At 66.1% G+C, this 115,343-nt stretch carries 104 protein-coding genes and 2 riboswitches (1 of these 106 running past the window's edge); of the genes, 45 read left to right on the top strand and 59 right to left on the bottom strand.

From position 1 onward, the window contains the following. From ACRVY7_RS00520 to sdhC, 7 genes are all read right to left on the bottom strand, one after another. Positions 1-167: the 5' portion of a universal stress protein gene (locus ACRVY7_RS00520; RefSeq protein ID WP_431815600.1), read on the bottom strand. The gene continues 781 nt to the left of window position 1, outside the view; 167 of the gene's 948 nt are visible here — the first part of the coding sequence; it begins with the start codon at positions 165-167; its stop codon lies off the left edge, out of view. After that, on the bottom strand, positions 157-1,662 hold the full coding sequence (locus ACRVY7_RS00515; RefSeq protein WP_431815599.1) for an APC family permease: 1,506 nt from the start codon (positions 1,660-1,662) through the stop codon (positions 157-159). The genes ACRVY7_RS00520 and ACRVY7_RS00515 overlap by 11 nt, the downstream gene beginning before the upstream one ends. Before the next feature lie 642 nt (positions 1,663-2,304). Next, positions 2,305-2,724, bottom strand: a complete 420-nt coding sequence (locus ACRVY7_RS00510) for a hypothetical protein (RefSeq protein WP_431815598.1) — start codon at positions 2,722-2,724, stop codon at positions 2,305-2,307. Between the two features lie 186 nt (positions 2,725-2,910). Next, positions 2,911-3,693 (bottom strand): succinate dehydrogenase iron-sulfur subunit, encoded by a 783-nt coding sequence (locus ACRVY7_RS00505; protein ID WP_431815597.1) that lies wholly within the window; start codon positions 3,691-3,693, stop codon positions 2,911-2,913. Continuing rightward, positions 3,693-5,453: a succinate dehydrogenase flavoprotein subunit gene (gene sdhA, locus ACRVY7_RS00500; protein WP_049699571.1), complete on the bottom strand. Its 1,761-nt coding sequence runs from the start codon at positions 5,451-5,453 to the stop codon at positions 3,693-3,695. The genes ACRVY7_RS00505 and sdhA overlap by 1 nt, the downstream gene beginning before the upstream one ends. Before the next feature lie 14 nt (positions 5,454-5,467). Continuing rightward, positions 5,468-5,926 (bottom strand): succinate dehydrogenase hydrophobic membrane anchor subunit, encoded by a 459-nt coding sequence (locus ACRVY7_RS00495; RefSeq protein ID WP_049699570.1) that lies wholly within the window; start codon positions 5,924-5,926, stop codon positions 5,468-5,470. Positions 5,927-5,938: 12 nt separating this feature from the next. Continuing rightward, positions 5,939-6,346 carry a succinate dehydrogenase, cytochrome b556 subunit gene (gene sdhC, locus ACRVY7_RS00490; RefSeq protein ID WP_082937859.1) on the bottom strand — a complete coding sequence of 136 codons (408 nt, stop codon included), beginning with the start codon at positions 6,344-6,346 and terminating at the stop codon, positions 5,939-5,941. A gap of 220 nt (positions 6,347-6,566) precedes the next feature. On the opposite strand from sdhC, the gene ACRVY7_RS00485 reads away from it, so the two are divergent. Genes ACRVY7_RS00485 through ACRVY7_RS00475 form a run of 3 tightly spaced genes read left to right on the top strand, consistent with a single transcriptional unit; the run spans position 6,567 to position 9,491 of the window. Further along, positions 6,567-6,968 (top strand): cytidine deaminase, encoded by a 402-nt coding sequence (locus ACRVY7_RS00485; RefSeq protein WP_083444406.1) that lies wholly within the window; start codon positions 6,567-6,569, stop codon positions 6,966-6,968. 1 nt (position 6,969) lies between these two features. Beyond that, complete coding sequence (locus tag ACRVY7_RS00480; protein WP_431815596.1) at positions 6,970-8,277, top strand: thymidine phosphorylase; 1,308 nt, start codon at positions 6,970-6,972, stop codon at positions 8,275-8,277. Continuing rightward, a complete protein-coding gene (locus ACRVY7_RS00475) occupies positions 8,277-9,491 on the top strand; it encodes an adenosine deaminase (protein ID WP_431815595.1) in 1,215 nt (404 codons plus the stop codon). Before ACRVY7_RS00480 ends, ACRVY7_RS00475 begins: the two co-directional genes overlap by 1 nt. 68 nt (positions 9,492-9,559) lie before the next feature. Here the strand turns inward: ACRVY7_RS00475 and ACRVY7_RS00470 are convergent, their stop codons facing one another. Genes ACRVY7_RS00470 through ACRVY7_RS00460 form a run of 3 tightly spaced genes read right to left on the bottom strand, consistent with a single transcriptional unit; the run spans position 9,560 to position 12,219 of the window. After that, entirely contained in the window at positions 9,560-10,861 is a 1,302-nt protein-coding gene (locus tag ACRVY7_RS00470) for a primosomal protein (RefSeq protein ID WP_431815594.1), read from the bottom strand. A gap of 57 nt (positions 10,862-10,918) precedes the next feature. Beyond that, on the bottom strand, positions 10,919-11,869 hold the full coding sequence (locus tag ACRVY7_RS00465) for a C40 family peptidase (RefSeq protein WP_431815593.1): 951 nt from the start codon (positions 11,867-11,869) through the stop codon (positions 10,919-10,921). Next, positions 11,866-12,219, bottom strand: a complete 354-nt coding sequence (locus tag ACRVY7_RS00460; protein ID WP_431815592.1) for a type VII secretion target — start codon at positions 12,217-12,219, stop codon at positions 11,866-11,868. Before ACRVY7_RS00460 ends, ACRVY7_RS00465 begins: the two co-directional genes overlap by 4 nt. Positions 12,220-12,324: 105 nt before the next feature. Between ACRVY7_RS00460 and upp the strand changes: the two genes are divergently transcribed. Beyond that, a complete protein-coding gene (gene upp, locus ACRVY7_RS00455; RefSeq protein WP_431815591.1) occupies positions 12,325-12,948 on the top strand; it encodes a uracil phosphoribosyltransferase in 624 nt (207 codons plus the stop codon). 51 nt (positions 12,949-12,999) lie between these two features. Here upp and ACRVY7_RS00450 read toward each other — a convergent pair whose 3' ends face one another. The 4 genes from ACRVY7_RS00450 to ACRVY7_RS00435 are packed head-to-tail and all read right to left on the bottom strand — an operon-like array spanning position 13,000 to position 17,078. Continuing rightward, the gene (locus tag ACRVY7_RS00450) at positions 13,000-13,794 is read right to left on the bottom strand and encodes an ABC transporter ATP-binding protein (protein ID WP_431815590.1); all 795 of its coding nucleotides are present in this window, start codon (positions 13,792-13,794) and stop codon (positions 13,000-13,002) included. A 60-nt stretch (positions 13,795-13,854) separates the two neighbouring features. Beyond that, a complete protein-coding gene (locus tag ACRVY7_RS00445; RefSeq protein ID WP_431815589.1) occupies positions 13,855-14,508 on the bottom strand; it encodes a hypothetical protein in 654 nt (217 codons plus the stop codon). A gap of 48 nt (positions 14,509-14,556) precedes the next feature. Further along, a complete protein-coding gene (locus ACRVY7_RS00440) occupies positions 14,557-16,248 on the bottom strand; it encodes a phospho-sugar mutase (RefSeq protein ID WP_431815588.1) in 1,692 nt (563 codons plus the stop codon). A gap of 17 nt (positions 16,249-16,265) precedes the next feature. Continuing rightward, positions 16,266-17,078: a purine-nucleoside phosphorylase gene (locus ACRVY7_RS00435; RefSeq protein WP_431815587.1), complete on the bottom strand. Its 813-nt coding sequence runs from the start codon at positions 17,076-17,078 to the stop codon at positions 16,266-16,268. Positions 17,079-17,136: 58 nt separating this feature from the next. On the opposite strand from ACRVY7_RS00435, the gene ACRVY7_RS00430 reads away from it, so the two are divergent. Together ACRVY7_RS00430 and ACRVY7_RS00425 are read left to right on the top strand one after the other, a co-directional pair. Further along, a complete protein-coding gene (locus tag ACRVY7_RS00430) occupies positions 17,137-17,850 on the top strand; it encodes an enoyl-CoA hydratase/isomerase family protein (RefSeq protein WP_431815586.1) in 714 nt (237 codons plus the stop codon). Continuing rightward, positions 17,847-19,013, top strand: coding sequence for an amidohydrolase (locus ACRVY7_RS00425; RefSeq protein WP_049699560.1), 1,167 nt, complete (start codon positions 17,847-17,849; stop codon positions 19,011-19,013). Before ACRVY7_RS00430 ends, ACRVY7_RS00425 begins: the two co-directional genes overlap by 4 nt. Before the next feature lie 35 nt (positions 19,014-19,048). Here ACRVY7_RS00425 and ACRVY7_RS00420 read toward each other — a convergent pair whose 3' ends face one another. After that, on the bottom strand, positions 19,049-19,531 hold the full coding sequence (locus ACRVY7_RS00420; protein WP_049699792.1) for a gamma-glutamylcyclotransferase family protein: 483 nt from the start codon (positions 19,529-19,531) through the stop codon (positions 19,049-19,051). 166 nt (positions 19,532-19,697) lie between these two features. On the opposite strand from ACRVY7_RS00420, the gene ACRVY7_RS00415 reads away from it, so the two are divergent. The 5 genes from ACRVY7_RS00415 (at position 19,698) to ACRVY7_RS00395 (ending at position 25,372) form a co-directional block, all read left to right on the top strand. Next, entirely contained in the window at positions 19,698-21,101 is a 1,404-nt protein-coding gene (locus tag ACRVY7_RS00415; RefSeq protein ID WP_431815585.1) for an NAD(P)H-quinone dehydrogenase, read from the top strand. 119 nt (positions 21,102-21,220) lie between these two features. Beyond that, entirely contained in the window at positions 21,221-22,615 is a 1,395-nt protein-coding gene (locus ACRVY7_RS00410; RefSeq protein ID WP_431815584.1) for a hypothetical protein, read from the top strand. Continuing rightward, the gene (locus ACRVY7_RS00405; protein ID WP_431815583.1) at positions 22,612-23,058 is read left to right on the top strand and encodes a hypothetical protein; all 447 of its coding nucleotides are present in this window, start codon (positions 22,612-22,614) and stop codon (positions 23,056-23,058) included. The genes ACRVY7_RS00410 and ACRVY7_RS00405 overlap by 4 nt, the downstream gene beginning before the upstream one ends. 63 nt (positions 23,059-23,121) lie before the next feature. Next, the gene (locus tag ACRVY7_RS00400; RefSeq protein WP_431815582.1) at positions 23,122-24,864 is read left to right on the top strand and encodes a glycerol-3-phosphate dehydrogenase/oxidase; all 1,743 of its coding nucleotides are present in this window, start codon (positions 23,122-23,124) and stop codon (positions 24,862-24,864) included. An 85-nt stretch (positions 24,865-24,949) separates the two neighbouring features. Continuing rightward, positions 24,950-25,372, top strand: coding sequence for a pyridoxamine 5'-phosphate oxidase family protein (locus ACRVY7_RS00395; protein WP_064868734.1), 423 nt, complete (start codon positions 24,950-24,952; stop codon positions 25,370-25,372). 47 nt (positions 25,373-25,419) lie between these two features. Here ACRVY7_RS00395 and ACRVY7_RS00390 read toward each other — a convergent pair whose 3' ends face one another. Next, entirely contained in the window at positions 25,420-26,232 is an 813-nt protein-coding gene (locus ACRVY7_RS00390) for a DNA-formamidopyrimidine glycosylase family protein (RefSeq protein WP_431815581.1), read from the bottom strand. Next, positions 26,225-30,892 carry an ATP-dependent helicase gene (locus tag ACRVY7_RS00385; protein WP_431815580.1) on the bottom strand — a complete coding sequence of 1,556 codons (4,668 nt, stop codon included), beginning with the start codon at positions 30,890-30,892 and terminating at the stop codon, positions 26,225-26,227. Before ACRVY7_RS00385 ends, ACRVY7_RS00390 begins: the two co-directional genes overlap by 8 nt. A gap of 53 nt (positions 30,893-30,945) precedes the next feature. Then, positions 30,946-31,100: riboswitch (cobalamin riboswitch) on the top strand. 22 nt (positions 31,101-31,122) lie between these two features. Here ACRVY7_RS00385 and ACRVY7_RS00380 point away from each other — a divergent pair. Further along, on the top strand, positions 31,123-31,350 hold the full coding sequence (locus ACRVY7_RS00380; protein ID WP_431815579.1) for a CbtB domain-containing protein: 228 nt from the start codon (positions 31,123-31,125) through the stop codon (positions 31,348-31,350). Between the two features lie 24 nt (positions 31,351-31,374). Then, entirely contained in the window at positions 31,375-32,190 is an 816-nt protein-coding gene (locus ACRVY7_RS00375; protein WP_431815578.1) for a CbtA family protein, read from the top strand. An 87-nt stretch (positions 32,191-32,277) separates the two neighbouring features. Here the strand turns inward: ACRVY7_RS00375 and ACRVY7_RS00370 are convergent, their stop codons facing one another. Beyond that, complete coding sequence (locus tag ACRVY7_RS00370) at positions 32,278-32,952, bottom strand: (2Fe-2S)-binding protein (RefSeq protein ID WP_431815577.1); 675 nt, start codon at positions 32,950-32,952, stop codon at positions 32,278-32,280. 130 nt (positions 32,953-33,082) lie between these two features. On the opposite strand from ACRVY7_RS00370, the gene ACRVY7_RS00365 reads away from it, so the two are divergent. Continuing rightward, positions 33,083-34,306, top strand: coding sequence for an acyl-CoA dehydrogenase family protein (locus ACRVY7_RS00365; RefSeq protein ID WP_431815576.1), 1,224 nt, complete (start codon positions 33,083-33,085; stop codon positions 34,304-34,306). A gap of 45 nt (positions 34,307-34,351) precedes the next feature. Here the strand turns inward: ACRVY7_RS00365 and madC are convergent, their stop codons facing one another. From madC to ACRVY7_RS00325, 8 genes are all read right to left on the bottom strand, one after another. Further along, positions 34,352-35,884 (bottom strand): MadC family VWA domain-containing protein, encoded by a 1,533-nt coding sequence (gene madC / locus ACRVY7_RS00360; protein ID WP_431815575.1) that lies wholly within the window; start codon positions 35,882-35,884, stop codon positions 34,352-34,354. Between the two features lie 13 nt (positions 35,885-35,897). Further along, positions 35,898-36,995 (bottom strand): MadB family AAA-type ATPase, encoded by a 1,098-nt coding sequence (locus ACRVY7_RS00355; RefSeq protein WP_431815574.1) that lies wholly within the window; start codon positions 36,993-36,995, stop codon positions 35,898-35,900. Positions 36,996-37,138: 143 nt separating this feature from the next. Next, positions 37,139-38,410, bottom strand: a complete 1,272-nt coding sequence (mdo, locus tag ACRVY7_RS00350; protein ID WP_431815573.1) for an NDMA-dependent methanol dehydrogenase — start codon at positions 38,408-38,410, stop codon at positions 37,139-37,141. Positions 38,411-38,564: 154 nt separating this feature from the next. Beyond that, the gene (locus tag ACRVY7_RS00345) at positions 38,565-39,275 is read right to left on the bottom strand and encodes an MgtC/SapB family protein (protein WP_197494465.1); all 711 of its coding nucleotides are present in this window, start codon (positions 39,273-39,275) and stop codon (positions 38,565-38,567) included. 322 nt (positions 39,276-39,597) lie between these two features. After that, a complete protein-coding gene (locus ACRVY7_RS00340; protein ID WP_431815572.1) occupies positions 39,598-40,875 on the bottom strand; it encodes an Nramp family divalent metal transporter in 1,278 nt (425 codons plus the stop codon). Between the two features lie 167 nt (positions 40,876-41,042). Then, on the bottom strand, positions 41,043-43,883 hold the full coding sequence (locus ACRVY7_RS00335) for a molybdopterin-dependent oxidoreductase (RefSeq protein ID WP_431815571.1): 2,841 nt from the start codon (positions 43,881-43,883) through the stop codon (positions 41,043-41,045). Then, positions 43,880-44,710, bottom strand: coding sequence for an FAD binding domain-containing protein (locus ACRVY7_RS00330; RefSeq protein WP_431815570.1), 831 nt, complete (start codon positions 44,708-44,710; stop codon positions 43,880-43,882). The genes ACRVY7_RS00335 and ACRVY7_RS00330 overlap by 4 nt, the downstream gene beginning before the upstream one ends. A 28-nt stretch (positions 44,711-44,738) precedes the next feature. Continuing rightward, the gene (locus ACRVY7_RS00325) at positions 44,739-46,118 is read right to left on the bottom strand and encodes an 8-oxoguanine deaminase (protein ID WP_431815569.1); all 1,380 of its coding nucleotides are present in this window, start codon (positions 46,116-46,118) and stop codon (positions 44,739-44,741) included. A 349-nt stretch (positions 46,119-46,467) separates the two neighbouring features. Here ACRVY7_RS00325 and ACRVY7_RS00320 point away from each other — a divergent pair, with 349 nt between their 5' ends. Continuing rightward, positions 46,468-47,946, top strand: a complete 1,479-nt coding sequence (locus ACRVY7_RS00320) for a nucleobase:cation symporter-2 family protein (RefSeq protein ID WP_431815568.1) — start codon at positions 46,468-46,470, stop codon at positions 47,944-47,946. 39 nt (positions 47,947-47,985) lie between these two features. Here the strand turns inward: ACRVY7_RS00320 and ACRVY7_RS00315 are convergent, their stop codons facing one another. Further along, the gene (locus ACRVY7_RS00315; RefSeq protein ID WP_431815567.1) at positions 47,986-48,591 is read right to left on the bottom strand and encodes a L,D-transpeptidase; all 606 of its coding nucleotides are present in this window, start codon (positions 48,589-48,591) and stop codon (positions 47,986-47,988) included. A gap of 85 nt (positions 48,592-48,676) precedes the next feature. Continuing rightward, positions 48,677-50,128 (bottom strand): short-chain fatty acyl-CoA regulator family protein, encoded by a 1,452-nt coding sequence (locus tag ACRVY7_RS00310; protein ID WP_431815566.1) that lies wholly within the window; start codon positions 50,126-50,128, stop codon positions 48,677-48,679. A 118-nt stretch (positions 50,129-50,246) separates the two neighbouring features. Here ACRVY7_RS00310 and prpD point away from each other — a divergent pair, with 118 nt between their 5' ends. The 4 genes from prpD to ACRVY7_RS00290 all read left to right on the top strand — a co-directional run bounded on the left by prpD (position 50,247) and on the right by ACRVY7_RS00290 (position 57,338). Further along, complete coding sequence (gene prpD, locus ACRVY7_RS00305) at positions 50,247-51,758, top strand: 2-methylcitrate dehydratase PrpD (protein ID WP_431815565.1); 1,512 nt, start codon at positions 50,247-50,249, stop codon at positions 51,756-51,758. Next, positions 51,758-52,705 (top strand): methylisocitrate lyase, encoded by a 948-nt coding sequence (gene prpB / locus ACRVY7_RS00300; RefSeq protein WP_431815564.1) that lies wholly within the window; start codon positions 51,758-51,760, stop codon positions 52,703-52,705. Before prpD ends, prpB begins: the two co-directional genes overlap by 1 nt. Beyond that, positions 52,702-53,832 carry a bifunctional 2-methylcitrate synthase/citrate synthase gene (locus ACRVY7_RS00295; RefSeq protein ID WP_431815563.1) on the top strand — a complete coding sequence of 377 codons (1,131 nt, stop codon included), beginning with the start codon at positions 52,702-52,704 and terminating at the stop codon, positions 53,830-53,832. The genes prpB and ACRVY7_RS00295 overlap by 4 nt, the downstream gene beginning before the upstream one ends. A gap of 116 nt (positions 53,833-53,948) precedes the next feature. Further along, complete coding sequence (locus ACRVY7_RS00290) at positions 53,949-57,338, top strand: pyruvate carboxylase (protein WP_431815562.1); 3,390 nt, start codon at positions 53,949-53,951, stop codon at positions 57,336-57,338. Positions 57,339-57,492: 154 nt separating this feature from the next. Here the strand turns inward: ACRVY7_RS00290 and ACRVY7_RS00285 are convergent, their stop codons facing one another. Further along, complete coding sequence (locus tag ACRVY7_RS00285) at positions 57,493-58,083, bottom strand: helix-turn-helix domain-containing protein (RefSeq protein ID WP_156528009.1); 591 nt, start codon at positions 58,081-58,083, stop codon at positions 57,493-57,495. 320 nt (positions 58,084-58,403) lie between these two features. On the opposite strand from ACRVY7_RS00285, the gene ACRVY7_RS00280 reads away from it, so the two are divergent. The 3 genes from ACRVY7_RS00280 to ACRVY7_RS00270 are packed head-to-tail and all read left to right on the top strand — an operon-like array spanning position 58,404 to position 61,542. Next, the gene (locus ACRVY7_RS00280; protein WP_431815561.1) at positions 58,404-59,831 is read left to right on the top strand and encodes an APC family permease; all 1,428 of its coding nucleotides are present in this window, start codon (positions 58,404-58,406) and stop codon (positions 59,829-59,831) included. After that, positions 59,828-60,616: an aldolase gene (locus ACRVY7_RS00275; RefSeq protein WP_431815560.1), complete on the top strand. Its 789-nt coding sequence runs from the start codon at positions 59,828-59,830 to the stop codon at positions 60,614-60,616. The genes ACRVY7_RS00280 and ACRVY7_RS00275 overlap by 4 nt, the downstream gene beginning before the upstream one ends. A 32-nt stretch (positions 60,617-60,648) precedes the next feature. Continuing rightward, positions 60,649-61,542: a dihydrodipicolinate synthase family protein gene (locus tag ACRVY7_RS00270; RefSeq protein WP_431815559.1), complete on the top strand. Its 894-nt coding sequence runs from the start codon at positions 60,649-60,651 to the stop codon at positions 61,540-61,542. A 136-nt stretch (positions 61,543-61,678) separates the two neighbouring features. Here ACRVY7_RS00270 and ACRVY7_RS00265 read toward each other — a convergent pair whose 3' ends face one another. Both ACRVY7_RS00265 and metE read right to left on the bottom strand, forming a co-directional pair. Next, positions 61,679-62,311: a nucleoside/nucleotide kinase family protein gene (locus ACRVY7_RS00265; RefSeq protein ID WP_431815558.1), complete on the bottom strand. Its 633-nt coding sequence runs from the start codon at positions 62,309-62,311 to the stop codon at positions 61,679-61,681. Between the two features lie 71 nt (positions 62,312-62,382). After that, the gene (gene metE, locus ACRVY7_RS00260; RefSeq protein ID WP_431815557.1) at positions 62,383-64,707 is read right to left on the bottom strand and encodes a 5-methyltetrahydropteroyltriglutamate--homocysteine S-methyltransferase; all 2,325 of its coding nucleotides are present in this window, start codon (positions 64,705-64,707) and stop codon (positions 62,383-62,385) included. A 142-nt stretch (positions 64,708-64,849) separates the two neighbouring features. Next, positions 64,850-65,040, bottom strand: a riboswitch (cobalamin riboswitch). Positions 65,041-65,205: 165 nt separating this feature from the next. On the opposite strand from metE, the gene ACRVY7_RS00255 reads away from it, so the two are divergent. Further along, complete coding sequence (locus ACRVY7_RS00255; protein ID WP_431815556.1) at positions 65,206-66,069, top strand: SDR family oxidoreductase; 864 nt, start codon at positions 65,206-65,208, stop codon at positions 66,067-66,069. Positions 66,070-66,072: 3 nt separating this feature from the next. Here the strand turns inward: ACRVY7_RS00255 and uraH are convergent, their stop codons facing one another. From uraH to ACRVY7_RS00240, 3 genes are read right to left on the bottom strand one after another with little or no spacing between them, the layout of a single operon-like run. Further along, complete coding sequence (uraH, locus tag ACRVY7_RS00250; protein ID WP_049699533.1) at positions 66,073-66,399, bottom strand: hydroxyisourate hydrolase; 327 nt, start codon at positions 66,397-66,399, stop codon at positions 66,073-66,075. A 10-nt stretch (positions 66,400-66,409) separates the two neighbouring features. Further along, positions 66,410-66,931: a 2-oxo-4-hydroxy-4-carboxy-5-ureidoimidazoline decarboxylase gene (gene uraD, locus ACRVY7_RS00245; RefSeq protein ID WP_049699532.1), complete on the bottom strand. Its 522-nt coding sequence runs from the start codon at positions 66,929-66,931 to the stop codon at positions 66,410-66,412. Between the two features lie 9 nt (positions 66,932-66,940). Then, on the bottom strand, positions 66,941-68,926 hold the full coding sequence (locus tag ACRVY7_RS00240) for a solute carrier family 23 protein (protein ID WP_049699790.1): 1,986 nt from the start codon (positions 68,924-68,926) through the stop codon (positions 66,941-66,943). Positions 68,927-69,100: 174 nt separating this feature from the next. Here ACRVY7_RS00240 and ACRVY7_RS00235 point away from each other — a divergent pair, with 174 nt between their 5' ends. Then, entirely contained in the window at positions 69,101-69,697 is a 597-nt protein-coding gene (locus tag ACRVY7_RS00235) for a nucleotidyltransferase family protein (RefSeq protein ID WP_431815555.1), read from the top strand. A 19-nt stretch (positions 69,698-69,716) separates the two neighbouring features. On the opposite strand, the gene ACRVY7_RS00230 is transcribed toward ACRVY7_RS00235, so the two are convergent. The 9 genes from ACRVY7_RS00230 to ACRVY7_RS00190 form a co-directional block, all read right to left on the bottom strand. Next, complete coding sequence (locus ACRVY7_RS00230) at positions 69,717-70,586, bottom strand: 3-hydroxyacyl-CoA dehydrogenase (RefSeq protein WP_431815554.1); 870 nt, start codon at positions 70,584-70,586, stop codon at positions 69,717-69,719. An 80-nt stretch (positions 70,587-70,666) separates the two neighbouring features. Then, complete coding sequence (locus tag ACRVY7_RS00225) at positions 70,667-71,017, bottom strand: GNAT family N-acetyltransferase (protein ID WP_431815553.1); 351 nt, start codon at positions 71,015-71,017, stop codon at positions 70,667-70,669. Positions 71,018-71,084: 67 nt separating this feature from the next. After that, positions 71,085-72,914 carry an acetyl/propionyl/methylcrotonyl-CoA carboxylase subunit alpha gene (locus tag ACRVY7_RS00220; RefSeq protein ID WP_431815552.1) on the bottom strand — a complete coding sequence of 610 codons (1,830 nt, stop codon included), beginning with the start codon at positions 72,912-72,914 and terminating at the stop codon, positions 71,085-71,087. Positions 72,915-73,176: 262 nt separating this feature from the next. Beyond that, positions 73,177-74,673, bottom strand: coding sequence for a condensation domain-containing protein (locus ACRVY7_RS00215; RefSeq protein ID WP_431815551.1), 1,497 nt, complete (start codon positions 74,671-74,673; stop codon positions 73,177-73,179). Continuing rightward, the gene (locus ACRVY7_RS00210; protein WP_431815550.1) at positions 74,670-75,101 is read right to left on the bottom strand and encodes a SufE family protein; all 432 of its coding nucleotides are present in this window, start codon (positions 75,099-75,101) and stop codon (positions 74,670-74,672) included. The genes ACRVY7_RS00215 and ACRVY7_RS00210 overlap by 4 nt, the downstream gene beginning before the upstream one ends. Before the next feature lie 9 nt (positions 75,102-75,110). Next, positions 75,111-76,001, bottom strand: a complete 891-nt coding sequence (locus tag ACRVY7_RS00205) for a sulfurtransferase (RefSeq protein WP_049699787.1) — start codon at positions 75,999-76,001, stop codon at positions 75,111-75,113. A 174-nt stretch (positions 76,002-76,175) separates the two neighbouring features. Then, positions 76,176-76,886, bottom strand: coding sequence for a Maf family protein (locus ACRVY7_RS00200; protein WP_431815549.1), 711 nt, complete (start codon positions 76,884-76,886; stop codon positions 76,176-76,178). 13 nt (positions 76,887-76,899) lie between these two features. Then, positions 76,900-77,145: an acyl-CoA carboxylase subunit epsilon gene (locus ACRVY7_RS00195; RefSeq protein ID WP_431815548.1), complete on the bottom strand. Its 246-nt coding sequence runs from the start codon at positions 77,143-77,145 to the stop codon at positions 76,900-76,902. Next, positions 77,142-78,770 (bottom strand): acyl-CoA carboxylase subunit beta, encoded by a 1,629-nt coding sequence (locus ACRVY7_RS00190; protein ID WP_431815547.1) that lies wholly within the window; start codon positions 78,768-78,770, stop codon positions 77,142-77,144. Before ACRVY7_RS00190 ends, ACRVY7_RS00195 begins: the two co-directional genes overlap by 4 nt. A 196-nt stretch (positions 78,771-78,966) precedes the next feature. Between ACRVY7_RS00190 and ACRVY7_RS00185 the strand changes: the two genes are divergently transcribed. Then, positions 78,967-79,746 (top strand): biotin--[acetyl-CoA-carboxylase] ligase, encoded by a 780-nt coding sequence (locus tag ACRVY7_RS00185; protein WP_431816365.1) that lies wholly within the window; start codon positions 78,967-78,969, stop codon positions 79,744-79,746. A gap of 29 nt (positions 79,747-79,775) precedes the next feature. On the opposite strand, the gene ACRVY7_RS00180 is transcribed toward ACRVY7_RS00185, so the two are convergent. Next, complete coding sequence (locus ACRVY7_RS00180) at positions 79,776-80,471, bottom strand: DUF6069 family protein (RefSeq protein ID WP_431815546.1); 696 nt, start codon at positions 80,469-80,471, stop codon at positions 79,776-79,778. A 108-nt stretch (positions 80,472-80,579) separates the two neighbouring features. On the opposite strand from ACRVY7_RS00180, the gene ACRVY7_RS00175 reads away from it, so the two are divergent. From ACRVY7_RS00175 to purE, 5 genes are all read left to right on the top strand, one after another. After that, positions 80,580-81,179 carry a PH domain-containing protein gene (locus ACRVY7_RS00175; RefSeq protein WP_431815545.1) on the top strand — a complete coding sequence of 200 codons (600 nt, stop codon included), beginning with the start codon at positions 80,580-80,582 and terminating at the stop codon, positions 81,177-81,179. Then, a complete protein-coding gene (locus ACRVY7_RS00170) occupies positions 81,176-81,850 on the top strand; it encodes a response regulator transcription factor (protein ID WP_049699524.1) in 675 nt (224 codons plus the stop codon). Before ACRVY7_RS00175 ends, ACRVY7_RS00170 begins: the two co-directional genes overlap by 4 nt. 14 nt (positions 81,851-81,864) lie before the next feature. Then, positions 81,865-83,202: a sensor histidine kinase gene (locus ACRVY7_RS00165; RefSeq protein ID WP_431815544.1), complete on the top strand. Its 1,338-nt coding sequence runs from the start codon at positions 81,865-81,867 to the stop codon at positions 83,200-83,202. A 179-nt stretch (positions 83,203-83,381) separates the two neighbouring features. Continuing rightward, positions 83,382-84,563 carry a 5-(carboxyamino)imidazole ribonucleotide synthase gene (locus ACRVY7_RS00160; RefSeq protein ID WP_431816364.1) on the top strand — a complete coding sequence of 394 codons (1,182 nt, stop codon included), beginning with the start codon at positions 83,382-83,384 and terminating at the stop codon, positions 84,561-84,563. A 227-nt stretch (positions 84,564-84,790) separates the two neighbouring features. Continuing rightward, complete coding sequence (purE, locus tag ACRVY7_RS00155; protein ID WP_268760676.1) at positions 84,791-85,315, top strand: 5-(carboxyamino)imidazole ribonucleotide mutase; 525 nt, start codon at positions 84,791-84,793, stop codon at positions 85,313-85,315. Between the two features lie 31 nt (positions 85,316-85,346). Here purE and ACRVY7_RS00150 read toward each other — a convergent pair whose 3' ends face one another. The 5 genes from ACRVY7_RS00150 to ACRVY7_RS00130 form a co-directional block, all read right to left on the bottom strand. Continuing rightward, entirely contained in the window at positions 85,347-86,201 is an 855-nt protein-coding gene (locus ACRVY7_RS00150; protein ID WP_431815543.1) for a dienelactone hydrolase family protein, read from the bottom strand. Continuing rightward, positions 86,198-86,620, bottom strand: coding sequence for a PNPOx family protein (locus ACRVY7_RS00145; RefSeq protein WP_431815542.1), 423 nt, complete (start codon positions 86,618-86,620; stop codon positions 86,198-86,200). Before ACRVY7_RS00145 ends, ACRVY7_RS00150 begins: the two co-directional genes overlap by 4 nt. A 75-nt stretch (positions 86,621-86,695) precedes the next feature. Further along, the gene (locus tag ACRVY7_RS00140) at positions 86,696-87,406 is read right to left on the bottom strand and encodes a TIGR03089 family protein (RefSeq protein ID WP_431815541.1); all 711 of its coding nucleotides are present in this window, start codon (positions 87,404-87,406) and stop codon (positions 86,696-86,698) included. Continuing rightward, positions 87,406-89,142 (bottom strand): LCP family protein, encoded by a 1,737-nt coding sequence (locus tag ACRVY7_RS00135; RefSeq protein ID WP_431815540.1) that lies wholly within the window; start codon positions 89,140-89,142, stop codon positions 87,406-87,408. The genes ACRVY7_RS00140 and ACRVY7_RS00135 overlap by 1 nt, the downstream gene beginning before the upstream one ends. After that, entirely contained in the window at positions 89,139-89,486 is a 348-nt protein-coding gene (locus tag ACRVY7_RS00130) for a hypothetical protein (RefSeq protein ID WP_431815539.1), read from the bottom strand. Before ACRVY7_RS00130 ends, ACRVY7_RS00135 begins: the two co-directional genes overlap by 4 nt. Before the next feature lie 193 nt (positions 89,487-89,679). Here ACRVY7_RS00130 and rfbD point away from each other — a divergent pair, with 193 nt between their 5' ends. From rfbD to manB, 3 genes are all read left to right on the top strand, one after another. Continuing rightward, complete coding sequence (gene rfbD / locus ACRVY7_RS00125) at positions 89,680-90,669, top strand: dTDP-4-dehydrorhamnose reductase (protein WP_431815538.1); 990 nt, start codon at positions 89,680-89,682, stop codon at positions 90,667-90,669. A gap of 81 nt (positions 90,670-90,750) precedes the next feature. Beyond that, positions 90,751-91,656 carry a glycosyltransferase family 2 protein gene (locus tag ACRVY7_RS00120; protein ID WP_431815537.1) on the top strand — a complete coding sequence of 302 codons (906 nt, stop codon included), beginning with the start codon at positions 90,751-90,753 and terminating at the stop codon, positions 91,654-91,656. Between the two features lie 59 nt (positions 91,657-91,715). Beyond that, the gene (gene manB, locus ACRVY7_RS00115) at positions 91,716-92,786 is read left to right on the top strand and encodes a mannose-1-phosphate guanylyltransferase (protein WP_231894289.1); all 1,071 of its coding nucleotides are present in this window, start codon (positions 91,716-91,718) and stop codon (positions 92,784-92,786) included. A gap of 6 nt (positions 92,787-92,792) precedes the next feature. Here the strand turns inward: manB and ACRVY7_RS00110 are convergent, their stop codons facing one another. Continuing rightward, positions 92,793-93,449, bottom strand: coding sequence for an O-methyltransferase (locus tag ACRVY7_RS00110; RefSeq protein ID WP_049699516.1), 657 nt, complete (start codon positions 93,447-93,449; stop codon positions 92,793-92,795). A 357-nt stretch (positions 93,450-93,806) separates the two neighbouring features. On the opposite strand from ACRVY7_RS00110, the gene sigE reads away from it, so the two are divergent. From sigE to tatB, 4 genes are all read left to right on the top strand, one after another. Beyond that, positions 93,807-94,445 carry an RNA polymerase sigma factor SigE gene (sigE, locus tag ACRVY7_RS00105; RefSeq protein WP_049699515.1) on the top strand — a complete coding sequence of 213 codons (639 nt, stop codon included), beginning with the start codon at positions 93,807-93,809 and terminating at the stop codon, positions 94,443-94,445. Between the two features lie 152 nt (positions 94,446-94,597). Beyond that, positions 94,598-95,392, top strand: a complete 795-nt coding sequence (locus tag ACRVY7_RS00100) for a hypothetical protein (RefSeq protein WP_431815536.1) — start codon at positions 94,598-94,600, stop codon at positions 95,390-95,392. Between the two features lie 17 nt (positions 95,393-95,409). Next, entirely contained in the window at positions 95,410-96,993 is a 1,584-nt protein-coding gene (locus tag ACRVY7_RS00095; protein ID WP_064870448.1) for a trypsin-like peptidase domain-containing protein, read from the top strand. Between the two features lie 33 nt (positions 96,994-97,026). Then, entirely contained in the window at positions 97,027-97,497 is a 471-nt protein-coding gene (gene tatB, locus ACRVY7_RS00090) for a Sec-independent protein translocase protein TatB (RefSeq protein WP_431815535.1), read from the top strand. A 41-nt stretch (positions 97,498-97,538) separates the two neighbouring features. Here tatB and ACRVY7_RS00085 read toward each other — a convergent pair whose 3' ends face one another. The 4 genes from ACRVY7_RS00085 to ACRVY7_RS00070 all read right to left on the bottom strand — a co-directional run bounded on the left by ACRVY7_RS00085 (position 97,539) and on the right by ACRVY7_RS00070 (position 102,138). Beyond that, positions 97,539-98,684 carry an Mrp/NBP35 family ATP-binding protein gene (locus tag ACRVY7_RS00085; RefSeq protein ID WP_049699512.1) on the bottom strand — a complete coding sequence of 382 codons (1,146 nt, stop codon included), beginning with the start codon at positions 98,682-98,684 and terminating at the stop codon, positions 97,539-97,541. Between the two features lie 105 nt (positions 98,685-98,789). Continuing rightward, complete coding sequence (locus ACRVY7_RS00080) at positions 98,790-99,902, bottom strand: lytic transglycosylase domain-containing protein (protein WP_431815534.1); 1,113 nt, start codon at positions 99,900-99,902, stop codon at positions 98,790-98,792. A 365-nt stretch (positions 99,903-100,267) separates the two neighbouring features. Beyond that, the gene (locus tag ACRVY7_RS00075) at positions 100,268-100,810 is read right to left on the bottom strand and encodes a DUF1003 domain-containing protein (protein ID WP_064870445.1); all 543 of its coding nucleotides are present in this window, start codon (positions 100,808-100,810) and stop codon (positions 100,268-100,270) included. Beyond that, positions 100,807-102,138, bottom strand: coding sequence for a magnesium transporter MgtE N-terminal domain-containing protein (locus ACRVY7_RS00070; protein ID WP_049699509.1), 1,332 nt, complete (start codon positions 102,136-102,138; stop codon positions 100,807-100,809). The genes ACRVY7_RS00075 and ACRVY7_RS00070 overlap by 4 nt, the downstream gene beginning before the upstream one ends. 35 nt (positions 102,139-102,173) lie before the next feature. Here ACRVY7_RS00070 and ACRVY7_RS00065 point away from each other — a divergent pair, with 35 nt between their 5' ends. From ACRVY7_RS00065 to ACRVY7_RS00045, 5 genes are all read left to right on the top strand, one after another. After that, on the top strand, positions 102,174-102,662 hold the full coding sequence (locus tag ACRVY7_RS00065) for a YflT domain-containing protein (protein ID WP_049699508.1): 489 nt from the start codon (positions 102,174-102,176) through the stop codon (positions 102,660-102,662). Between the two features lie 365 nt (positions 102,663-103,027). Next, a complete protein-coding gene (locus ACRVY7_RS00060) occupies positions 103,028-104,446 on the top strand; it encodes an extracellular solute-binding protein (RefSeq protein ID WP_431815533.1) in 1,419 nt (472 codons plus the stop codon). Further along, positions 104,443-105,753, top strand: a complete 1,311-nt coding sequence (locus ACRVY7_RS00055) for a carbohydrate ABC transporter permease (RefSeq protein WP_431815532.1) — start codon at positions 104,443-104,445, stop codon at positions 105,751-105,753. Before ACRVY7_RS00060 ends, ACRVY7_RS00055 begins: the two co-directional genes overlap by 4 nt. Before the next feature lie 6 nt (positions 105,754-105,759). After that, complete coding sequence (locus ACRVY7_RS00050) at positions 105,760-106,590, top strand: carbohydrate ABC transporter permease (RefSeq protein WP_049699506.1); 831 nt, start codon at positions 105,760-105,762, stop codon at positions 106,588-106,590. Between the two features lie 5 nt (positions 106,591-106,595). After that, a complete protein-coding gene (locus ACRVY7_RS00045; RefSeq protein ID WP_431815531.1) occupies positions 106,596-107,771 on the top strand; it encodes an ABC transporter ATP-binding protein in 1,176 nt (391 codons plus the stop codon). Between the two features lie 50 nt (positions 107,772-107,821). Here the strand turns inward: ACRVY7_RS00045 and ACRVY7_RS00040 are convergent, their stop codons facing one another. The 3 genes from ACRVY7_RS00040 to fmdA are packed head-to-tail and all read right to left on the bottom strand — an operon-like array spanning position 107,822 to position 110,653. Beyond that, positions 107,822-108,679: a ParB N-terminal domain-containing protein gene (locus ACRVY7_RS00040; protein ID WP_049699504.1), complete on the bottom strand. Its 858-nt coding sequence runs from the start codon at positions 108,677-108,679 to the stop codon at positions 107,822-107,824. Next, positions 108,669-109,355 (bottom strand): metallophosphoesterase family protein, encoded by a 687-nt coding sequence (locus ACRVY7_RS00035; RefSeq protein ID WP_431815530.1) that lies wholly within the window; start codon positions 109,353-109,355, stop codon positions 108,669-108,671. The genes ACRVY7_RS00040 and ACRVY7_RS00035 overlap by 11 nt, the downstream gene beginning before the upstream one ends. A 44-nt stretch (positions 109,356-109,399) precedes the next feature. Then, positions 109,400-110,653, bottom strand: a complete 1,254-nt coding sequence (gene fmdA / locus ACRVY7_RS00030) for a formamidase (RefSeq protein ID WP_431815529.1) — start codon at positions 110,651-110,653, stop codon at positions 109,400-109,402. A gap of 75 nt (positions 110,654-110,728) precedes the next feature. On the opposite strand from fmdA, the gene ACRVY7_RS00025 reads away from it, so the two are divergent. Beyond that, positions 110,729-111,016 (top strand): FmdB family zinc ribbon protein, encoded by a 288-nt coding sequence (locus tag ACRVY7_RS00025; protein WP_431815528.1) that lies wholly within the window; start codon positions 110,729-110,731, stop codon positions 111,014-111,016. Positions 111,017-111,040: 24 nt separating this feature from the next. Beyond that, on the top strand, positions 111,041-111,616 hold the full coding sequence (locus ACRVY7_RS00020) for a suppressor of fused domain protein (RefSeq protein WP_200903264.1): 576 nt from the start codon (positions 111,041-111,043) through the stop codon (positions 111,614-111,616). 48 nt (positions 111,617-111,664) lie between these two features. On the opposite strand, the gene ACRVY7_RS00015 is transcribed toward ACRVY7_RS00020, so the two are convergent. Next, positions 111,665-112,735 carry a magnesium and cobalt transport protein CorA gene (locus tag ACRVY7_RS00015; RefSeq protein ID WP_049699499.1) on the bottom strand — a complete coding sequence of 357 codons (1,071 nt, stop codon included), beginning with the start codon at positions 112,733-112,735 and terminating at the stop codon, positions 111,665-111,667. Positions 112,736-112,748: 13 nt separating this feature from the next. On the opposite strand from ACRVY7_RS00015, the gene ACRVY7_RS00010 reads away from it, so the two are divergent. Then, positions 112,749-113,774, top strand: a complete 1,026-nt coding sequence (locus tag ACRVY7_RS00010) for a glycine betaine ABC transporter substrate-binding protein (protein WP_431815527.1) — start codon at positions 112,749-112,751, stop codon at positions 113,772-113,774. Positions 113,775-113,935: 161 nt separating this feature from the next. Here the strand turns inward: ACRVY7_RS00010 and ACRVY7_RS00005 are convergent. Then, positions 113,936-115,343: HNH endonuclease signature motif containing protein (locus tag ACRVY7_RS00005; protein ID WP_431815526.1), on the bottom strand; the 1,408-nt coding region annotated here is incomplete at its 5' end.

The following is a 115,343-nucleotide window of genomic DNA, read 5'->3' as shown; positions in this document are numbered from 1 at the left end:
TGACCGTCGTAGGGCACAGGATGGACCACGCAGATCAGGTCGATGGCAGCGCCCGTCTTGGTGGCGATGGCCGCGCCGAGTGCCACGCCGTCGTCACCCGACTGGGTGGCGAGATAGCCGACTGCGACACGTTTCGGGTTCGCAGCGGAGGTGTTGTCAGTAGACATCGGGGACCTTCACTTCGGTATTCGCGTTGAGGGTCTTGCCCTTGAAGAAGTCGCTGTCGGCGGCGCAGCACGCGAGCATCAACGGGACGCCGAGGACCAGCATGCCGACGCCGAGGATGAACACGCCACCGATTCCGCCGACCGACGTCGAACCGTAGTCGGGGTTGATCATGTCGATGGCGCTCTTGATGAATGCCCAGGCCATCGCGATGCCGCCGAGAAGCGGGAAGAGTCCGCGCATGAAGAAGTTGCGAGCGGAGTCGAACAGCGTCCGACGGAAGTACCAGACACACGAGAACGCGGTGATGCCGTAGTAGAACGCGACGGCGAGACCGAGTGACGCGATCGAGTCGGCAAGCGTGTTCTGACTCGCGAACGACAGAACGAGGTAGAAGACCAACGCCGACGCGCCCATCACGGCCGTGCCGAACGCAGGCGTCATGTAGCGCGGGTGGATGTAGGCGAACCGTTGGGGGAGAGCCTTGTACACGGCCATCGACAGCGTGCCGCGTGCCGTCGGCAGGATGGTCGACTGCGTCGACGACAGGGCCGAGATGCTGACGACGAGCAGCAACGCCGACGCCATCACCGCACCCGCGACCGGTTCGCCGAGGATGGTGAGCACGTCGTCGGTGTTGTCGGGGTTGTTCAAGCCGATGCCGGTGGTGCCGAAACCAGCGAACGACTCGACGGCGTAGGCGACCAGTACGTAGGTGGCAACGAGGATCAGGCAGCAGATCACCGCCGCCCGGCCGGGTGTCTTCTCGGGATCCTTGGTTTCCTCGCCCACGGCCAGACACGCATCCCATCCCCAGTAGATGAAGATGCACAGGATCACCGCCGCGGCGATCGACGACTGGTCGAGACCCGTCGGCGACAACCAACTCCACTGGGGTGTGACGGCCTGGGGGCCGGCGTGGTCGGTCGCGACCTTCACGAGCGCGATGACGCTCGCCAGGATCAGGATGCCGAACTGGATGAACATGAGCACCGACTGGATGCGCTCACTGATGACGATGCCGCGGATGCTGATCCACGTCATCACGATGATGAAGAAGCATCCGAGGGCGACTTTGGCCCACAGGTTGTCGGCGAGTGAATCGAGGTGCAGAAAGCGAAGCAGGTACACGGCCGCGATCTCGGCGACGTTGGCGAGCACGATGATCGCCGACACCGCGAGACCCCATCCACCGATCCACCCGATCCACGGCCCGAACGCTTTGGTGCCCCAAGTGAAGGTGGTGCCGCAGTCGGGGGTATCGCGCGAGAGTTCTCGGTAGGCGAATGCCACCAGCAGCATCGGAATGAACGCGATCACGAACATCGCCGGCGCTTTGCTGTGCACCGCAGCGACCACATAGCCGAGCGTCGCGGCGAGACTGTAGGCGGGTGCCACGGCCGACAGACCGATGATCACGTTGCCCAGCAGTCCGATCGACCCGGCCCGCAGCCCTTTGTCGCCCGATTGGATCTCGGCGTGAAGCTTCTCCGCCATGCCGCGATCACCCCCTATGACGTCGCTCAGTAGTTCGTCAAGACTATGGTTCCCGCAGAGTGTGCGCGCGGTGACTGAGCAAATCGACGGCCAATCGGCGGAATCGGTTCGGAAAGCGCTATTTGTGTCCGATTTGACGAGGCTAAAGAGTTTAGGCGCGCTCAGGGGTTGGGGTGTGCGCGGGGCGGCTCGGGCGCGCGCGTCCGGACCGGTTTCGGCCCGCGCAAAAAGTGGGGAAGGATTCTTTCCTCGGGTTGTGTGCTCTTGCTTGGGTAGCTTCGCGGGAAACGTCGAGGAGTCGGGGAAGAGTTCTTTCCGCGACATTTTTCCGTGTGTTTTGGGAGCTGTCCGCGGCGCGCGCGTGAACCGGCGTCGCGCGGCGTCGGGAACTAGGGGAAGGTCGGCCGTGGCCTTGGCTGGGACGGGCCCACGGCCGCCGGCGGACTGGTCGGGGCGCTGACCTGCGCAGAAACTAAGGGAAACGATCCTTCCTCGGGTTTTGAGCCGTTCCCTGGGTAGCTTCGCGGGGAAACGTCGACACCCCGGGGAAAGAACCCTTCCCCCGCTTTCTGCCCCGGGCGGGAGCCAGAGCCAGAGTGCGCCCCCGACCCGACCCCGCCCCGGCCGACAACCGGCGGCGCCTCAGCCCTTTCGACGCGGCGTCGGACGGTCGCAGGTCGCGAGGGCGTGGGCGCCGCGGGCGGTGTGGTCGCGCACCTTGACCTTGCCGACCCAGATCTCGCAGCGCGCGAAGCGGCCCGTCGAGCCGAACGAGACGTCGACGTTCTGATTGCGGGACCGGCTGACAATCGTGAGCGACCCCGACCAGAGGCCGCTGGCGTCGTCGTGCGTCGGAAGCCGCACGTCGGATTGGTGGCGGATCTTGTTGACGGCGTCGAACCACACGATCTGCTCGTTCCACTCGCGGTCGGAGCTGACCGAGATGGTCACCACGTCGCCGGTGCTCGGAAATCGGGTCGACGCCGCGGCGGGCGTTGTGGTGCTCAGTAGTGCACCGCACACGAGGATCAGCAGGCTGACGAGGATTGATCGGGTGTTCACGGGGTAGCTCCGTTCGTCGTGTCGAGTCCACGGCTGTGGCCTCAAAGGACTTGGACGCACGCGAGCACCGATCGGTTTCATCGGGCGCCAAAACACAACGAACCCGGAAAACAGCGAACCCACCATCCGCGGAGGATGGTGGGTTCGCCGGGGCTGCAGAGAGGGTCTGCGTCGGTGATTCCGAGATCAGCGCGAGAACATGAGGGCGCGCTTGACCTCCTGGATCGCCTGGGTCACCTGGATGCCACGCGGGCATGCGTCGGTGCAGTTGAAGGTGGTGCGGCAGCGCCACACACCGTCGGAATCGTTGAGGATGTCCATGCGCTCGACGGCGCCCTCGTCGCGGCTGTCGAAGATGAAGCGGTGCGCGTTGACGATCGCGGCGGGGCCGAAGTAGCTGCCCTCGTTCCAGAACACCGGGCAGCTCGTGGTGCAGCACGCACAGAGGATGCACTTGGTGGTGTCGTCGAAACGTGCGCGATCCTTCTGGCTCTGGATGCGCTCGCGTGTCGGCTCGTTGCCGGTGGTGATGAGGAACGGCTTGATCGCGCGGTACGCGTCGAAGAAGGGCTCCATGTTGACCACGAGGTCCTTCTCCACCGGAAGACCCTTGATGGGCTCGATGGTGATGGTGATGTCCTTGGACTTGTCCTTGGGCAGGAAGTCCTTAATCAGCATCTTGCAGGCCAGGCGGTTGACGCCGTTGACGCGCATCGCGTCGGAGCCGCACACGCCGTGGGCGCAGCTGCGTCGGAACGTCAGCGTGCCGTCGAGGTAGCCCTTCACATAGAGCAGAAGGTTGAGCAGACGGTCGGTCGGCAGCGCGGGAACACGGAAGCTCTCCCAGCCCTGGGCGTCGGGCTCCTCCGGATTGAAACGCATGATCTTCAGCGTGACCATGGTCGCTTCGTCCGGAACTTCTGGCAACGGCGGCTCGTCGGTGTGCGGCGCCTCAATGGTGGCGGTCATCAGTACTTACGCTCCATCGGCTCGTAACGGGTCTGGATGACAGGCTTCCAGTCGAGCTCGATGTCGGAAAGGAGCTTGTCACCCTTCTTGTAGGCGATCGTGTGGCGCATGAAGTTCACGTCATCGCGATTCGGGTAATCCTCGCGGGCGTGCCCGCCGCGCGATTCCTTGCGGTTGAGCGCGCCGACGACGGTGACCTCGGCGAGTTCGAGCAAGAAGCCCAGCTCGATTGCCTCGAGCAGATCGGAGTTGAAGCGCTTGCCCTTGTCGTGCACGCGGATGTGGTCGTAGCGCTCCTTGAGAGCGTGGACGTCGGTCAACGCCTGCTTGAGCGTCTCCTCGGTGCGGAACACCGACGCGTTGTCGTCCATCGTCTGCTGCAGCGCGGTGCGGATGTCGGCGACGCGCTCGTGTCCGTGCTCGGACAGGATGGTCTCGAGCCAGCCGGTGACCATGTCGGTCGGCTTCTCCGGAAGGTCGGTGAACCCGTGGCTGTTGGCGTAGTCGGCGGCTGCGATGCCGGCGCGACGACCGAAGACGTTGATGTCGAGCAGCGAGTTGGTTCCGAGACGGTTTGCACCGTGCACCGACACGCACGCGCACTCGCCTGCGGCGTACAGGCCGTGGACGACGTCGTCGTTGTTGTTGCTGCGCAGCACCTGACCCTCGATGTTGGTCGGGATTCCGCCCATCAGGTAGTGGCAGGTCGGGTAGACCGGCACCCACTCCTTCACCGGGTCGACGCCGAGGTAGGTGCGCGCGAACTCGGTGATGTCGGGGAGCTTCTCGTTCAGGACGTCCTCGCCGAGGTGGGTCACGTCGATGTAGACGTAATCCTTGTTCGGTCCGGCGCCGCGTCCCTCGAGAACCTCGAGCACCATCGAGCGCGCGACGATGTCGCGGGGTGCGAGGTCTTTGATGGTGGGGGCGTAGCGCTCCATGAAGCGCTCGCCGTCGGCGTTGCGCAGGATGCCGCCCTCACCGCGAACGGCTTCGGAGATCAGGATGCCGAGACCCGCGAGGCCTGTCGGATGGAACTGGTGGAACTCCATGTCCTCGACGGGCAGGCCCTTGCGGAACACGATGCCGACGCCGTCGCCGGTCAGTGTGTGCGCATTCGACGTCGTCTTGTACATACGGCCCGAACCGCCGGTCGCGAAGATGATCGACTTCGCGTGGAAGACGTGCAGTTCGCCGGTCGCGAGCTCGTAGGCGACGATGCCGGTGGCGACCGGCTCGCCCTTCTCGTTCTCGCTCAGGCACAGGTCGAGTGCGTAGAACTCGTTGAAGAACTCGACGTCGTGCTTGACGCAGTTCTGGTACAGGGTCTGCAGGATCATGTGGCCCGTGCGGTCGGCCGCGTAGCAGGCACGACGCACCGGCGACTTGCCGTGGTCACGCGTGTGACCACCGAAACGACGCTGGTCGATCTTGCCCTCGGGCGTGCGGTTGAACGGCAGGCCCATCTTCTCGAGGTCGAGCACGGCGTCGATGGCCTCTTTGGCCATGATCTCCACCGCGTCCTGGTCGGCGAGGTAATCGCCGCCCTTGACCGTGTCGAAGGTGTGCCACTCCCAGTTGTCCTCTTCGACGTTGGCCAGCGCGGCGCACATGCCGCCCTGCGCCGCGCCGGTGTGGCTACGCGTGGGGTAGAGCTTGGTCAACACTGCGGTGCGGGCGCGGGGCGCTGCTTCGATCGCTGCGCGCATACCGGCGCCGCCTGCACCGACGATGATGACGTCGTAACGGTGTTCCTGCATCTTCAGTGGTCTCCTTAGTTTGCGCTGTTCACGTCGAAGGTGAGCAGCGCGTAGGTGCCCAACACCAGCACGAGGATCATCGAGACCCCGAGCAGCACGTTCAGCCAGAAGCGGGTCGAGTCCTTGCGCGAGTAGTCGGCGATCACCGTGCGCACACCGTTGCCGCCGTGCAACTGGGCCAGCCACAGCATGGTGAGGTCCCAGATCTGCCAGAAGGGCTCACGCCAGCGAGCCGCGACGAACGATGCGTCGATGCGGTGCACGCCGTTGTCCCACGCCAGCATGATGAACATGTGGCCGATGGTCAGGATGATCAGCGCCAGACCGGAGAAGCGCATGAACAGCCATGCCCACTTCTCGAAGTTGCCGCCTCGGGGCTTGCGCGGCGAGCGCGGATTGTCGAGGCTGGCGGGCCGGTCGTACTGGGTGCCCAGCGACTTGGCGACGTTCTGTGAGGTAGGAGATGTGGTCATTGTCGTATCTCCTTAGAACGCGTGCTCGATGAGGATCTGCAGGAGTCGGATCGCCGCGGCACCGAAGACCACCACGAACAGTCCGAGAATCACCCACAGCATCTGACGCTGGTACTTGGGGCCCTTCGACCAGAAGTCGATCAGGATGATGCGCAGGCCGTTGAGTGCGTGATAGAGCACGCACGCCACGAGTGCGATCTCCATGAGACCGATGATCGGGGTCTTATAGGTGTTGATGATCTCCGAGTACTTGTTCGGGTCGATACGGATCACCGCCGTATCGAGCACATGCACGAACAGGAAGAAGAAGATCGTCACGCCTGTGATGCGGTGTAGCACCCAGGACCACATGCCTGGATCGCCGCGGTACAGCGAACGTTTGCGCACCGGCTCCGGTGCGACCTCTGTCTCGGAACTCATCGGGGAATTGGCCTCCAACATCGTCGATGGACGCGGTGGCACCGGCTGGGTGTCACCTTGGACCCATGCAAGAGACTTTAAACCTATGCTGAGTGAGTCGTTAAATTGCCCGAACCGATCTGCGGGACAAGGCATTACGAATTAGGTTTGCCTTACCAAGCTTGTTTGGGTATCTCCCATCGCATCGACTCCGATGCCGACCGACCGGCAGGAGGCTGTCTTGACTCCCGATATTGATTGGAATCTATTGCGGGACAACGCAACCGGCATGATCGAGCGTGCTTATGCCCCGTATTCTTCGTTTCCGGTCGGGGCGTCGGGACTCACAGACGACGGCCGAATCGTGGTTGGTTGCAATGTGGAGAATGTCTCATACGGGCTCGGTATCTGCGCCGAGGTCGGACTCGTCGCATCGTTGATCGCGTCGGGCGGCGGGCGACTCGTTTCGGTCAGTGTGTGCGACGCCACCGGGTCGATTCTGATGCCGTGCGGGCGTTGCCGACAGGTCCTCTACGAACACGGTGGCGGCGATCTGCTCGTCGACCATCGGGATGGACCGACGACGCTGGCGCGACTGTTGCCCGACGCATTCGGGCCCGACGACCTCGACGCGGTGCGGTGAGATGAGCGACCACATTCACGCGACGTCGGTCATCGCAACCAAACGCGACGGCGCACAGCTCACCACGCCGCAGATCGACTGGGTTGTCGACGCCTACACGCGCGGCGACGTCGCGCCCGAGCAGATGTCGTCGCTGCTCATGGCGATCGTGCTGCGGGGAATGACGCGTCGCGAGATCGATGACTGGACCCGCGCCATGATCGACAGCGGCACCCGAATGGACTTCTCCGGACTCCGTCGTGGCGACGCGGTGCTGCCGACCGTCGACAAGCACTCGACCGGCGGCGTCGGCGACAAGATCACCCTGCCGTTGGCTCCGGTGGTCGCCTCCTTCGGTGTCGCGGTGCCCCAACTGTCGGGGCGCGGCCTCGGCCACACCGGAGGCACGCTCGACAAGCTCGAATCGATCCCGGGCTGGCGGGCCGACCTGACGACTGCCGAGATGCACGCGCAGCTCGAGAACGTCGGAGCTGTGATCTGCGCCGCGGGCGCCGACCTCGCGCCCGCGGACCGCAAGCTCTACGCGCTGCGCGACGTGACGGGGACTGTCGAGTCCGTCCCATTGATCGCCAGCTCGATCATGAGCAAGAAGATCGCCGAGGGCACCGGAGCACTCGTCCTCGACGTGAAGGTCGGGTCGGGGGCGTTTCTGCCCGACGAGGCCCTCGCGCGGCAACTCGCCGAGACCATGGTGTCGCTCGGCGTCGACGCCGGCGTGCGGACCACGGCGTTACTCACCGACATGGACGCCCCACTCGGGTTGACCGCAGGCAATGCGGTCGAGGTCGCCGAGTCGCTGGAGGTGCTCGCCGGGGGAGGACCGTCGGACGTCGTCGAACTGACGATTGCGCTCGCGCGCGAAATGCTCGACGCCGCAGGCGTTTCCGACGCCGACCCGGCAGCCGCACTGGCCGACGGCAGCGCGATGGACACCTGGCGCGCCATGATCGCCGCGCAAGGAGGCGATCCGGATGCCCCACTACCGCGTGCGCCGCACACCGACGACGTGCCCGCACCGGTGTCCGGTTACGTCCACCGGATCGACGCGCGGGCCGTCGGCGACGCCGCGTGGCTGCTCGGCGCCGGACGGTCACGACCCGGCGAAGCCGTCCAGGCAAGCGCCGGAGTCGTGTTGCACGCGAAGCCAGGCGACCGCATCAGCGCGGGCTCGCCGCTGTTCACGCTCCACACGCAGACGCCCGAACGATTCGACGCCGCGCGGGCGAGGCTCACCGACGCGACCGTGATCTCACCGGAACCACCGCCGCATCCCCGACCAATCGTGCTCGATCGCGTTAGGTTCGACTGATGACGCCAGCGACGGAGAGTGCAGTGACCGACAGTGCAGTGACCGACAGTGTGAGGACAGCAGGGGGCGGCGCGACATCGGAAACGGGTCTGACTGTCGCCGGAGGGCAGCCGCTCGACCTGAGCACCCTCGCGCTCGCGCCGAAAGTCCTGCTCCATGATCATCTCGACGGTGGGCTCCGCCCGTCGACCGTGCTCGAACTCGCCACCGAGGTCGGCTACGACGACCTACCCGCCACCGACGCCGACTCGCTTGCGCACTGGTTCCGGGAGGCCGCGGACAGCGGGTCACTGGAGCGGTACCTGGAGACCTTCGCACACACCGTTGCCGTGATGCAGACGGCATCTGCGCTCGAGCGCGTGGCCAGAGAATGCGTCGAAGACCTGGCGGCCGACGGTGTCGTATATGCCGAGATCCGTTATGCCCCCGAGCAGCACCTCGAGCGAGGGCTGACGCTCGACGAGGTCGTCGAGGCAGTGTTGCGCGGTTTCGCAGAGGGTGAGGCGGTCGCCGCTGCGGGCGGACGACCGATCACGGTTCGCTGCCTGGTGACCGCGATGCGTCACGCCGCGCGTGCACGCGAGATCGCCGAACTCGCGGTGCGCTATCGCGACGAGGGCGTCGTCGGATTCGACATCGCAGGTGCGGAGGCAGGCAATCCTCCGACTCGCCATCTCGACGCCTTCGAGTACATGCGCGCCAACAGTGCGCCCTTCACCATCCACGCTGGCGAGGCATTCGGACTACCGTCCATCCACGAGGCGATCGCGTTCTGCGGCACGGACAGACTGGGCCACGGGGTGCGGGTGATCGACGACATCACACTGCCCGACGGCGTCGACCTCGCAGCGTCGTCGTTCGCCGGTGCGGAACTCGGAGAGATCGCGAATGTGGTGCGTGACAAGCGGATTCCGCTCGAACTCTGCCCGAGCTCGAACGTGCAGACCGGCGCGGTCGCCTCGATGGCCGATCACCCGTTCAATGCGCTCGCGCGGCTGCGATTCCGGGTCACCGTCAACACCGACAACCGGCTGATGAGCGACACGACGATGAGCAAGGAGTTCTATCGGCTCGCCCAGCAGTTCGGTTACGGCTGGGCCGATTTCGAGCGATTCACCGTGAATGCGATGAAGTCGGCGTTCATCCACTTCGACGAACGCCTCGCGTTCATCGACGACGTGATCAAGCCCGGCTATGCGGTCCTGATCGGCTGACTCGGCTCACTCGTGCGGCACGACGTCGAGCTTGACTCAGACGTCGGGCCGCATCCGGGATGGACTCGTCAGCGCTTGATCTCCAGGCGGTCCTCGAAATCGTGCTCGAGTGCGCGCCACGCCTCGGCCTCGTTGTCGAACGGTGCCGAGGGTGCCAAACGCTTCGGGTCCGGATTGATCGCGTAGTCGACGAACCAGCCGAGCGGGGTCGTGCTCGCCAAGGCCTCCGAGACTGCGTCGTCGTCGGCGTAATCGGCTGCGTCGGAGAACAATTCGACGGCGAGGTCGAGCTGGTTGCGGTCGATGCGGCGCGGGCCGTCGAGGATGTCCTCTGCGAGGCCGGGCAGCACGTAGACGTTGTCGTCGATGACGTCGAACTCGAGCGCCCCATCGGTTGCCTCGGTGCGGACGTCGGTGAACGTGGAGACGTCGGTGAGATCGTGGTCGTTGTTCTCGGCGAGGAATTTCGACAACGTGCGCGGCGAGGTGAACACGAAGATCCTGCCCCGTGCACCGAGGAACACGGGGTCGTCTCCGAGGTAGCAGCGCAGCGAGAGGTATTCGCCGGTCCCGGTGACGATCTTGATCGGGTCGATGCCGACGCCCGCCCAGAAATCGTCGTCGTCGATCTCATCGATTTCGTCTTCGTCGTCGTCCGCGGAATCGTCGGCGCCCGTCGCGGCCGTGACAACCGCAGCAGCCTCGGCGTCTTCGGAGTCGTCGTCGAGCAGGTCGATGTCGTCGTCGGGCTCGTCCTCGTCCTCGGCAGACGCCGCGGCTTCGAGTTCATCGGCGGCGACCGTGACGGCCGCAGCGTCGACGTCGGGGGTCTTGATGACGTCATCGATGGCGTCGAGGACGTCGTCCCAGTGCTTGGCGATGAGACGTCCGATGCGGACCCACAGGTCGACGCCGTCGCGGCCCTCGAAGTTGCGGGTACCGGTCGTCACCGCTCCGAGGATCGGGTTGCCGTTGAAGAACTTGGTGACGGTGATCAGTTCGCAGACCTCGCCGAGGATGCGCACGATCTCGAGTGCGTCCTCGAGTTCGGCGATCACCTCGGGCGTCGGGTCTTCTGCCGCGAGCTCCGGCACACCGACGAGATCGTAGGTGTGGCGGTCGTCGGGGATCAGTTCGTCGGCCGAGAGCTGCTTGACGGTGTCCCACGCCGGGTGCTCGATGAGATCGTTGTCCGTGTCGGTGCGGACGAAGCCGACGAGCTCGGCGACGCCGGGGAATACGTACAGGTCATCGTCGAGTCCGAGGAATGCCTCCCACTCGTCGTCGCCCTCACGCCAGCGTGGCGCCCACAGGGTGAAACCGTTTCCGTTGGTGAGTCCGAGTTCGATGGGAACGATGTCTCCGGCCATGAGGCAACAGCGTAGCGATGATCACTGTGAACTCGATACCTGCCCCGTCCGCCCCGATCACTTCGGCCGGAAGAAGCCCTGGAATCCCTGCCCCGCGTTGGTGGTCCGCAACGGGGAAACGCCCACCGGATCGCCGGCCTCCACGAGCTGGTCGTTGCCGATGTACATCGCGACATGCCCATCCCACACGGCGAGGTCGCCGGGCATCAACTGATCCTGCGTGACCGCCATACCTGCGGTGTCTTGCTCCTGTGCCAGTCGAGGAAGTTCGACGCCCGCCTGTCGGTATGCCCACTGGGTGAATCCGCTGCAATCGAAGCCGTCTGGTGTGGTGCCACCCCAGACGTACGGCACGCCCTGCTGGCTCAGCGCTGCACGGACCGCGGCGGCCGCGCGTTCGTTCGGTGCGTACGCGACCGAGCCGTCGGGGAGCGTGACCGCGACGCCCTTACCCGTTGGCGACGACGCTGTGTTCGCCACGGGTTGCGAGCCGACCTCCGCCGGTGCTTCGTGACGGCCGAGTGCGGACATCGTCCTGGTGTCGTCGGCGAGGTCGGTCTGCGCACGCGACACGATCGACAGCCCGCGCTGCACATGGTCGACGGCGACCGGCACGATGGCCGCCAGGCCCGCCGGCGTCGACAGCGCGGGACCCATCGCGGTGGCCGCGCGCTCGAACGAATCGACCAGCTCGCGCAGTTGTCGGGCGGCGAGTTCGATTCGAGCACTTGCGGTTTCCACCAGTGTGGCGATCTGCTGTCCGTCGTCGTCGACGATGGTCGAGGTGCGCGCAGTTCGGTCGGCTGCTGCTGCCGCGCCACCCGACCCGATTCCGCGCCACTCGTTCTGCACGGCAGACGTTGCCGCCGCCGATGTTCGACGCACCTCGTCGAGGTCGGTGCTTGCCGATCGGATCATCGTGGCGGGGTTCTCGGCGGGCAGCACACCGGTGCCGAGTGCGGTGATCAGGATTCGCAGGGGTGCGATGAGGATGTCGACGCTGATCATGGCAGGCGCAGCCCCATGTCGGAGGCGTTCGCGGTGTCGGCGTCGGAGTAGGCGACGGCGGCGGTCGTCGTGTTGGTGCCGATCCGGTCGTGGGCGACGGCGATGGCGTCGAGGCGCTCGGCGCGGGCCTGCATCGTCGCTGATAGTGCCGCGAGGAAGTCGGCTCCGATCACCCCGAACGTCGGTGTCAGCGCCGCGAGGTCGGTACGGCCGGCGGTCGCGTGTGCGGCGACACGGTGCCCCGCGGTGCGCTGGGTGCCCGCGTAGGCATCGAGTGCGGCGGTCTCGAGTGCTGCGGTCTCGAGTGCTGCGGTGTCGAGGGAGGTGCGATAGGAGGTGAGGTCCGTCATGCGAATTGAGACGGCGAGAAGCCACGATCGGTTCCATCGAATTTGCGTTCTCGTGGCTGCCGGACAAGTGCGCACCGACGGTGGACGCGCCCTAGAGTGATCCGCATGCAGGTACAGATCGTCGAACATCCGCTCGCCGCGGCCCGGCTCACCACGTTGCGCGACAAGACGACCGGTAACGCGGGATTCCGTGCGGCGCTGTCGAGTCTGACGCAGATGCTGGTCTACGAGGCGTTGAGCTCTGCGAAATCTGCGGTCGTCGAGATCGAGACGCCGTTGCAGCCCTACACCGGTTCGAGGCTGGAATGTGCGCCGCTGCTCGTACCGGTCCTGCGTGCGGGAGTCGGCATGGTCGATCAGGCCCTCGCGATGGTGCCCGAGGCGCACGTCGGATTCGTGGGCATCGCGCGCGACGAGGAGACCGCTCAACCGGTGCCGTACCTCGAATCGCTGCCCGACGATCTGTCCGGATTCCCGGTGTTCGTCCTCGATCCCATGCTGGCCACCGGCGGATCAATGCTGCACACGATCGAACTCCTCGTCGCACGCAACGCGACCGACATCACCGCGGTCTGCGTCGTCGCGGCACCGGAAGGTGTTGCCGCACTGGCTGATTCAGGACATCCGGTGCGTCTTGTGGTTGCATCGATCGACGACGGACTCAACGAGGCCGCCTACATCGTGCCCGGTCTCGGCGATGCGGGTGACCGCCAGTTCGGGCCGCGCTGAGGGCACGGTTCGGAGTCGGGAGATTCGACGCCGAGTTCACGCCAAGCCGCGCTACGCGGCGGTCGCCGACCAGCGGCCGTCGTGGCGTCGGACCGAGACCGGATGGTCGAAGCAGGCGCTGATCTCCTCCGACGTCAGTGTCTGGGCAACCGGTCCCGACGCCGTCACCTCGCCGTCGCGGAGCAGCATCGCGTGCGTCGTCGAACTCGGCAGATCCTCGAGGTGATGGGTGACCAGCACGCTCGCAAGGCGGTCGACGTCTGAGCGCAGGCGGTCGATCGCCGACAACAGACGCTCGCGGGCGGCGAGGTCGAGGCCGGTTGCGGGCTCGTCGAGCAGCAACAGGGCAGGACGCGGCATGAGGGCACGCGCGATGAGCGTGCGACCGCGCTCGCCCTGGCTCATCACCGGCCATTCGGAGTCGCGTCGGGCACTCATGCCGAGCATGTCGAGCAGATCGTCGGCGTGGCGATGCTCGTCGTCGGTGTAGGCGTGACGGCGGTCGAGTTCCGGGGTGTTGGTCAGACCGGTCAGCACGACGTCGTGCGCGGTGATCGGCACGTCGATGCGCCAGCGCGGATCGACGTGACCGATGTGGGTTCGCAGTTCACGCATGTCGACCCGGCCGAGCCGACGACCCAGGACATCGACAGTTCCGGTGGTGGGGTGGCTGCGCGCGCCCAGGATTGCCATCAGCGTCGACTTGCCCGCCCCGTTCGGTCCCAACAGCGCCCAGTGCTCGCCCGGCGAGACCGACAGGCTCACGTCATGCAGTAGCTTTCGTCCGCCGCGGACGACGTCGACCGATGAGGCGTTCAGGACAGGCGCGTCGGTGGATGAACTCACCTGTCAGTTGTAATCCAGCGACGCCGACGCCCCGTCACGGGGTGCAGGCGAGAGCGCAGTTCAGGATGCGGTCCAGTACGCATTCATCGGCTCGGTGGCGATGGTCTCGCCGTTCTTCTCGATATCGAGTTGGCTTGGCCCCACGACGTAGGTCACGTTGCCGTTGGTGGCTCGATAGGTGTCGCCGCTGCGAGTCGGATAGCCGACTTCGACGGAGTTCCCCTCGGCGTATCCCTTGTAGTACCAGCGTCCGGCCTGCGAACCCACCTGGCAGATCACGATCTGCGAGCGATTTGTCGCAGCGATCACCATCGCCGGGTCGTCGGCCGCGTTGCACCGTGGACCCGCGGTGAATCCCTGCCAGTCGGTTCCCGAGATGTCGGGGGTGGCATGCGGGGTCGTAGGGCTGTCTGTGTCCTGAGTGCCGTCGTTCTGGGGATTCTTGTTCTGGATTTCGGGAGGGCGAGTGCCGTTCAGGGCGCCACCCGAGCCTGCGGTGGTGGTCGCGGGTCCGACATTGCCCGGTGCCCCGGACGTCGGTGCAGGTGAACTCGACGCCGCCGCCGAGTTCGAGTCGTCGCCTTCGAGACGGGGGAGCAGGATCAACGCGGCCAGAACCACTCCGACGACGAGAAGGATTCCCGTCGCGATCGCGATGATCACCGCCGGAGACGACCACGGCGACCGCTGCGGGGGCTGCTGGGGGTAGGTCATGCGGAGCATTCCTTCCGTCGGTGACCCGTCACGGACCTCTGGTGTCGATCAGGTGCGGCCGTACTCGGCGAGTTCGGCCGCGACTCGCAGCGTCAGGTCGTCGAGCAGATGAACAAGTGCGCGGGTATCTGCACCGTATGTCGTCGGCGCCGCCGATTGTGTTGCCGACACCACGAAATCGGGAGGTGTCGTCATTTCGATGTAGTACTTGAGCTTCGGCTCGGTGCCGGACGGGCGTGCCATCACCCGTACCGACATTCCGTCGCCCGCAACGCCGCGCAACGCGATCAGATCCGTGCGCAGACTGTCGCTGCGTCGGGCGTAGTCTTCCGCCGTCACCGCGATGTCGGCCAGTGTGCTCGGCGGCGCGGTGCGTAGCCGCTCCATCAATGCAGCGATCACGGTGGTGTCGTCGACGCGCACCGAGTGTTGGCGCGTCACATGCACGCCGTGTGTCTCGTACAGCTCGAGCAGCAGGTGCGCCACACCGCGGCCGTCGCGGCGACAGCGGTCGGCCAATACGGCCAAAGCCACCGCCGCGCTGATGCCGTCTTTGTCGCGCACCGCGTCTGGGTCGACACAGTGCCCTATCGCCTCCTCATAGGCGTATCGCAGCGGTTCTCCGGCGCGCACAAGCCATTTGAAGCCGGTCAGCGTCGTCACATGGTGGGCGCCCGCACGCGTGGCGATCTTCTCCAGCAGACTGCTCGACACCAGCGTGCTCGCAACGACAGGGGGTTCTCCGTCGGGGCCTGCCGCACCGTCGGAGAGGATGAACGAGCCGAGCAGCGCGCCGGTCTCGTCGCCGGTGAGCATCCGCCAGGTGCCCTCGACGCGCGTGCCCACGGCGCACCGGTCGGCGTCGGGATCGAGCGCGATCGCAATGTCGGCGTCGACCTTTTCGGCGAGCGCGAGCAGCAGGTCACTCGCGCCTGCCTCCTCGGGGTTGGGGAAGTCGACGGTGGGGAAGTCGGGGTCGGGTTCGAACTGTTCGTCGACGACGTGGACGTCGGTGAATCCTGCACGCGCGAGGGCGTCGACGGCGATCGCACCGCCGACGCCGTGCATCGGCGTCAGTGCGATCCGCAATGAGGTGTCGGCGACGGTCGGGAAACGTTTGCCGATGCGATCGAGGTAGCGGCCGACGATCTCGTCGGCACGCGGGTCGTGCACGACGGGCTGGCGGGGAATGTCGACGGCGTCGGGTGATGCCGCGATGAGCTCCTCGATCTCACCGTCGGCGGGCGGAACGATCTGTGCGCCCCCGGCGAGGTAGACCTTGTAGCCGTTGTCGCCGGGTGGATTGTGGGATGCCGTGATCTGGACCCCCGCGACGGCGTCGAGATCGCGGCACGCGAACGCCACCAGCGGCGTCGGGCCCGGCGCCGGAACGACGACCACGCGGAAGCCTGCCGCCGCGAGGACCTGTGCCGACGCCGCGGCGAACGGCTCGGAACCATGGCGGGCGTCACGACCGACCACGACTGAACCGCCACCGTGTCCGTGCTCGATCAGCCACGCGGCAAGGCCCGCCGTCGCTCGGGTGACGACCGCGACGTTCATGCCGTTGGGGCCCGCGCGCACCGGGCCGCGCAGTCCCGCGGTACCGAACCGCAAGGGTGCGGCGAAACGCTCGGCGAGATCGGCGCCGTCGACGGCGGTCAGTTCGGCCCGGGTTGCGGGATCGGGATCGGCGGCGATCCATGCGGCAACCCGCTCGTCCGCGACTCCGTCGCTCACGGCCCCGACTCCGTCGCTCACGCCGTGCCGAGTTCTTCGATGATCGCGGCGAGCAGCGTGCCCATTCGTGCCGCAGACGCCCGCCCCACCTCGAGTACCTCGGTGTGGCTGAGCGGTTCTCCGGTGATGCCGGCCGCGAGGTTGGTGACCAGAGAGATCCCGAGAACCTCCATCGCCGCGGCCCGTGCGGCGATCGTCTCGTGGACCGTCGACATACCGACGAGGTCGGCGCCGATGGTGCGAAGCATGCGGATCTCCGCCGGGGTCTCGTAGTGGGGCCCGGGTAGTCCGGCGTACACGCCCTCGGCAAGCGATGGCTCGATACCGCGGGCGACGCCGCGCAGCCGCGGCGAGTAGGCGTCGACCAGATCGACGAACTGCGCACCGACAAGCGGCGAGCGCGCGGTGAGGTTGAGGTGGTCGCTGATGAGGACCGGTTTGCCGACGGACATGTCGTCGCGCAGGCCGCCCGCCGCGTTGGTCAGCACGATCGTGCGCGCACCGGCCGCCGCTGCGGTGCGCACCGGGTGTACGACGCGGGCGAGGTCGTGGCCCTCGTAGGCGTGAATCCTGCCCAGCATCAACAAGACTCGACAGTTCCCGATCCGCACCGAATGAATGACGCCGCCGTGTCCCGCTGCCGTCGGCGGCAGGAAGCCGGGAATGTGCGCCATCGGCACCGACGCGATCGGTGTGCCGAATGCCTCCGCCGCCGGAGCCCAGCCGGAGCCGAGGACGACCGCGACGTCGTGCGTTGAGGCATCGGTTTCGGCTGCGATGGTCGCGGCCGCGGAGATGGCCGCGGCGTCGGCGTCGACGGTGGGATCCATGGGCATCACACTAGGGGCATCCTGCGTGCCGCGTGTGACCAGGCGATAAGGTCAACCCATGCCGTATCTGTCTGACGCAGCGCAGTCCGAGAATCCCGATATCGCCTACCTGTACCTCGGGTCGCCGGGTGTCGAACTCGACGAGAACAATCCCGAGAACCGGTTCAGCCCTGCGTGGCTCGACGCGATCGGGGGTCTGCTCGACGAGATCGCGGCGGGTCCGGCCAAGGCACTGGTGATCACGTCAACAGGCAAGTTCTTCACCAACGGACTCGATACTGACTTCGTCTTCGCCAACGCGTCGGAGCTGCCCGCCTACCTCGACCGGGTGCATGCGCTCTACGCGAAGGTTCTGACGCTTCCGCAGTCGACGGTCGCAGCGATCAACGGTCACGCCTTCGGCGCCGGCGCAATGCTCGCGCTGTGCGCCGACTATTCGGTCATGCGCACCGAACGTGGCTTCTGGTCGCTCCCCGAGGCCGCACTGAACATGCCGTTCCCGCGCGGGATGGCCGGCCTGCTCACCACACGACTGCCGGATCGCACTGCCACAGAGGCCATGCTGACCAGCCGCCGCTACGGTGCGGCCGACGCCGTGACAGCGGGCATCGTCGACGACGCCGTGTCGGCGGACGACCTGCTGACGCGGGCGGGCGAGGTGGCAGCTGAGCGCACGGCGGTCGCCGGGCCCAATCTTGCCAACGTCAAGCGAGCACTGCGGCAGCATCTTCTCGCCGATCTCGTCGCCCCGACGCCTGCCGCGCTGCTATGAGCGACGGCGCGTCGATCATCGACGACTGGTGGGCGGCTCACCGCGCCGACGTCGTCGGTTGGCGGCGTGCCATCCACCAGCAGCCCGAGTTGTCACGGCAAGAGGTCAAGACCACCGAGATGGTCATGGCGCTACTCGGAGAAGTGGGCCTGAACCCCACGCGTCTTCCGCTGGGGACCGGGGTGGTCTGCGATCTCGGCCCGACGACTGGCCAGCGCATCGCGCTCCGTGCCGACATGGACGCGCTGCCCATCACCGAGCACACCGGATTGCCGTTCTCCTCCACCGTCGAGGGTGTCTCGCACTCGTGCGGCCACGATGCGCACACCGCGATCCTCATCGGGGTGGCCCGGCTGCTCGCGGCCGTGCCGTCGCTGCCCGTCGGTGTGCGACTGATCTTCCAGCCCGCCGAGGAGGTCATGCCGGGCGGTGCGCTCGACGCTGTCGCCGCCGGAGTGACCGAGGGCGTCAGTCGGATCTTCGCGCTGCACTGCGATCCGCGACTTCCCGTCGGCTCGGTCGGCCTCCGTGCCGGTGCACTGACATCGGCGGCGGATCACATTGAACTGCAGATTCATTCGCCCGGCGGGCACACGTCGCGCCCGCACCTCACCGGCGACATCGTGTACGCGATGGGCACGGTGATCACCGGACTTCCCGGTGTGCTGTCGCGCAGGGTCGACCCACGCTCGGGCACGGTGATGGCGTGGGGTGCGGCGCATGCGGGCAACGCGCCCAACGCGATTCCGCAGGAGGGCATGCTTCGAGGCACCGTCCGCACCGGAGACCACGGCACGTGGGGTGAGTTGGAACCGTTGGTGCGCAGCGTCGTCGGGCAACTACTCGGCCCGCTCGGAGTGTCGTACGACCTGTCCTACTTTCGCGGAGTGCCGCCGGTTGTCAACGACGAGACCGCGATCGCGATGTTGGCGACCTCGGTATCGGCACTCGGACCCCAGGCCATCGCGGATACCCCGCAATCGCCTGGCGGAGAAGACTTTTCGTGGTATCTCGAGCACGTGCCGGGCGCGATGGGCAGGCTGGGTGTGTGGGATGGGATGGGGCCGCAGATGGACCTGCACCAACCCAACTTCGACCTCGACGAGCGCGCGCTCGAGGTCGGCGTGCGCACCCTCGCGGGCGTCGTGCTCGACATAGCCTGAGTCGACGCCGACCGAGGTGATGCCCCGCCGGGGCCTCAGGAATCGATCGGGCCGGGTCCCGGTCCGACGTTGCGCGCCTCGCGCAACCTGATGTCCTGTACGTAATCGGCTGGGGCGCCTGCGCTTTCGGCCGCGTCGGCCATCACGCCGAGGTAGCGTGCCGACGGTAGTCCGCCTTCGAAGGCGTCCATCACGTAGAGCCACGCGAGCACGGGTCCGTCGGCGGTGTCGACACGGGCGCGGATCTTGCGGTGGATGCCGAGTTCTGAGCCCTCCCAACGGTCGAGGGTTGCCTCGTCCTCGTCGGGGACGTCGTAGAGGACGACGAAGACCTGGGCCTCGGGGTCGTCGCGGTCCTCGGTGACTGTCGCGAGCGAACCCTCCCAGCCGATGTCGGCGCCGGCAAAGGTGAGTCGCCAACCGCGCAGCCAGCCGGTCCCCGACATCGGGGAGTGCGGTGCGCGCTCGGTCATCTGGTCCGGACTCATGTTGGACCCGTACGCGGCATATATCGGCACGTCGGGAAACTCTAGATGGTCGCGGCCCGTCACGAAAGCGGACGGTGAGCGACGCGACTCGCCCGGTGGCGGCGTGGACGCCCGGGTGGGACTAGGTTGGAGGTGTTGAGCGGCGCCTGTATGTGCCGTGCCCGATGGCCCCTCTCGCCGAACAGGAGTGTGCTCTGTGACCAGGATCGTGATCATCGGCGGTGGCCCCGCCGGATACGAGGCCGCGCTGGTCGCGGCAGCGTACGGCGCCGACGTGACCGTGATCGACTCCGACGGCATCGGCGGCGCGTGTGTGCTGTGGGACTGCGTGCCGTCGAAGACCTTCATTGCCTCGACCGGCATCCGAACCGAGGTTCGACGGGCCATTGACCTGGGCATCAACCTGCGCACCGACGACGCACTGGTCACGTTGCCGCAGATTCACCAGCGCGTCCGCGACCTCGCGTTCGCGCAGTCAGCCGATATCCGCGACCGGCTGCTCAGCGAGGGCGTGACGCTCGTGTCCGGCTACGCCTCGCTGGAGGAGACACACCCGGGGATCGCGTCGCATCGTGTCGTCGCCACGCTGCAGGATGGCACCACGGAGCACTACGACGGCGACGTCGTCCTGATCGCGACGGGCGCGTCGCCGCGGGTACTTCCCGACGCCAAACCGGATGGCGACCGCATCCTGACGTGGCGCCAGCTCTACGACCTCGAGAAGCTGCCAGAGCATCTCGTCGTCGTCGGCTCGGGTGTGACCGGTGCCGAGTTCGTGCACGCCTACACCGAACTAGGCGTGAAGGTGACCCTCGTCTCCAGCCGCGATCGCGTGCTGCCGGGCGAGGACGAAGACGCAGCGCTGGTCCTCGAGGATGCGCTGGCCGAGCGCGGCGTCGAATTGGTCAAACATGCGCGTGCCGACAAGGTGGAACGCACCGGCGATTCCGTGACCGTGTACCTCGCCGACGGCCGCACGGTGACCGGCTCGCACGTACTGATGACCGTCGGTTCGGTCCCCAACACGAAGGACATCGGTCTCGATCGGGCGGGAGTAGCGACCGACAAGGGCGGCTACATCACCGTCGACCGGGTGTCGCGCACCTCTGTGCCGGGTATCTACGCGGCGGGCGACTGCACCGGATTGTTCCCGCTCGCCTCCGTCGCCGCCATGCAGGGGCGCATCGCGATGTACCACTCGCTCGGCGAGGGCGTGAGCCCGATCAAGCTGAAAACCGTTGCCTCCGCGATCTTCACGCGTCCGGAGATCGCCACCGTCGGTGTCTCGCAACAGGCGATCGACGCCGGCGAGTACCCGGCGCGCACCGTGATGCTGCCGCTCTCCACCAACCCGCGCGCCAAGATGAGCGGTCTGCGGAGAGGTTTCGTCAAGATCTTCTGCCGTCCCGCGACCGGTGTCGTGATCGGCGGTGTGGTGGTCGCACCGACGGCGTCGGAGTTGATCCTTCCCATCGCGTTGGCCGTGCAGAACAAGCTGACCGTCGGCGATCTCGCCCAGACCCTCTCGGTCTATCCCTCGCTGTCGGGTTCGATCACCGAGGCCGCTCGGCAGCTCGTGCGGCACGACGACCTCGACTGAGTCGCTCGCCGCGTTCCGGAGTTAGTGCACAGGCGTGAGGATCCCCGGTCGGGCGCGTCGATGTCGCGGTACTCTTCGACTTCGGCGAGATCGAGCGACTACTGACGGGGGAGGTCCGCGTGCCGGGTCAGTCTTTCTCGCATTCCCCCGATGCGTCGGCGGAGGTCAGTGCCACCGGCTCTCGGAACGCGTATCTGCTCACGCCCGGGGGTTCTCACGCGACGAGCGACGGGCGTACCCCGTGGGCGTCGATGAGTGTTTCCGAGATCCTCGCCAAGATCGAGAGCATCACCGACAGCTCTGCCAGCGGTGATGCGAAAGCGATTCAAGCCGCGCTCGACGCCGTGAGCAAGGTTGTGGAGAGTCTGACGAGCGCCTTCGGGGACGACACGATGCTCGGGCGTGCGGCCGAGGGCAGTAGCGCGGCGGGTGCGGGCGTCGGCAACGTCATCACCACGGCAGCCGAGTCCGTGCGGCCGGCGATCGACGCGCTGGCGCAAGCCCGCAGCGTTCTCGCCAACACCTCGCAGCAGGCCGGTGCCGTCAGGCATGCGGCCGCGCAGATCCGCGCGCATCCCGAGGACGCGTCGACGTTGCGTGCGCAGGTCGTATCGCTGATGGAGAGCGTGTACACAAACCCGATGATCAGCGTCCAGACCTGGCTGCCGGAACTTCCCGCCGCATCGTCGGATCAGATCACCGGCAGCGACTCGGGTCAGGGTGTGGCCGCGGGTACGGGCGTGGATTCGGGGCGCGGGCAGTCGGGCAACATCGCTGATTCCGACCTGAATGGCTCTGCCGGACCGGGGGCGGGTGGCGGCGCGACGACCTCGTCACCGACACCGTCGACTGCGTCACCCGGTGCCGGTCGTGCCGGCCCCGGCGGACCCTCGAGCGCCGCGGGCACGTCGGCCGCTGGCACGGGCGACGCCGATGCCGACCGGCTCACTCGGGGCGGCCTCGGCAACGCCGACTCCTCAGCGGACACCACGGTGGGCTCAGCGGCGAACGGTGTCGGCGCACGCGGTGCGGCGGACTCCGGGCGATCGGACTCCCTCGGCGCGGGTCGTGGCGGATCGTCGGGTCTCGGCGCGGGTCAGGGCATCGGCGCCGGTTCGGGAAGTGCGCTTGCACCCTCCCTCGGCGCGTCGCGACCGCCGGGTTTGGGCGCCGCGCCGTCGACGCCCGCAACGTCGGCGACTCCGAGCGCGGGACCCGCGATGCGGACCGGTCCCACCTCCGCGATGCCGCCGGGGTCGGCCGGCGGTGCGCGTGACCGCGGCGACAACAAACACCAGTCGGCCCGCTACCTCAACACCCGTGAGCACGGCGAGGAGATCGTCGGAGACCTCCCGCTCGTCGGTCCCCCGGTGATCGGCGACTGGACGCCACAGTCGATGCCGCCGCTCGATCCCGCTGCCGATACCACTGCTGCCGAACCGAAGGTCGATGCACAGCGATCCGACGCGCGCTCGGGCGCCGAGTCCTCTCGTGAGCGGGGCGGGGGCCGATGACCCCGAACTCCGCGCCCGGTCGGATCGACAGGCTGTCGGCAGACGTCCGCGGTCTCGCCGACCGCATTGCCGACGACGTCGTCGATGATGCTCTTGCCCGGCTGGCTGTCGTCGTTGTCGATGTCACCGACATCGGTGGGGTCGAATCGGTACTCGACGCGATGACCCAGTGGCAGGCCACTCGTCGGGTGTCGATGGACACCCGCAAGCGACTCGACGCCGCGATGATGCAGCGCGATATCGACGGTCTCGCCGCACACCGTGTCGGTGACGTGTTCACGCAACGCGTCCATTTCCGTGCCGCCCGCGGATTGACCTGTCTGGCAATAATTTTCGACCCGGACATTGCCGCTCGACGTCGAATACGTGAAGCGGTGTACGAGGCGTCGGAGGCACTGGGCGGCAGCGCGGGTGTCGTCGGCGTGCTGGTCGAGTTCACCTGATCGGGTGCCCACGCGCCGGATCAATGACGGGTGAACCCTCGGGGTGTCGATTAGTCTCGGCTCATGGAGACGGAGTTCAATCCGGACCGACCTGCCGACCTCGGGCCGCTCTACCGCGAGCAGGCGTGGCGTCGGTTGGGTACCGAACAGTTCGACATCGTCGTCATCGGCGGTGGTGTCGTCGGAGTCGGAGCCGCTCTCGACGCCGCGACGCGGGGACTGCGGGTCGCGCTCGTCGAAGCGCGTGACATTGCCTCGGGTACGTCGAGCCGGTCGTCGAAGATGTTTCACGGCGGACTGCGCTACCTCGAACAACTCGAGTTCGGATTGGTGCGCGAGGCGCTCCACGAGCGTGAACTCTCACTCAGCCTCTTGGCCCCACACCTGGTCAAGCCGTTGCCGTTCCTCTACCCGCTCACGCATCGCGTCTGGGAACGCCCGTACGTCGCCGCGGGAATCTTCCTCTACGACACGATGGGCGGCGCCAAATCGGTACCGGGCCAAAAGCACGTCACCCGGTCGGGCGCGCTCCGCGTGGCTCCCGCGTTGAAGCGCGATTCGTTGATCGGCGGCATCCGCTACTACGACACCGTCGTCGACGACGCCCGGCACAGTCTCACCGTCGCGCGCACGGCCGCCAACTACGGTGCGGTGATCCGCACCTCGACTCAGGTGGTCGGATTTCTGCGCGACGCCGACCGCATCATGGGCGTGCGCGTCCGCGATACCGAGAACGGTGAGACAGCAGAGGTCAAGGCGCACTGCGTGATCAACGCGGCAGGCGTGTGGACCGACGAGGTGCGCGCACTGTCCAAGCAACGTGGGCGGTTCAAGGTCCGGGCGTCCAAGGGCGTACACATCGTGGTGCCGCGCGATCGGATCGTGAGCGAGACGGCGATCATCCTGCGCACCGCGTCGTCGGTGCTGTTTGTGATCCCGTGGGAGACGCACTGGATCATCGGGACGACCGACACCGACTGGCACCTCGACCTCGCACACCCCGCTGCGACCCGCGCCGACATCGACTACCTGCTCGAACGCGTCAACGAGGTGCTGGTGACGCCACTGCGTCACGACGACATCGAAGGCGTCTACGCCGGCCTGCGTCCACTTCTCGCGGGCGAGGACGAGGCGACGTCGAAGCTCTCCCGCGAGCACGCGGTGGCCGAGGTCGCACCGGGACTCATCTCGATCGCCGGGGGCAAGTACACGACGTATCGCGTGATGGCCGCCGACGCCGTCGATGCCTGCGTCGACTTCATCCCGACACGCGTTGCACCGTCGATCACCGAACGTGTCCCGCTCATCGGTGCGGACGGCTACTTCGCGCTGATCAACCAGTGCGAGTCGCTCGGCGAGAAGTACGGGCTGCATCCCTACCGCGTCCGCCGACTGCTCAACCGGTACGGATCGCTTATCGACGACGTGCTGTTCTACGCGGCGGACGATCCGACGCTGTTGCGTCCACTCGAGGCCGCGCCGCAGTATCTGCGCGTAGAGATCGTGTACGCGGCCGTCGACGAGGCGGCGTTGCACCTCGAGGACATCCTGGCGCGCAGAACCAGGATCTCGATCGAGTACGCACATCGCGGTGTGGACTGCGCCCAGGAGGTCGCCGACCTCGTCGCGCCGGTTCTCGGCTGGAGTCCCGAGAAGGTCGCTTTCGAGGTCGAGACCTACCAGGCGCGGGTCGCCGCGGAGATCGCCTCACAACAGCAACCCGACGACGAGTCGGCCGACGCACTACGCGCCGCCGCACCGGAGTCGCGGGTGGACATCCTCGAACCCGTGCCGGTTCCGGACTGATCGCGCATTTTCCTTTCAGGACCAAATGCCCTTCGCTCGGTAACCTCGGCGGCGTGACAATGAAAATATGAGCAGAGGAGACGCCATGGTGCACAATCCCATTCACGAGCTTCCCGTCGACGAGGCATGGGCGCTGCTCGCCAGCTCCGACGTCGGAAGGATCGCGTTGAGCGTCGGGGGACAGCCCGACATCTTTCCCATCAACTACTTCGCCGGAGACGGCCGCGTGTTGATGCGAACAGCGGAGGGCACCAAGCTCGCCGAACTCGCCGTCAACGGCAAGGTGGCCTTCGAGGCCGATGCCTACAACGACGACGGTGGGTGGAGTGTCGTGGTCAAGGGGTCGGCGCGGATCCTGAGCACCGGTGCCGAGATCGCCAAGGCCGACGAGGCCCCGCTGCGGCCATTGATCCCGACGCTGAAGTACAACTACATCGAGATCGTCCCGGACGAGGTCAGCGCCCGCCGCTTCGAGTTCGGCCCGGAGCCGGAGCGGTATCCGGTCTGAGCGTCGTCGCCACGTCGGCTCGGACGTCGTAGTCGTCTGTCCGACGCTCAGGTCTGGCAGCGAGGGCAGTAATACACGACCCGATCCTCCCTGGTCGAGTCCGGCCGATCACGCCAGAACTCGCGGGCGATGAGCGTTCCGCATCGTCGGCACGGCTGGCCGATTCGTCCGTACACCCAGGTGCGTGCATTGTGTCCGGTGCGACCGGTTGTGGTGCGCGCCGTGCGAAGCCTGTTGGCCCACAACATTCTTCGACACAGGTCGACGAGCGGCGGCACGTCGACGTCGGCGACGAGTCGGTCGGGTCGGATGCCCCGGAGAAAGCATGCCTCGCACCGGTACACGTTGCCGACGCCTGCCATGAGCCGTTGGTCGAGGAGCGCCTCGCCGATCTTCGCGTCCGGATGTGCCTCGATGTTGGCGACGGCACGCGCGGCGTCGAAGTCGTCGGAGAGAAGGTCGGGTCCGAGATAGTCGAGGTCGGCGGCCGCACGGGGGAGCAGCTCGAGAATCCCGAGTTCGAATCCGACGGCCTCGTAGCCGTTGGCCTGCAATACGATTCGCGCCTGGAAGGCGGGTTTGCGCCATCTGGTGCCGACGCGATGGACGTGCCACACGCCCTCCATCTTCAGATGGCTGTGGATGCTGACGCCATCGGGCGCCGACGTCGCGGTCCCCAGTGCCGGCACCACGTCGATGAGAAGGTGTTTGCCTCGGGAGCGAACCGCGGCGACGTGTCCGCCCCGCAGGTCGGTGGTGGCCAGCGACGGGATGCGAAAGTCGGTGCGCTCCAACGTGGTCTGGTCGAATGCGCGACGGAGACGGTCGGCTGCCTGGTAGACGGTATCGCCCTCAGGCATGTTGTCCGTATCGCATTCGGAGGCCACGGGGCGTGGTCGCGAAACCTGCGCCGACGAAGACCTGCTGCAGTTCGGAGCGCAACGCGGTGACGCCGTCGATCGAGTCGATGGTCAGGCGGGCGACACGTCCGGCCCGCACGACGTCGGCGAGCGCCGCCGCCATGGTCTCCAGTGCGGGGACGTCGTCGCTGAAGGTCAACACGGTCTTCCCGCCGCGCTCGACGAACGCCACGAGTTCGCCCTCCACCAGACATACGAGGGCGCCCGGTTTGCGCCCCGGTCGGTGCCCGCCTGCGCCTGGCGCCGTCTCGGGCCAGGGGAGTGCTGCCCCATAGGGATTGGCCGGGTCGGTGGCGGCGAGGACCGTCGCGGTGTTCGGAGCTCGATGACTGCCCGGTGCGCTGTCGGTCAGTGCGTGGCGGCGTAATTGGTCGACGGTGGAGGTGCCCGCGAACTGTGCGCCGCCGAGGCCATCGACGTAGTAGCCCCGCCGCACCTGGCCGCTGTCTTCGAAGATGTTGAGTGCCTTGTAGATTCGTGCGAAACCTCCGACGACGTCCTCCGCCGTCACGCTGCCCTTGGTGACAACCCCGTAGCGGGCGAGAAGCTGGTCGCACAGGGCTTGCGTCGCGACGGTTGTCTCGAGCAGCGCACCCGGGGTTGCGAACCAACGACCGGTTGCCGTTGAGGGCGTCGTGGCGCCGCCTGTCTGCGAGAGGAGATGCCGCGTGCTCAGCCGTCCGGGCCGCAGGCGCGGAGCCTGGCCGCGCGATCGGTGCGACGGCATGGACCGACTCGACGACGAGGTGCGACGAGGAGTCTGCAACGCACGGACCGGTGCAAACGTGTCGTTGCTGACGTGGCCGGCCCAGACGAGGTCCCACAGGGCGTCCTCGACCTGCTGGCGCGTCGTGGTGGCGCCCGGCGATGATGCGCTCTGAGTCGACGCGTCGTCGAGTAGTTGGGCAAAACGCAGTCCGCCGCCGGTGCCGAAGGTCTCGAGGAGGCGGGTGTGGATGTCGGTGGTGTCGATGTCGACCTCGGTCGGTACGAACAGCGGCGCGAGGTCGGCGGGGAAGAAGCTGATCCAGCCGTCGGTCGAGCCGATCCGGCCGTGCCCCGCCCACATGAAGTCGCCGCTGGAGAGGAGCTCATCGAGCATGGCGGGCCGATAGTCGCTGATCCTGCTCGGCAAGATCAGCGACTCCCACGCCGACGCCGGAAGCTGATGGCCCGCCAGTTGGTCGAGCACTGCCGCGAGTCCGTCGACGCCGGTGAGTCTTTCGTCGTCGGCGACGTGCTGCCAGGCTCCGAGGAATCGGGTGAAGGTCGGTCCGTCGACAGGCGCGACCTCGGCGCGGCTTGCCGCGAGCGAGCCACGTCGGATCTGCCCGAGGACGTCGCTGTGACACCACTGCGTGGTCCATGCGGGGCTGCCGTCGGGATTGTCGTCGGTGGCGGGTAGGAAGTCGCCTTCGACGACCTTGCGTTCGGCTGCCAGCCGAATCAGCGTGTCGCGCACCACCGCCGGTGCCATTCCGATCGACTCGGCGGCCTCGTCGACGGTGAATGGGCCGTGCGTGCGTGCGTACCGATGGACCAGATCGCCGACGGGATCGGGGACCGATTCGGTGAACGCTGCCGGAACGCCCAGTGGCGCAGGAACTCCCAAAGCGTCGCGCAGGCGTGCGGTGTCTTCGACCGCCGCCCACAGCGGCACGCCGCGGATGCTCACCGAGATGATCGCGCCGCGTCGATGCAACTCGGTCAGCACGTCGAGCGCCGCGGGGCTGTCGTCGTCGCGTCGATACCGCAAGGCCACCTCTTCGGTGGTCAGAGGACCGAGCCACCGCAGTAGGTCGGCGATATCCTCGGCGTCGCGTGCCTTGCGGTGCTCATCGAGGCGTTGCAGTCGTGCGACCACGGCGGCGATGACGGCGGGATCGAGCAGTTCGCGCAGATCGACGCGCCCGAGTAGTTGCGCGAGGAGCGCGGTGTCGAGCGAGAGTGCTGCCGCACGACGCTCGGCAAGCGGGGCGTCGTCGTTGTACATGAACGCTCCGACGTAGCCGAACAGCAGCGATGCCGCGAACGGCGACGGTTCGGGCGTCTCGACCTCGATCAGCCGGATACGTCGTGAGCGGATGCGGGTGAGGAGGTCGGTGAGCGACGGAAGGTCGTACACGTCCTGCAGGCATTCACGAACCGTCTCGAGGATGATCGGGAAGTCGGGGAATTGCGATGCGACGGAGAGCAATTGGGCGCTGCGTTGACGCTGCTGCCACAGCGGGGCCCGCCGGCCGGGGTCGCGGCGGGGGAGTAGCAGTGCTCTGGCCGCGCACTCCCGGAAGCGGGAGGCGAACATCGCCGAGTCGGCGAGTGCGTCGGTGACCATCTGTTCGATCTCGTCGGGATCGATGACGAAGACCGCGGAGCCCGGCGGTTCGTCGTCGGTGTCGGGGAGGCGCACGATGATGCCGTCGTCGGATGCGGTGACGGCGCCGTCGAGTCCGAGGGTGGCCTGTAGGCGCGCGGAGATCGCAGATGCCCACGGCGCGTGGACGCGTAAACCATAGGGGGAGTGCAGGATCAGGCGCCAGTCGCCGAGCTCGTCACGGAACCGTTCGATGATCAAGGTGCGGTCGGTCGGTAGTTGTCCTGTCGCGGTGCGCTGCTCGGAGATGATCGACGCGAGGTTGTCGCGTGCGTATTCACTGAGTCCGAGTTCGGTTGCCTGACGGTCGAGTTCGGATTCGTCGGCGACGGAGCCGACGAATTTCCCGATGGCGGCGCCCAGTTCGGCCGGGCGGCCCTGTGCGTCGCCGATCCAGAACGGGAGGCGCCCGGGCTGACCGAACGCGGGTGAGACCAGCACGCGGTCGTGGGTGATGTCCTCGATCCGCCAACTCGTCGCGCCGAGCGCGAAGACGTCGCCGACGCGCGACTCGTAGACCATCTCTTCGTCGAGTTCGCCCACGCGGCTGGACTTTTCGCCGACCATGAACACGCCGAAGAGTCCACGGTCGGGGATGGTGCCGCCGGAGGTGACCGCCAGTCGTTGCGCACCACGGCGGCCGGTCAGTGTGCCCGCATCACGGTCCCACGTGACACGCGGACGCAGCTCGGCGAACTCGTCGGAGGGGAAGCGACCCGAGATGAGGTCGAGCGTCGCCTCGTAGATCGACCGGCTCAACTCACGGTACGGCGCGGCGCGGCGGACGACGCCGTACCACTCGTCGACGTCGAGCACATCGAGAGCGGCCGCGGCGATCGTCTGTTGCGCAAGCACATCCAGTGGATTACGCGGCACCTGCAGCTCTTCGATCGCGCCCGCCCGCATCCGCGAGACGGCGACGGTGCAGCCGATCAGATCGGTGCGATGTTTGGGATACAGAACACCCTGACTGATCTCGCCGACCTGGTGGCCCGCGCGACCGATCCGCTGCAGCCCGCTGGCCACCGACGGTGGTGTCTCGACCTGGATCACCAGATCGACGGCACCCATGTCGATGCCGAGCTCGAGTGAACTCGTCGCGACCACACAGCGAAGGCGCCCGCTCTTGAGGTCGTCTTCGATCTCGGCGCGCTGCTCCTTGGAAACAGAGCCGTGGTGCGCGCGGGCCAGGACGGTCGCGGCGCCGGTGGTGGCTCCCGACGCCATGACCATTGCCGGCGCGCCGCCGCCGACGCGGTCGTTGCGTGGCGGTTCGCGGCCGGGCTCGGTGCGTTGCTCGTGGATCTCGTTGAGCCGTGCGGTGAGGCGCTCGGCGAGCCGCCGGGAATTGGCGAACACGATGGTCGTGCGGTTGGTCTCGATGAGGTCGACGATCGACGCCTCGACGTAGGGCCAGAGCGAACCCGCCGTCGGGGAGAACGCGTCGTCGAGCTCGTCCGAGTCCGGTGCGTCGGGTGGCGGTGGGATGTTCGCCATGTCGGGTACCGGGACGTCGACGCGGAGGTCGAAGGTCTTCGACGCCTTCGGGCGCACGACGGTGCACGGGCGGGAGCCGGAAAGGAACTCGGCGACCAGCTCGGGTGGGCGCACCGTCGCCGAGAGTCCGATGCGCTGCGCCGGGGAGTCGAGGAGTTCGTCGAGGCGTTCGAGCGACAGCGCAAGGTGAGTGCCGCGTTTGGTGCCGGCGACGGCGTGCACCTCGTCGACGATCACGGTCTCAACCGTGGTGAGTGCTTCCCGTGCCGACGAGGTCAGCATCAGGTAGAGCGATTCGGGTGTCGTGATGAGGATGTCGGGTGGGGTCTTGGCGAGGAGTCGACGCTGGGCGGCGGGGGTGTCGCCCGAACGCACGCCGACGGTGATCGACGGTTCGGTGACACCGAGTTCCTGCGAGGCGCGCGTGATGCCCGCCAGCGGCGCGCGCAGGTTGCGTTCGACGTCGACCGCCAGTGCTTTCAGTGGGGAGATGTAGAGGACGCGCGTGCCCTTGGACCGATCGGGGCGGGCGGCAAGTGAATCGAGTGCCCAGAGAAACGCCGACAGGGTTTTGCCCGAGCCTGTGGGCGCGATGACCAGCGTGTTCTCGCCGTCGGCGATGGCCTTCCACGCGCCCTGCTGGGCGGGGGTCGGCGCGGGAAAAGCGCCGCTGAACCACCGACGTGTGGGGTCGGTGAAGCGGTTCAGGATGGAGGACGGGCCGGGCACACCTCCATTGTTCCGCACGGGTCTGACAGGACGGCACAACGTGCTGGTCGGGCGGCGAGAACCTGGTATAGAGTCGATCCACGCTGGTTGCCAGGAACCCGGTGAGAATCCGGGACGGTCGCGCCACTGTAAGTCCGACGGGAAGCGACCTGTCGCGACGAGTCAGGACGTGGCAACCAGGCCACCTCGCTCCACGTCAGGGACGCGCCATCCCGGAAGGAACCCTCTCAATGATTGCCACCTCATCACAGGCCGAACGTCGGCCCGCCGCGCTCGCCGTGCCGAATCTCTCGGTTGCCTCGGCGGCGCTCTGGCTCACCGCCACCGTGCTCATCGCCGCGCTGGCCTACTACTTCATCGGCTACGACCAGGGCGCCTGGTCGGTGTTCGGCAGCGACACCCACATCCACGAGTTCGTGCACGACTCCCGCCACTTCCTCGGCTTCCCCTGCCACTGATCTGACCCGGGAGACAACAGAACAATGGAGAAGAAGTTCATCGGCGCGGGCCTGCTATCAGGCCTGATCGCCGGAATTTTTGCGTATGTGTTCGCTCGTATCTTCATCGAGCCGGTGGTCGCGAAGGCCATCGATTACGAAGACGGCCGTAGCCACGCCGAGGAGATGCTGACCGGCGAGCACGGCCACGAGCACGAGGTGTTCACCAGGTCGGTGCAGGAAAACATCGGCGCAGGGGTCGGCACGATCGTCTTCGCGCTCGCGATGGGTGCCTTCTTCGCGGTCGGGTTCACTGTCTTGTGGACCTACCTCGGACGGCGATACCCCGCCACCGATCCGCGCTGGGCGGCTGCCGCACTCGGTGCGCTCGGATTCGTGGCGTTCTTCGGCGTCCCGTACTTCGCGTACCCCGCCAACCCGCCGGCAGTCGGCAACGACGAGACCATCGCCGACAGGTCGAGTGCCTACCTCACCATCACCGTGGTGTCGGTGATCGCGGTCATCGCGGCCGTCGTCTTCGCGCTGTGGCTGCGTCCGCGCATCGGCGGCCTGCTCGGTGCAATCGCGGGCGGCGTCGGCTACCTGGTTGTGGTCACCATCGCCATCGCGTTGCTGCCGAGCTTCGACGAGGTGCCGACGCCGGTCACCAACGATGCGGGCCAGATCGTGTTCCCGGGCTTCCCGGGCGACGTCATCGGCGACTTCCGCGTCTACTCGATCGCCAACCAGGTCATCTTGTGGACCGTGCTCACCACGGTGTTCGCGCTGGTCCTGGGCTGGATGTCGCGGTCGCGGTCGTCGAAGCAGGTCGACGACTCCGCGACGCAGACCGTCGCCTGACCCTCACCCCGACGTTCCACACGCGGCTCGAGTTGGCAGACGCGGCTGGTACACCAGCCGCGTTCACCAGTTCGGGCCGCGTTTGGCTTATCCAGAGGTCAGTACGCAGTCGCCACACACGGCTGTCCGGTCGCCGGAGACCTGGTAGATCAGGCAGCAGCTGCGTCGTCGAAAATTCGGTCCCGCCCGCAGCTGTCCACCCTCGACGTCGGGGTGGGCGAGAAAGAGGTCGGCGTGGCGTCGGGCCGAGTCGGCGAGTTCTGGCCGGGCGGTACCGATCATCCGTGCCGCGGAGTTGATCGCCGACGCGACGTTGCCGCCGAGGACGCGCGGCCCGACCGAGTACGACGTGTCGAAGAGTGCGGTGAGTGCGTCGACAGCACTCGGGAGTTCGCCGTCGGCGGCGGGCTCGGCGTCCACCGTCGCGACGGACAGCGGGAAGGGCCCGCCGAGATGGTCCCGCCACCAGACGTCCGCGGGGTCGAGGGACAGGCGGGTGCCGGTCACCGCTGCGGCGAGCGCCGTCGCCAGCAGCCTGGCGACGAGACCCAGGTGGGTCACCGACGCCGCGACGCGCAAGGAGACGTTCGACGCCGCGCCTGCGCCCAGTGCCGTCTGGACCCGTTCGACTCGGCCGTCGATTCGTTGTGGATTCGCCAGTGCCGCAGCCAGAGTCGACCATGGGTCGTCGACTGATGCACCGGCTGCATGGGTCTCGGACGCAAAGAAGGGCCCGAACTCGGCGAACACGTGATCGTTCACGCTCTCTGCCTATCTCATCGACCGCTCGTGCGTCCAGCGAGCCCACAACGGCCGCGGCTGGACAAGCCGGGATCGCGGCTGACACAGTGGTGGAACGTGTTCTAATTCCGGCGTTGAACGGTGGGTGGCAATGTTCGAGTGGTCCGAGGAAGACCTCATGGTTCGCGACGCGGTGCGGTCGTTCGTCGACAAGGAGATCCGCCCGCATTCCGACGAACTCGAGAGCGGTGCCATGCCGCCGTACGACATCCTGCGGAAGCTGATGACATCGTTCGGCGTCGACGCGATGGCACGCGAGGGCCTGGAGAAGGAGCTCGACGCCGAGGCCGCGGGCGAGTCGAAGCCCAAGGGTTCCGGCGGCGGCATGATGAACTCGATGGCGCTGATCCTCAACATGGAACTCGCGGCCGCGAGCCTTGGCATGGTGGTGTCGATGGGCGTCAGCGTCGGGTTGACGGTGTCGACGATCCGGTCGAAAGGCACACTCGCACAGAAGAAGCGGTGGCTGCCCGAACTGGTCACGCTCGAGAAGGTGGGCGCGTGGGCGATCACCGAACCGGACTCTGGCTCGGATGCTCTCGGCGGGATGAAGACGACGGTCCGTCGTGACGGCGACGGCTACATCCTCAACGGGCAGAAGACCTTCATCACCAACGGTCCGTACGCCGACACGATCGTGGTGTTCGCGAAGCTCGACGAGGGCGACGGCACCCCGATCCGCGAACGCAAGGTGCTGACCTTCGTGCTCGACAAGGGCATGGAGGGGCTGACCCAGGGCAAGCCGTTCAAGAAGATGGGCATCATGAGTTCGCCAACAGGTGAGCTGTTCTTCGACAACGTTCACCTCGGTCGCGACCGGTTGCTCGGAGAGACCGAGGACGCGGGGTCGGGTAGTCGAGGCGACGATGGAGTCAAGGCGGGCTTCACCGCTGAGAGGATCGGCATCGCAGCACTGTCGATGGGCATCATCAATGAGGCGCAACGACTTTCGATCGAGTATGCGAAGTCGCGGACGCTGTGGGGGCAGGAGATCGGGAAGTTCCAGCTCATCCAGCTCAAGCTCGCCGAAATGGAGATCGCACGAATCAACGTGCAGAACATGCTGTTCAACGCGCTCGAACGTGCGAAGGCGGGTAAGCCGCTCTCGCTGGCCGAGGCGTCGGCGATGAAGCTCTACTCGTCACGTGCCGCGACCGAGGTCGCGATGGAAGCGGTGCAATTGTTCGGCGGCAACGGCTACATGACCGAGTATCGCGTGGAGCAGCTTGCGCGCGACGCGAAGTCGTTGATGATCTACGCCGGCAGCAACGAGATCCAGGTGACCCACGTGGCCAAGGGCCTATTGGCGCAGTAGCGGCTTGCCAGGCCAGGGCCGACTTGCTAGGCCAGGGCGGACTTGCTAGGCCAGGGCTGAGCCGAGTTCGTCGACCTTGTCGATGAGCTCCGCTCCGTCGCGCGCACTCACGACACCAGAGCAATGGTCCGCGTAATCATCGAGCGCGCAGCCTGTTTGGTGCCAGTAGCGGGACGGCTCCGGCGTCACCCAGGCGAGGCGATGCGCGCGGCGGGACAGTTCGGCGACGAGATCGGTGCGGGGGTCGAACCCGTTGCTGCGCGCATCCCCAACCATCAGGATCGACGTGCGTCGGGTAACGAGATCGCCATGGCCGTCGAGCAGTTCGGCGAACATCCTGCCGTAGTCGCTGGTTGCCGAGAGATCGAGTCCATCGGTCGCCAGGACGGATGCGAGTGCCCCGTCGGCGGCAGCGGTACGTAGCGCGGTGGTGACCACTACCGGTCGGTCGACGAACGCGATCACGTCACAGCGGTCGCCGAACCGATGCAGCGTCTGCGCAAGGCGCAGAATGAATCCGACGACCGGTCGGACCGACAACGAGACGTCGACCACCACGAGTAGCCGCACCGGGGCTGATCGGTGATTCCTGCGCCAGAGCGCGAGGGGGACACCGTCGGTACTCGTTGCCGAACGCATGGTGCGCCGCATGTCCAGGACGCCGCGGTCGGCCCGGCGGGTCACGGCTCGGGGTGCGCCACGTATGCGCGCAATGAGCCTGTGGCACGCTTGGTCGATCTGAGGTTGATCGCTGCCGATTCGGCAGGGGGCGGTGTCGACGTCTGCGGGGTCACTCGCCAAGCGTTCCGACAGCGCGGTGATGAATGTCAGGAGGGCGCGTTCGAGTTCGGAACGCTGGTGGCTTGTGAGGTCGTCAGCGCCATCCTCGCCGTAGGTGTGCCGGGCGTCAACGGAGTCGAGCGCACGCAGGATCGCGGAGGCGTCGGCGAGCGTCAACGACGTGCCGTGGACGCGAGTCGTCGACCCGATCAACTCGCCGACGTCGGCGGCCGCGGCTGCGTCGAGCTCGACTGTGTAGGTGATTCCGCCTGCGACGGAGTTGCTTTCGGAGTCGACGGTCAGTTGCTCCGTCCCCGACGACACCGAGAAGTCGTTCTCTTCGCGGTGTGCGCTCTCGCCGTGTCGTTCGCGTGCTCCGGGATCGTCGGCCGTGAGGTCGCCGATTTCGTCGGTGTGTTCGTCGGCGCCGATTCGGCGAGCCGCACCTTCGAAGTCGTCGTCTGCTGCCACGTCGTCCGGCAGTTGCGCGGCAGTCCCACGAGGCCGTGGGAGGTTGGCGGAGTCGTCCTGTGGCGCCCCGCTGCAGAAGACCAGGTCGAAGCCGGCGTCGAACCCGGCGGCTTCGTACGCGTATTTCGCGCTGACCGCCCGTAGCGCAGAACGCAGTCGGTCGAGATCGTGCGCTCCCACGAGCGCGATGGCGCGTCGAATTTCGATGGTCTCGGCCGGTGATACGGCGACACCGTTGCGCCGTAACACATGTGCGAACAGTACGGAGACTGCGTCGAGTACGTGGTCGCGTGTGTGGCCGGTGGGATCGAGGTAGGTGCTATGCATGGTCCTGGCGAATTCAACGCCGGGCCGCGGTGCGGGCACGACCCGAGCCGAACGCTGTCGCCGTGACCGATCCGCGCGGACTCGAGCCGTCGGCGGATATCGGTGTGCCGCTACCGGATCTGTCGGAGTCCTCAGATCGTCTGTCGGAGTTCAGCATTGTTCGCGCGGTATCGAGGTCGGTGCCGAACTTCACCAGCAGCGACAGCAGCGCGTGGTCCACGGCGGGGCTGTCGTGGTCGCGAGCTGATGCATGTCGGCTCGCGCTCAGATACGAGGCGGCCCTTGCGGCGTCGATGACTTCGGCGATCGACGGACTCTTGCGCAGCGGCAGCTCGCGCAGTCGGCGTGCGAGATCGACGACATCGGCGATGACGCCCGACTCGACCTCGGGCGCTCGAACGGAAACGATTCGACGCTCCCGATCGGTGTCGGGGTAGTCGACCTGGAAGTGAAGGCAGCGACGTTTGAGTGCGGGGGATAGTTCTCGAGTGTCGTTGGACGTCAGGATCACCCAGGGCGCCGAACGCGCAGTGAATGTGCCGAGTTCTGGCACGGTCACCTGACGTTCGGCCAACACCTCGAGCATGACCGCCTCCATGGCCTCGTCGGCGCGATCGATCTCGTCGACGAGCAGTACAGCCGGGGTTGACGTTGTGATCGCCGCGAGGAGTGGACGCGCCACGAGAAAGCTCTCGGTGTAGACGCCGACGTCCGCGCGGGCCAGCGCCGCGGATGCCTCCGCCAGCGTCGGCGCTTCGGCGAGTTCGGATCCGATTCTGTCCCTGAGCATCTGGACGTGCAGCAATTGCCTGGCATAGTCCCACTCATAGAGCGCCCTGGATTCGTCGAGCCCCTCGTAGCATTGCAGGCGAATGAGTTCGCGACCTGCGGCCGCGGCGAGCGACTTGGCCAGTTCTGTCTTTCCGACACCTGCCGGTCCCTCCAAGAGCAGAGGCCGGTCGAGCAGTGTCGCGAGGTGTACGACCACCGCAAGGTCGTCGTCGACCAAATAGCCTTGGCCGTCGAGGCCTTCGATCAGATCGTCGACGGTGTCGAAACTCGTTGATTCTGTGGATAACTGGGCTGCGGTCAGGTCAGAGGCTTGCGACATGGTTCCTCGCGGCAATCGTCGTGATGAGTGGGAAGCGGGAACGGATCGGCCCGGGTGAAGGGTCAGGTCGTGACCTCACCCGGGTCGATCCGTGACTCGGGAGGTGCTCAGTCTCCCGAGGGTCTCGATTGGCGCTACGCCTATCAGTAGCTTCCGGTCATCGCATGTGTGACCATCGGAATGAGCGAATCGACGCTGCATTCACGTGGGTTGGCAGGCGTGCACCAGTCGTCCATCATGTGCTCGGCGATCGCGCGGACCTGCTTGTCCGAGGTGTCCATCGTCTCGCCGCGACCCTCGTACTTGCCGGTGTTCATTCGATTCTTCTCGTAGCTGTCCACACTGATCTGGCCGAAGTTGTCGGGAATGCCGAGGTCCTTGGACAGTCGAATCGCTTCCTCGACCGCGGCGTCGGCGGCCTGAACGGTCGTCATCTTGGAGGTGTCGACACCCAGGAGCGCCGCGATGTCGGCGTAGCGCTCGTAGCGGCTGGGCAGGTTGTACTCCCACACTCGAGGCAGTGCGATCGCGTTGTTGAGGCCGTGGTGGCTGTCGTAGAACGCGCTGACCGCGTGTGAGAGCGAGTGGATGAGACCGAGGCCACCAGAGTTGAATGCCTGTGCGGCAATGTATTGGGCGTGCATCATTCCGGTGCGGGCCTCGAGATTACGAGGCTCGTACACGGCGGTGCGCAGGTGATCGCGGATGAGTTCGATGGAGTACTTCGCGTTGCCCAGTGACGGTGCGAAGTCGAGCCGTGAGACGTAGGGCTCCGAAGCGTGGGCAAGGACGTCGAAGCCGCAGAACGCCGTGAAGTGTTCGGGGCAGCTGTAGTACAGCAGCGGATCGTCCATCGCGAGGTCGACGAGACAGGTGTCGTCGAAAGCGACCCACTTGTGCGGCTTGTTCATGTCCGAGGTGTCGGTGATGACGTACGCCCACGAGGTCTCCGACCCGGTGCCCGCCGTGGTCGACACCGCGATGTGCTTCGGGTTCTCCTTGTTGGTGGCCTTGGAGAAGCCCTCGAACTCGTTGATGTTGCGACCATCATGCGCGATCACCATGCGGGCGCCCTTCGCGGCGTCGTGGCTCGATCCGCCGCCGACGGAGATGATGCCGTCGCATTTCTCCGACTGGTAGAGGGCAGCCGCGTCCATGCAGTTGTAGTCCTTGGGATTGGACTCGACCTTGTCGTACAGCACTACGTCGACACCCTGGTATTCGATCTTGCCGACGAGTTCTTCGATGATGCCCGAACCGCGCAAACCCGTGGTCATGAGCAGCACACGCGTCATCCCCAGGTTCTTGGCCTCGACCCCGAGCATGTCATGGGCGCCGACGCCGAGTTTGCCGTTGGGGAACGGGTGGAAGTCCTTGATCGGGAAGTCCCAGATCTGATTGAGCTCGATGGCCATGTGGCGATCTCCTTGTGACGTAACCGGTGATTCACGATCCACTCTGTGCGCCACATCACGTCTAAACAAGTCCACCTGCTCAGATGAAAAGGTGATCAGACCAGAAGAGCAGCGACGATCCTGGCCAATCGGACAGGGAGTCCAGGCGTCCTCGTCAGTCGGCGCTCGGCTCGGCGGTCGCCGACCACCGCACGGATGTCACCGGTTCGGCGCGCACGACTGTTGCGAGGGCATCTTCGATGTCGCGGTCATTGCGCTCGGCGCTGAACACGTGCGCGGTGATCGTCACGATGCCGTTTTCGTCGTCGGTCGCGGCGATGGAGCGTACGGTCAGCTCCGGGCGGTGGACGGCGTCGAACACCATTGCGCGCACAGTGGTTTCGGCTGACTGTGGACAGGTGACCTCGAAAATGTAATTCGCGGAGGGTGATTCACGGCCGGTGTCGCCGGGGTGGCGGTCGATGAGCCTGCCGAGCGGTCGGAGCAGTGTATTCGCGAGCATCACGGTTGCGGTTCCCGCGATCGCGACGAGGAGCAGTCCGCCGCCGGCGAGAGCGCCGACAGCGGCCGACGCCCACAGTGTTGCCGCGGTGTTGAGACCGGAGATCGACGCGCCCTGCTTCATGATCACGCCTGCACCGAGAAAGCCGATACCGGAAACGATCTGGGCAGCAACGCGAGTGGGATCGGCGTCTGGACCATGAAAGCTGAATGCTCCCATCACGACGAACAGCGCCGCGCCGAGTGCGACGAGTGCATTGGTGCGCAGACCCGCTGTGCGAGAACGCCATTGGCGCTCGAAGCCGATTGCGGCTCCGCACAGGAGTGCTACGGAGATGCGGGCAAAGATGTCGAGTGCGGTGATGGACACGGGGACCGCCTTGGGGTCAGGGTTCCCCAACCCGCACGCGGCCGCGGTGCCGCAGGCGATACGCGCGGCGTCGGCTCACCTATGACGAGCGAGGGGAGGACACGATTCGAACGATGGTCTGTCAGAAGAACTGTCACCAGATGGCATTCGGATCTCACCTCCCTGCAAGCGCATTCGCGCCCGGTCGGTCGAGCGCCATATCAGTGATAGCCGTGCTGGCCGGTGATGTCAAAGTGAAGGAAGGCATGTGGGGCCGAGATGTCGGAATAGCGAAGTCCCAAGTGGCGCAGATGACAACACGCGAAGCTGCTGATGCTCACGCGCCGATGATCAGCAGCACGATGAGGGCAAGATTCAGCACGACGATGAGCACCGACGAGACCGCGGCCCCGATGCGCAGCGGCCACCCGTCGGCGTACTCGCCCATGAGTCCTCGGTCGGCGGTGAGTCGGCCGAGCGGGATGATCGCGAAGGGGATTCCGAAGCTCAGTACCACCTGGCTGATCACCAGCGCCCAGGTCGGGTCCACGCCGACAGCGAGCACGATGAGCGCGGGAATCAGGGTGATCAGTCTGCGCAGGACGAGAGGCACCCGAACGTGCAGCAGGCCATCCATGATCGCCGAGCCCGCCGACGAACCGACAGAGGTTGCGGCGAGCCCGCTGGCCAGTAGGCCGATCGCGAAGATGGTCGCCACCGAGGGGCCGAGCGAGTCGCGGACGGCGTCGTAGGCTCCCTCGATGGTGTCGGTGCCCTCCTTGCCGCGGAGATTGGTGGCGGCGAGCAACAGCAGTGCGATGTTCACCGCACCGGCCACGATCAGGGCGATCACGACGTCCCAGCGCGTGACCCTGATCAGGCGTCGCTTCCGCGACCGCGTCGTGCTGATGCCGTGTCGGTCGACGACCAGCGAGGAGTGGACGTAGATCGCGTGCGGCATCACGGTCGCGCCGAGCATGGACGCGGCGAGCAGCACCGTCTCGGGTCCCTGCAGTCGGGGCACGAGCCCACCGAGAACCTCTCCCGCAGGAGGCGGTTCCACGACGAGACCGGCGAGGAATCCCACGACGATGATCACGAGCATGCCGAGAATGACCCGTTCGAAGACGTGTTGTTGGCGCGGATTCTGCAGGAGCAGCATCAGGAGTGACACCACGCCGACGATCACGCCGCCAAGAACGAGTGGCAGCCCGAACAGCAGGTTCAGCGCGATGGCCCCGCCGAGCACCTCCGCGAGGTCCGTGGCCACTGCGACAGCTTCGGCCTGCACCCAGAACGCGAGACGAGAACGACGACCCATCCGCGCGCCGATCAGAGCGGGCAGTCCCTTGCCGGTGACGATTCCGAGCTTCGCCGACTGGTACTGGATCAGCATGGCGATGACGTTGGCCAGCACCAGCACCCAGACCAGCAGGAACCCGTACCGGGAACCTGCGGTGATGTTGGCAGCGACGTTGCCGGGGTCGACGTAGGCGATGGCAGCGACGAACGCGGGGCCGAGCAGTGCGACGTTCCGCAGTAGTGCACGTGGCCGACGTATGCGACGGCGGACCGCGGTCGGGTCCGGCTGCTCGCGCTCTTCGACCGTGCTCACCTGACCAATCTCGCACAGCTCGACGTCGAGTTCAACACGGGCGAATCAAAAAGTTCGGATAACCGAAACCCTGGCTCGCCGGAGTAATCCCAGACGCGGCTCGAGTCGGCAGACGCGGCTGGTGTACCAGCCGCGTCCACACGGTCGGGCCGCGTCTGGGATGCCGATCACCCCTGGAGGAGGCGCCAGACCCGATCACGAGACATCGGCAGCTCGTAGGGCCGCTGGCCGATCGCCCGCCGGATCGCGTTGGCAAGAGCGGGAGCCACCGGGTTGTAGGGCGACTCGCTCATCGACTTGGCGCCATACGGGCCGAGTTCGTCGGCGGTATCGGCGAAGTAGACCTCGGTCTCGGGGACATCCGCCATCTGGGGCACCCGATAGGTACGGAACACGGGGGTCAGCGCTACCCCCTTCCCGTCGAGCATGATCTCCTCGTACAGCGACGATCCGATCGCTTGTGCCACACCGCCTTCCACCTGACCGCGGCACTGTTGTGGGTTCATCACCGTGCCCGCGTCGGCGGACTGGACGGACTGCAAGATGCGCACGCTACCGGTCGCGGTGTCGACGGCGACACGAAAAGCGTGCACGTTGAACGCAATCGAGCGCAGCGCGCCACTCTCGGAACCGGTGGCGACCACGCGGTCGCCCACGCGATGCGACGCATCGACGGTGTCGATGAGCTCGCCGAAGCTCACCAGTCGTTCACCGACGAGTGCGCCGTCGGGGACCAACCGGATGGCATCGGGTGCCGTTGCGGTGATCGACGACGCCGCGTCGAGCAGCACCGTACGCAGCGCGAGTGCTGCGCCGTAGGTCGCCTTTCCCGCGACCGTGATGCCTGCCGACGCGAAGGCGCCGGTGTCGTAGACCGCTGCGTCGGTGTCGCCGTGCGCCAACACGATTCGTGACGGATCGGTGCCCATCGCCTCGGTGACGATCTGCGTGAGCACCGTCGTCGTGCCGTTGCCGAACTCGGCGGTGCCCACACCGACGTGGTAGCGACCGTCGGTGTCGACACCGACGGTCACGGTCGAGAAGTGGCCACGCGGCGCCATCGTGGCGATGGCGGCAATGGCCATGCCCTCGCCGACGCGCCACGAATCACCTTCTGGCGCAGCGACATCGTTGCCGCGACGTAGCGCCGTTTGGGCGAGGTCGAGGCACTGGTCGAGCCCGTAGCTCCCGTAGATCAGATCGTCCTCGGGTTCGGGGTGCGCGATGAGAAGCGGATCGCCGTCGCCGACCGCGTTGAGTCGACGCAGTTCGAACGGATCGATGTCGAGTGCGATCGCGAGTTCATCCATGGCGGATTCGACGGCCAGGATCACCTGCCCCAGACCGTAGCCACGGAATGCACCCGAAGGCGGGTTGTTGGTGTAGACCACCTCGGCGTCGATCCGCTTGACCGGGCAGTTGTACACCGAGACCGATTCGGCGCACGCGTGGAACATGACGCCCATGGAGTGATTGCCGTGCGCGCCGGTGTCGGAGAGGACGTCGACCTTCATCGCACGCAGGCGACCGTCGGCGTCGGCGCCGAGATCGACTGCGACACGGAAGGGATGGCGATAGGTGGTGCGGGTCATCTCGTCGGTCCGCGACATCTCGTAGGCAACGGGCATTCCGGTGCGTAACACCGCGATTGCCACCAGATCCTCGGTGAGCAGTTCCTGCTTGCCGCCGAATCCACCGCCGACGCGGGCGCTGAACACACGAATGCGATCTGCGGGAAGGTCGAGCAACAGAGCGAGCTCGTCACGGACCAGGAAGGGCACCTGCGTGCTGGTGCGGATCACCAGTCGACCGTCGTCGTCGAGCCAGCCGATGGAACCATGAGTTTCCAACTGCGCGTGCGAAACTCGTGCGGTCTGCCAGGTTCCGCCTACCGTGACGGCAGATTCGGTGAGTGCGGCGTCGACGTCACCACCGAATCCCTCGTGGAACGAGGAGATGACGTTGCGCTCGGCCTCGAACACGCGGTCCTCGGGAGTGCGTTCGGGATGAACCAGAGGAGCTCCGGGACGTCGTGCTTCCTCGGGATCGAAGACGCCCGGGAGGGGCTCGTATTCGACGTCGATCAGTCGGCACGCTTCCTCCGCGATTCCGGCGGTGTCGGCGACCACCGCCGCCACCCGCTGCCCGACGAACCGCACCACGGAGTCGAGGACGAGTGTGTCGTCGGGATCGTCGGCGCGCGACTCGTGCCTCGCGGTGGAAAACCTTCGCGTACTGACGTTCTCGTGGGTGAGGACGAGCGCGACGCCGGGCAGTGACTGTGCCGCGGACGTGTCGATCGAGACGATCCGGGCGTGCGGGTGTGGCGAGGTGAGGACCCGGAGATAGCGGGTCCCTGGCACTGCGACGTCGAAGGTGTACGGCTCGGTTCCGGTGACAACCCGGCGGCCGGCGGGCGGCGTGAGCGACGTGCCGATCGCAGGGGAGGTGGTCTCGACACGACGCTCGTTCCTCGCGTCTGCTCGACCAGCGGGGGACGCGTTGCTCGCGTCTGCTCGACCAGCGGAGGAGTCTGCTCGTCCAGCGGGTTGCTCGGCCGGCGACGCGGTGTCGACACCCTGCCGGATCGCCTGGCGGATCGCCCGATATCCCGTGCAGCGGCAGAGGTTTCCCTTCATCTTGCGCTGTAGCTCGTCGGTGTCGTGGACGGTGTCGGCGTCGAGCGTTGACGCCGTGACAATCATTCCGGCAGTGCAGAAACCGCACTGGAAGCCGAAGTTGTCGACGAAGGCCTGCTGCATGGGGTGAAGGTCGTCGGGGGTACCGAGGCCCGAGACCGTTGTGACCAAACGCCCTTCGATGCGCTGGGCCGGAAAGATGCACGAGTGCACCGGCGTGTCGTCGACCAACACCGAGCACGCGCCGCAGTCGCCCGCATCGCAGCCCTTCTTGACCTCGAAGTGGGCTTGGTCGCGCAGGAACGTGCGCAGGCACTGGCCGGCGGCGGGAGTCGCGTCGACCGACTCGCCGTTGATCTCGAACTTCACGGTGCACCAACTCCTTCGGCGTCCCGTTCTAGTTCGCCACGGATCTGTTCGGCCAGGACCGCGCTGACTCCCCGTCGCCAATCGGCGGCACCGAGCGGGTCGGTGTAGTAGCCGTCGGCCGACCAGATATCGGCGCGCAGACGCTCGGCGTCGGGTAATCCGTTGTAGCGCAGCACGGTAGGCCACAGCGTTGCCGCGGTGATCCCGACGACGACGGTGTCGTCCTCATCGCGGCGTCCGGTCACCACCACCCCGGAGCGCCCGAGCTCTGCCAGGGCGATCTTTCTGAAACCGGTTCGGCCGCGCAGTGCGTATCCGGGGATGTCGATGGCGCGCAACACTTCTCCGTCGCCCAGGGTGTTGGTTCCGTTGCCGGTGACGAAATCGGCGACGTCGACGCTGTAGTCGGTGCCATCGGGGCGCCAGATCAGTACGCGACCGTCGAGTCCCGCTGCCAGTGACACCATCGATGCGGCCGCGAACGAACGGCAGATGTTGCCGCCGACGGTGGCGACGTTCCAGATCTTGAAGGAGGCCAGAAGTGCTGTCGCGCACTGGAAGAGCAGCGGGTGTGCCCGCCAACCCGGCTCGGCGGGGAGTTCGGCGAGTTGCGCGATGGTGGCTGTCGCCGCGATCCGCAGGCCACCGTCGGGTAGTTCCTCGAAGGGCTCCCAGTCGATGCGGCTGATGTCGACCACTCCGCTCGAGGTCACCTGCGGTTCGGAGAAGAACCACGTGCCGCCCGCGACGATGCGTTCGCCTTCCGCCAGGGTGAGGTCGTCGCGGCTGTAGGCGTAGCGGTAGGTCGAGATCGTGTGCAGGTCCATCACAGTCCCCGACGTGTCAGAAGAGGTGTCATGTCCGGGCCCCGCGTGCCTTGTCCAGCAGTCGGCGATGCTCGTGTGCGCAGTCGGCCGCGACGGTCGTTGTGTCGACGGTGAGCAGCTCGGCGTCGGCGACGATCTGTGTGCCGTTGACCCACGACGCCTTGATCGGCGGGATGGCACCGAGAACCAGTGCTGCCACCGGGTCGTCGATGTCGGCGTGCGCGAGCGTGGTGAGGTCCCAGAGGACGAGATCGGCGAGCTTCCCGACCTCGATGGAGCCGATCTCGTTGGCGCGGCCCAATACTCGGGCGCCACCGATGGTCGCGAGCTCGATCGCCGTCCGTGTCGTGAGTGCGGTGGGGCCTCCCCGCGTGCGTGCCATCAGCACGGCCTGGTGTGCCTCCTCGAGGAGCCGGGCCGATTCGTTCGACGCCGCGCCGTCGACGCCCAATCCCACGGGAACCCCGGCGTCGACGAGGTCGCGAGTGCGACAGATGTGGTTGCCGAGGCGGGCGTTGGAGGTGGGGCAGTGGGCGACGCCGGTCGACGTCGCCGCGAGCCGGGCGATCTCGTCGTCGGCGAACTCGATGCCGTGGGCGAACCACACGTCGTCGCCGGTCCAACCGACAGATTCCATATATTCCAGTGGGGTGCAACCGAAATGCTCGTCGCAGTAGGTGTTCTCGTCGACCGACTCGGCGAGGTGGGTATGCAGTCGGACGCCGAGTTCTCGTGCCAGGACGGCGGATTCGCGCAGTAGGTCGGTGGTCACCGAGAACGGTGAGCACGGTGCGAGCGCGATGCGGAGCATCGAGTCGGGTGCCGGATCATGCCAGCGCGCAACGGCATCGGAGCTGGCGGTGAGGATCTCATCGATGCTCTGCACCACGGTGTCCGGCGGCAGGCCGCCGTCCTTCTCGGACAGGTCCATCGAACCGCGCGTCGGATGGAAGCGCACGCCGACGGCCTGGGCTGCACCGATTTCGGCGCCGAGCAGGTCGCCGCCCTCACGCGGGAAGACGTAGTGGTGGTCTGTCGTCGTCGTGCAGCCGGACAACGCGAGTGTCGACAGGCCGCCGAGCGCCGCGGTGTGCACCGCCTGCTCGTCGATACCAGCCCAGATCGGGTACAGCGTCGTCAGCCATTGGAAGAGCGTGTGATCGGCAGCGAGGCCACGGGTGATCCACTGATAGAGGTGGTGATGGGTGTTCACGAGCCCGGGCGTGAGCACGCAGCCGGTGCCGTCGATGCGGAAAACGTCATCAGGCAACGGCACCGCCGGGGCATCCGCCTCGATGATCGCGCTGATCGTGGTGCCCTCGATGAGTACCGACGCGCGCGTCAATTCCCGACGATCCGGGTCGACGGTCACTACGGAGGCATTCTCGATGAGGGTTGCTGAGGGCACAGCGACACGCTACGACGATCAAGCCGGTGCGGCATGTCGGGGTGTGCGCAATCGTTGCGGGTATACCCGCCCACCCGGCACGTTAACGCTGTTGTTACGTGACGTGAATCGGCCGTAACACAATCCCGTTTTACTTGTACTCGCAAGATGGATTGCACGTAGTAGGGGTCCCGACCTGTACTGCGTCGCGGGAACCGGAGTCCGGTTCCTTCGCTTTCGAAAAGCGCGTGCGATCTCACGGATTTCCACCGTGATCGATCGGGTACAGCGCAGTTCCTCCGATGAATCGGTCGCGGCCGGAGCCGTGTAAGAGCCGACCACTCGGCGCCGCTTGAAACAGGAACAGGCCATGAGCAACCCCACCGCAGTCTCCCGCGTCCGCGAGAGGATCGTCCGCAAGAACTTCGACCCCACCGCGACGACCGATCAGATCATCGTCGACCAGTCCGCACAGCGTGTCGAGCCGCACGACTCGACTCACCCCGACGCTGCGTCGGACAACGCTACCGAGCCGGTGAACAAGGTTCCCTCACCCGGTCGGCTCGTCGTGTTCGCGCTCCAGCATCTGCTCGTGATGTATGCGAGCACGGTGACGGTGCCCGTCGTGGTGTCGGCAGCGCTCGATCTCTCGCGGGCAGATCTCGTCTACCTCGTCACCGCAGACCTGCTGTTGTGCGGTTTCGGCACACTACTGCAGTCGCTGGGCATCTGGAAGGTCGGCGTGAAGCTGCCGATGGTGATCGGTGCGTCGTATACCGGCATCGCGCCGATGCTGATCATCGGCCAGGGTGAGGGACTGCAGACGATGTACGGTTCGGTGCTCGTCGTCGGCCTTGCGACGATCGCCATTGCGCCGCTGGTCAGCAAGCTCATGCGGTTCTTTCCGCCGGTCGTCATCGGGACGACCATCCTGCTTATCGGTATCCAGTTGATACCAGCGGGCGGAAAGATGATCGTCGGTTCCGATCCCGACGACCCCGGGTTCGCTTCTCCGGCCAAGATCGGCCTGGCCGCTGCAACAGCGCTGGCCATCGTGCTCTGCTACTGCCTGTTGCCGCGCGCGCTTCGACCGATCTCGGTGTTGATCGGCATGATCGTCGGCGTCGTTGTCGCGGCGCTCACGGGGATGTTCGACGGTTCGGGTATCGGTGAGGGTGCCGCGTTCTCGTTCCCCGACCTCTTGCATTTCGGTGTTCCGCGTTTCGACCTGCTGGCGATCTGCTCGCTTGCCCTGATTCAGATCGTGCTCATCGTCGAACTTGCCGGACAGGTCAATGCCGTCGGGGAAGTGGTGGGACAGAAGGTCTCGCGCGATCGCCTGGCAGCGGCCGTGCGTGCCGACGGCGTGGTCACCGCGCTGGGCGGTGGCGTGTTCCAGTCGTTCATGTACGTCACCTTCGCGCAGAATGTCGGCATTCTGACCATCACGAGGATGTTCAGCCGCTACGTGACAGCGCTGACCGGCGCGATGCTGATGTGCCTCGCGTTCTTTCCCGTCGTCGGTGAGGTCGTGGCGGCGATCCCGCGGCCCGTCCTCGGGGCCGCAGCAGTGGTGATGTTCGGAACCATCGCGGTGGTCGGTATCCGCATCCTCGGGCGTGTCGACTACAGCCAGAACTCCAACGTGATCATCACGGCTGCGGCGATCGGCGTGGCCCTGCTGCCGATCACGATCAACGGCTTCTACAGTCAATTCCCGACGGCGGCCAAACAAGTGCTTTCCAGTGGCGCTGCGGTGGGCATCTTCGTGGCCATCGCGTTGAATCTGCTGTTCACGATGCGGCGTCACGACGGCGCAGAGAAGGTCAACAGCGACGACGTCGCCTGAGCGGCCGGGTCACGATCACTGCCTGAGTCGGTATGAGACTCAGGCAGTGATCGTGACAGGCGTGCCGTCGCCCGCCCAGTCGTAGAGGTGCTTGATCTCGTTGCCGGGCACGTGAATACAGCCTTCGGAGCCCCGGGTCTTGTAGGCCGTCGTGTCGCCGTAGGGAAACTTCTGCCAGGGCGAGTCGTGGAATCCGATGTCGCCGAACAGGTGCAACCAGTAGTGCACGAACACCGTGTACCCGGGACCGCTCAGCGTGCGATCGACGTCATGGCTTTCGATACGCCAGGTTCCCAGCGGTGTGCCTACACCGCGGTCGACGCTGCCGGTGGTCACCGCGATGTCGGAAACCGGTTGCCCGTCAAGGCATAGGACCATGTGTTGCGACGCGAGTCCGACGACGATGGCCTTCCCTTCGGACTTCTCGGGGCAGGAGGGCTTGGGGATGACCGGGGCAGCGACCGGACGTGCGGCAGTCGTCGCGGCCGCGGAGTCGGCGGCCGGGGACGACTGCAGTGTGAGACCTACGACCACCGCTACGGTGACAGCCAGGACGGCGAGGGCAGCAAGAGCCGGCCACGCGTACCCGAGTACGAGTGACCGAGCCGTGAGAGCACGGCTGCGCTTCTTGGTAACCGATATCATTTCGCCCGACGTTACCGCAGACCGGATACGCGCCGTCGCATGCGTGACGGACAGAACGACGTCGCTCTGTCGCTCACGAGGTCACCTACCCTGTGCGGGCCGGGCGATACGGGATGGAGTCACTGACAGTGACATCGACGTCGATGGGCCTGCCGACCTGCGGGAACGCCCGCTGCGGGCAGGCAGGTCGCGGGCACACCTTGCATCCTGCGCCGATCGGTACGGTACGACGGTCGTCGGCGAGGTCGATGCCGGTGGAGTAGACGAGACGGTCTGCGTGTGCGAGATCGCAACCCAATCCGATGGCGAAGGATTTGTGCTGTGTGAGGTAGCCCAACCCCTCGTCGGTGCTCCGAGCGAGCCAGAAATACGACCGGCCGTCGGGCATCTGCGAGACCTGGGTGACAACCCGCCCCGGCGAGGCGAATGCGTCGTGTACGACCCAGAGCGGGCAACTCCCTCCCGCCCGCGAAAAGTGAAATGCGGTGGCGGATTGTCGCTTGGAGATGTTTCCCGCGCGATCGGTCCGGACGAAGATGAACGGGACACCGCGATGTCCGGGGCGCTGGAGCGTCGACAGCCGATGACACACCGTCTCAAAGCCGACGTCGAAGCCGACGCAGAGCAGTTCGATGTCGTAGCGTGCTTCCTCCGCAGCATCGCGAAAGTGTCTGTACGGCAACAACAATGCTCCCGCGAAGTAGTTCGCGAGTCCGATTCGGGCTACAGACCTGGACTCATCGCTCAGTTCGACGGCGTCGGCGATCACCGCGTCGATCACATCGCTCTGCGTGATCAACGCCAACTGGGTGGCCAGTTGGAACGCGCGCTGCCCGGAGGTGAGTCGACCCGCGAGCTGGACGACGCGCCGAGTGGGATCGAAGACGCGTTTGGGGCGGCGCGCGGCGGCGACGGGGTCGGTGTCACGGCTGATCGACACGGAGACGCCGTGTTCGCGTGACAGCAGCGTCGCCAATTGCAGGTCGAGTCCTCCGACGCGCAGGCCATGCTGATCGAACATGTCCTCGGCTGCCCGGTCGAGGACGTCGATGTAGTTCTTGCGGTCGTAGAAGAAGTCGCGGACCTCCTCGAACGGCATCGGAGTCGACGACGCTCCGCCGTTGGCTGCCTGGCCCCGGTATGTGTCGAGCTCGGATTCGGCGGCTACGAGACGCCTGTGGAGAGCGGCGATCGTGCGGCCGACGTCGGGCATTCGGGAGACGAGCTCGGTGATCTGCGCGCGCGTGACATCGCCGCCGTCGGGTGCGGTGGCAAGTGCGTCGGCCAGGTCGGCGACCAGGCGCGCGTCGGTGTCGGCCGCGAAGTAGTCGGCGTTGAGGTCGAACTCGCGGGTGAGTGCGAGAAGTACGCCGACGGTGATCGGCCGCTGATCGTTCTCGAGCTGATTGACGTAGCTGGTCGACTTGTCGATTCGACGTGCGAGTGCGGCCTGGGAGAGTCCCTGCTCGTCGCGGAGCCTGCGTAGGCGAGCTCCTACGAGAAGTCTCCCGGGCGTCGCGGCAGAGGGGTGTGCCATGTACAGAGCCTAGCTCGTCATGTGTTCACAACATTCGCAAATTTGCAGGTAGTTATCCACAAAAATACGCATTCGCCAGGACTTATGTGGAGCGGAACGAGATGCGTACGGTGCGAACATGATCATTCACAACGTGCGGACCCGCCGCAGTGCCGAGGACTTCGGGCAGTCGGAGCATCTCGCTCAGAAGATCGCCGAGGTCGCCGTCGACCCTGTCGAGGTGCCGATCGAGACAGCCGAGATGGTGATCAATCGGGTCATCGACAACGCGGCGGTCAGCGCCGCTTCGGTGATTCGTCGGCCGGTGACGACTGCGCGATCACAGGCGCTCGCTCACCCGCACGGGCAGGGCGGTCGCGGCGCAGCGGTGTTCGGTGTCGCCGGCGCGTACTCCCCGGAGTGGGCAGCGTGGGCCAACGGGGTCGCCGTGCGTGAACTCGACTTCCACGACACCTTCCTCGCCGCCGAGTACTCGCACCCGGGAGACAACATCCCGCCGCTGGTCGCGGTGGCGCAGCACGTCGGCGCCGGGGGTGCCGACCTGATCCGAGGCATCGCCACCGCCTACGAGATCCAGATCGATCTGACGCGCGGAATGTGTTTGCACGAGCACAAGATCGACCACGTTGCGCACCTCGGTCCTTCCGTCGCCGCGGGGCTGGGAACCATGTTGCGTCTCGACGTCGAGACGATCTACCAGGCCGTCGGCCAAGCCCTGCACCTGACAACCGCGACGCGGCAGTCGCGGAAGGGGCTCATCTCCAGTTGGAAGGCATACGCGCCGGCTCACGCGGGCAAGATCGCGATCGAAGCCGTCGACCGTGCGATGCGAGGTGAGGGGGCGCCCGCTCCGATCTGGGAGGGCGAGGACGGCGTGATCGCGTGGCTACTCGGTGGCCCCGAGAAGGTCTACGAGATACCGCTTCCCGGTCCGGGCGAGGCCAAGCGGGCGATCCTCGACAGCTACACCAAGGAGCACTCGGCCGAGTATCAGAGTCAGGCGCCGATCGACCTCGCGCGTCGGATGCGTGAGCGGATCACCGATCTCGCCGAGATCGAATCGATCGTGCTGCACACCAGCCACCACACCCACGTCGTGATCGGCACGGGCTCCGGTGATCCCCAGAAGTTCGATCCGTCGGCCAGTCGCGAGACGCTCGACCACTCGGTGCCCTACATCTTCGCCGTCGCACTGCAGGACGGTTTCTGGCACCACGAGGCGTCGTATGCGCCCGAACGTGCGAATCGTCCCGACACCGTCGAGCTGTGGCGCAAGATCTCGACCGTCGAGGATCCCGAGTGGACCCGCCGCTACCACTCCGCCGATCCGGCGGAGAAGGCGTTCGGCGCGAAAGCGGTTGTGACGCTGCGCAACGGTGAGGTCATCACAGACGAACTGGCTGTTGCGGACGCCCATCCGCTCGGTGCCCGACCATTCGCTCGCGAGCAGTACGAGGCCAAGTTCTCCACCATGGCAGACGGCGTGATCGATGCGGCCGAGCAGCGTCGATTCCTCGATGCGGCAGCCGGTCTCGCGTCGCTCGAGGAGGGAAGCCTCGACGCTCTCAATCCGACGGTGCTGTCCGTCGTGCTCGACAAGGCGCCGACCATCGGGACAGGGATCTTCTGATGACCTCATCGGAAAGCGCTGTGGCGGGGCTGTTCTCGTCATCCGTACCTGCCGCGGACAAGCGGATCGCGCTGCGGGCGGGCCTGGCGTCGGGAAGTCTGCAGCGTTGGCCCGGCGCATTCTCGCCGCTGGTGGCCAAGCTCATAGCCGACGTCGGGTTCGAGGGCGTGTACGTATCCGGCGCTGTGCTCTCGGCCGATATCGGGCTCCCCGACATCGGGCTCACGACGCTGAGTGAGGTCGCCGCTCGCGGCGGGCAGATCGCCCACGCAACCAACCTGCCGTCACTTGTCGACGCCGACACCGGATTCGGTGAACCCATGAGTGCGGCGCGGACCGTTGCCACCCTCGAAGACGCGGGGTTATCCGGCTGCCATTTCGAGGACCAGGTCAATCCCAAGCGGTGTGGTCATCTCGACGGCAAGGACGTCGTTCCCGTCGGCGAGATGCTCGCAAGGCTTGCGGCAGCGGTCACGGCACGACGCGACGACAACTTCGTGATCTGCGCGCGGACGGATGCGCGTGCCGTCGAGGGTCTCGACGCCGCGATCGACCGCGCCAAGGCGTATGCCGATGCCGGCGCCGACCTCATCTTCACGGAGGCATTGCGTGACGCCTCGGAGTTCGAGAGATTCCGTGCGGCCGTTGACGTTCCGCTCCTGGCCAACATGACGGAGTTCGGCAAATCCGACCTGCTCACTGCGAAACAGCTGGGGGACGTCGGCTACAACGCGGTCATCTATCCGGTGACGACGCTACGCATCGCGATGGGTGCCGTCGAGTCAGGACTTCGGGAGATCGCCTCTACCGGAACACAATCGGGGCTCCTCGACGGCATGCAGCACCGGAGCAGGCTCTACGAGTTGCTGCGCTACGCGGACTACAACGACTTCGATTCCGAACTGTTCAACTTCACCCTGAATTCCACGCCGGAGGTATATCCATGAGCGCGCCGCCAGTTGGCCAACCTGCTATTCACAAGGGTCTTGCCGGGGTCGTCGTCGACACCACTGCGATCTCTAAGGTTGTGCCCGAGACGAATTCGTTGACATACCGGGGCTATCCCGTACAGGATCTCGCCGCGCGCTGCAGCTTCGAGCAGGTCGCGTACCTGCTGTGGCACGGCGAGTTGCCCACCGACGCCCAACTCGCCGCGTTCACGCAGCGGGAGCGGGCGAGTCGTCGACTCGATCGGTCGACGCAGGCCGTCCTCGCCCGTATTCCGGAGAACTGCCACCCGATGGACGTCGTTCGCACGGTCATCAGCTACCTCGGCACCGAGGACCCGGACGAGGACAATGCGGCGCCCACCGCGAACTACGACAAGGCGCTGCGGATGTTCTCGATCCTGCCGACCATCGTCGCGGCGGACATGCGTCGACGACGCGGACTCGACCCGATACCCCCGCACCATGGACTCGGCTACGCGGAGAACTTTCTGGCCATGTGTTTCGGCGAGGTTCCCGATCCGGTGGTCGTCTCGGCGTTCGAGAAGTCGATGGTGCTCTACGCCGAGCACAGTTTCAACGCATCGACCTTCGCGGCCCGTGTGGTGACGTCGACTCAGTCGGACATCTACAGCGCGGTGACGGCGGCGATCGGAGCGCTGAAGGGATCGCTGCACGGCGGCGCCAACGAGGCGGTCATGTACGACATGATCGAAATCGACCGCCCAGAACGGGCGATGGCCTGGCTCGAGCGCAAGCTGGAGAACAAGGACAAGGTGATGGGGTTCGGCCATCGCGTCTACAAGAACGGTGATTCGCGGGTGCCGACGATGCGTGCGGCTCTCGTCGAGGTCTCCGAGCAGCTCGGCGAGGACCGGTGGCTGCGCATCTACACCGAACTCGAGCGGCTGATGGACGAGCGCACGGGCATCAAACCGAATCTCGACTTCCCGACCGGACCCGCGTATCACCTGATGGGCTTCGACATCGGATCGTTCACGCCGATTTTCGTGATGAGCCGCATCACGGGGTGGACTGCGCACATCATGGAACAGGCAGCGTCGAACTCGCTGATCCGTCCGTTGAGTAGCTACACGGGGCCCTCGCAGCGCTCTCTCACACTTTGAGACAAAAGTGAGGTATCACCCTCACTTGCAGATAAGGTCGACGACGACGGCGGTGCCTGTCCTATTGGCGCCTGCCCGGGCAACGTGTATTCGACGAACGAAAGTTGTGTCCCGAGATGTTTGAGAAAGTCCTGGTCGCAAATCGTGGAGAGATCGCGATCCGTGCCTTTCGTGCGGCATACGAGCTCGGGGCAGGAACCGTCGCGGTGTTCCCGTACGAGGACCGCAACTCGCTGCACCGACTGAAGGCCGACGAGTCGTACCAGATCGGCGTACCGGGCCATCCGGTCCGTGCGTATCTGTCTGTCGACGAGATCATCGGTGCCGCACTGCATTCGGGTGCAGATGCGGTCTATCCCGGCTACGGCTTCCTGTCGGAGAACGCGGGCTTGGCGGCGGCGTGTGCCGAGCACGGCATCACGTTCGTCGGACCGCCCGCGCACGTACTCGAGTTGACCGGCAACAAGGCTGAGGCTGTCGCCGCAGCGAAGGCTGCCGGTCTGCCGGTGCTGGCGTCCTCGGAGCCGTCGGCCGACGTCGACGAGTTGGTCGCGGCATCCGCCGACATGCAGTTCCCATTGTTCGTCAAGGCGGTCGCCGGTGGCGGTGGCCGCGGTATGCGTCGCGTCGCAAAGCGCGAAGATCTCGCCGAAGCCATTTCGGCGGCGTCGCGCGAGGCCGATACCGCGTTCGGCGACCCGACGGTGTTTCTCGAGCAGGCCGTGATCAATCCGCGCCACATCGAGGTGCAGATCCTGGCCGACACGCAGGGCAACGTCATTCACCTCTTCGAGCGTGACTGCAGCGTGCAGCGTCGACACCAGAAGGTTGTCGAATTGGCACCGGCGCCGAATCTCGATCCGCAACTGCGTGAGCGGATTTGCGCCGACGCCGTCGCGTTCGCCAAGCAGATCGGCTATTCGTGCGCCGGGACCGTCGAATTCCTGGTCGACGAACAGGGTCGGCACGTCTTCATCGAAATGAATCCGCGCATTCAGGTGGAGCACACGGTGACCGAGGAGATCACCGATGTCGACCTTGTCGGGGCGCAGTTGCGGGTGGCGTCGGGGCAGTCGCTCGACGACCTGGGGTTGAGTCAGGACTCGATCGCGATCCGTGGAGCAGCACTACAGTGCCGTATCACCACCGAGGACCCGTCGGATGGTTTCCGGCCGGACGTCGGGCGTATCACCGCCTACCGCACGCCGGGGGGTGCCGGCATCCGACTCGACGGCGGTGCGGTCCTCGGCGGAGAGATCAGCGGCCATTTCGACTCGATGCTGGTCAAGCTGACCTGCCGGGGTCGCGACTTCGACACCGCGGTGCGGCGCGCACGACGTGCCTTGGCGGAGTTCCGCATTCGCGGTGTGGCCACCAACATCCCGTTCCTGCAGGCGGTGCTCGACGACGCCGACTTCGCTGCGGGACACGTGACCACGTCGTTCATCGAAGACCGCCCGTGGTTGTTGAATTCGCGTGGATCGGCAGACCGCGGCACGCGCATCCTCTCGTATCTCGCGGACGTGACGGTCAACAAGCCGCACGGGGAACGTCCGAGCACGGTGTACCCGCGCGACAAGCTTCCCGCCCTCGACCGTGCGCAACTACTCGCACCACCCGACGGCTCGCGGCAGCGACTGTTGACCTTGGGGCCCAGCGGTTTTGCGCGTGACCTTCGTGACCGCGCGGCGGTCGGTGTCACCGACACGACGTTCCGCGACGCCCATCAGTCGCTGCTCGCGACGCGCGTACGGACGAGCGGAATGCTCGCCGTCGCACCGTATGTCGCGGCGACGACCCCGCAGTTGCTGTCGGTCGAGTGTTGGGGCGGTGCCACCTACGACGTCGCGCTGCGGTTCCTGAAGGAAGATCCGTGGGATCGGTTGGCGCAGTTGCGCGAAGAGATACCCAACATCTGTCTGCAGATGCTGCTTCGCGGTGCCAACACCGTGGGCTACACGCCGTACCCGCAGAAAGTCACGACGGCATTCGTCGCCGAGGCGACGGACGTGGGCATCGACATCTTCCGAATCTTCGACGCGCTCAACAACATCGAACAGATGCGACCCGCCATCGACGCGGTACTCGAGACCGACCGCGCGGTCGCCGAGGTCGCGATGAGCTACACGGGCGACCTCGCGAACCCCGACGAGAAGCTCTACACGCTCGACTACTACCTGCGCCTGGCGGAGCAGATCGTCGACGCAGGCGCGCATGTGCTGGCCATCAAGGACATGGCGGGTCTGCTGCGGGCACCTGCAGCCGACAAGCTGGTTCGTGCGTTGCGAAGCGAGTTCGATCTGCCGATCCACGTCCACACCCACGACACTCCTGGTGGGCAGTTGGCGACGTACCTCGCGGCCGTCAACGCGGGGGCAGACGCCGTCGACGGCGCGTCGGCACCCTTGGCCGGCACGACGAGTCAGCCGCCACTGTCGGCAATCGTCGCGGCGTTTGCGCACACCGAACGCGACACCGGGCTGGACCTCAAGGCGGTCTGCGACCTGGAACCGTACTGGGAAGCGGTGCGAAAGGTGTACGCCCCCTTCGAATCCGGAGTTCCCGCGCCCACCGGGCGCGTGTACTCGCACGAGATCCCGGGCGGCCAGTTGTCGAATCTGCGTCAGCAGGCCATCGCGTTGGGGCTCGGTAACCGCTTCGAGGCCGTCGAAGAGGCCTACGCTGCCGCCGATGCGATGCTGGGGCGTCTGATCAAGGTGACGCCGTCGTCGAAGGTCGTCGGCGACCTTGCTCTCGCCCTCGTCGGGCAGGGCATCGCACCCGCTGACTTTGCCGCGAACCCCGGTTCCTACGACATCCCCGACTCCGTCATCGGTTTTCTCCGTGGCGAACTGGGTGAGCCCGCGGGCGGGTGGCCGGAGCCGTTGCGTACCCGTGCACTCGCCGGTCGTACGGCGCCGCGCCCCGTCGAAGAACTCAGTGCGGCCGACGACACCGCACTCGACACAGCGGGCAGGCCGCGGCAGGAGACCCTCAACAGGCTGTTGTTCCCCGGTCCGACAAGGGAATTCGAGGAGCATCAGGAAACGTACGGGGATACGTCGAGGCTGTCGGCCAATCAGTTCTTCTACGGACTGCGCTACGGCGACGAGCACCGAGTGGAACTCGAGCCGGGCGTCGAATTGCTGATCGGCCTCGAGGCGATCAGCGAACCCGACGAGAAGGGCATGCGCACGGTGATGTGTGTGCTCAACGGACAGTTGCGGCCGGTCGCGGTGCGAGACCGGTCCGTCGATTCCAAGGTCGCCGCCGCCGAGCGTGCCGATCGGGCGAACCCGAACCACGTGGGCGCACCCTTCGCGGGCGTCGTGTCGCTGTCGGTGAACGTCGGCGACGAGATCGCAGCGGGCGCGGCGATCGGCACGATCGAGGCCATGAAGATGGAGGCGACCATCACCGCGCCGGTCGGCGGCAAGGTCGCCCGCGTCGCGGTGACGTCCGTGCAGCAGGTCGCGCCCGGCGACCTGCTGATCGAAATCGGCTGAGGCTGCGCGGTTTCGAGGCCTCGGCGTCGTTTGTGGTTGAGCGTCAGGGGTGCTGGAGATCCGTATGACATTTCGCCCGGATCGCGGGCCAACTGTCATACGGATCAGTCGGCGGGCCTGCCGATCGGGCTCTCGACGGGATTCGACGACGCTCCTAGTGGCGAATCTGGCTGAGCGTCGCCCGGTCAATCGCCGACACGAGGAGTAGTTCGGTGTCGACGTCGGCGCCGAGTCTGTGCGGGTGAGTGGCGTCGAAGTGGACGGCCGAACCGGCGGGAACGTCGTAGCTGACCGCGTCGAATTCGAACGTGAGGCGTCCGGTGACGACGTACAACCACTCCTCGCCGCGATGGGTGACGGGCGTGCGCGCCCGGCGACCTGCCGAGATGTGTACGCGGAGCGCCTCGAGTGCTCTGGATCCAGGGAAGCCGCCGAATGCGGCGATGTCGAGTTCGCCAGAAGCGCGACTCGGTGCATCGGCAGCGTAGATCGCCAGACCGGACGGCTGCGACGTTCCGTCGACGGTTGTGTCCTCGCCGAGCAGTGCACTCACTCTCACGTCGAGAGCGTCGGCGAGTTCGACGAGGGTGCCGATGGACGCTTGTCGATCGCCTGCCTCGAGCCGGGAAAGGTGCGCTTTCGAGATCGACGACAACGACGACACCTGGTCGAGTGTGAAGCCCTTTCGCTCTCGTGCTGCTCTTATCCTGGCGCCGATCGCTTCGAGATCCACTGTGGCTGACACGTTTCGGACAGTAGTCACACCAGACGCGTCGAGCAATCCGACGGCCGTGTGGTGTCGCAGGACCGTCACGGAAGCGATTGTGAGGACTGGGTAACGACACGTTACCGATAGATCAAGTCGGACAACCAGTGTTGCCTGTGAGGCAACTTCGACTTACGGTGAGCCGGTCCGGATGAATGCACCCATCGACGAGTGCGCCGGAATTCCATTCTCTCCGTTCACCACGTAGCCCGCGGAGGCTTCACATGTCGATCTCCTCATCCGAATCCCCGAGTGCGACCGCTCAGGTCCGCTCGGGTGTGCTCGGTTTCCCTACTCTCGTGGCACAGTCCATCGCTCTGATCTCGCCCACCATGACAGCGGTTCTGATTGTGCCGCTGACGTTTTCGTATGCGGGTAACGGCACCTGGTTGTCCTATCTGTTCGCGACTCTCATGCTGGGTTTCGTCGTGATGAACCTGAAAGTGTTCTCATCCCGGTCGGCATCGGCCGGTTCGATGTACGCCTATATCGGGCGCGGTCTTGGTGCCAAGAGCGGTGTCCTCGCGGGGTGGACATTGCTCTGGGCCTACGGATTCATTGCGATCGCCGGGCTCACTGGATTCTCGATATTTGTCAATCAGTTCCTCGACGCGATCGGCGTCGACCTCAGTGTGCCCGCGATCGTGTGTTTCGCGGTGAGTGCACTCCTGTGTTGGTTCGTGGCGTACAAGGACATTCGTGTGTCGTCGTTGCTGATGCTCGTGTTGGAGGGATTGTCGATGTTCCTCATCGTCGCACTGTGCGTCACGATGGTGGTCAGACACGGGTCGATCGTCGACACTCCACAGCTCAGACTCGAGGGAGTCAGTGGCCACGGGTTGATGCTCGCCGTGGTGACCTGCATCTTCAGTCTCGTCGGGTTCGAAAGCGCAACAGCGCTCGGCGGTGAGGCCAAGAATCCACTGGTCAACATCCCCCGCGCGGTGCGCTGGAGCCTGATCATCACCGGCACGTTCTTCATCCTGGTCAGCTACGTCGAGGTGATGGGGGCGCGTGACCACGGGTTGTCGTTGGCGGATCTGAGCGCGCCGCTCGACAGTCTCGCCGACGCATACGGTGTGGGCTACCTGAAAGCCCCCATCTGCTTGGGTGCGATTCTGAGCTTCTTCTCGCTGACCTTGTCCTGCGTGAATGCGGGCGCGCGCATCCTGATGCCCATGGCGCGTCACGGGATGTTCAGCGGACACATCGGGAAAGTCCACGTGCACAACAGAACTCCGCACATCGCCGTGACGGCCTATACGGCGATCATCTTTGCTGTCGTCGCCGTCCTGCTGATCTTCAACGATCCGCTGACCATCTTCGGTGACGCAGGTACGTTGGCAGCCTTCGGGTTCTTGCTTGTCTACTTCATGGTGTCGGTCGCAGCGCCGGCCTACCTTCGTGCTCGTGGCGAATTGCGGCCCAAGAACATCGCGATCTGCGTTGCCGCGGTGGTCTGCCTTCTCGTGCCGACGATCGGAAGCTTCTACCCGGTGCCACCGGCGCCGGTGCGCTACTTTCCCTACGTGTTCGCGGCGTACATCGTTGTCGGACTCGCTTGGATGGGTCTGGTGAGCCTTCGGAATCGGCACGTGCTCAGTGAGATCGAAGCCGACCTCGAGCGAAGCGTCGATATGGGGCACACCGCAGACATCGAAGTCGCGGCGGATACGTCGGACGCGCCGCGGGCGAGCACGACGTCGATCAAGGGTGGTCAGGTATGAGCACGACGTTCGGTGAGTCGAAATCAGAACTCATGACCCGTGCATCGCGAGAGATAGCGCGCAATTTCGCCGAATCGTCACTGACGACACGACAAAGGGTGGCGATCACGTGTCGAGCACTGTTCGACGCGGGTCATGATTCGGGACTTGCTGGCCAGATCACGGCGCGGGCCGAGGAACCGCACACGTTCTACACGCAGCAGTTGGGTCTCGGGTTCGACGAGATCACCGAGGACAATCTTCTTCTCGTCGATGAAGACCTGGAGGTGCTCTCCGGTTCGGGAATGGCCAATCCTGCCAACAGATTTCACTCATGGATCTACCGTGCGCGTCCTGACGTCGCCTGCGTCGTACACACGCATCCCTTTCACGTGGCTGCGCTGTCGATGCTCGAGGTGCCGCTGGTCGTCTCGCAGATGGACATCGCTCCGCTCTATGACGACTGTGCCTTTTTGCCCGACTGGCCCGGAGTGCCCGTCGGCAATGAGGAAGGGGAGATCATCACCGCGGCCCTCGGGGACAAGAAGGCGGTGCTGTTGGCCCATCACGGACACGTGATCGCGGGCGCCAGCGTCGAAGAAGCGTGTTCGCTGGCGATGCTGATCGAGCGTGGCGCAAAGCTGCAGCTCGCAGCGATGGCTGCGGGATCGATCGCGCCACTTCCCGAACGTTTGGCTCGTGAAGCCCACGACTGGACGCTCACGCCTGCGCGAAGTCGAGCGAACTTTTCCTACTACGCGCGCCGAACACTCGCAGCGCACGGCGATGTTCTTTCCGATTCCTGAACCACACCAATTTCCGAGGAGCTCGATCACACATGTCTGACAGTCCAAGAATTCACGGGATCATCGCCTATCCCGTCACCCCGTTCACCGCCGAAGGCGACGTCGACACCGCGACACTTGCATCGCTGGTGGAGTCGCTCGTTGCCGCGGGGGTTCACGCTATCGCGCCACTCGGCAGCACCGGTGAGGCGGCCTATCTCTCGGAGGCGGAGTACGACACGGTCGTCGACACGGTGACCCGTTCAGTCGCACAACGAGTTCCGGTGATCGTCGGGGCCTCAGAACTGACCACCGCCACCGCGATTCGACGAGCAGAGTACGCGCAGGAGGCGGGCGCCGACGCAGTCATGGTCCTGCCCATTTCGTACTGGAAGCTCAGCGATCGGGAAATAGTCCGCCACTATTCGAGTATCAGTGCCGCGATCGATCTTCCGATCATGGCCTACAACAATCCCGCGACGAGTGGCGTCGATATGTCCCCGGAACTGCTCGTGTCGATGTTCACCGACATCGACAATGTCACGATGGTCAAGGAATCGACCGGAGATCTCTCCCGGATGCTTCGGATCAAGGAACTCACGGGGAGTGAACTGCCCTTCTACAACGGCAGCAACCCCTTGGTTCTCGACGCCCTCGAATCGGGAGCCGCCGGCTGGTGCACTGCCGCCCCACATCTGCGAGCCCAGGAGTGCCTCGATCTCTACGAAGCAGTGGCTGACGGGAATCATGAACTGGCGGCGAAGATCTACGACGATCTCGCTCCGCTCCTGCGGTTCATCGTGGCAGGGGGATTGCCGACCACGGTCAAGGCGGGACTTCGGTTCCTGGGCGTCGACGCGGGGGTGCCTCGGCCTCCGCTACTGCCCCTCGATGCGCAGGGGGCTGCCGAGCTGTCGGCCATCCTCGGCCACGGCAGGTGCAGCTGACGTCGAAACGACGCTCCTGTGAAGGTGGTTGCGCCGGGCGGGAGATCCGTATGACGCTTGGCCCGGATCGCGGGGCCTTCCGTCATGCGGATCGGCGGCAGCGCCCATCGCGGCGGTGCAACTCGAGCCCCGGCGGTCAGTCGATCGTGGTGGCGTCGAGCTCGGCGTAGGAGTGTGCCCGAGTCGCCCTGATCTGAGCGGCGTTCGGGTCGTCGACGCGCCTGATCCACTCGAGAGCATCGTCGACGGTCCGCCCGGTGGCCACGTGCCGGGCCAGGAGGCGTTCATGTCTGATGGCGTCGGGTAGGTCGACGAACCACATGCGGTCGACAAGTCGACGGACAGGGGCCCACGCGCCGTCGAATCCGAGGTAGTTGCCCTCGACCACAACGATTCTCGCCGTTGCGGGGATCAGGGCGGCTGCTGCGATCGGTTCGCCGAGGTTGTGGTCGAAGTCGGGTGCGTAGACCTCGGTGTCCGGCGTGGCGGCCCTGCGGAGCGTCGCGACGAATCCGTCGACGTCGAAGGTGTCCTGGGCCCCGCGCCGTTCGGTTCGGCGGAGTAGGTGCAGCATCGGCGTCGCGAGATGGAAGCCATCCATGGGGAGATACCCGATGTGAGCGTCGCCGAGGCGGTCGGCGAGTTCGAGTGTCGCCCGACGCGCGACCGTCGTCTTACCCGCTCCTGGGGGGCCGGTGAATCCGACGACCACGCGGGAGCGGGTGTTCGCGAGGTCGATGATCTCTGCGACCAGCGCGTCGATGATCATGACTGAAACGATACGAGACGATCGACAGGGAATCGACGAGATGGACTCATCCCGTCGATTCCCGGTTCGTATCAGTCCTCGACGTCAGCCCGCACAGTCGTCGCGGCGGTGACCAGGTTGGTCAGCGACGCGATCACCTCGCCGGGTGTGCGGGTCTTCAGCCCGCAGTCGGGGTTGACCCAGAGTCGTTGCGGGCCAACTGCCTTCAACGCGGCGCGCAGTGACCGCTCGATCTCCGCCGTGCCCGGTACCCGTGGCGAGTGGATGTCGTAGACGCCGGGGCCGACGCCGTTCGAGAATCCGACGGCGTTGAGGTCGTCGAGGATCTCCATCGCAGAGCGGGCCGCCTCGATCGACGTGACGTCGGCGTCGAGATCGGCGATCGCGCCGATGACCTCACCGAACTCCGAGTAGCAGAGGTGGGTGTGGATCTGCGACGAGTCGGCGACACCCGAGGTGGACAAGCGGAACGCGCGCACCGCCCAGTCGAGGTAGCGCTGCTTGTCCGCATCTCGCAACGGAAGGAGCTCACGCAGTGCAGGCTCGTCGACCTGGATGATGGTGATTCCGGCCTTCTCGAGGTCGACGGTCTCGTCGCGGATAGCCAACGCGATCTGATCGGCCGACTCCGAGAGCGGCTGGTCGTCACGGACGAACGACCAGGCGAGGATCGTGACCGGACCGGTCAGCATTCCCTTGACCGGCTTGTTGGTCAGCGACTGCGCGTAGGTGATCCATTCGACGGTCATCGGCTGCGCGCGGACGACGTCGCCGTAGAGGATCGGCGGCCGCACGCACCGGGTTCCGTACGACTGGACCCACCCGTTGGCCGTGGCGAAGAAGCCGTCGAGTTGTTCGGCGAAGTACTGGACCATGTCGTTGCGCTCGGGCTCGCCGTGCACCAGTACGTCGAGTCCGAGTTTCTCCTGCAGCGCAACCACATCGGCGATCTCGGCGCGCATCCGTCGCTCGTACTCTGACTCGTCTATCTCGCCCGAACGCAGCGCGGCACGAGCAAGTCGGATCGCCGAGGTCTGCGGGTAGGAGCCGATCGTGGTGGTCGGCAGCGGAGGAAGTCCGAGCTGTGAATTCTGTGCCGCGATGCGCTCTGCAGCAGGCATCCGCGTGATGTCGGTGTCGGTGACGGCCGCCAGGCGAGCACGCACCGCCGGGACATGCACCCGCGGATCGCTTGTGCGGGTGGCCAGCGCCGCGGCGGACGCCTCGAAGGCCTCCCGCTCCGACTCCCGACCGTTGCGCAGTGCGCGGGCGAGCACCCCGACCTCGTCATACTTCTGCGCGGCGAATGCCAGCCAGCCTCGCAGGTTGTCGTCGAGTTCGTCCTCGGCGTCGAGCGTGTAGGGCACATGCAGCGTCGAGCATGACGTCGAAACAGCAAGCGCGCGTGCCGATCCCAACAAGGTGCCGAGGGTGGCGAGCGCCTTGTCGAGGTCGGTGCGCCAGATGTTGCGACCGTCGACGACGCCTGCGACCAGCAGCTTGTCGGCGAGTTCTGGGACCACGACGACCGAGTCGACCGAGCCCTCGACGAGGTCGACGCCGATGGCTTCGACCGGTGTTCGCGCCAGGGCGGCGAGAGACGCACCGGGGTCACCGAAGTAGGTGTTGACGAAGAGCGCAGGACGCTCGGTGACGGCACCGAGCCTCGCGTACACCGAATTGGCCAGTGCGGGAAGGTCTTCGGCATAGTCGGTGACGAGAACCGGCTCGTCGATCTGGACCCACGAGACTCCGGCCTGCGCGAGCTGTGCGAATAGCTGCTCGTACACCCCGAGCAGGTTGTCAATCCTCGTCAGTGGCGCGGGCGCGCCGTCGACGGCCTTGGCGAGTGCCAGGAAGGTGATCGGCCCGATGATGACGGGTCGGGCGTCGACGCCGCGCGCCCGGGCTTCGGCGATCTCGCCGAGAACCTTGTCGGGGTGCAGTCCGAACGTGGTGTCGCCGCCGATTTCGGGGACCAGATAGTGGTAGTTGGTGTCGAACCACTTGGTCATCTCCAGGGGAGCGATGTCCGCGGTGCCACGTGCCGCGGCGAAGTATCGGTCGAGTGGATCGGCGATGCCGTCGAACCGGCGGGGGAGTGCACCGAGGAGGACCGCGGTGTCGAGTACCTGGTCGTAGTACGAGAAGGTGTTGACCGGGATCGAGTCGAAACCGGCTGCGGCCAACCGTTCTAGGGTGTCGCGGCGCAGTCCGGCTGCGATCTGCTCGAGCTCGGCGGCGCTGACGCGGCCCGCCCAGTAGCCTTCGATGGCCCGCTTGAGTTCGCGGCGCGGGCCGATCCGCGGAGTGCCGGGCACGGTGGCGGTGAACGGCCTGCCAACCTGATCGGACGCCGTCGTGGAGACGGTGGTGTCTGCTGAATTGATGGACATGAGTTCGTGAACTCCTGCATTCGACGTGGACGGTTCACCGCCATGCAGGGAGAGTCGACAAGCCCCGGGTGGTGTGCAGAAGACACCACGACACGCTGATCGACCTGCGCCCGGTCCACGAGGCGGCGAGCCACCGGTCGCGGCGCGACCGGTGCAGGAGGCAGGTCTTCGGACTCGTCGGCGGGCTCACACGAGGTGAGATTCCTAGTGGCCGTCGCTTCCCGGGCTCGTGCCCAGTGCTTGGTGACGGCGGTCGTTCCGACATACCGCTGCGGGACAGTTCCGGATTCTCACCGGATTCCCTCTCACCCGACCGCCGATTACGGTGGCCGGATTCGACGCCGCGCGCGGGACGGAGGGGCTCCATCACAATTCCCGGCGGGCGAACCAGCTGCCGTTGCAGCATAGCGCAGCCTTTTCGTCGTCAGCCTCACCGTTGTGACCTAGTAGACGACCATCGCCATGAATCCGCGAACCCAACGGTTCCGAACCAGATAGGTGACTGAACAAACGAACACCACGTATCTCATCACCGGTGCAGGCAGCGGCTTCGGCAAGGAGGTCGCACTGCGCCTCGCGGAGCAGGGCCACGACGTCATCGCAGGCGTCGAGATCATCGCGCAGGTCAATGTCCTGCGCGCCGAGGCGAAGGAACGCGGCGTCGACCTCCGCGTGGAGAAGCTCGACGTCACCGACGAAGGAGATCGCGACAAAGCGGCCCAGTGGGACGTCGACGTACTGCTGAACAACGCGGGAATCTCCGAGGGTGGGTCGTCGGTGGATATTCCCGCCGCGAATATCCGGAGGCAGTTCGAGGTCAACGTCTTCGGGCCGATTCTGCTGACCCAGCCGATCGCGAAGGCCATGGTCGCCAAGGGCGGCGGCAAGATCGTGTTCATGTCGTCGGTGGCCGGCCTCACCGTCGACCCGTTCACCGGTGCGTACGCCGGGTCGAAGCACGCGGTCGAAGCGTTTGCCGACGCGCTCGATCAAGAGCTCAGCGAGTACGGGATCACGGTGGCGACGATCAACCCCGGCCCATTCCTGACCGGCTTCAACGACACGATGTTCGAGGCGTGGAAGTCGTGGGAAGACGATCCGTCAACCCGGCTCTTCGATTACGAGAAGCTCTCGTTCCCCCATGAGCAGTTCGATCCCGAGGAAGTCATCGAGGTCACCCTCGACGTGCTCACCGGTGCCGACACCGACTACCGACACGTGCTGCCCGCCCACACCGTTGACGACATCAAGTCGCAGGTCTCGGCGCAGTGGGACCGGACGCTCAACGACGGCAAGCGTGCCGAGCTGGTTCAGACCGCATACGACATCTCGCCCTACACTCCGGTCACCCAGGACGCGTGACCGTCAGCTCCCGCGGTACGTCGAATACGAGTACGGGCTGAGCAGCACCGGTACGTGATAGTGCCGGTTCGGGTCGTCGACGGTGAAGCAGATGTCGATCTGCGGGTAGAAGCCGACAATTCCATTGGCGCCGAACCAATCCGCCGTCGCGAACACGAGGTGGTAGGTGCCCGGGGCGAGCGGGTCGACGTTGACCTGTGAGATGCGGCCGTCGCTGTCGGTGGTTCCCGACGCGAGGCGCTCGCCGTCGACATCTCGCAGTGTGATCGACATTCCGACGGCGGGCGCACCACTGGTGGCGTCGAGTACGTGGGTGGACAGACCGGTCATAGGGGTCAGCCTAGTCGTCGACGAACTCGATGGCGGGAGTCAACATCCGTTGCAGCCGACTGCGATTGATCTTCGCGAGCTCCATGCGCATGACACGTCGTTCGGTCGGCGCGTCGTTGCGGATGCGCTCCTTGAGGATCGCGAGCAGTTCTTCTGCGGGGCGTCCGTTGGCGAACACGAGGTAGACGTGTCCGAACTTCTCGTCGTACTCCTTGTTGAGCTGTTTGAGCTCTGCGAGTACCTCGGGGTCGGCGCCGGTGACCCCGGACTGCTCTCTGCTCGACGAGGCGTTGTCGGGGCGGTCTCCGATGCGGGGATGCCCGGACAGCGCCTCGTCGAGGTCGGACTCGGTCAGTTCGGCGAGAATCAGATCGGCGTACTCCAGGAGCGCTTCGTCGTCGACGAAGGGCCGTGCCTTGGCAACGCGTAACGCCCAGATCGACGAGCTACAGCATTCGTACAGCGTGCTGATCGCACGCAGTTCGGACAGCTCGTTGAAGCTCGGGAGGCCTCGCCAATCGACTCGTCGCACGCGGTCAGCCTACGAGAGTTCCGGTTGACGGCTGAACCGAGCCGACGTCAGCGGGTTCGCGTCGGCCACCAGATCGTCGAAGCGATGGTTGGCGATCTTCGCGATCTCGATGAGGGCGAACGACTTCTCCGAGGTCTCGGAGTTGTCCATGCGTGCCCAGCCGTTGCGCAGCACGCGGTCGTAGCGCTCGGCCTCCTGTGCGTCGATGACGAGCGGGAACCCGAAGTGTTCCTTGTAGGCCTTCGCGAGGTCGACGACGTTCTCGTGCTCGGTCTCCTCCAGGTGTGACAACCCCTTGTGATCGACCGCGGTCAACTCTCCGGTCTCGTCTTCGGCTCCGAGGTCGGGGAAGGCCTGAATGAGCTGAAGTTGTTCCTCGTCGCTACCGGTCAACATGGCTTCTTGGAAGGCGCTGCGCAGATCGTGCACGTCCTCGAACGGACGCTGCTCGTAGGCACGTTCGACCACCCAGTCGACGTTCTGCACGAGGCCGCCGAACGTCTCGTTGAACTCGACGAAGCTCATCTTGTTGACCGCGTCGAGCGTGATCGCACCGCGGCCTGCGACCGCCGGGCCGCGTCGTCCGATGTGGAAGAACAAGAGGTTCAACAGGATTGCGGTGATCGCGCCCATGGTGATACCCGTCGAGAAGGGTATCTGCAGGATCATGTTGGGCATCGATTGGTCGACGCCGGGGAGGGCCGGTACATCGACGTGAGCGCCGCCCTTCTCGATCACGGTGGTCGGGCTCGACGACTGCGAGAACTGCACGTAGAGCGCAACTGCCAACGAGGTTGCCGCGATGATGAGGTTGCGGTGATCGGTGAAGTCGACCGAGGTGAGCGTCTGAATACCCACGATGGCGACCGTCGCGAACATGATGAGCGCGGCGCCACCGAGCACCGGGGCGGGAATCGACTCGACGATCTTCGCGAGCTTGGGTAGGCAGCCCAGGATGATCATGATGACGCCTGCACATGCGACAACCCAGCGGCTCTTGACTCCGGTCAGGCGCACCAGACCGACATTCTCGGAGAATGCCGTGTACGGGAACGAGTTGAAGATGCCGCCGAAGATGGTGGCGACGCCGTCGGCGCGCACGCCCGCCGCGACGTCCTCCTTCTTGATGCGCTTGCCGACGATCTCGCCCGTGGCGAAGATTGATCCGGTCGATTCCACTGCGACCACCAGCAGGACGACGATCATCGACACGATGGCCACGAGATCCCACCTCGGTGCGCCGAAGGCGAACGGCGGTGTGAAGCCGAGCCATGCCGCCTCGCCGACCGAACTGAACGTGGCGTCGCCGCACAGCCAGGCGACGAAGGTGCCGACGACCAAACCGAGGAGCACAGCGATCGTCGCCATGAAACCGCGGAAGAAGCGCTGCATCAGCACGATCAGCAGGATGGTGCCGAGCGTGTAGCAGACCCACTTCCAGTTGGCGTTGTCGTGCAGATGCTCCGCCGGGTTGGTCACGGCGTCGCCCGCACCGACCGGGATCAGGCACACGCCGATGATCGTGATCAGGGTGCCGGTCACCACCGGTGGTAGGAAGCGGATCAGTTTCGCGAAGAACGGTGCGATGAGGAACGTGAACACACCGGCAGCGATGACCGCGCCGTAGACGGTCTGCAGTCCGACACGGCCGCCGCCGTGTTGATTGGCGATCTGGATGACCGGGGCGAGGGTGGCGAACGTGATGCCCTGAAGTAGCGGCAGACGCACGCCGATCTTCCAGATACCGACTGACTGCAGCAGCGATGCGATTCCGCAGGTGAAGAGGTCGGCCGTGATGAGCATCGTCAGTGCGTCGGAGTCGAGTTTGATCGCGCGGGCGATCAGCAGCGGCACGAGCACCGCGCCCGCATAGAACGCGACGACATGCTGTGCACCGAGCGCGACGAGTTTGCCGGGTGGCGGCACCTGATCGACGGGGTGCACGCGCTTGCGCTTCTTCGCCGGCGGGGACGCGGGCGTCGCCTCGGTTGTCATGATCGCCTCCAACGGATGGTGGTGTTCCGCGCACACGAATGTGGCGCCGACGGCGAAGGGATGCGCGTCAGCAGATAGATAGTGGACCCGCGCGCGACTTCTCGCGCATCGGAAAGCGCACGTTTCCGCGACGTTAAAACGGAGATCTCCGACACGCGACTACGATCGGCTCCCGTGAACATCGCACGCCCCGACGAGGCAGACCGTCCCGAGTCTTTCGACGGCGATCCGGTGGTCGGTGTTGTGCTCGCCGCGGGCGCGGGGCGTCGTTACGGCAAGTCGAAAATACTTGCGGCGCAAGGGGAGTGGCTGGCGAACGCGGTATCGGCGCTGACCGTTGGCGGGTGCGACGACGTGGCCGTGACGATGGGCGCAGCGGTCGTGGAGGCCCCCGACGGTGCCGCGACGATCCGCGTCGGCAACTGGGCCGATGGGCTGTCGGCAAGTGTGCGCGCAGCACTCACGTGGGCGACTGAGAAGAACAATGCCGCCGGAGTGGTTTTACATGTTGTTGACATGCCGGATGTGAGTGGCGAGGTGGTTGCGCGCGTCGTCGGGCAGTCGGGGCGTCGACGCGATGCCGTGGTGCGCGCGACGTATCGAGGTGTCCCGGGACATCCGGTCTATCTCGGAGCCGACCACCTGTTGGCCGTCATGGATTCGCTGAACGGCGATGTCGGCGCCGCGGCATATCTGCGCGCGCACGCCGACATCGTCGAAACCGTCGATTGTGCGGACCTGGCGTCGGGACGTGACATCGACGAGCCGTAGCGCCGGGCCGTCATCGATCTCAGGCGGGTTGCTCCTGCTTGGGATAGGTGTAGAACCCCTCGCCGCTGGCCATCCCGAGCTTGCCCTTGTCGATGTAGTTCTGTTTGAGCCACGCGCCGAGGTGTCGGTTGCCCTGATCGCCATTCATCAAGATGTTGTACGGCGTCATCAGTCCGACGACGTCGTAGATCTGGAACGGTCCCAGCGGCGATCCGGTGGCGATGCGCCAGGTGTTGTCGACGTCCTTGGGATCGGCGTAGCCGCCCGCGGCGAGTTCGAGTGCCGCGTTAAGGAACGGGATCAGCAGCGAATTGAGAACGTACCCGGCCTTCTCCTTGTGGATCTGAATGGGCACCATGCCGATCTCGTCGGCGAACTTCACCACCTTGGCGTAGACCGCCGGGTCGGTGTCCTTGGTGCCCATGATCTCGGCGGTGTTGAACTGCCAGACCCGATTGGCGAAGTGCAGCGCGAGGAACTTGTCGGGCCGACCCGTCGACGACTCGAGATCGCTCGGTAGCAGCGACGACGAGTTGGTCGCGAAGATCGTGTCCTTCGGCGCCAGTTCGTTGAGCTTGCGGTAGGTGTCCTGCTTGAGCTCGAGGACCTCGGGCACCGCTTCGATGATCAGTTGGGCCTCAGCAGCTTTCGCGAGGTCGTCGGTAAGGGTAATGCGCTTGCGCGCTTCCTCCGCTGCGCCGTCGGCGGCGCCGGGAACCTCACGCTTGTAGGTCTCGACGAGTTCGTCGTACCGCTTCGACGCGGCGTCGAGCGCCTGCTGATTGATGTCGTAGGACGTGACGTCGAATCCCTTGTACGCCGTCTGGAATGCGATCTGGGAACCGAGGACGCCCGCACCGAGCACTGCAACTGTGGAGAACTCTGCCATCGTGAACCATCTCCTGTAGGTCGTTACTCCCCCTACAACTCAACTTACTCGCGCGCGCACCGACGAGGAGTTGATGCTCGTCACGTCTGCTGGTCGGGCACCGTCACGCCGAGTGCTCCCGTGGCGAAGCGGGCCACGACCGGATACGCGGAAGCGAGCGCGTCGTCGTAGCCGTCACGGGCACCTCCGACGAGCCTCGCGCGATCATCGTCGAGAATCACCGACACGGTCGCCACGAGCTCGCCCGTCGTCGGCTCGCAGACCGCCCAGGTGAACGACGACTCGTCGGACCACTCCGAATCCACTTGCCGGACATAGGCTTCGGGATCGTCGACGCCCAGGTCGCGTAAAGCTGCCGCGTCGGAGATCCGCTCATCGTCGCGGACTCCGCGTAGGTACCAGGCGCCCGCGTTGATCTCGATCGGTTCCATCGGAATTCCTCGGAAAATGAGTCGGGCCCGACCGCATGGTCGGGCCCGATCGGGTAGGTGTGGGCGGCTACTTGATCTCGAGCAGCACGGTGCCCTGGGTAACGGCTGCGCCCGCCTCGATGGCGAGGCCGGTCACGACACCGTCCTTGTGCGCGGTCACCGGGTTCTCCATCTTCATCGCCTCGAGCACCACGACGAGGTCGCCTGCGGAGACCTCCTGGCCTTCCTCGACGGCGATCTTGACGACGGTGCCCTGCATGGGCGCGGCAACCGAGTCGCCCGAAGCGGCTGCACCGGCACCCTTGGTGCGTGTGCGCGGCTTGGGCTTCTTGCGGACTACGCCATTGCTCGACGCCCCTCCGCCGAGCGCGAGATCGCCGGGCAGCGAGACCTCGACGCGACGGCCACCGACCTCGACGACCACGTTCTGACGCGGCGCCGAATCGTCCTCCTCGATGGCTGCGCCACCGGTGTAGGGCTCGATCGGGTTGTCCCAGTCTGTCTCGATCCACTTGGTGTAGACGTCGAACGTCTCGACGCCGTTCTCATCGGTGTGGCCGACGAACGCGGGGTTGGTGACGATGTGACGGTCGAAGGGGAGGACCGTTGCGAGTCCCTCGACCTCGAACTCGTCGAGGGCGCGGCGGGCGCGCTCGAGTGCCTGCTCGCGGTTCTCGCCGGTGACGATGAGCTTGGCGAGCATCGAATCGAACTGTCCGCCGATGACGTCGCCCTGCTCGACGCCGGAGTCGACGCGCACACCCGGGCCCGACGGCTCCTTGTAAACGGTGATCGGTCCGGGAGCGGGAAGGAAGTTGCGCCCTGGATCCTCGCCGTTGATCCGGAACTCGATGGAGTGTCCGCGCGGTGCGGGATCCTCGGAGAACTCGAGCTTCTCGCCGTTGGCGATGCGGAACTGCTGGCGGACGAGGTCGATACCCGACGTCTCCTCGGTGACCGGGTGCTCGACCTGCAGGCGGGTGTTGACCTCGAGGAAGGAGACCAGGCCGTCGTTGCCGACGAGGAACTCGACGGTGCCCGCACCGTAGTAACCCGCCTCGCGGCAGATGGCCTTCGCCGACGAGTGGATGCGATTGCGCTGTTCGTCGGTGAGGAACGGTGCGGGTGCTTCCTCGACGAGCTTCTGGAAGCGACGCTGCAGCGAGCAGTCGCGGGTACCGGCGACGATCACGTTGCCGTGCTGATCGGCGATGACCTGCGCCTCGACGTGGCGCGCCTTGTCGAGGTAGCGCTCGACGAAGCACTCTCCGCGGCCGAATGCGGAGATGGCCTCACGGGTGGCCGACTCGAACAGCTCGGGGATCTCCTCGATGGTGTAGGCCACCTTCATGCCGCGGCCGCCACCGCCGAACGCCGCCTTGATCGCGACCGGCACGCCGTACTCCTTGGCGAACTCGACGACCTCGTCGGCGTTCTTGACCGGGTCCTTGGTGCCCGGAGCCATCGGGGCGTCGGCCTTCAGCGCGATGTGGCGTGCGGTGACCTTGTCGCCGAGGTCGCGGATCGACTGCGGCGACGGTCCGATCCAGATGAGGCCTGCGTCGAGAACTGCCTGGGCGAAGTCGGCGTTCTCGGACAGGAATCCGTAGCCGGGATGGATGGCGTTGGCGCCCGACTTCGCTGCGGCGTCGAGGATCTTGTCGAAGACCAGGTACGACTCTGCGGAGGTCTGTCCGCCGAGGGCGAAGGCCTCGTCGGCGAGCTTCACGAACTTGGCGTTGGCGTCAGGTTCCGCGTAGACCGCGACGCTGGGGATTCCGGCGTCGCGCGCGGCGCGGATGACGCGGACCGCGATCTCTCCTCGATTGGCGATCAGGACCTTGTTGATCGTCGAGCTGGAGCTGATCGTGGAGTTGGGCGCTTGTTCACTGGGCACTTGCTTGATCTCCTGGGCCTGGCTCTGTGCTGAGCTGTCTTCACGGGGTACTGCCGCCGGTATGCGACGTCCCCCTCGTCTCGCCACTCGTGTGTTGTTCGTGCGGCTTCGTCGTACCGGTGTCACGCCTGTGCGGTGTTGTCACGTGGACTGTGCTCTCACCTGGAGGGCGTCACCTGGGCGACGTCAACCACTCGAGTCTATCGGGTGGGTTCCGCGGTTTACCCTAGCCCACCGAGCAATCGTTCGGTTGCGCTCGGGGTCACACTGTGGGACTGAATGTGCTTGCGTCACCGACGGACCGGACGAATGCGGCGAAATCGTGCAGGTAGGCGTGCACCGGTCCCTCGTTGGGGATGATCTCACCGGGTGGCGTTCCGGCGCGTGCTTCGGGGTCGGCAACCAGGGTGGGGCCGACGACGTCGCCGGCAGGGCTCTCCTGTGGGAATCGTGCCGAGAAGCGCATGCCCGACGGAGTGCGGTTGATCCAGATGAAGACCTCGTTGCGGGCGTAACTGTGGCTTCTGATTACCGTGGCGCGACCGCTGTCCGCCTCGGCGGCCCCCGGAGCGTAGCGAGTGTCGATGAACGAGATGACGAACTGCGGCTCACCTCGGTACCCGATGAGGTCGGCGACGCGCAGGAAGGGTAGTGATGCGCCCTGACGTGCTCGTTTGAGTTCGTCGGTTGCGCGGGCCACCGCTTGGTCGAAGGTGGGCGAATCCGACATGTCGAGGCAGAACGGGGCGACGGCGACGAACCACCCGAGTGCGGTGAGCCATCGCTGCTCGTTTCGTGTGTGCCGCGGCAGGACGCAGCGGAACTCTCGATCGTCGGTGCGGCGGTGATGGACGATCGCGAACGCGGCGAGTATCCCTGCGGTGAGAGTGCCGCCCGCCTCGGAACACACCGCGGTGAACCGGTTGGCGGCCTCGTCGTCGACGATGACACCCGACAGCGACTCCTGCGGGACATCGACGGCGGGATCGGGCGGCTCGGCGACGGCGGTGTTCGCTCCCGGGACCTGGAACGGCGGCATGTCGCCCGCGCCCGCCTTCAGAAACGACGTCCAGGTGGACACGCTGGGGTGATCGGCTCCGGCCTGGTCGGCGAGTCGTCGCTCCTGAGCGCTGAAGTCGACGTAGCTGCCGACCTCTGGCAGCGCCGCGTCGGTGCGGTCGCGCGCGGCTCGGTAGAGGGTGATCAGTTCGTGTTGGGCCATGATCAGCGAGTAGCCGTCGACCAACGAGTGGTCGGCGGCGAACAGCAGCGTGAACGACGATTCGTGGCCGACCGTCGCGAACATGTAGGCGGGCCACTGCATCGGTGCGGTCGCGCGGTCGAAGGCGCCCGCGATCTGTTCGAGGAGCGGACCGGACTCGGTGTACCACCCGATTCGGCCCATCTTCAGCTGAACGGTTCCCTCCGGCGTGCTCAACCGGTGCAGACCGTCGGCCTTGATGATGACGTGGCTGCGCAGCACCTCGTGGCGATCGATCCACTGCGACAACGCTGCACGGATCGCGGGAATCGACAGCGGCTCGTCGAAGTTGATCGACAGGCCGAGCCACGACTCGCGACCGCCCTCCTTACGGGTGCGCACGCGGTAGTCGAATGCGTCGCGCAGATGCTGCTCGTGGTTGTGGGAGGTCAGCCGTGTGTCGTCGAGCCAGCCCCCGAGGCCCCCGGGAACCGACGGAACCCACTCGACGAGGCCACCCGGTTCGATCGGCTCCTCGAGGATCTGGATGAACTTCACTGACGACCGGTCTGACTGCGCACCTGATTCTTCACCCGGCCGAGCATCCCGGCCATACCGCGAAGGCGCAGCGGACTGACCGCGGCGTCGAGTCCGAGGTCGTGGTAGAAGTCGCCAGGCACTGCGAGGATCGCGTCGGCGGATTCGCCGTCGAGGCCCTGGGCGAGGATCGACGCGAAACCGCGCGTCGTCGGGGCCTCGGGTGGGGCGCTGAAATAGAGCCTCACGGCGTCGGCGTCGGCCGCGTCGACCGACAGGAACACCGGAGATTGGCACTCCGGTACCGGTTCCATCGCCTCGGTCGCGAGGTCGTCGGGGAGCGCGGGGAGTTCGCCCGCGAACTCGAGGAGGAGTGTCACCTTGTCCGAATCGCCAAGCGCGGCAAAGTCGTCGACGATCTCGGCGAGGGATGCGGGGAGTGTGCCCATCGGGATGTCCTACGCGGGTGCGTCGCCGGGTTCTTCGCCGACCGCGATGGGGACACGCACGGCGTTGCCCCACTCGGTCCACGACCCGTCGTAGTTGCGCACGTGTGTGAACCCGAGCAGATGGGTCAGCACGAACCAGGTGTGGCTCGACCGTTCGCCGATGCGGCAATAGGCGATGGTCGGGGTTTCGGGGTCGAGGTCGCCATAGATCTCGTCGAGTTCGGCGCGTGAGCGGAAGCGACTGTCGGCGCGTGCCGCCTTTGCCCACGGGATCGAGATCGCCGTAGGGATGTGGCCACCGCGCAGCGCGCCCTCTTCGGGGTAGTCGGGCATGTGGGTGCGCTCACCGGTGTACTCCTGCGGCGAACGCACGTCGACCAGCGGCTCGGTACCGAGTGAGGCGCGCACATCCGACTCGAAGGCGCGGATCAACGAGTCGTCGCGCTCGACGACGGGGTAGTCGGAGCGCGGGTACTCGGGTACGTCGAAGGAGGTGTCGCGATCCTCCGACATCCATGCGTCGCGGCCGCCGTCGAGCAGGCGAACGTCCTCGTGCCCGAACAACGTGAAGACCCACAGTGCGTACGCGGCCCACCAGTTGCTCTTGTCGCCGTAGATGACGATGGTGTCGTCGCGCTCGATTCCCTTGCTGCGCATCAACTCTGCGAACTGCTCGCCGTCGATGTAGTCGCGGACCACGTGATCGTTCAGGTGCAGGTGCCAGTCGACCTTCTGTGCGGTCGGGATGTGACCGATGTCGTAGAGCAGGACGTCTTCGTCGGACTCGATGATCTTGAGACCCTTGGCCCCCAGATGCGCGGATAGCCACTGCGTGGTGACCAGACGCTCTGGGTGCGCGTAACCGGCGAATGCCGGGTTCGGATCGGTTTCCACAGTCACGGTGAGATTCTCCAGCTCGGATCGGGCCACGGCGCGGGCGGCGCAGGACGGCGAAATTCAGCCTAGTCGACAACGATGCGCCCGCACGGTTGGGCGGGCGCGGTTCACCGGTTGTTCTGTGACCACCTAGACACGTCGGGGTGGTCGTGTCGGGTATTACCTTTGCCGCGGGTCTTACGCAGACGAGGTGGGGGACCACAGGGACGTGACGGGGATGTCCAAGCGACGCAAGAGGTGTCGAACGGTCGGGAGTCCGATGCCGATCACCGACGACGGATCGCCCTCGATGCCCGCGATGAACCACCCACCACGACCGTCGAGTGTGAACGCACCGGCGACCTCGAGCGGTTCGCCCGTCGACACATACGCCTCGATCTCGTCGTCGTCGACGGAGGCGAACCTGACCACCGTCGACGCGGACTCCGCCGAACGGCCAACCACGTCGAGTCCGCGGATGTGCGCCACGCAGTGGCCCGTCAGGAGCTGGGCTTCGTCGCCGCGCACTCGCTTCCACTGCTCGATCGCCACCTGCGCCGAGTGCGGTTTACCCGTCAGCGTGCCTCGATACAGGAGCATCGAATCGCAGGTGAGCACGACGAGGTCGGGGAGGGTCTGCACGTCGGTGGACGCGGCGTGGTCGACACGTTCGGCCAACAGGGTTGCGATCACCGAGTCGGCCTTCGCCTGCGCGAGGCGCGTCACGGCGTCGCCCGGAGTCTCGGCCGCCATGGTTTCGAGGAGGTGGTCCTCGTCGACGTCGGCTACGACGACCCTCGGGTCGAGACCCGCATGACGCAGCACGGCAAGGCGTGCCGGCGACGCAGAACCGAGGATCACCTCGTAGCGTCGATCGGCCCCTGTCACGTCGGACTCCCCGCTGGACACGTCGACCTGCCCGTCAGAAACGCAGGAACGACGACGCCGAACCCCACACGGGACGGAGGCGGTCGATCGGGCGGCCCCAGTCGTTGCGCGGCTCCGCGCTTTCCGGTTCCGGAGCGCCACCGCCACCGGTGGCGAGCAATGCCACCAGAACCGCGACGTCCTCGTCGGTCGGATTGCCCTTCACGACACGCAACACGGGGCGGGCCGACTGCTGTCCGGCGTCCGCGTCGGCGGGCGTGTTGTCGTCAGGTGAGCTCACAGCGGAATGTTCCCATGCTTCTTGGGCGGTACGTTGACGACCTTGCGCTCGAGGAGCTTGAGTGCGGTCGCGATCTGGCCGCGCGTGTGGCTCGGCGGGATGACCGCGTCGACGTAGCCGCGCTCGGCGGCGACGTAGGGGTTGACCAGCGTGTCCTCGTACTCTTCCTGCAGTTGGAGGCGCAGTGCGTCGACGTCCTCGCCGTTGGCCGCTGCCTCCTTGAGTCGCGCGCGATAGACGAATCCGACAGCTCCGGATGCGCCCATCACGGCGATCTGGGCGGTCGGCCACGCGAGGTTGACGTCGGCGCCCATGTGCTTGGAACCCATGACGTCATACGCGCCGCCATAGGCCTTGCGGGTGATGACGGTGATCTTGCCGACGGTCGCCTCGCCGTAGGCGTAGAGCAGCTTGGCGCCGCGGCGGATGATGCCGTTGTATTCCTGGTCGGTGCCGGGCAGGAATCCCGGGACGTCGACGAGGGTCACGATCGGGACGTTGAACGCGTCGCAGGTGCGCACGAAACGCGCTGCCTTCTCCGATGCGTTGATGTCGAGGCAGCCTGCGAACTGGGTCGGCTGGTTGGCGACGATGCCGACGCTGCGTCCGTCGACCCGGCCGAATCCGACGAGGATGTTGGTCGCGTAATCGGCCTGTACCTCGAGGAACTCGTCGTCGTCGAGGATGCGCCGGATGACCTCGTGCATGTCGTAGGGCTGGTTCGGTGAGTCGGGGATGAGCGTGTCGAGCTCGAGGTCCTCGTCGGTGAGAGTGTCCTCGATCGAACCGGCGGCGGGCTCGTCGACGGGCAGCCGCGGCGGATCGGCACGGTTATTGCTCGGCAGGTATGCGAGCAGGTCGCGGACGTAATCGAGTGCGTCCTCCTCGTCGGACCCCACATAGTGGGCGACACCCGACTTGGTCATGTGGGTGTTGGCGCCGCCGAGCGCCTCCATCGTCACGTCCTCGCCGGTGACCGTCTTGATGACGTCGGGACCGGTGATGAACATCTGGCTCTGCTGGTCGACCATCACGACGAAGTCGGTGAGGGCCGGGGAGTAGACATGGCCACCCGCGGCAGGGCCCATGATCAGCGAGATCTGGGGGATCACGCCGGAAGCGCGCACATTGCGGTAGAAGATGTCGGCGTAGAGACCGAGGGAGACCACGCCCTCCTGGATTCGAGCGCCCGCGCCCTCGTTGATGCCGACGAGTGGGCGGCCGGTCTTGATCGCGAGGTCCATGACCTTGACGATCTTCTCGCCGTAGACCTCGCCGAGGCTGCCGCCGAAGACGGTCACGTCCTGGCTGAACACACAGACCTCGCGGCCGTCGACCGTGCCGTAGCCGGTCACGACACCGTCGCCCACAGGTCGACGCTCTGCGAGGCCGAAATTGGTGCTGCGATGACGCGCGAGTGCGTCGAGTTCGACGAACGACCCCTCGTCGAGGAGGTGGGTGATGCGCTCGCGAGCCGTGAGTCTGCCCTTGGCGTGAATCTTCTCGATCGCTGCCTCGCCGACGGGATGCAACGTTTCGTCGAGGCGCTCGCGCAGGTCGGCGAGTTTGCCCGCGGTGGTGTGGATGTCTGGAGCAGCGTCGGGCTGCTGCGGCGCAGAGGTCATAACAGCCGATGCTATCGAGCGCTCGGTAGCCCGCGTCAACCACCCCAATATGAGATCCCCTCATCTTTCTCGTGATCGGTGACACGTCGAGGTGGCCGAGTGAGCCACGACGACGCAGGCCGGGTGACTAATGTCGGGAGTTGTGAGCGACGAGCAGACATCACCGAATCCCCGATCACCTCTCGACTCCGACGCGCTGCGAGCGGCCATCGTCGAGCGCTTCGGTTCGCCTGGCAGCGGTGTCGGGTCGACGATCGAGGTCGTCGAGTCGACCGGGTCGACCAACGCCGATCTCGCTGCGCGTGCGGGCGAGCCGGGGATCGTCGGAACGGTGCGCATCACCACCGACCAGACATCGGGGCGCGGCAGGCACGCACGGGTGTGGTCGGCTCCCGCGGGAGGGCAGGTGGCCATCTCGGTGGCGCTCGACGCGGGCGATCAGACCGAGCAACTGGGCTGGTTGTCGTTGGCGACCGGGGTGGCCGCGGCGTCGGCCATCGAGGCGGCGACCGGCGTACGTCCCACGCTCAAATGGCCGAACGACGTTCTCGTCGACGGAAAGAAGGTGGCGGGCATCCTCGCCGAGTACATCCCCGCGCCGACGGGCGGCGTGGTGATCGTCGGGATCGGCATCAACACCGGCATGACCGCCGACGAGCTTCCGGTGCCGACGGCCACCAGCTTGCAGGTGGAAAGCGGAGCCCCGGTCGACGTCGCCGCACTGGTCGCGGAGTACTTGCGGGCACTGGCCGACGCGCCGTGGCCCGACGACGTCGCCGAGGTGGCGCGACGCTATCGGGATCGCTGCGACACACTCGGGCGTCGCGTCCGGCTCTCGTTGCCGGGGGAGCGCACCGTCGAAGGGGTCGCCGACGATGTCGACGAGCAGGGCCGAATCGTGGTGCGCACCGACGACGGACAGAGTTTCACCGCCGCGGCGGGAGACGTGCTGCACCTGCGTCCCGCGCAGGACTGAACTCGACGCGCTTAGCGCCTGTCCGGGGTTCAGCGTTGAATGCTCTTCTCGCCCATGGCGGGGATCAGCGACAGAACCGGCAGGCCGATGACGAGGTGGACCACCGCCGTACCGATCCCGGTGGATATCTGCGCCGACAGCACAAGCGGGATGATCACCGCGGCGGCAATCAGCAGGCCGACGATCCAGCGGTAGAACTGGTTGGGCGAAGGTGTCGTCAGGTAGAGGACGTACCAGAGTGCGCCACCCGCGAGTGCGCACAAGAATCCGGTGATCGCGAACCAGTATTCGTCCTGGGCGAGTGGATTCCAGACGCCCAGATTGCCTGCCTCGTTGACGCGTTGGGCGATGGCCCGGATGATCCACGCCACCAGCCAGGCGGCGAGACCTGTCACGACGCCCGTCATCACGACGCCGCCTGCGTAGAGACCCGCGTTGATGCTCGGCCGTTGACGCTGCTTGGGCTGCTTGCCGTACGACGCCGAGCCGGCGTATCTCGGGTCGGACTGGGCTGCGTTGTACTGAGCTGCGTTGTACTGGGCGGGGTTGTCGCGGGGGTCCCGATACTGCTGGTCCCCGTACTGTCCGTCGCCGTACTGCTGCTGGTACCGATCGGTCGGCTGGCTGTAGGCACGCGACTGCGGCGAGTAGCCGGCCTCGTAGCGCGCCGTTCCCTGGTCCCTCGGGTCTTGATCCCTGGGGTCGCGGGGGTCGCGGTAGCTCATGATTCTCCTGACCTGTTGCGCGTCGTGTGCACGCAGTCTACCGAGCGGGGGACAGGCGCCGGGTCGGGTTGACCGACCGCCCGTTCATCTGCGGATATGCTGAGATTCATGTCGTTTCCCAGGGACAACCTCGCGAGTGGTGAGCGCGTCGTGGTGCATCACCACCCGCATTGGAAGTGCCTGATCGGCCCGTTTTCGGTCTTCGTCGTGTGCACCGGGCTCGCAGGCCTCGCGGCGGGCGCGATAGCGGCGTCGACCATCAATTCGACGCTCGCGCTGATTCTCAATATCGTTGTCGCCGTGGGGTGGGGCGCTGCGGCCGCCTGGTTCTTCGTCCGTCCGCTCATCGCATGGAAATCGACTCACTTCGTGCTCACCGACCGTCGCGTGATCTTCCGCAGGGGAGTGCTCACCCGTTCCGGCATCGACATTCCGATCCGACGAATCAACACCGTCGAATTCCGCCACGGCCTCCTCGACCGCATGATGCGTACCGGCACCCTGATCATCGAGTCCGCGTCCGACGAACCGCTGCTGTTCGACGACGTGCCGCAGGTCGAGCGGGTGCATTCGCTGCTCTACCACGAGGTGCTCGACGAACGCGACGACGGCTTCGACGACCGCTATGACCCGGCCGACCGAGACGAGGCCCGGGGACACGACGGCGACTCCGCGTACTCTCGCCGCGTGGAGGTCGACAGGCGATGACAGACGTATTGCTGGCAGAAGACGACGCGGCGATTGCCGAACCACTGGCGCGTGCGCTCGCCCGTGAGGGCTATGGATGCGACGTCGTCGGGACGGGATCGGCTGCACTCGAGCAGGCTCGCGATCAACGCTACGAGTTGCTCATCCTCGACCTCGGGCTTCCCGAGATCGACGGACTGGAGGTGTGTCGGCGCGTGCGCGTCGAGCGTCCGGAACTTGCGGTGTTGATGCTGACCGCGCGCACCGACGAGGTCGACTTCGTCGTCGGACTCGACGCCGGCGCCGACGACTACGTGGGCAAACCCTTCCGGTTGGCCGAACTGCTCGCGCGGGTGCGCGCACTGCTGAGGCGACGGCAGACGGTCGACGTCGTACTCACCGGCGGCGACATCCAACTCGACGCGCGTGGGCGGCGGGTCCTCGTCAACGGTGACGATCTCGTGCTGGCAAACCGCGAGTTCGACCTGCTGCGCTTTCTCATGGAGCGGGCCGGCGAGGTGGTGTCGCGCGACGAGATCCTGACCGAGGTGTGGGGGTCTGCGGACCTGCGCTCGTCGAAGACCCTCGACATGCACATCTCGTGGTTGCGTCGAAAGATCGGCGACGACCGCCACGATCGACCGCGGCACATCGTCACAGTGCGCGGCGTCGGCTTTCGGTTCGACGCCTAGGGAGAGACTTTCCAGTGCGCCGTCGAATTCTCTACACGATGATCGCCATGCTCATGGCGGTCGGCGGACTGTTGGGAATCCCGCTCAGCGTCATCGCATGGTGGTGGGTCGCCGATAGTGCGCACCAGTTGATGGATTCGCGGCTGAAGACGATCTCCGATCAGATCATCCGTCAGGCGGAAATGGGCGAGCATCTCAACAACGCGGTCATCGATTCCGAGTCGATCCGGCTCATGCTTCCCGAGGACGGCAGGCTCACCCTGCGCTATCAGGACGTCAACGGCAAACCGGCGTCCACGTCGATCGGTGCAGACATCACCGATGCGACGATGTCTGATTCGATCGGCCTCGGTGCCGCGGGCACGTTGATCCTCGAGATCCCGATGGACACCGTCCGTAACGACCAACTCGCCGCCGTCGGCATCGTCTGCCTCGTGGTCGCGGGATCGATGGCCGCGGGCACCGTCACAGCCGCGGTGACGGCCGGGCGCATCGCCGACCCTCTCATCGACCTCGCCGACCGTTCGGAGGCGATGGCTCGCGGCGACTTCCGGTCGCGGTGGAAGACCTATGGCATCGACGAACTCGACCGCGTCTCGCGAGCGCTGGGCGACGCGAACGCCGAGATCGCGTTGCGGCTCGAGCGTGAGGGCGAGATCGTCGGCGACGTCTCGCATCAGATTCGGTCGCGCCTCACCGCCATCCAACTGCGACTCGACGAACTCTCGCTCCACGACGATCCGGCGGTCGTGAGCGAGGCCGAAGCCGCACTCGGACAGGTCGATCGGCTCGCCGCGGAACTTGACGAACTCGTAGCGGCATCACGGGACGAGCCCGCGCAGCCGGGCAGTGTCGACGTGTCGTCGCTGATCATGACGCTTGTCAGTGACTTCGACTCGGCCTTCACCGCTGAAGGGCGCACCTTGAGTGTGTCGTTCTCCGGTGACGCTGTCGCGCGTAGCGCCGGTCCGGGTCGGCTGCGTGAGGCGGTCAGCGTGCTCGTCGACAACGCGCTGCAGCACGGCAGCGGCGAGTGTCGGATCTCCGTCAGCGACCTCAAGGGCGACATGCTGCGTATCACCGTGGCCGACGAGGGGACTGGCGTCGCCGACGACGTGGCCACCGACATCTTCCGTCGGGGATTCTCTGGTGGCGCGGGCAACGGTGTCGGGCTCTCACTCGCCCGTGCACTCGTCGAGGCCGACGGCGGACGCCTCGAACTCACGTCGCGGAGGCCGCCGGTCTTCGCGATTGTCGTGCCCGCGGCGACCGACCGCGACGAAGACGGTCCGAACGACGCGAATGCGGCGACGCGGGTGGGATCGCGACGTGACCGTGTTCCTCATCGGTGACGTGGGCCGGTTTCGCTGACCGCGCATCGACGACCATGCCACTCAGCGACGGCAACGCCGACCGTGCCACGATGTATCGCGTGACTGCCCGAGATTCAGATACCGGCGCAAACGCCGCGGCGCCGCCCGACGCGGCCGCCCGAGCGATTCCCGAACGCGACGTGTTGCCGACCGTGACGATGATCGGTGGTGGTCAGCTCGCCCGGATGACCCACCAGGCCTCGATCGCCCTCGGCGAGTGTCTGCGCGTGCTCGCCGCGAGTGCGACTGATCCCGCTGCCCAGGTCAGCGCCGACGTCGTGATCGGTTCGCACGATGATCTCGACGACCTACGACGCGCCGCCGCCGGTGCGGTGGCGCTCACCTTCGATCACGAGGGTGTTCCCCTCGAGCACCTGCGTGCACTCGAGGCCGAGGGTGTCGCCGTGCGGCCACCGTCGGCCGCGCTGGTGTTCGCGCAGGACAAGCGAGCAATGCGGGTGAAGTTGAGCGAACTCGGCCTGCCGGTACCGGATTTCGCCGATCTCGCGGGCGACCTCGGGCTGGCCCGCGGCCGGCTCGTCGAATTCGGTGAGCGGCACGGATGGAACATCGTGCTGAAGGCGGTTCGCGGCGGATACGACGGACGTGGCGTGTGGATCGTCGACAACGGACCCGACGCGCTCGCGGTGTTCGATGAGCAGTTCAATGCCGGCGTCGACCTCATCGCCGAGGAAAAGGTGCAGATGCGCCGCGAACTGTCGGCGATGATCGCTCGTTCGCCGTTTGGCCAGGGGGGTGCGTGGCCGGTCGTCGAGACCGTGCAGCGTCGGGGACAGTGTGCTGTGGTCATCGCCCCCGCACCGGAACTGAGTGCCGAGACCGCCGAACGTGCACAGGAGATGTCGCTGCGGTTGGCGTCGGAGCTCGGTGTCGTCGGCGTGATGGCGATGGAACTGTTCGAGACCACCGACGGCGAGCTATTGGTCAACGAGCTCGCGATGAGACCGCACAACAGCGGTCACTGGACGATGGACGGTGCGGTGACCTCGCAGTTCGAACAGCACCTCCGGGCTGTTCTCGACTACCCGCTCGGCGACACCGCCCCGCGCGCCGGGGTGACCGTGATGGCCAACATCCTCGGTGCTGCGCAGGCACCGGAGATGTCGATGGACGAGCGCACGCACCATTTGATGGCGCGCATGCCCGACGCGCGAATTCATCTGTACGGAAAGGGCGAACGCCCCGATCGGAAGATCGGGCATGTCAACATCGTGGGGAAGCCGGGAGAAGACGTCGCAGCCGTCCGCGAGCGTGCAGAACGCGCGGCGCACTGGATGTCCGACGCCGAGTGGACGGACGGTTGGGACCCGCATTCATGAACGACGAGACGACAGGCGACCTGGTGGACCACGAGACAGACACGACTGGGACAGACACGATCAAGACAGACACTATTGGGACCGGCACGACCGACGCTGGGTCAACCGAGACCGGGACGACAGAGGCTGGGTCAACCGAGCCTGGGACAACCGAGACCGGCACGACGGAGGGCGGGACCACCGAGGCGGGCACCGCTTTCGAAGCCGGCACCGCTTTTGAACCCGAGGTGGCGTCGCCGCCGATCCGTAGCCGGGCCCGCGTCGGACTGATCATGGGCAGCGACTCCGACTGGCCGACGATGGAGGCCGCGGCGGAGGCACTCGCGGAGTTCGACGTCCCGTTCGAGGTCGGTGTCGTGTCGGCGCATCGCACCCCGCAGCGCATGCTCGACTACGCGAAGTCGGCTGCGGGCGAGGGCATCGAGGTCATCATCGCGGGCGCGGGAGGCGCGGCACATCTCCCGGGCATGGTTGCCGCCGCCACCCCGCTGCCGGTTATCGGTGTGCCGGTACCGCTGCGCTACCTCGACGGCATGGACTCCCTGCTGTCCATCGTGCAGATGCCCGCCGGAGTGCCGGTGGCAACCGTGTCGGTGGGTGGCGCGCGCAACGCCGGGCTGCTCGCCGTACGCATCCTCGGTTCATCCGACCCGGTGTTGCGGGCCCGGATGGAATCCTTCCAGCGCGGACTCGAACAACTCGTGCTCGACAAGGACGCAGCCCTGCGTCAGCGGTTGCTCGGCGGCGACTGAGCAGCTGGACTGACGAACTACTGATCAGCTGTTACTGATCGCCCGTGACCGCCTTGGTGATCCCGAGTCGCTTGGCGAAGAAGTCGAGCACGGCGACGAGGGCGTCGTGTGTCGGTTCGCCCGGCACGTCGATGAGGTCGTTGGTGAGCGCGGAATGCGGTGTCGGCAACGGTGATTCGGGATTGGCCGCCGAATCGGGCAGTTCGATCGCGAGGAATGCGTCGCCGAGGACTTCGCGCAAGAACTGGAAGCGCGACGGTGGCGACATCCGATCACCCTCGAATCGCACGCCCATGACGTCGAGTCCACGCGCGCACCGCCCGACGACCGTTGCGAGGTCGTCGTCGGAGATGTCGAGGGATCGTGCACGACGAGGGCTGACCGCGAACGGCAGCGACGGTTGGGCCAGGACCGGTGCGAGGATGCGATCGTCTGTGGCCATCGCCAGGGCGAAGCCACCGGTGAAGCACATGCCGATCGCGCCGACACCCGGACCGCCGCAGCGCTGGTGTTCCTCGGCGGCCAGTGCCCGCATCCATTCGACGGCAGGTGAGGTCCTGCCCGTCGCCAAAATCGTGAAATCCCTGCTGATGCAGGCGCGCCCCATCGTGCCGAGCATGTTCGTCGCGGCTCCGACGACCCCGAGATTCGACGGCGATGGGTCCTGACCGTCGACGCCGTAGATGGACGGCATGACCGCGGTTGCTCCGATTCCCGCGACGCGTCTGGCGAAGTCGGCGACAGCGGGACTGATGCCTGGCATCTCGGCGATGACGATCACGGCGGGCCCCTCGCCGATGCTGTAGACGCGGCGAGGGGTGCGGTGGTGGGTTGCGATCCGTACGTCGAAGTCGGAGAGCGGGTCGTCGGCGGCGTGTCGGGTCACCGCGACGTGCCTGACGGTTTCGCCTCGCGGCCGTCAGGAGCGACGAGGGTGCCCTGGAGTGCCCACTCGAACGCGCGGCCTGCGAGACCGGCGACGAGCGGAAGGTCGGGTGAGTCGGCGGGAATGATGGTGGGCCGGATCAGCTTGTACTGCTTGCCTTTTCGAGTGATCCCAGCCGAGCCCGCGGCGAGTGTGTTGCGTACCCAGTCGGTGTCGCGCCCGTAGGTCAGGATGATGTAGATCTTCGTCTCGTCACCAGTCTCGCTGACCCACGCGAGCACCGGGATCGAGTAGATCCGCCCACTTTTGCGTCCGACGTGATGGACCATCGCCCACGGCGCCAGATAGGGCGCCCAGCGTCGTTGCAGCGGGTTGGTGATCTTCTTGTTGGCGCGTGCCAACCAGGCGGGTAACTGCATACGGCCCACTCTGCCGCATGAGGCGCCCGCCGTGAACCACTCCGGAACAAGTGTTCACCTCGACGGGCGGCGTCGTCAGTCGAGAACGACGTCGGCGCGCTCGGACGCCGCACGCGCCGCGAGGTCGGTGTCGGGGGTCGGGGAGACCCACACGAGACTGGCGCCGACGCTCAACGGCGCGATGACGTTGCCCAGTATGCCTGCACCCGTGCGCCATTCACGTGTCGACAGCACCCGGCTGTGTGCGGAGACCCCGTCGGCGGACGCTTGAGCCGATGCGGTGTCGAGGACGTCGCTCGCGGGGGCGCCGTCCAACGCAGGACCCGAATATCGAGGCGGCGAGTACTGATCGCCGTGCACGCGGACCGCTGACGCATAGTCGGTCACCCCCGGTGGAAGGTCGGCGACGCCGAGTGCGAACGGATCGAGCGAGGCGACGACGAGTTCGTCGGCGTCGGGGTGCTCGTCGATTCCCGCGGCACTGGTGAACGCGACCCGCGGGGCGTCGACGTCGGTGGTGACATGCACATGCGCCCCTGCCCACCACGCGCCCAACAGGATTGCGGCGCTCTGCCAGTGTTCGGGTAGGTCGACGACGACGTCGTCGCCGGGTGCGAGACCGAGTTCGACGACGAGATAGTTGGCGGTCTTCGCCGCCCAGTTGCCCAGAGTCGCCCCCGACAGTTCGGTGCGTTCGCCGGTGTGATCGTCGTAGTAGGTGAGCAGAGGTCGGGCCCAGTCGTCGATGCGTGCGAGCAGGGAGGTGGTCAGCGTGTCGTCGGTCATCAGTTCACACACACCGGTCCGTCGGTGCCCGCCGTGATCGGTGGGGCATTGTTGCCCACCCGCTGGCTGGCAGGCGTGTTGTCGGTCTGTGTTCCGACGTCGTTGATCGATCCCGGACCGGCAAAGGTGTTGGTGAGCACCAACTTCAGGTGATGCTCGTCGAGGTCCGGCTGCGCCTCGACACGTACCGCACGCAAATCCTTCGCGAGCAACTGCGCCCCCGGGTTGTCGGCGCTGTGTGCGTAGATCACCGAGTCCTTGATGTCGGCTGGGGTGCTGCTGGTCTTGCCTGCCTGGAATCCCTTGTTGGTCAGGATGTTCGAGACATTGCTTGCCAGTCCGTCGATGGTGCCCGCGTTGTCGACGTCGACGGTGTAGTCGCCGCGTCGTGACTGCGACTTCGACGCGCCGTCGTTGAGCAGATTACTGGTGAAGGTGTGCACGGCGTTGGGGTCGACCGTCACGACGCTCTGCTGTCCGTCTTCGCTCCACCCCTGTTCGTCGAGCACGGGAATCGTCGCGAACTTGACGCGCCCGCCGCTGAGATCCTTGAGTTGCTCAGCGAATTGCACGACGTTCCAGTCGTCGTCGATCACCACCGAACGCGATACGGCGTCCTCGAGTTCGTTCAGCTTCGACGGATCGGTGAGGGTGTGCGCCGACAGGATCTTCTGTGTCAGCGACGCCATGTAGACCTGCTGGCGCGTGATGCGGTCGAGATCGCCGCGGGGCAGCTCGTGGCGTTGCCTGACGAAGCTCAATGCCTGTGGGCCGTTCAGGGTTTGGCGTCCGGCTTTGAATCGTGCACCCGAAAGCGGTTCGTTCACAGCGTCTTTGAGGCATACCTCGACGCCACCGACCGCCTTGGTCAACAAGGCGAACCCGAGCAGGCCGACCTCGGCGTAGTGGTCGACCTTGACGCCGGTGAGGTCGGCAACCGTGTCGATGAGTGCCTTGCGGCCGGCGAGTGTGCCCTCGCGCTCGGCATCCTCTTCCGGCTTGCCCGCTTCGACCGCGCGCTTGCGCGCACCTTCGCGGGTGGTGCCGTACGCGGCGTTGATCTTCGACAACCCGATACCGGGAACCGACACGTACGAATCGCGTGGAATCGAGATCGCCGTGGCCGACGATCCGTCGTTGGGAATGCGAATGAGCAGGATGGTGTCGGTGTTGGTGGAGATGTCGTCACCTGCGCGAAGCCACTTGAGCTCTTCGGACGAGAGCGGGTTGCCCTTGGCGTCGGTGCGCGAATCAGTGCCGACCAGCAGGATGTCGGTGGCGCCGTCGTCGCCCCCGCCGAGGTCGAGGCCGCCGAGCTGGGTGATCTTCGACGTCAGTCCGTTGACGCTGCTCCATGCGTATCCGGTGCAGACGAGCACAGCGACCGAGACCAGCGCGATCAGTCCGCGGCCCCAGGCTTTGCGTCCGAATCCGCCGACCGCCGCGAGTGCGCCGCGGGCAGGCGGGGGTGGATTCTGGCCCTGGTCGTCGTGGCCCTGCGGCTTCTGCTCCCGTGTGCTCGCGCTCGTGGTGGCGGCAGCACCCTTGGTGTGGATCTCTCCGGAGCGACGCTGGCGCGGACGACGAGTGACCCCCGGCTTCGCGGGCGCGCCGGTGTCGTCGGGGGACTGGGAGGCCGGGCGTTGGCGGGCGTCGGGCCGATTTCGCCGAGGCGGTTGCGGCGTGCGTGGGCGTTGACCGTCGGGACCCGGGCGGCGAGGCGCGTCGGGGTTCACCCGCCGCTCTGTTCGCTGACGTTCTTGCTGGCCGGTGCGTCCCTGCTTGCCTGGGTGTCGTCGCCGCGGATCTCCGGTGCCCTCTCGCCGGTCCGGTGTCGCGCCTTCGGGGCGGGGCCGTGTGGGCCGGGGGGCGCGTTGCTCGTCGTGCGCGTCCTGGGCTGGGCGTCGGGGATGGGCCGCCCGGGACTCGTCGTGCGCGTCCGAGGTTGGGCGTCGAGGGCCGCTTGGCCGCCGACGCGCGCCTTCGGGTCGTGACTCCACGAGTGGTCAGGTCCTTTGCGATCGTCGAATCCGGCGTTCGGCTCCTCTGGGGATCGCGTCCCGTTCCCCGCGGGACGCATGTGAATGCCGTTATTCAAGAGGTTGACGTTGCTGAAGTTGTTGTACTGACGTCAGGCTACTGAAGTGGCGCGCAATATCGCGGTTGCAACGCCGACGCGATCTCCTGGCCCGTCACCCTGCCGACGTGACGATCAACACCTCGTGTCCCGGGTCACGTGCGCGTGACCACGATTCGTGCGGCACGATGAGGCCATGCACAGGGGCGACGACGTCGATACGGAACCATCGAACAGCGGCAGCGCAGCGAAGGAACGCACGGTGTGGATCGTGGGGGCAGGCGGCCAGCTCGGCACAGCGCTGCTCGATTCCGAGTACAAGCCCAGCCACGTTCGCGCACTGACTTCGCGCGACGTCGACATCTCCGACGCCGAGTCGGTCGCCCGGGCACTCGCCGACCTCGCAGCGGGAGACGTCGTGGTCAACTGCGCGGCCTACACCAACGTCGACGCCGCGGAGTCCGATCGCGAGCGGGCCGCGGCGGTCAATGCGAGCGGGCCGGCGAATCTGGCGACGCAGACAGCCCGAGCCGGTGCGTGGTTGATCCACATCTCCACCGACTACGTCTTCGGCGGAGCCGCCGCGGGCAGCCCACGCGAGGGTGAGACCCGGCCCGCGCCGCGGACCACGCCATATGAAGCGACGATGGTCGAGGACGACCTCGCTCCCGAAACCGTCTACGGCGCAACGAAACTCGAGGGTGAGCGTGCCGCGCGAGCCGCCGATCCGACCGCCACCATCGTCCGAACCGCCTGGGTGTACACGGGAGGTCGCGAAAGCCCCGACTTCGTCGGCACGATGCGCCGCCTCGAGGCGTCCCGCGACACGATCACCGTCGTCGACGACCAGACCGGCTCACCGACCTATGCGCGAGACCTGGCCGACGGAGTGTGGGAGTTGGCATCACGTGTCGGCGACGACGCCGTGACCGGGGCCGTCCTGCACGCCACCAACTCGGGTGCAGCGACGTGGTTCGACGTCGCGCAGGCCGTCTTCGAGGGCGTGGGTGCCGATCGGTCCCGCGTATCGCCCGTGACGACGGACGAGTTTCCCCGACCCGCGCCGCGGCCCGCCTATTCGGTCCTCGACGCGTCGGCGTGGGCCGACGCAGGGCTGACCCCGCTGCGGGGCTGGCGGGATGCGCTGGGTGCGGCGATCGCGGAACCCGACGTTCGGAACGAATGAGGTATCGCCGATCCCCACGGACGCGTGACATACGCGGGAGGGACGTCGGGGATCCGGTCGGTGGTTGGTTACCCTGACCGGGTGACTTCTGCCATCGGTGTCGTGACGGTGACCTATTGGTCCGGCGGCCACGTGGAGACCTTCCTGAAGAGTCTCGACCACGCGACCTCAGCTTTACCCCGCGTCATCATCGCCGACAACGGTTCCGGCGACGGCGCACCCGAGGCCGCGGCACGCGACCACGACAACGTGACGTTGGTGCACACCGGCGGCAACATCGGCTACGGCGGAGGCATCAACAGGGCGGTCGCCGAGCTCGGCACCGACGTCGACTTCATCGTGATCGCCAACCCAGACGTCGAGTGGTCGCCCGGTGCGATCGACGAATTGGTCGCGGCCGCCGCGCGCTGGCCGCGGGCAGGGGCTTTGGGGCCCCTGATCTACGAACCGGATGGTTCGGTCTACCCGTCGGCACGCAGTGTCCCGAGCCTGGTGTCGGGAACGGGGCACGCACTGCTGGGGACCGTGTGGAAGTCGAACCCGTGGACGGCGGCCTACCGCGCCGACGACGTTGCCCCCAGCGAGCGACCCGTCGGCTGGCTGTCGGGATCATGTCTGCTGGTGCGCCGCGAGGCCTTCGAAGCGATCGGCGGCTTTGACGAGCGGTACTTCATGTACATGGAGGACGTCGACCTCGGAGACCGACTCGGCAAGGCCGGATGGCTCAACCTCTACGTGCCGGGCGCCGAGGTCACTCACACGAAGGGCCACAGCGCAGGTCGTGACCCCGGCGCGATGCTGCCGGCCCACCACCGCAGCGCGTACATGTTCCAGGCCGACCGCAATCCGGGACTGCTGCGCGCACCGCTGCGCCTCGCGCTGAGGCTCGGCCTCGCGCTTCGTTCGCGCCTGGCGGTCCGCGCTGCGGGGCGCGACATGATCGATGATGATGATGGTTCGACCCACTCGAGAGGACACGACCAGTGACCGGATTTACCGTTCCGAGCACGGCCACCTCGACGTCGGTGCCCAGCGCTGACGTCGACATGTCGAAGACCCAGGCGGTGATCCTCGTCGGTGGTAAGGGCACACGGTTGCGCCCGCTGACACTGTCGGCGCCCAAGCCGATGCTGCCCGTTGCCGGACTGCCCTTCCTCACACATATGTTGTCGCGAATCCGCGCAGCAGGGATCACCGACGTCGTGCTCAGCACGTCCTTCAAGGCGAGTGTGTTCTCGGAGTACTACGGCGATGGCTCGAAGCTCGATCTGAACCTTCGCTACGTGACCGAGGACGAGCCGCTGGGCACCGGCGGCGGTATCCGCAACGTGCTCGATCTGCTCACCGCCGAGGACATCGTGGTGTTCAACGGCGACGTGCTCAGCGGAACCGACATCAGCCAGGTCGTCGCGACACATCAGCGCACCGAGGCCGACGTCACGCTGCATCTCGTGCGCGTCGGTGATCCGCGTGCGTACGGCTCCGTACCCACCGACGACAACGGCAGGGTCACGGCGTTCCTGGAGAAGACCCAGGACCCGCCAACCGATCAGATCAACGCGGGCACCTACGTGTTCCGCCGCGGGGTCATCGAGCAGATCCCGGCGGGTCGTGAGGTGTCGGTGGAGCGCGAGGTGTTCCCGAGCCTGCTCGCCGACGGCAAGCGCGTCCAGGCCTACGTCGACAACACCTACTGGCGTGACATGGGCACGCCGGAGGATTTCGTGCGTGGCTCGGCCGACCTCGTGCGCGGTATCGCGCCCTCGCCTGCCCTCGGTGACCGTCACGGTGAATCGCTGGTCCACGAGGGTGCGGGCGTTGCTCCCGGTGCCGTCCTCGTCGGCGGGACCGTCGTGGGTCGCGGCTGCGAGGTCGGCCCTCGGGCCCGACTCGACGGCGCGGTGTTGTTCGACGGCTCGGTCGTCGAGGCGGGCGCCGTCGTGGAGCGCAGCATCGTCGGAAAGGGTGCGCGTATCGGCCCGCGTGCGCTCATCCGCGACACGGTCATCGGCGACGGCGCAGAGGTCGGCGCACGGTGTGAACTGCTGCGCGGCGCGCGCGTATGGCCGGGCGTGCAGCTGCCCGACGGCGGCGTGCGCTTCTCCACCGACGTCTGAGCGCGCTCAGCGGGCTTTCGCCGCTGCGAGTACTCCACCCCCGAGGGGAACCACCACGGGCAGCAACTGATCGTCGTCGGCGATGCGCAGCGCGGCGGACCGTGCTGCGCTCGTCACCGGGTCCGTGCGTGTCGGGTCGCCGACCGCCCCCGACGCTGTGGCGTTGTGCACCACGACCACACCGCCCGGGCGCAGCATCCGGACGGCCTCGTCGACGAACGTCGGGAGGTCGATCAGCGGACCGTCGATGAACACGAGGTCGTAGGAGCCGTCGGACAGTCGCGGCAACACCTCTCGCGGAGTGCCGTTGATCAGCCGGGTCCTGCCGGGCGGGATGTCGGCGCCTGCGAACGACGCGCGCGCGGCGCGGTGGTGTTCGGGTTCTGGGTCGATGGTGGTGAGGACCCCGTCGCCCGACATTCCGTTGAGGAGCCAGAGGCCGCTCACCCCGGTGCCGGTGCCGATCTCGGCAATGGCGTGTGCGTCGCACGAACGGGCGAGCAATGCCAGCAGTGCACCCACTGCCGGGCTGACTGGTTCGGTCCCCAATTCGTCTGCGCGTGCCCTCGCGGCGGCCAGCGCATCGTCTTCGACGATCGCCGATTCGGCGTAGTCGATCAGGGCCGCGGCCGCGGCATCGGTACCGGTGGGTGCATCGGTCATTCCATGAGATTAGGCCGGACACGGCCCGCCATGTCAGTGGCACGCCCGATTCGGGTGTTCACGGAGGTCGGCGAGTCGTAAACCCGACCCATCCGAATCGTCGCGGGCTCCGACGTACTTCAGTGAAGACGTGCTCAGCAGTGAAGACCTGCTCGGCAAAGCGTCCTCAGCGAAGACTTACTCAGTGAAACCTCAGCCGCCTCACACTGCGACCACACCGCGATGGGAGAGGGTGAGACAACAGCACGGGCGCGGTGGTCGGAATAGCCGTCGATGCGCAGGTGTTCAAGATAGCGAATTCGTGTCGAATCGGACTCGAGCCGCTCGACAGCAAAAGAAGGGAACCGGCCACCCGCGATGACTGATCCCCAGGCATCCACCACCGCAGAGTTGAACACGGCGGTCGAGACGATCGACGTCATCCCCTCGGGGACGGCGGGCTTCGACGCAACCGGCGATGAGTTCTTGATGCCGACGTGGGACGAGCTGGTCCGTGAGCACGCTGACCGCGTCTACCGGCTCGCCTACCGCCTCTCCGGCAATCAGCACGACGCCGAGGATCTGACGCAGGAGACCTTCATCAGGGTGTTCCGCTCGCTGTCGAATTATCGGCCGGGAACGTTCGAGGGGTGGCTGCACCGCATCACCACCAACCTGTTCCTCGACATGGTCCGTCGTCGCAACAAGATCCGCATGGAGGCCTTGCCCGAGGAGTACGACCGTGTTCCCGGCGACACTCCCGATCCTCAGCAGATCTACGCCGACGCCAATCTCGACCCCGACCTCCAGGCTGCGCTCGACTCGCTGACCCCCGATTTCCGCGCCGCAGTCGTCCTCTGCGACATCGAGGGACTTTCCTACGAGGAGATCGCCGCGACGCTGGGCGTCAAGCTCGGCACGGTGCGTAGTCGTATCCACCGCGGACGGCAGACGATCCGGGATTACCTCGCAGCTCGCGGCCACGACAATCGACGTTCGGTAGCCGTCGGAAACTGACGTTTTCACCCGATTCGGGAACCCCGGGCACCGTCGTGCCGTTTGGGATTCGGATAGGCTGTGTTGCCGGCACGGGCACGCAGCGCCCTCCGCCTCACGGACCCGACCGGTTCGCTCGCGGAGACCGACCTGTGAAGAGGGGTGAACCACACATGATGGACGGCCGACGGGATCGACGAGATTCCGCAGCGGACGCCGACAAACGAGCTCACGTCGACAACAGCCCGCCCGGTAGCGGCGCGCTCGCCGACGGTCCGCCCGCTGAGGGAGCATCGCATGTCGACACCGCAGGGCACGCCGACGGTGTGGCTGCATCGCCCGATCTACGGGGCCGTAGGCGTTCCCCGTGGAACCCCGCCACGTGGTCACCCGCGACTTCATCCTTCGCGCCCAACCCCGCTTTCCGACGCCCCCGCCCGCGTCGATTCGCTTCGACCGAGCATCTCGCATCCGAGGCCGTCGCAGCATTCGTCGACGGTGAGCTCGGTATGACCGCACATGTGCGGGCCACACACCACCTCGCGCTGTGCCGTGAATGCATGGATGCCGTCGACGCTCAACTCGACGCCCGCACGCGGCTGCGCGACTCCGGGACGGTGGCGATGCCCGCTGACCTGCTCGGTCAGTTGAGCCAGATTCCCACGCGCGAGATCGACATGACCGGTGTGCGCGACCGTCGCGAACAGGGTCGTTCTGACGGCCCGGTTGGTCCGAATCCCTCTCGTCGCGACACCTTTCACTCCAGTCCGTTTCCGGACGGACGGTTCCACGGACCTTTTGCCACGCCCGGACCGCTCGCTGCGTCGGGCTTGCCGCCGGTGAACACACAGACCGACTACGGGCACACCGACTACGGGCACGAGGCATCGCGTCCCGCCACCGCGCCAACCGACGCGGTCCGCGGTGAGCCCGACCGTGGGCGCCGCAACCGCTGGCGCGGACGCTGAGCACCGGAAACGAACGCGTGGGAGCAGACGACATCGACGAGACCGACGCCGGCGGATCTGACGGCGGTCAGCGCCGTTCGCAGCCGGACGATTCACCCTTCAGCCGTGAGAACGCCGCTGCAACGGGAGGTGCGACACCTCCTGCCGAGACGCCACCCGGCGACGGCGCTTCCCGCGGCCAGCAGCGACACGTCCCGGTGTCGCCGGCTACCGCGCAGGTGTTCGGCCGCCCCGCAGGCGTGCGTGGTTCGTTCGCGAGCACTCCGTCGTCGTCGAGGCCCGCTCCGCAGATCGCGCCACCCGACGCGGTGCTCGCCGAGGCATTCGGCAGGCCGGAGGGTTCCGACGAGACACTCCAGCGCGACCCACTCGCCGCCTACGGCGTCCCGACCGACGAGCCCGCGCCGCCGGATCCGTGGCGCGACCCGGAGAGCATCGCCTCCCTCGACGCACCCGCGCTCGTCGACGAGTCTGCGATAGACCCGACGGTCGCCGGTCCGAAGCTGGGCGTCAAGGATCTGCTCTTCGGTAAGAGGGTGACGTGGTATGCCCTGGCCACCCTCGCCGTCCTGGCATTGCTGATCGGGTTGGTCGGCGGATTGATCGGCCGCTACACCGCAGAGGTCGCGTCGCCGCTGAACAGCAACACGGTGAAACTCTCGACGGGCGACGGCGGAGATGGTGGGGGAGAACCGAAATCGGCCGTCGCACGCGTCGCCAAGGCCGTCGAGAAATCGGTGGTGTCGGTCGATGTTCGGACAGCGAGCGCCTACGGCACCGGTTCGGGTTTCGTGATCGACGCAGACGGTTACATCCTCACCAACAACCACGTGATCTCGATGGCGGCGAACGACCGCAGCGCCAAGCTCGAGGTTGTTTTCTCCGATCGCAACCGTGTGCCCGCCCGAATCGTCGGCCGCGACATCCACACCGACCTCGCTGTGCTCAAGGTCGACAACGTGGCGAATCTGACGGTTGCGAAGATCGGCAACTCCGATGATCTGCAGATCGGTGAAGAGGTCATCGCTTTCGGTTCGCCGCTGGGCCTCGACCGCACTGTCACCAGCGGGATCGTCAGCGCGACGCACCGCGCGGTCCCGCTGCCACCCGACGCCGAGTCGGACACCGACGCCGTGATCGACGCGATCCAGACCGATGCGGCGATCAACCCCGGCAACTCGGGTGGTCCGCTCGTCGACGAGTCGGCGGCGGTGGTCGGGATCAACACGGCGATCGCCTCCGGTGCCGGCGGCTCGATAGGTCTCGGCTTCGCCATTCCCATCAGCCAGGCCATCCCCATCGCCCAGTCACTGATCCGCGACGGCAAAGTCAACCATCCGCAGATCGGCGTGAGCGCGAGCTCTGTCCGCAATGACCGAGTACTCGGCGCGGGCGTGCGCAACGTCGTCGCCGACGGACCGGCGGCACAGGCGGGCGTCAGGGAGAACGACGTCATCACCTCCTTCAACGGCCGCAGCATCGAAAGCGCCGACGAATTGACGGTGGCGGTGCGCACGACGAAGATCGGTGAGCGGGTGCCGTTCACCTACTGGCGGGACGGTCGAACATTCAACGGTTCGATCACCACAGCCAGCGATTAGCGTCGTAGATCGGTTTCAGAGTAGGGAAGTGTCATGTTCAGCAGCATCGGTTGGGGTGAGATCCTCGTGCTGCTCGTCGCTGCGCTGGTCATTCTCGGCCCGGAGCGGCTCCCGGGGGCCGTGTCGTGGAGCATGCAGTCGCTGCGCAAGGCGCGCGAGTACGCGACGGGTGCCACCGATCAGTTGAAAAACGACTTCGGCCCCGAATTCGACGAGCTGCGCAAGCCGCTCTCGCAACTGAACGAGCTACGCGGACTCACTCCGCAGTCGATGATCACCAAGCATCTCTTCGACGGCGACTCGTCGATCTTCACCAGCGGACCGTCGTCGAACACCGTCGAGCGTGACTCGCAGACCCCGCCGATCAAGCCGGTCTCCGCGCCCGTGCCGATGACCAAGGAGGGTCAGGGCGCGAGTTCGAATACGAGCGCGTCGACATCAGAGCAGAGGACATCAGAGCAGAGTTCGCGTCGGCACGATGTGACCGACTGGGACGCCACCTGACTTTCCATCCCGGCTGATCGTCGGGCCCGGAGACAGACGTGTCAGCCGTGACGCGTCGTGTCGATGCCGAGGCTCATGCCCGCGAGGCCACGTCGACGAACCGCGAGCTTGTCGGCGATCGCGCGTAGCGCGCGCCCCGATGCTGAATCGGGAGCCGAGAGCACAACGGGCTCACCGGAATCGCCGCCCTCGCGCAGCGCGGTCTCCAGCGGCACCTGGCCGAGCAAGTCGACGCTCGACCCGACGGCCCGGGTCAACCGCTCGGCGACCTTCTCGCCGCCTCCGGAGCCGAACGGCTCCATGCGCGTACCGTCGGGCAGTTCGAGCCACGACATGTTCTCGACGACGCCGAGGATCTTCTGCCTTGTCTGCAGCGCGATCGCACCCGCGCGTTCGGCGACCTCGGCAGCTGCCTGTTGCGGGGTGGTCACCACGAGGATCTCGGCGCCCGGGATGAGCTGTGCGATCGAGATGGCGACATCGCCGGTCCCCGGTGGCAGGTCGAGGAGGAGCACGTCGAGATCTCCCCAGTAGACGTCGGCGAGGAACTGCTGAAGCGCGCGGTGCAGCATCGGTCCGCGCCAGGTGACCGGGGTATTGCCGTCGGTGAACTGCCCGATCGAGATGAACCTCACGTCGTGGCTGATGGGCGGCATGATCATCTTCTCGACCTGCGTCGGCTTGGCGTCGCTGCCGAGCATGCGCGGCACGGAATGGCCGTAGATGTCTGCGTCGAGTACGCCAACGGACAGTCCGCGTTGCGCGAGGGCCGTCGCCAGATTCACCGTCACCGACGACTTTCCGACGCCGCCCTTGCCGGACGCGACGGCATACACGCGGGTCAGCGAACCGGGTTGCGCGAACGGAATGACCGGCTCCGCCTTGTCGCCGCGGAGCTTCTTGCGTAGCTCGGTGCGCTGTTCGTCGTCCATCACGTCGAGATCGACGCGGATCGTGCCGACGCCGGGCACGTCGGCTACGGCCTTCTCCACCCGGCCCGAGATCTCGGTGCGCATCGGACAACCCGACGTCGTGAGGTAGATGGTGACATCGACGCTCGAGTCGTCGTTGATCTGCACCGACTTGAGCATTCCCAGGTCGGTGATCGGCTTGCCGATCTCGGGATCGTTGACCTTGCTCAGCGCGGAGCGGATCGCGGATTCGGTTGGCTGGACTCCGGTAGTCATCTCCGCCAGCTTAGCGCCGCGATCAGCGCAGGTAGAGAACGGGTGGGGTGCCCCACGGCATGACGATCACACGGTCGCTCCGACTATGCGACTGCGACCGCGAGCCTATTGCGGCACGACCTTGAGCGCCGGCGTGCTCGTCGTCGCTGGTCCGGGATTGCGCGGCGCGTTCTGCTTCGGTGCGGGCTTGGGTGCGGGCTGGCCGGGGATCGTGATGCCCGGGGGCAGGCAGATCGCGCCAAGACACTGCTGCGCGGGAGTCGTCGGCGTCGATGGCGTCGACGAATCCGACGATGAGCCGGGCGCACTCGGCGCGCCGGGCTTGGGTGGCTTCGACGGCTTGGAACTCGACGACGAAGACGACGAAGACGGCCGCTTCGGTTCGGGAATGGGGTTGGTCGGCATCACGCCGGTCGCATACGCACCGGCCCAGGCGAGGACGTTGGTCACGTAATCCATCGAGTGGTTGTACCGGTACACCGCCGCGACCTTGTTCTTGTCGGTCATGATGTCGGTGAATCCCGAGCACAGGTAGCGGCCGGCAGAGTAGGTCGAGTCGAAGATGTTGTTCGGGTCGACCTTGCCGTCGCCGTTACCGTCGGCTCCCCACGCGGCCCACGTGCCGGGAATGAACTGCATTGGTCCCATCGCGCGCGCATAACCGCCCTGGTGGCGGATCACCTCGTTACCGGCGAGAGAGCCGTCGAGCACAGGCCCCTCGATGGGATTGATGGTGTTTCCGTACTGGTCGACGGACCCGTTGCTCGCATGATTCGACTCGATCCTGCCGATGCCGGCAAGCAGGAACCACGGGAGCTTGCACTGTGGTTCCTCGGTACCGATGCGGTTCGCGGCCAGTTTGTACGCCTGCAGGACGACGCCGGGAATTCCCAGCGGGCCCGATGGCAGATCAGCGGCGAGACGATACTGCGGGGCGGTTGCGGTCGCTGCAGCGGCTGCTGCGCTGGCCGAGACGGTCGGCGGCGGTGCGAATCCCAGCAGCGCGACCGGTTCGGCGGGTGCGACCGCCGCGAGGACCGTCGGCTTCGCGGGCTCGGCGCGCACCGCGACCCGAACCCCGCCCTGGGCACTCGACGTCGCGGCTCCGAGCACCATCACACCGACGAGGACACCGCCCGCGCCGACGGCGAGAGCTCGCCCCGGGAGTCGGGTGCGCTTGGGCCCGCGACGACGTCGAAAAGGGTGTGGCGCTCTCAATCTCGGACCTTCCCGAGATCGCTCGCACCCAACAGTCGAGTCTGACCCGTCATCGACACTCCATTGCCTCCACACAGTCCGTTGGCGCCCGTCTCACCGTGCCGGTGCACATGCAGGAGGGTCCACCCCGGAAACAAACGCCGGGCGTCACCATCGGCTGATGTCCGACGGCACTCCGGCTGTGACCCACCATACATATGGGTCGAGCGTCCGAGTGCGGAACCTCCACAAAAGTTCACCATGTGAAAGTCATCGCGTGATCTGTCCGTGAAGTTACGTGCGTTGACGTTATATGCGCCGAAGCCACGTCCTCCGAAGCCACGTCCTCCGAAGCCACGTACTCCGAAGTCACGTGCGTCGCCGTGCTAGCGCTCGGGGTGGTGGCGCCGCGACTTCTCGGTGTCTGCCGAACCGTCGAGTCCCTCGAGCCGGGCGACGAGTCGGTCGGTGAGGTCGTCGAGCATGTCGTCGAGTTCTTTTCGCAGGTAGTCGCGGGTGACGGTATCGCCGACGGCGAGGCGGACCGCGGCGAGCTCTCGTGCGAGGAACTCCGTGTCGGCCTTGGTCTGCGCGGCACGGGCACGATCCTCATCGAGCGCGACGCGGTCGCGGTTCTCCTGCCGGTTCTGGGCCAGGAGGATCAGGGGTGCGGCGTAGGCGGCCTGCGTCGAAAACGCCAGGTTGAGCAGGATGAACGGATACGGGTCGAAGCGCAGCGCGACCCAGCTCAGATTGATGATGATCCAGACGATGACGATCACCGTCTGAATCGCCAGATAGCGGCCGGTACCGAGGAACCGCGCGATCCGCTCGGCGTACATGCCGATCAGGTCGCTGTCGACGTGGAACGATGGCCGTCGGTTCACGCGCGGGGTGTCGAGGCGGCGCGTGCTCTGCTCGCTCGTCATTCACTCGCTCCTGCTGTGCCGTTGCCGCTTGCGGCACCTGCCGTCTCCGACTCTGGTTCGTTGTCCTCGGGTTCATTCTCGCGCCAGTCACGCGGGAGCATCTCGTCGAGGAGGTCGTCGACGCTGACCGCACCGAGGAGGTGGTTCTCGTCGTCGACCACCGGGCCACACACGAGGTTGTAGGTCGCGAAGTAGCGCGTGACCGTCTCGAGTGAATCGTCGGGATGCAACGATTGCAGATCCGTGTCGAGGATGCCACCGACGATGTTCGCAGGTGGCTCGCGCAGCAGCGCCTGCAGGTGGACACATCCGAGATAGCGTCCGGTCGGCGTCGCAGTCGGCGGACGCACGACGAAGATCATGCTGGCGGCCGCGGGGGTCACATCGGGGTCGCGCACACGGGCGAGTGCTTCGGCGATAGTCGTCGAGGCGGTGACGATCAGCGGCTCCGAGGTCATGAGGCCGCCCGCGGTGTCCGGGGAGTGGGTCAGCAGTCGTCGAACAGGCGCCGATTCCTCGGGGTCCATTCGTTCGAGCAGTGACTCCGCCTCGGTGTCCGACAGTTCGCCGAGCAGGTCGGCCGCGTCGTCGGGGTCCATGGCCTCGAGCACATCGGCGGCACGTTCGACGCCGAGGTGTGTGAGCACTTCGGTTTGATCGTCCGGCGGTAGTTCCTGCAGCACGTCGGCGAGGCGCTCGTCGTCGAGGGCCTCGGCGATCTCGTCTCGACGTTTCGGCGGCAGCTCGCGCAGAGCATTCGCGACGTCGGCGGCTCGCATCCCCTCGAACTGGGAAAGTGCCTGTGCCACACCCTGTCCGGGTAGTTCCAGTGCGCTTGCGGTGAGCCCCTGGACCCGATTCCACTCCACGACAATGGTTTCGCCGCGCCGAAGTCCGCGCCGTGCCGGACGTGCCGCGACACGGGAGACCACCCAGTCGCGCGTACGTGTCCGCTCGATCCCGAGGTCGACGACGATCATGTCGATGCCCTTGAGGTCCTCGTGATCGGGATCGTCGATCCGCACCCGTGAGTCCAGGATCTGTCCGATCGCGAGGGCTTCGCCCGGACGCAGGTGCAGTCGTCGCAGGCTCACGGTTCCGGTGTTGAGGGTCACCGCGGTGGGATCGATGGACGTGACCCGCAGCATGGGGACGAAGATCCGTCGGCGCGTGGCCAATTCGACGGCGAGGCCGAGCACGCGAGGCTGCTGTCCCGGGAGTCGAACGGCGATCACGGCGTCGCGGACGCGGCCGATCGATTCACCGTCGGGACCAAGGACCGCCAATCCGACTAATCTGGCCACGAAGACCTTGCTCACCGACGCCATGTGGGTAAGGGTAGTGGCCGAGTGGAGGACATGACATGACCAACCCGATGAGTTCCGGTCGGCAGACGCCGGGTCTCCCGACGCCGCCCAAAGGATGGCCGATCGGCTCGTACTCGACTTACGCTGAGGCACAACGTGCTGTCGACTATCTCTCCGACGAGAACTTCACCGTTCAGGACGTGACGATCGTCGGCGTCGACCTCATGCAGGTCGAGCGTGTCATCGGCCGACTCACCTGGGGCAAGGTGATCGGCGGCGGTGTGGTCTCGGGAGCGTGGCTCGGACTCTTCTTCGGACTGCTGGTCTCGCTCGTCGTCAGCGGCAACGCATTGGTGCCCATTCTGTTCGGTCTCGTCGGCGGCATTGTCTTCGGCGTCATCTCGACGACGATCCCGTACGCGGCCACTCGCGGTCAGCGTGACTTCGCGTCGACGATGCAACTCGTCGCCGGACGCTACGACGTGCTCTGCGACCCGAAGAGCGCAGAGAAGGCCCGCGACATGCTCGCCCGCCTCAATCCCTGAGCCGTACCCCGATGCCTTTGGCGCGTGCGTAGAACCGGCGCGCGAAGAACATTGGCACGGTCGCGCCGAATGTGTTGCTTGTCACTACCGCGCCGGACTAGCGTAGCCACCAACGCCATGGCGCGCGGTGACGCGCGTTGTGCTGCGTGCGACATCGAGGAGGCTGCGTGCGGAGCGACGGTGACCAAGCCGGTAGCGGCGATCGCGACAGGGATTCGGGCAACACCGATTCGGGCAACACGGATTCGAGCACTACGGATTCGAGCACTACGGATTCGGGCAACAGGGATACAGGCGTTGTAGTCCGGCGTCGCAGGGCCGCAGATGTGGCCGGCAGGGCATCGGGGCGGGGTCGATCACGACGTATGTCGGTGAAGGCGGCCGTCGCAGCGGCGGCACTGGTCACGGTGCTCCCGATCGTGTCGGCATGCGGTTCCGGGCATGAGCCGGGAGTCCTGAATCTGTATCCGCCCGCCGACGGCGCCGGTTCGATCAAATCCATGGGCGACAAGTGTTCTCAGGAATCCGGTGGCAAATATCGGATCGTGACGACGGCCTTGCCCAAGGCGGCCGACGACCAGCGTCTGCAGTTGGCGCGACGACTTTCGGGCAACGACAAGAGTCTCGACCTGATGGGTATGGACGTCGTGTGGACCGCGGAGTTCGCCGACGCCGGATGGCTCACACCGGTGCCCGAGAGCGTCGCGGGTGAGGTGGAGGGTCGAACGCTGGGTGGTCCGCTCGAGACCGCCAAGTGGAAGACGAAGAGCGATGACGCGGAACGGCTTTACGCGATCCCGATCTGGACCAACACCCAATTGCTCTGGTACCGCAAGGATGTTCTGCGCGACACCCTCGACAAGGGGCAGCCCGCCAAGACGTGGGACGGCATGGTGGCCGACGCGACCCGCAGCCTCGCCAAGGGCGGGCCGAGCTACATCATGGTGCAGGGCAAGCAGTACGAGGGCCTGATGGTGTGGTTCAACTCGGTCCTCGCGAGCGCTGGCGGCGAGGTGGTCGACCCCAACGATCCGAACAAGGTGACGCTCAACGACACCCCGGAACACCGCGCCGCCACGGTGAAGGCGCTCAGCGTGCTCAAGGCCGTTGCGACCGCGCCGGGACACGATCCCTCGTTGACCAACGGCGACGAGACCAGTTCGCGTCTGGGCATGGAGACGGGAAAGGCGATCTACCAGGTCAACTGGCCGTTCGTGCTCTCCTCGATGCGAGAGAACGCCGCCTCGGGCAGCGTGCCGTTCCTGACCGACATGCAGCAGTATGCCGGTCTGTTCGCCGACAAGGACAACACTCCGACAGACGAACAACTGGCACCGGTGACTCGCGCGGTACGGCAGAAGTTCGATTTCGCTCCCTATCCCGGTGTGACGGAGGGAATTCCGGCCAAGAGCACGGTCGGCGGGTTGAATATCGCGGTGGCGAACACCTCGCAGCAGAAGGACCTGGCGTTCGAGGCGGCGATGTGTCTGACGAACGCGCGGGCGCAGAAGTTCTATTCGATCGACGCGGGCACCCCGCCGGTCATCTCGTCGCTCTACAGCGATCCCGATTTCCGTGCGGCGTATCCGATGGCTGACGACATCAAACTCCAGCTCGAACCCGAGCATGCGGCACTGCGTCCGAAATCACCTGACTACCAAGCGATCTCGACGCTGTTGCAGGCCAAGCTCTCTCCGGTTGGCTCGTGGGACCCCGAGGCTCTGGTCGACCAGCTTGCCGAGCAGGTACAAAAGGCGATCGACGGGGAGGGACTCATCCCATGACATCCGGTAACGACGGCACGGGCAACGACCCGGCCGAGGAGCGCAGGGGCAGGCACGCGATGCCCGGCGACGGCGACGACACCGGGGGATCGTCGACGACGCAGGGGTCCGGCTCCGGGCACGGGCCCGGATCGTACGGTCGCACAGTGCATTCGGACGCGTGGACGCCACCAGAGCGTCTCGGTCAGCCCACCGGAGGTGCACCCGAGCATGCCGCGCCGACGTCGAGCACCCCGTCCTCCGAGATTCCGTCATCAGAGACCCCGTCTTTGGAGAAGTCGGCGCCGCTGACGCCCACCGCCGCGCAAGCGACAGTGGTCGGGGCCGCTGCCCGCGCGGATGCCACACGGTCGGGAGGCGGGACGTCAACGGCGACTCTGGAGCGGGCGGCGACGTCGTCGAAGCGCGCGAAGCGATCCGGCGAGTTGAGCGAGGGCAAGAAGCAGGAACGTCGACTGGCGTATTGGTTGATCGCGCCGGCCGTGATCCTCATGCTGGTGGTCACGGCGTATCCGATCGTCTACGCATTCTGGTTGTCGCTCAACAAGTCCAGCCTGTCTGCGCCGGGCGAGCGCGAGTTCACGTGGTTCAGCAACTACGGCACGGTGCTCAGCTCCAACTACTGGTGGACGGCGTTCTTCGTCACGCTCGGCATCACCGTGGTCTCGGTCGTCATCGAGTTGGTGCTCGGCATGGCGATCGCGATCGTGATGCATCGCACCATCTTTGGGCGCGGTGTGATCCGAACGGTCGTGCTGATCCCGTACGGCATCGTGACGGTCGCGGCCGCGTTCTCGTGGTACTACGCGTGGACACCCGGCACCGGTTACCTCGCCAACCTCCTGCCAGACGGTAGTGCGCCGCTGACGCAGCAGTGGCCATCGTTGGCAATCATCGTGCTCGCCGAGGTCTGGAAGACCACGCCATTCATGGCGCTGCTCCTGCTCGCCGGTCTCGCCCTGGTGCCCGATGAGCTGCTCAAGGCCGCTGAGGTCGACGGCGCGGGCGCATGGACCCGCCTGCGGCGCATCATCATTCCGATGATGAAGCCCGCGATCCTGGTCGCGCTGCTGTTCCGTACGCTCGATGCGTTCCGCATCTTCGACAACATCTATGTGTTGACGGCAGGCAACAACAACACGTACTCGGTCTCGATGCTCGGCTACGACAACCTGTTCAAGGCGTTCAATCTGGGTGTGGGATCAGCGATTTCGATACTCATCTTTATCTGTGTCGCGATCATCGCCTTCATCTTCATCAAGGGCTTCGGCACAGCCGCGCCCGGTTCCGACAACGAGGGGAGGTAGGACGCCATGAATCGCACCGCCAAATCTCGGGTCGGCTGGCTGATCGCCGACATCCTGGTCGTGCTCTACGCGATCATTCCGCTGCTGTGGATCATCAGCCTGTCGTTCAAGCCGGCGAGCAGCGTGACCGACGGCAAATTCATCCCGACGCAGTGGACCCTGGAGAACTACTCGGGGATCTTCCAGACGAGCGCGTTCACCTCTGCGCTGCGTAACTCGCTCGGTATCGGTCTCATCACCACGCTGATCGCCGTCGCGATCGGCACGATGGCCGCCTATGCGGTTGCGCGCCTGGACTTTCCCGGCAAGAAGCTGCTCGTCGGCGCTGCACTGTTGATTGCGATGTTCCCCCAGATCTCGCTGGTCACACCGCTGTTCAACATCGAGCGCAGCATCGGACTCTTCGACACCTGGCTCGGCCTGATCCTTCCGTACATCACGTTTGCTCTGCCGCTGGCCATCTACACGCTGTCGGCCTTCTTCCGGGAGATCCCGTGGGAGTTGGAGAAAGCGGCAAAGATGGACGGCGCCACGCCATTTCAGGCGTTCCGTAAGGTCATCGCGCCGCTCGCAGCGCCCGGTGTTGTGACCGCGGCGATCCTGGTGTTCATCTTCGCCTGGAACGACCTGCTCCTCGCACTGTCGTTGACCTCGACCGAGCGGGCGATCACCGCTCCCGTCGCGATCGCGAACTTCACCGGCAGTTCGCAATTCGAGGAGCCGACCGGCTCCATCGCTGCTGCGGCGGTCGTCATCACCATCCCCATCATCATCTTTGTGCTCTTCTTCCAACGTCGAATCGTCGCCGGCTTGACCTCCGGCGCGGTGAAGGGATAGTCCCCATGGCAGAGATCGTGCTCGACAACGTCAGCAAGAAATACGCGGACGGCACTGTCGCCGTTCACGACTTCACCCTCACGATCGCCGACGGCGAGTTCATCATCCTCGTGGGGCCGTCGGGCTGCGGAAAGTCGACGACCCTCAACATGATCGCGGGTCTCGAGGACATCAGCAGCGGCGACCTGTACATCGGTGGAGAGCGGGTCAACGACAAGTCGCCCAAGGACCGCGACATCGCCATGGTCTTTCAGAGCTACGCGCTCTACCCGCACATGACGGTCCGACAGAACATCGCGTTCCCGCTCACCCTGGCGAAGCTGCCCAAGGACGAGGTCAACAAGAAGGTCGACGAGGCCGCCAAGATCCTCGATCTGACTCAGTATCTCGACCGCAAACCGTCGAATCTGTCCGGCGGCCAGCGCCAACGCGTCGCCATGGGACGCGCGATCGTGCGGTCGCCCAAGGCATTTCTCATGGACGAGCCGCTGTCGAACCTCGACGCCAAGCTTCGCGTGCAGATGCGCACCGAGATCTCACGCCTGCAGACGCGGCTGAGTACGACGACCGTCTACGTCACGCACGATCAGACCGAGGCGATGACCCTCGGTGATCGCGTGGTGGTGATGCGCAACGGATACGTCCAGCAGGTCGGAGCACCCAACGAGCTCTACAACAACCCGGTCAACGTGTTCGTCGCAGGGTTCATCGGTTCGCCGTCGATGAACTTCTTGCCGGGCACACTGAGTGCCGACGCGATAGACACTCCGCTGGGACGATTGGTTCTCGACGACCACGATGCCATTGCGGCCGAGGCGAAGAAGGAAGGCAGCAACGGCGAGGTGCTGATCGGCATCCGGCCCGAGCAGATCGAAGACGCTTCGCTCATCGACCCGACGGTGAAAGCGCGTGGCACGACGTTCACCGCCGACATCGATGTTCTCGAATCGATGGGTTCGGACAAGTACGCCTACTTCACCATCGATTCCGGCCGCGCAGCCAACGACGCCCTGGCCGAACTGGCAGCGGATTCGGGCTCAGACCTCGGCACCGGTGAGATGGTCGCCAGGCTCTCGCCGGAGTCGGCGGTGACGAAGAACTCGCGTGCCGAGTTGGTGTTCGACACCGACAAGATCGCCGTGTTCGACCAGCAGTCGGGAGTGAGCCTGCGCCGCAGGTGATCGCCCCCGCTGGTCGAGCATCACCCCGCTGGTCGAGCTTGTCGAGACCACTACCGCCGGCGGCGCTGCGACTGCTCGCGGAGCTCCTCGATGATCTCGTCGTCCCAGATGTGCCTGCGCACAAGGCGATAGCGTTCGCCCGCGACCCACATGTAGAGTTCGGCGTCGTCGGTGATGTCGGGCCGAACCTCGGCGCGGCGTGCCATGCGGACCACCGGTAGAAACTCTTCGCCGAACCACCGGCGCGCGACCTCGGGCCTGCTCAGGAACTCTCCGACTTCTTGGCTGAGCCGAAAACCCCACGCCTCGACGGCTTCTGCCAGTTCTGCGTAAGAGAACGGGTCGGACAGGCGCACGGCATCCGCCTGCGCGCCCGCGAGGGGAACGCGTGCGAGAAAGAGTCGGCGGTGGTCTTTGAGGACGAGGTCGGAGGGCGCGTTGATTCCGTCAGGCGTGATGCGCGTGTGGATCTCGGTGACGTAGGCGTCGATCGTCTCGAGATGGCGGGCGATCGCGATCGAGACACGATGATGGCCGTCGATCACGAAGTACATCGATCCGATCTTGTACAGCAAGACCGGCGGCACCGACTCGCCCCGACGTTGCGCGGCGGCCAGACGTTGCCAACGTTGCCGGATGCGCGACGACGTCGGGCGAAAGTACTTGTCGAAATCCTTTGTGCGGTCGACACTTCCGACGATGTCGCGCACGTTGACCTGCTGCAGGCCCAGGTTGGTCTCGCCGGTTCTGCCCAGTGCGCGCACCACTTCGTCGAACGGCAGGATCGTGTTGACATCGGCGGGTTGGCGGGTGAACCAGTGCGTGAGACGGGCCAGTTCGGCCTGGCGCCGCATGCGCGCGAAGTCGTTCTCGGCGTCGGCGTCGGGAAATCCGGTGTCACGCGCCATATCGTCGCCTCACGATCGTGAAGTCGCGGTGGCCGGGATCGATGTCGAACTGGCAGTATCCGACGACGTTCACCGATGTGGTGTGCGTGCCGATCGCCTTGTCGGTCGGGTGTCCGCCGTAGGGATGTACGTGTCCGTGCACCAATAGCGTCGGCTCGAGATCGTCGACGAGCGGGTGAAAGCAGGCGAAACCCTTATGCGCCGGATCGTCTCCGTCGCCGACGCCCTGCGCCGGGCTATGCGTCAAGAAGATGTCGGGCCGACGCCGCGTCAGGTGTGCACCGACGCGAACTCTCCAGCTGCGCCACCGCTGTTGAGCCTCGGTGTACTGGTTGGGGCCGTCGTTGTAGCGGATTGAGCCGCCGAGTCCGCTGATGCGCAGCCCGGCAGCCTCGACGGTCCGTCCGTCGGCGTTGAGGGCGCCGAGCGGGCCCGGGTCTGCTGCGGGCAGTCCGGCGCGAAGCCATCCGGTGCGCGATTGCCGATAGCCGCGAAGGTCCGGGTCGTGATTTCCCGGCACGTATACGGCGGGAACGTCGTAGGTGGCCATGAGTCCGTCGACGTACTCGAACGGGAGGTCGCCCGCTGCGACGATCAGGTCGGGGCGACCCTGAACGCCGATGCCGAGAACGAGGGAGTCGACCACCTCGTCGGCGACAGCAAGAACACTCACCATGTGAGTCAGCGTAAGCCCGGTGCGCGGCGCACGTTGCCGAGCTCCTAGAAGCTGGCGTGCGGGGCGCCGATCCCCGGGTCGATCCGCACCGGCCCGTCTTTGGACGGCGCGACCGGAAAGTCGAAAATCGCGGTCGGAATGTACACGGTCGCACAGGAATTGGGAATGTCGACGACGCCGGACAGTCGCCCCTCGATCGGCGCAGAACCGAGAAGCAGATACGCCTGTTCGGGGCTGTATCCGAACTTCGTCAGGTACTCGATCGCGTGCAGACACGCCCGCTGGTAGGCGAGGTCGGAGTCGAGGTAGCGCTGCTCACCGTCGAGCGTCACCGACGTACCCGAGAAGGCGATCCACTCCGAGTACTGCGGATCGGTGTTGCCGGGCATGAAGATTGCGTTCTCGGTGACGCCGTAGGTCTCCATGCCGCCCTTGATCAGGTCGACGTGCAGATCGATGAAGCCGCCCATTTCGATGGCCCCGCAGAAGGTGATCTCACCATCGCCCTGCGAGAAGTGGAGATCGCCGAACGACAGGTTGGCGCCCGGCACGAAGACGGGATAGAAGACGCGACTGCCCTTGGTGAGATTCTTGATGTCCTGATTGCCGCCGTTTTCACGAGGCGGTGCCGTTCGTGCAGCCTCTGCGGCGACTCGATCGAACTCGGCCCCGCTCAGCGATCCGAGGATGGCGCCGTCCGGTTCGGGTGGAAGTGCCAGTGGCGGAACACGTTCGGGGTCGGTGGCGATCAGCGCGCCCTCTCGCGCGTTCCAGGTTGCCAGCAACTGCGGGCTTGGGGCCGTTCCCATAAGGCCCGGATGCACGATTCCGGTGTACTTCACATGCGGCACATGGCGACTCGTCGCACTCTGCCCGGCGAAATTCCAGATCGCCTTGTACGCGTCGGGGAACTGCTCGGTGAGAAACCCTCCGCCGTTGAGCTTGGCGAAGATGCCCGTGTAACCCCAGCCCTGGCCTGCGAGCGGACCCGAATCCTCCTGGGGGATGGGACCGACGTCGAGAATGTCGACGATCAGCAGGTCGCCGGGTTGCGCCCCTTCGATAGCGAACGGTCCGGAGAGTGTGTGCACGTTGTTCAGCGGCGCGTTGAGGATGTCATCGGCCGAATCGTCGTTGTGGATTGCGCCGTCGAACCACTCGCGGCAGTGCGCGCGAAAGGTGTCGCCGGGTTTCACCGTCACGGCAGGCGGAATGTCGGGATGCCACCGGTTGTGGCCGACGATCTGCTGCGCGGTGAACGGCTTCGATGAGTCCAACGAGAAGAGCAACTCCGGCATGACAGCCTCCTGGTGGCGCGACGGTGCAGTGCCTTTCGAGATTCCGCGACGCACAGGTCGCGCTATGGTCTGCACATGCCAACCTACGTCTTCCGGTGCCAGCAGGCATGCGATGACGTCGAACAGGTGCACTCGATGCTCACTGTCCCCGACGACGTGGAGTGTCCGGTCTGTTCGGAGCGCGCTCGACGAATCGTCACCGCAGCGAGGCTCGGCGTCGGCGACAGTGCTGCCATGCGGGCACACGACGCGACGCGCGCGACTGCGGACGCGCCGACGGTGGTGTCATCGGTGCCCGGTTCGCCTCGACGGTCGACGCCGGTGACCACCAACCCGCTGCACCGGCGGCTACCGCGTCCCTGAACCGCCCCGCTACCGTTGAGTGCCGTGAGTCCTTCCGTCACCGACACCGTGCACGAATACGTCGTCTCCGAACTCGGCGTCGAGCCGCAGCGGGCGTCTGTGACCTTCCTTGGTGTCGAGCCGATCGACGTCGAAAGATTCGCACTCGACGACGACGTGGTGTTCGTGACCGTCGGGTGCGCTCGTCATCCGATGACCGACCCCAGTGACATTCATGCCGACCCGCTGCGCGGTCCGCGCGTCGAACTCGTGGTGCGGATGCACACGGGGGTTGCGATGCCGGGGCTGCACCGACGATTGGCAACCGTCGCCGCCGCGCCGGCGGTCGAGGGGCTCATCCTCGCGCCGGACGCACTAGTCGACCTCGGCGAGCCCCTCTGGGATGGTGCGCCGTTCACCGCACTGCTGACCGCTGCCGACGAACTCGGCGAGGTGGTGTTACCCGACCCGATGGAACCGGTGCGGTTCCTGCGCGCCATCCCGATCACGGCGAACGAAGCCGCGTGGGTGCGCCTCAAGGGAGCCGACGCCCTGCGCGAGGCGTGGGCAGAGGCGAGCATCGACATCGCCGACGCGAGGCGTTCGCCTGCCAGCATGTGACCCGGTGAGTCGAGGCGGCGCCTCCATCTGGGCAGCCGGGGGCGGCGTTTACAGCCAGTGACTTCGCCGGAACGTCGCCCACAGTGCGCCGCAGATGAGGAACATCGTCAGGCAGAGAATGCCGAAGCCCTGCCGGTCGTGCATGCCGGGCAGGATGTCGAAGTTCATTCCGTACAGTCCAGCGACCATCGTCGGTACCGCGGCGATCGCCACCCATGCCGAGATCTTGCGCATGTCGCTGTTCTGCTGGATGCTCACCTTCGTCGCGGCGGCGTCGAGTAGCGAACTGAGGACCTCGTCGTATTCGACGACATGCTCGATCACGGTGCTGAGGTGGTCGGACACATCGCGGAACTGGCGTCGAATCTCTTTGGGCACCAACGTGTTGTCCGACGCCAGCCGTGACAGCGGACCTGCCAGCGGCGTGACCGCGCGGCGCAGTTCGAGAACCTCGCGGCGGAGCAGATAGACCGGTTCGATGTTGAGCCAGCGCTGCTGTCGGGAGAAGACGGTGCTCTCGATCGACACCACGTCGTCTTCCATCCGCTCGGAGACGGCGAGGTAGGAGTCGACGACCTTGTCGGCGATGGCGTGCAGCACGGCGGTCGGTCCGAGCACGAGGCGTTCTGGTCGGGCTTCGAGTCGTCGACGCAGATTGTGTAGATGGGTGTGGTCGCCGTGGCGAACGGTGATGACGAAGTCGCGGCCGGCGAAGACCATGATCTCGCCGGTTTCGACGACCTCGCTGGCCTTCTCCATCGACTCGTGCTCGACGTACTTGACCGTGCGGAGCACGAGGAACTGCGTGTCGTCGTAGACCTCGAGCTTGGGACGTTGGTGGGCGTGCACCGCGTCCTCGACCACCAGCTCATGCAGGCCGAACACCTCGCCGACGCCGGTCATCTGCTCGTCGTCGGGCGCGGCGAGTCCGAGCCACACGAACCCCTTGCCGGTCTCGCGTACCTGCGCGAATGCGTCAGCGTAGGTGATGCGCCCCGGCTGTCTGATTCCGTCGACATAGACCGCGCAGTCGACGACCGCCCGTGCGACGGGGACCGGAATCCGGGGGAGCGGACGCGCCCCACGCGCGTTCCGTGCACCTGGGCGGAGGTTGGGCATTGGCACGAGGTGGATGCTACTCGTGCAGGGGCATCGTTATACCGTGAGAGCCGTGCGGAATCGTGTGTGGGCCACCGCTGTCGTCATTGCGGTTGCGATGGTTGTCACCGGGGTGCTCGCGGGATGTTCGGATTCGTCGCGTGACTCCGCGTCGTCGAGTCGGCTGTTGCATCTCGGCTCGGCCGACGACCCCGCGCTGCGGGTGATGGCCGAGATCTACGCGGGAGCATTGCGCGACGTCGGTGCACCTGTTGCAGATGACTTGATCCGCGGCGACGACACCGCATTGCTCGACGAGATGGATCGCGCGCGGGTCGACCTGTTTCCCGCGTTTAGTGGCGACCTTCTCACCTCGCTGGCGCCGAAGGCGACGGTCACGTCGTCGGACGACGTCTACGACGAGCTCAATCGCTCTCTGCCCCAAGGTGTTTCGGTGGGTGATGCGACACCCGTGAGTGCGACGCCGCAGGTCTTTGTCGCGACGTCGCTGGCGCAGTCGAGCAATGTCACCGATCTATCAGAGTGTGGGCGACTGCCCGAGGGGCTTCCCGTCGTTGTCGTCGGACGTCCGGAACCCGCGGATATGGCTGCGTTCGCAGCGCAGGGTTGCCGCTTCGGTGCGGTGGAGTCGGTCGGATCGGCCCGCGAGGTGATCGCACGAGTGGGGACGGCGCGGGCTGTCGGAGTGGTGACGGCACTCGACGCCGCGGTCGCTCTCGACCCCGCAGCGCCACAGATCCAGGCGCTCAGAGTCCCCGCGCCGACGCAGGACAACGCGGGACAGCCGTCGACCCCCTCCAACCCGGCGACTTCAAATCAGTCTCAGTCTCCGACTCCGTCTCCGCAGAGCGGTCCGCGCGCGCAGAATCTCGTTCCGGTGTATCGGACCGCCGCGCTGACCCGCAGCGAGGTCAAGCAGATCAATCGTGTCGCGGGGGAGATCACCACCGCCGACCTGGCCGAACTGGCACGACGCGCAGACGCGGGCGCCGAACCACGCGACCTCGCGGTCGGGTGGCTCGGCGAGCACGGCCTCTAGTTGGAGCGGGGCAGGAGGCTTCGTCGCCCCAACCACGTTGCCCAACCACGTCTGCCCCGCCACCGGGGTGTGGTGGCGGGGCGTAGACGGGTTGCAGCACAACCTGATTCGACGGTTCACCCAATTCGCTGGGCGGGTGTGCCGCCTGGTCGTCGCGCCGCTTAGGCGGCGTCGGCCAATGGTGGGTCGACGCCTCCGGGTGGGTCGACGCCGCCGGGTGGGTCGACGCCGCCGATGCGGTTGGGGCCGCCTGGTGGGGCGGGACCTGTTGGCGCTTCTGGGTCTGTGGGTGGCTCGGGGTCGAGTTCGAGTGGCCTGGTTAGGTTCCATCGGATGTCGACCCGCGAGCTGAGGCGCACGGTGTCGCCGGAGGGCATTGCGCACACCAGAGCGAGCTCGACCCGCCCGGCGGGCGGGTTGGATACTAGGGGCGGAGGCACAATCGCGGTGACGGCTGTGTCTGTGGCGATTCCGGTACCGGTCGTGCGTGCCGCGGCTGCGGCTTGGTTGTTGGTGTGTTCTGCGGCGAGGTAGTCGTGGAAGTCGGCTTTGACGTCGGCGATGCGGTTGATGCGTTCGGGATTCTCCGGCATACCTGGCTTGGCGTTCAATCGCCACGCGACCCGGCCGGTGTCGGGGCCGTCGGTGATCATGCGGGTGGTGAACTGTCCGGGTTTCGGGCCGACCCGTCGGTTGTGCACATCACAGGCGGGCACCAACTGGTCGATATCGGTCAAGCCGCCGTCGGCCCAGTCTTTCGCGGCGTGGTGCATCTGCACCCTGCTCGCGGGCTGGTTACAGCCGGGTGCGGAACACATCTTTCCGCCGGGTGAGGCGAATGAGGCGAGTCGTTGTCCGAGTGACGCGATCCGTTTCGACCGCCCCAGGTAGAGCGGGATGCTGGTGTGGTCGCCGAACACCGCCAAATACTGGCTCGCTCCGGTTGAGGCGGCCATGTTGATGACGTCTTGGATGGGGAGGAGTGTTCCGGACGTGGTTTGCGCGATTCCCGCCTGCTCTTCGAGTTCCTGCAGGCTGGTGGTGACGATCACCTGAATCGGCAACCCACGATGCGTGTGACCCAACATCCCTGACTCGAGTACCTGTCCCAACAGGGCAGAGAAGGCGTCGTGGTTGCGTTGCGCTGGCGAGCGTTCATCACGCAGAGCAGCCGCCGCCACCTGTTCCGCATTCGCGGTGGTGATCGGACCGACCGGCGAGTCGGGGTCGTCGGGGTTGTTCATGCCGGGTTTGGCCCACGCGTCCAACACCGTGTCGAGTCGGGCGCGGGCGATCGGATCGAGGTCGGCGGTCAGCCGCGACATGAGTTGCGCGTTCTGCCGGTTCACCCACAGGCGGCGTCGACGTTTGCGGTCTTTCGAGGTGGTCAGCGTGCCATCCGGGTCCAGGTGCGCCAACAATCGTGATCCCAAATTGGTGATCTCGGCAGGGGTGAATTGGACCGCGTACCCGGCCATCTGTGCTTCGGCGGCGGCTTTCGTCTCGGCCGACACTTCACTAGGGATTGCCTCCAACACCTCGAGTACCGCGCGCACGTGTGCGCGCGCG

Source organism: Gordonia jacobaea (genome assembly GCF_965344965.1).
GTDB classification, from domain to species: Bacteria; Actinomycetota; Actinomycetes; order Mycobacteriales; family Mycobacteriaceae; genus Gordonia; species Gordonia jacobaea.
This window is presented reverse-complemented; position numbering and strand designations above follow the sequence as displayed.

Coding starts and splice junctions, on each gene's coding strand:
- ACRVY7_RS00515 (WP_431815599.1), bottom strand. CDS start 1,662: ATGGCGGAGAAGCTTCACGCCGAGATCCAATCGGGCGACAAAGGGCTG.
- ACRVY7_RS00505 (WP_431815597.1), bottom strand. CDS start 3,693: ATGACCGCCACCATTGAGGCGCCGCACACCGACGAGCCGCCGTTGCCA.
- sdhA (WP_049699571.1), bottom strand. CDS start 5,453: ATGCAGGAACACCGTTACGACGTCATCATCGTCGGTGCAGGCGGCGCC.
- ACRVY7_RS00495 (WP_049699570.1), bottom strand. CDS start 5,926: ATGACCACATCTCCTACCTCACAGAACGTCGCCAAGTCGCTGGGCACC.
- sdhC (WP_082937859.1), bottom strand. CDS start 6,346: ATGAGTTCCGAGACAGAGGTCGCACCGGAGCCGGTGCGCAAACGTTCG.
- ACRVY7_RS00480 (WP_431815596.1), top strand. CDS start 6,970: ATGAGCGACCACATTCACGCGACGTCGGTCATCGCAACCAAACGCGAC.
- ACRVY7_RS00475 (WP_431815595.1), top strand. CDS start 8,277: ATGACGCCAGCGACGGAGAGTGCAGTGACCGACAGTGCAGTGACCGAC.
- ACRVY7_RS00470 (WP_431815594.1), bottom strand. CDS start 10,861: ATGGCCGGAGACATCGTTCCCATCGAACTCGGACTCACCAACGGAAAC.
- ACRVY7_RS00465 (WP_431815593.1), bottom strand. CDS start 11,869: ATGATCAGCGTCGACATCCTCATCGCACCCCTGCGAATCCTGATCACC.
- ACRVY7_RS00460 (WP_431815592.1), bottom strand. CDS start 12,219: ATGACGGACCTCACCTCCTATCGCACCTCCCTCGACACCGCAGCACTC.
- upp (WP_431815591.1), top strand. CDS start 12,325: ATGCAGGTACAGATCGTCGAACATCCGCTCGCCGCGGCCCGGCTCACC.
- ACRVY7_RS00445 (WP_431815589.1), bottom strand. CDS start 14,508: ATGACCTACCCCCAGCAGCCCCCGCAGCGGTCGCCGTGGTCGTCTCCG.
- ACRVY7_RS00435 (WP_431815587.1), bottom strand. CDS start 17,078: ATGGATCCCACCGTCGACGCCGACGCCGCGGCCATCTCCGCGGCCGCG.
- ACRVY7_RS00430 (WP_431815586.1), top strand. CDS start 17,137: ATGCCGTATCTGTCTGACGCAGCGCAGTCCGAGAATCCCGATATCGCC.
- ACRVY7_RS00425 (WP_049699560.1), top strand. CDS start 17,847: ATGAGCGACGGCGCGTCGATCATCGACGACTGGTGGGCGGCTCACCGC.
- ACRVY7_RS00405 (WP_431815583.1), top strand. CDS start 22,612: ATGACCCCGAACTCCGCGCCCGGTCGGATCGACAGGCTGTCGGCAGAC.
- ACRVY7_RS00400 (WP_431815582.1), top strand. CDS start 23,122: ATGGAGACGGAGTTCAATCCGGACCGACCTGCCGACCTCGGGCCGCTC.
- ACRVY7_RS00395 (WP_064868734.1), top strand. CDS start 24,950: ATGGTGCACAATCCCATTCACGAGCTTCCCGTCGACGAGGCATGGGCG.
- ACRVY7_RS00390 (WP_431815581.1), bottom strand. CDS start 26,232: ATGCCTGAGGGCGATACCGTCTACCAGGCAGCCGACCGTCTCCGTCGC.
- ACRVY7_RS00380 (WP_431815579.1), top strand. CDS start 31,123: ATGATTGCCACCTCATCACAGGCCGAACGTCGGCCCGCCGCGCTCGCC.
- ACRVY7_RS00375 (WP_431815578.1), top strand. CDS start 31,375: ATGGAGAAGAAGTTCATCGGCGCGGGCCTGCTATCAGGCCTGATCGCC.
- ACRVY7_RS00365 (WP_431815576.1), top strand. CDS start 33,083: ATGTTCGAGTGGTCCGAGGAAGACCTCATGGTTCGCGACGCGGTGCGG.
- madC (WP_431815575.1), bottom strand. CDS start 35,884: ATGCATAGCACCTACCTCGATCCCACCGGCCACACACGCGACCACGTA.
- ACRVY7_RS00355 (WP_431815574.1), bottom strand. CDS start 36,995: ATGTCGCAAGCCTCTGACCTGACCGCAGCCCAGTTATCCACAGAATCA.
- mdo (WP_431815573.1), bottom strand. CDS start 38,410: ATGGCCATCGAGCTCAATCAGATCTGGGACTTCCCGATCAAGGACTTC.
- ACRVY7_RS00330 (WP_431815570.1), bottom strand. CDS start 44,710: ATGGACCTGCACACGATCTCGACCTACCGCTACGCCTACAGCCGCGAC.
- ACRVY7_RS00320 (WP_431815568.1), top strand. CDS start 46,468: ATGAGCAACCCCACCGCAGTCTCCCGCGTCCGCGAGAGGATCGTCCGC.
- ACRVY7_RS00315 (WP_431815567.1), bottom strand. CDS start 48,591: ATGATATCGGTTACCAAGAAGCGCAGCCGTGCTCTCACGGCTCGGTCA.
- ACRVY7_RS00310 (WP_431815566.1), bottom strand. CDS start 50,128: ATGGCACACCCCTCTGCCGCGACGCCCGGGAGACTTCTCGTAGGAGCT.
- prpD (WP_431815565.1), top strand. CDS start 50,247: ATGATCATTCACAACGTGCGGACCCGCCGCAGTGCCGAGGACTTCGGG.
- prpB (WP_431815564.1), top strand. CDS start 51,758: ATGACCTCATCGGAAAGCGCTGTGGCGGGGCTGTTCTCGTCATCCGTA.
- ACRVY7_RS00295 (WP_431815563.1), top strand. CDS start 52,702: ATGAGCGCGCCGCCAGTTGGCCAACCTGCTATTCACAAGGGTCTTGCC.
- ACRVY7_RS00290 (WP_431815562.1), top strand. CDS start 53,949: ATGTTTGAGAAAGTCCTGGTCGCAAATCGTGGAGAGATCGCGATCCGT.
- ACRVY7_RS00275 (WP_431815560.1), top strand. CDS start 59,828: ATGAGCACGACGTTCGGTGAGTCGAAATCAGAACTCATGACCCGTGCA.
- ACRVY7_RS00270 (WP_431815559.1), top strand. CDS start 60,649: ATGTCTGACAGTCCAAGAATTCACGGGATCATCGCCTATCCCGTCACC.
- ACRVY7_RS00265 (WP_431815558.1), bottom strand. CDS start 62,311: ATGATCATCGACGCGCTGGTCGCAGAGATCATCGACCTCGCGAACACC.
- metE (WP_431815557.1), bottom strand. CDS start 64,707: ATGTCCATCAATTCAGCAGACACCACCGTCTCCACGACGGCGTCCGAT.
- uraH (WP_049699533.1), bottom strand. CDS start 66,399: ATGACCGGTCTGTCCACCCACGTACTCGACGCCACCAGTGGTGCGCCC.
- ACRVY7_RS00240 (WP_049699790.1), bottom strand. CDS start 68,926: ATGACAACCGAGGCGACGCCCGCGTCCCCGCCGGCGAAGAAGCGCAAG.
- ACRVY7_RS00230 (WP_431815554.1), bottom strand. CDS start 70,586: ATGGCAGAGTTCTCCACAGTTGCAGTGCTCGGTGCGGGCGTCCTCGGT.
- ACRVY7_RS00225 (WP_431815553.1), bottom strand. CDS start 71,017: ATGGAACCGATCGAGATCAACGCGGGCGCCTGGTACCTACGCGGAGTC.
- ACRVY7_RS00210 (WP_431815550.1), bottom strand. CDS start 75,101: ATGGGCACACTCCCCGCATCCCTCGCCGAGATCGTCGACGACTTTGCC.
- ACRVY7_RS00190 (WP_431815547.1), bottom strand. CDS start 78,770: ATGACCTCTGCGCCGCAGCAGCCCGACGCTGCTCCAGACATCCACACC.
- ACRVY7_RS00180 (WP_431815546.1), bottom strand. CDS start 80,471: ATGAGCTACCGCGACCCCCGCGACCCCAGGGATCAAGACCCGAGGGAC.
- ACRVY7_RS00175 (WP_431815545.1), top strand. CDS start 80,580: ATGTCGTTTCCCAGGGACAACCTCGCGAGTGGTGAGCGCGTCGTGGTG.
- ACRVY7_RS00170 (WP_049699524.1), top strand. CDS start 81,176: ATGACAGACGTATTGCTGGCAGAAGACGACGCGGCGATTGCCGAACCA.
- ACRVY7_RS00160 (WP_431816364.1), top strand. CDS start 83,382: ATGATCGGTGGTGGTCAGCTCGCCCGGATGACCCACCAGGCCTCGATC.
- ACRVY7_RS00145 (WP_431815542.1), bottom strand. CDS start 86,620: ATGCAGTTACCCGCCTGGTTGGCACGCGCCAACAAGAAGATCACCAAC.
- ACRVY7_RS00140 (WP_431815541.1), bottom strand. CDS start 87,406: ATGACCGACGACACGCTGACCACCTCCCTGCTCGCACGCATCGACGAC.
- ACRVY7_RS00130 (WP_431815539.1), bottom strand. CDS start 89,486: ATGCGTCCCGCGGGGAACGGGACGCGATCCCCAGAGGAGCCGAACGCC.
- rfbD (WP_431815538.1), top strand. CDS start 89,680: ATGCACAGGGGCGACGACGTCGATACGGAACCATCGAACAGCGGCAGC.
- manB (WP_231894289.1), top strand. CDS start 91,716: ATGTCGAAGACCCAGGCGGTGATCCTCGTCGGTGGTAAGGGCACACGG.
- ACRVY7_RS00110 (WP_049699516.1), bottom strand. CDS start 93,449: ATGACCGATGCACCCACCGGTACCGATGCCGCGGCCGCGGCCCTGATC.
- sigE (WP_049699515.1), top strand. CDS start 93,807: ATGACTGATCCCCAGGCATCCACCACCGCAGAGTTGAACACGGCGGTC.
- ACRVY7_RS00100 (WP_431815536.1), top strand. CDS start 94,598: ATGATGGACGGCCGACGGGATCGACGAGATTCCGCAGCGGACGCCGAC.
- tatB (WP_431815535.1), top strand. CDS start 97,027: ATGTTCAGCAGCATCGGTTGGGGTGAGATCCTCGTGCTGCTCGTCGCT.
- ACRVY7_RS00085 (WP_049699512.1), bottom strand. CDS start 98,684: ATGACTACCGGAGTCCAGCCAACCGAATCCGCGATCCGCTCCGCGCTG.
- ACRVY7_RS00075 (WP_064870445.1), bottom strand. CDS start 100,810: ATGACGAGCGAGCAGAGCACGCGCCGCCTCGACACCCCGCGCGTGAAC.
- ACRVY7_RS00070 (WP_049699509.1), bottom strand. CDS start 102,138: ATGGCGTCGGTGAGCAAGGTCTTCGTGGCCAGATTAGTCGGATTGGCG.
- ACRVY7_RS00065 (WP_049699508.1), top strand. CDS start 102,174: ATGACCAACCCGATGAGTTCCGGTCGGCAGACGCCGGGTCTCCCGACG.
- ACRVY7_RS00060 (WP_431815533.1), top strand. CDS start 103,028: ATGTCGGTGAAGGCGGCCGTCGCAGCGGCGGCACTGGTCACGGTGCTC.
- ACRVY7_RS00055 (WP_431815532.1), top strand. CDS start 104,443: ATGACATCCGGTAACGACGGCACGGGCAACGACCCGGCCGAGGAGCGC.
- ACRVY7_RS00050 (WP_049699506.1), top strand. CDS start 105,760: ATGAATCGCACCGCCAAATCTCGGGTCGGCTGGCTGATCGCCGACATC.
- ACRVY7_RS00045 (WP_431815531.1), top strand. CDS start 106,596: ATGGCAGAGATCGTGCTCGACAACGTCAGCAAGAAATACGCGGACGGC.
- ACRVY7_RS00040 (WP_049699504.1), bottom strand. CDS start 108,679: ATGGCGCGTGACACCGGATTTCCCGACGCCGACGCCGAGAACGACTTC.
- ACRVY7_RS00035 (WP_431815530.1), bottom strand. CDS start 109,355: ATGGTGAGTGTTCTTGCTGTCGCCGACGAGGTGGTCGACTCCCTCGTT.
- fmdA (WP_431815529.1), bottom strand. CDS start 110,653: ATGCCGGAGTTGCTCTTCTCGTTGGACTCATCGAAGCCGTTCACCGCG.
- ACRVY7_RS00025 (WP_431815528.1), top strand. CDS start 110,729: ATGCCAACCTACGTCTTCCGGTGCCAGCAGGCATGCGATGACGTCGAA.
- ACRVY7_RS00015 (WP_049699499.1), bottom strand. CDS start 112,735: ATGCCCAACCTCCGCCCAGGTGCACGGAACGCGCGTGGGGCGCGTCCG.
- ACRVY7_RS00010 (WP_431815527.1), top strand. CDS start 112,749: ATGCTACTCGTGCAGGGGCATCGTTATACCGTGAGAGCCGTGCGGAAT.